A 115343-nucleotide genomic window follows, 5' to 3' on the forward strand; every position below is an offset into this window, starting at 1 on the left:
GTCTCATTTTATTCTTGGTTTGCTTTTTTATTTCAGTAATTACCGATTGTGACACTATTGGGTGCGGAATATAGGTTTGAATTCCTCCGCTTTCACATCTGCTTTAAAGTTTCAAGACCCCAGCTTCTTTCTCAATTCTGTCTAAAGCTTTCTTTGCTCTAAAAACAACTCTCAAATAAGCTAACTGATTATTCCAAGCTGAGCGAGGTAATAAGGGCGCAGGAGAGTTTTCCTGAGTTTGGTCTTGAGCATTAGTAGTATTTTCTGAAGGGGTAGAATCAGTAAACATAATATTCTGAGCAAATGTATTTTCAATTAACCTTGGTTGATATTAATGGTTCAAGCCCATCTTGAAACCATTGAATGCGATCGCTACTAAAATGAAGTGGGTCTAACTCTTGCTTTTGTGCATTTATCGGTTCTTCAATCAAAGCAAACTCGCCATTGTCAAAGGGATTTCCCTCCGCCCGATGTTTGAGAACTACTCGTTCGCGAATACCGCGTTTTGCTTGAGTAAGGGCGCGATGATGACAGTAAGGATTGTTCCCCCGCCGATTAAAGAAAACATGAGCAGTCCAACTACAACCACCGCGACAAAGTTGAGCAAATTCGCAAGTTTTGCAGAAACCCCACAAGTGTTCTGTTCCTTTAGGAGTATCAGCCCCCAAATTAAATCGCAATTCTTCTGTCTCTTCAATAATTGTGCGCAGTGAGTGGTCACGGATATTACCACCAGTGTAAGCAGAAGTAGGCAGTGAAGGACAACCTTTGATCGCACCATCTGCTTCAATGCCCAAAGTGGATAGTCCCGCACTGCATCCCCGCCAAAAAGACCAAGCATCCCCTCCCCTCAGGAATCTTTCGTAGGGACCATAGTAGCCGATATTATTTCCTGGTTGTACTTGCACTCCTTGTTGAAAAGCTTTTTGGGCAACACGGGCAATCATGGGGTACACATCCAGCAGTTCATAAGGTTGCAGCAGAATCTCACTATTATCTGCGGCATTACCCATCGGCACAGTTAACTGAATTTGCCAAGCAAATGCACCTGCGTCACGAATGTGTTCGTAGATACGAGGGAATTCTGGAGCAGATAGGCGATTGATTTGAGTATTGCAACCAAAACGAATACCTACTTCCTTCAGATGACTCATTGTCTTAAACGCCCATTGCCAGGAACCATCTCTACCACGAAGACGATCATGAGTCGCTTCTAAGCCATCAACGGAGACAGAAACCACTCTAATCCCAGCCTCTTTCATTCGACGTGCCGTGTCTAATGTGATACCATAACCCCCAGTAGTCATACTACAAAGCATCCCAGTGGAGGTAATTGCTTGAGCAATCTCTAGCCAATCAGGACGCAGAAAAGCTTCACCCCCAATTAGGGTTACCTCTGTAATCCCAACTGATGCCATTTGTCTAACTAAATCAAGGGCTTCTGCTGTGGAAAGTTCTTTTGTTCTTGTATGACCGGCACGAGAACCGCAGTGTTGACAAGCTAGATTACATTTTAGCGTGATTTCCCAAACCGCATAACTAATTCTACGTTGCGTCATGAAAAGATCCTCAATTAAATTATTAAAATAAGGACGGAAATATCTCCATCCGTCCCCAAAAGCCTAAGCCTATACTTCACACTCGCGCTTGTCTAAGCTGTAAGCGCAACTTGAACTTAATCTTTTTCTAGAGGGTTCAGAACAACCCCATACATCGGTTGTATAATTGGCTCTTTAAATCTGCCAATTCCAATCCAATTATACCAGCTCGCTAGTGGTTCATCTGTCACAACCCCATACATTGCTCGGTAAACTGGCTCTTCACTCAATACTGATGTTGCCCCACCTACTACAGATGCTAGTTCTTTTTCATCTAAATCTTTGAGGAGTTCATCGGCAACAGTTGACTCCAATAATTGTTCTGTATATTCTTCAAACTCTTTTTGAGTGAAATCATAACCTGCACCTTTAACTATTTGGCTACATTCATACTTACTCTTAACACCTTGAATTTGACTGCGGAAAGCTTCATCAGTAGCTAACCTTTTGTAAAATGCTTGTACATTTTCTAGAGACATAACTCCTCCATATATTAGTATTTTTTGAACACAGCCTTAACATTTTAATCTAAATAAGAGTTTTTCTATCCATTTTTGTAAATTTTGATTAGACAAATCTAAAACTTTTTTGTCCCAAAAACATCACAAATTTAGAATTTTTAAGTTCATTGGCGTCTGGCGCTTTTTTAGTAGCGCTTAAGATCAGAAAGAAAGTATGCCCATGCAATCAATAAAATAGCCTAGCTTATGTAGTTTTCGGAAATAGAGTTGTCATAAATGTGAAATTGTTATTTCATATTTTGGCAATTTAGTTTACAGAAATAGTAATTACTTTAGCCTTTAAATATTGAGTATTATTCTTATTACGCTATTAAATATGATGTTGCCAAAAACACATGAAGCGAAATAATCAAAAAGAGGAAATAATTCTGAAAATGAACGAGAAAAAACCTTTGTTTGTTGAAATCACAGATGAAGAAGTAGCCCAAGTAAGAGGTGGTGCTGCTACTACAGTTAACTTTGATCTTAATACTTACCTGTTCGTCATTGGTGCTGGTGCAATATTTAATGGCGGAGTCACTGAAGATGTGATTGATACTGCTTTTGATCTAGCAGTTTTCACTTTGACTCCTGGTGTTTAATAGTTAGATGAACTAAAAGTTTATCAAAGTTAAAAAGCACACTACGTATTTAGATATACATGGTGTGCTTTTGATATTTCCCACTGGTAGTTTGCTTGTTCGTACTTTCATTTACATAAATACTATATATGACTTTATAGTCGCTATCTATTTCAATACTTAAAGGGCTTAAATTGAAATCTTAACAGCCGATACTTAATCTTACCCACCTATCTTGTAGAGACACGATGTATCGCGTCTCTACATTTAATGCCTTTCTTAAAGAAAGTTGTAAAAACATAATCTAGTACTACTTTCCAGAATAATAAGAAGTTGCTAGACAAGCTTTACACTATCTTACTAATTACCCTTAGATAGGTTCGTCGCTGTAGAAAATAGACGCTAGAGATGTTGACTCTGAGTAAGAGGTTACGTCGTCTAACTTTGTGAAAGTGTTGGTATAGGTTTGGGGATAGCCAGTCTCAAAAAATTCAGTATTAGCGAAAGACTTAGCGAATGCTTCAGCGTTAACACTTAGAAAGTCAGAAGATTTAATTGAGCGACCACCTAAAAGGTTGGTTGCTTCAGAATCTGCAATTTCATTGAACAATGGATTCATGATGTACTCCGTATAGTTATTCTAAATCTAAGTAGTCTGAAAATAAATGTAATTTTTAGACTACTTACTATACGTAATTATGGCATCAAATAAATTGAAAATTTGCTTTTGTAAGTATCTTCACGTAAAAAATATTAAAATTTATATTTTTTTTACCAAAACTATACATTATATTTCTCATGGTTGGTGTAGTCAGATGGAGTTCTACATTGATACCTAAAATCATAATGTACTGTTTTTTATCTAATAAAAAATTAAACTTTATCTAATCGCTGCTGTACATAAACAAGTATTATTTTTTCCATGTATCTAAAGGTAGACTTTATTAATTTTGCTTCCTATATCTGAGGTATGATTTTTTAAGTTTTTTCAGATGCTAAGTTATTTTTATTACAGTAATTAATGTGTTGTTTAAAAAAATAGATTGACGCCATCATACATAAAGTAAAGTTTTTATAAATATATCTACTAGTATGAAGGCAAAAGTTAAGAGTAAATACTTGCAAATATTTATACATTATGGGTGAAATTGATGGTTTTACTCACAACACAAGTCTAAATACTGAGGATTTAAGTAGTACAGACATGTTGAATGACCAAAAGAATACCGATACAGTTGTTTTGGAGATTCTCAATGGTAAATATTTAACACAATTTCAGCGGAAACTTCTGCAAAAGATTCTACAAGAGGATTTATCCCAATCTTATCGCCGGCGTATTCAAATTATGCTATTGGCAGATGAGGGGAAGTCTCAAACAGAAATTTGTCAAATTTTGGGATGCTCTCCGGCAACAGCAAGACATTGGACGCACATTGCTCGTGCTGGAATGGCGCATCAATGGCAAGACTGTTCCATTGGGCGTCCTAAAGCTGCGAATGAGCAGTATTTAGAGCGTTTAAAGGAATTAATAAGTAGTAGTTCTCGCGATTATGGGTATTCTTTTGGGCGGTGGACGGCAAATTGGTTGAATAAGCATTTGACAAAAGAATTAGGTATCTAGAATAAAGGTTCGTTGATAAGACCACCAGTAAGAATGCGATTATTAGTAAGATCAACAACGTCAGAATCTTCGCCGTTGAAAGCATCTAACAGGTCAGAATCACTACCAATAAAATTTAATGCGGAAATAAGTGCACCCAATTGTCCACCTTTTGTAGCATCAAGCTCCGTATTGCTCAAAACTTGAAAATTGTTTTGAACGGTGTTTAAGTTAGAAATTGTGATTCTAGCCATTTTGAGTTCACTCCGAGTTAAGTTCTTGCGATTGGAAGGAGATTTTGTATTTCCTTATTCCACTACCATATTCTTAGATATACTCTAGTATTTCAAGATTTAATTCACTAAATAATGGACAAAAATAGTGCAGTTATATTCTAATTAATTCTTAAATTTAATGACAGTAAAGCGCTTCTAGATTATTTATAAGAAATGGAGATATCCGACTTCTTGAAAAAGTCGGGTATCTTATCAAAAATATCTGAATTTTAGGTGCATAACTAAAACATTTATGTCCCCATTTATATTAGAAACCCAGTTTCTCCATTGAGCTTAAATCGCTCATCTACCCCGATCGCTCTCCAAATCATGAATCACTTTTTCCATGTACCACTCATCTGTCATCCCGGGATAGTTATACTTAGCCTGCTCAATCAGTCGTTGGGCAATTTCCCAATATCCCCCTACCAATCGCAACAAACGCTGACGTAACACGTTATTTGCTGTCTGTTTTAACTCTGGGCTACGTGCAATGATTTTTTTCAACCCATCTAAGACTTGTTGGTAATTTTGCCAGTCTTCTTTTTCACAAAATATACTTGCTGCCCGCTGATAATCATCCACAGCACGTTGCATTTCCTCTAAACAAGTATAGGCAAGACCCCGATTATAGTAAGCTTGAGCATCATCTGGATTGATTTGCAAAGCTTGAGTATAATCTTTAATCGCACCGTAATAATTACCCATTGCCCGGTAGACATTTCCTCTGGCAACATAAAGCAGTGCATCTTGGGGTTGCATTTGCAAAGCTTGATTGAAATCAGCTATCGCTCCCTGAAAATCTCCTAACTGAAAACGAGCCTTCCCCCGATTGCGATAAACAATGCTATCTTGAAAATTAAGTCGCAGCGCCGAGTTGAAATCAGTGATCGCATCCCGGTAATTTCCCTGCTTGCAACGCACAACTCCCCGACAGCAAAAGGCTTGCGCATCTTGCGGATCTACCTGCAACGCCCAGTTTAACCCCTCCATTGCTTGACGAGTATCTCCATGTTCCGCTTGTTCTAATAACTGGGTAAAATAGGAGTTTTCCGATATTATCGGCGCTACTTTGTAACTCTGCTGAGTAACAGCAACAGCTTTTTCTTTTGGTTGTAGCTGTTGAATCATCTCTAATAAACGGCTACAATTTTCCTTATCCTGTTTTTCTAAATATAATTCCGCAGCTTTTTTGAAACTGGCGATCGCATCTTGAATATACCCTTCTTTACGCCGTACCGTTCCCCGCAAACTGTAAGCTGCCGCATGTTTAGGATTGAGGCGAATAACTTGCTCCACATCCGCAAGCGCTCCTGGCAAATTTTTGAGCGCTACTCTTGCCAATGCCCGACAATAGTATGCCTGTGCATGTTGAGGATTATATTTTAAAGCTTCTGTATAATCTGAAACAGCTTGATGTATTTCTCCTAAATCGTAGTATGCCAAACCCCTTTGACAGTATGCATTAGCATCAGGTGCTAGCTGCAAAGCATCAGTAAATTCCTCAATAGCCCCAGCATAATCTTTTTGCTTAGCTTTTTCTAATCCCCGATTGTAGAATTCATCTATCATGGCGTTTGTTTTGTTTTTAAGTCATTTCCTATTTTCGATGAGAGAGAAAATAACTGCCACTCAACGCCTCGAACCTGAAACTACGGGGCGGCATGTGGGGCAACTCATGTTACTTTCTGAATAAGATTGAATGACTGAAAATCAAACTATCCAAACCGCGCCAACAAATCCTCCCGTGACAAACTGGAAAATTGCAATAGCAAAGCTGCATACTCAGTAGCTGGTAAATTCAAGATTGGCTGCACGATTGCCGCCAACTGTGAGTCAAGTACCCCAAAACGCGCTAAAAGTAAGTTTTCCACAATTTCACGCCGCTCCTGCTCCTTGCCTCGCTCGACTCCCCTTAGCTCAGTTTGTTGTTCCCATTCTAGGTAAGCTTGTGATAAGTTCATAACTAATTCCCTTTCTTCGGCATCAATCTGGCTACTTACTTCTATACTAACTTTCCAAGTTGCCAGCAGCTTGACGATAGCAGAGCGTCTGGTATCTTGTTTAGGTAGAGCCATAACTTCAGCGATCGCTTGTTGCTGAATTAGCCCCAAGAACGAGAGGTTATCATCAGAAAAACCTTTGTTAACGACATCTTGTAACTAATGACTGCATTTGGAGTAAAGCCGCCGCTGATTGGCATAACCACTTCCGGACAACAATTAACGGGCAATTTTTCTCTCCCTGCTGTTTACGCAAACGCAATTCGTCAAGCAGGTGGAAGACCGATTTTGCTACCGCCTGGAGAATCAGATCCAAGATTCATCTTAGAATTAGTGGATGGTGTGATCTTATCTGGAGGAGGTGATATTGACCCCATTATATATAATGGTTTTCCTCATCCCACTATATATAATATTGATACTGAACGTGATGCTTTTGAATTAGCACTTGGACAGTTACTTTTAGCTACTGATATACCAGTATTAGGTATTTGTCGTGGTTTAGAGGTGTTGGTAGTTGCTGATGGCGGAAATCTGATACCTCATATACCAGATGAATTTGGTAATGCGATCGCTCATCGATCAGATCAATCTCATTCTACAGAACATACTGTGCAAATTATACCAAATAGTCTTTTGGCAAATTTGGTGGGAGTGAGAGAAATGACTGTTGTTTCATGGCATCATCAAGCAGTTCGCACTGTTCCGAAAAGGTGGCGGATTGTAGCGCAAGCTACAGATGGAGTGATTGAGGCGTTAGAAAATGAATGTCATCCTTGGATGTTAGGAGTGCAATGGCATCCAGAACTTTCCATTAACGATCCTGCACAGCAAGGAATTTTCCGTGGGTTTGTAGCAGCTGCTGCAAATCTTGATGCAAAGCGTAATTTTTATTCCGATCCGTTGTCACTTCAATTACAGCGTGGCGCTGATGACTAATCGCAGTTTGGTAAGTGACTAGAAATGCATCCGTTGTTTCTGGATGATAATAGTCAATACCAAACATTTTCGCTACATACTTAAACTCAAGTTGATGAGAAACACCAAAGTAAGGTTCAAAAACATCGTGAAACTGAGCAATTGGTAAAAAAGAAAATATTCCCCCACCATCATTGTTAACTACGACAATAATTAGAGGTTGAGAAAGGGATTTCAACAGGGCAAGTGAATTCAAATCATATAAAAAAGATAAGTCTCCGATGAGAACAGTAACCGATGAATTCAAGCCCACAGCAAAACCTGCCGCTGAAGCGATAGTACCTTCAATTCCACTTGTACCGCGATTTGCACTTACTGCGACAGGAGAACCTTCACATACAGCGTACATATCCATATCTCTAATCGGCATACTGTTAGCAAGAAATAGTCCGTGTTGTTTAGGAATATAACGAGAAATTATTCTCGCTATACCTGGTTCGCTAATTTCCTGTGATTGTCCGAGAAAATCATCTATAGTTTGGTTAATTAATTGAGATTGCTGCTGTAATTGAATTAACAAATGTGAATTTATAGACTTAGCGATCGCGGGTAATAGCTGTTGGCAAAATTGAGAAATGCTAGCCTCAATTCGCCAAGAAACATTATGCGATGGATCGTGGCGGAAAGGGTCATCAGTAACCACAATATAATTTAGTGTTTGATGCTCTATTAGTTGCATAAATCTTTTCGATGTTATGCGACTACCAATTTGTAAAATAGTTTCTAGTGGTTTTTGAGAATGTAAATAATCTATCAATAATAGGTCAAAATAATTAATTACATTAGTATGTGAATCTAAGCGTAATCTTGATTGAATATCAGTAAATACAGGTAAGTTTAGTTTTTCTGCTAATTGCGATACAGCTTGAACATCAGCATCAGACTTTAATTGACCAACAGCTAAAATTCCCCACTGAGTTTGATTGATAATATCAGCAATTTGGTTAACACTATCTGCATCTGGTATGACTTGGGACGAGGTATATTGAGTATATGGTTTTTTCTGTTTCTGCCATAGAGTTAGAGAATCTAAATACCCATCGGTAATATGTGCATTTGTAGGAGCTAAAGGTTCGCGAAACATACAATTAAGATGTACAGAACCACTAGGAGATTTTCGTGCCTGGTAAACCGCTTGATCGATGGTTGTTAAAACCATTTGTGGAGGAATTTTTTCGTCAGGACAAGGCAAATCGAATTGCCATTTTACATACTCTCCGTAAAGATTAAATTGTTGAATAGTTTGATTAGCACCAGTTTGACGTAGTTCAGGAGGGCGATCGCCAGATAACACAATCAATGGCACACAATCAGTAGAAGCTTCAATCACAGCCGGAAAGTAATTAGCTGCTGCTGTTCCAGAAGTACAGATAACTACAGCAGGATTAAGTGTAGCACGAGCATAGCCTAGCGCATGAAAAGCCGCAGCACGTTCGTCAAAACAAACTATTTTTTCTGCATTGGGATGGCGAGCAACAGCCACCGTTAAAGGCGTGGAACGAGAACCTACAGAAATGACAAAATAATTAACCCCATTTCTAATTAACTCTTCAACAATCAAAGAACCCCACAGATTATTAATATTAGACGTATCAATTGTCATGATTTAATATTGCTGAAATTAAATACAAAATATACGTAGGGTGCGCTCTTTGTAACGTAACGCACCTAATTACCGCAGTTTGGTGCGTTACGGCTTCGCCTAACACACCCTACATTATGCTAAATATGGTAACTTTTACATAATTTAGGCATAAAAATCTCTTACTCTTTCTCTTCTGGTGTGTCCTCAGCATAAGATCTGACTTTTCCCGTTAAGTCTCAAAAGGCTTACTCACACTCGTATTTAGAAAAAAGCAGGTAGATAGGGTACAGTAATTAAAATTGGTACACCCCTGCTTGATTTGGTCAATTTAACGGACATGATATGATGATATGAAAGCGAAAAGTTGGTATTGGTGGTTAAAAATTGCAGTCTTACTGTTAGCTAGCAGTATATCGACGGCTTTTAGTCGTACAGTATATGCTCAGATTATCCCTGATGCTACTTTGGGCAGAGAAAATTCCCTTGTCACGCCTCAAGGTGTGAAAGACTTAATTACAGGGGGAGCAATTCGAGATACCACCCTATTCCATAGTTTTCGCGAATTCAATGTCAACAACGGACAGCAAGTTTATTTTGCTTCTCCCAATGGCGTTACCAATATCTTTACTCGGGTGAGTGGAAGTAATATCTCACGGATATTCGGCACCTTAGGAGTAAATGGCAGTGCGAATCTATTTTTCATGAATCCCAACGGCATTATTTTTGGTGCCAATGCAAAGCTAGATCTACGCGGCTCGTTCACAGCTACTACAGCGACTCGTGTTAATATTGACAAATATACTTTTAGTGCCGATAACCCAACAACGCCGCCGCTACTGAAGATTAATGTGACGCCAGGTTTACAGTATGGCTCTATAACTCCTAACGGACAGATTCGCAATCAAGGGAATTTATCCGTAGGACAAGATTTAAATCTGATTGGTAGCAATTTGAATTTGCAAGGTCAACTCAGAGCCGGGGAAAATTTAAATGTAGTCGGTAATACTGTGACTATACGAGACAGTACGAGTAAACCATTCATTGCCACAGCAGGCAGTAACTTGGTCTTGCAGGGAAATCAAAAGCTGGATATATTTGTGCTGAATCATCCCGACAGTGGTTTATTCTCAGGTAGGGATATGGTGTTGCGGTCGGCTAATCCTGTTGCCGGAGACGCACATTATACCAGTTACGGTAGTTTTCGTCTAGAAAAAGTGCCAGAAAGTTTGTCCTTATCTTCCCCGTCACAACAGGGAAGTGGCATGGGGAGTTTGTCTAGTAGCGATGACCCAGTGATTAGAAGTGGTGGAGATGTCTCAATTGGTAGCTATACGGGAGCCTCTTTGCATATCATAGCAGGCGGTAAGGTCGAAATCCCCAATATTACAATCACCAAAGCAGATACAGATTCGGGAATAGTAGAAAACGTTGCTTTATCAGATGGTACGAGTGTAGCGATTTCCGGCAATACCAAACCAACATTAGATATACGTGCCGGAGTTTCGCCAAGTGCGATCGCACCATCAATGTCGGCTCTTGGTAATCCTGGTTTCTCCAATCTCATCGTCACCAATACAAACACAAGTGCCGATATCAAAGTCGGTTCTATCTTATTTGCAGATACTGCCAACAAACCCATAACAGGACAAGTGCTGTTAACTAACCAATATTACCCTAACCCCAATTTGGCGGGAGACATTCAAATTAACGGTACAGTAGTGACAGGGGGGGGAGCGGTAAATATTGACTCCAAAGGCAGTATTATTGGCAATAGTTTAATTGACACAAACGCTACTACGGTTAATGAGCAATATTTGGGCAATGGTGGAGATGTCAGGTTACTAGCAAATGGGAACATCACCTTCAACCCAAGCAGTGGCATCAACTCCGTTGGGTTACTTAGCGGAAATATTACTCTGACTTCCAATGGAGATATTTCATTCAATAACGCTAAAATTAGCAGCGATAACTATACCAATGTACCAAGTATAACTGGTGGTGATATTAATGTCACAGCTAGCTCCGTCTTTCTTAGTAATGGTTCTGAGTGGCAAGGGCGAACTTTTGGAGCAGGTAATGCTGGTTCGGTGAAAATTACAGCTAGCGAGTCAGTCTCGCTCTTTAATGACAACAGTATCAGCAGCGAAGTGGAGGCGGGAGCGGTAGGCAATGCAGGCGGGGTTGACCTAAATGCTAGTTCAGTTTCTTTAACTAATGGCGCTCAAATCGCTTCTTCCACTAATGGACTTGGGGATGCAGGTGGAGTCCGGCTTAATGTGACTAAAGATTTCTTAGCAAGTGGGGAAAACAGCCAGGGATTTGTGAGTGGCGTTTTTAGCAGTGTAAATTCTGGAGTGGTAGGCAATGCAGGTAAGATTGACCTTGATGCTGGTTCGGTTTCTCTAACTAATGGCGCTCAAATCGCTTCTTCCACTAATGGACAAGGGGATGCAGGTGGAGTCCGGCTTAATGTGACTAAAGATTTCTTTGCATATGGGGAAAGTAGCCAGGGATTTGTGAGTGGTGTTTTCAGCAGTGTAGATCCTGAAGGGGTAGGTCATGCAGGCAAGATTGACCTTGATGCTGGTTCGGTTTCTTTAACCAATGGGGCTCGAATCATTTCTTCTACCTTTGGACTCGGGGATGCAGGGGGAGTCCGGCTAAATGTGACTCGATATCTCCAAGCAAGTGGGGAAAGTAGCCAGGGAATTGTAAGTGGTGTTTTCAGCAGTGTAGAACCTGGAGCAGTAGGCAATGCAAGCGGGGTTGATCTTGATGCTGGTTCGGTTTCTCTAACTAATGGCGCTCAAATCGTTTCTTCCACTTTTGGAACAGCAGATGCAGGTAGAGTCCGGCTTAATGTGACTGGAGATTTCTTGGCAAATGGGGAAAGTAGCCAGGGATTTGTGAGTGGCGTTTTCAGCAGTGTTGAGTCTCTTGCAGTAGGCAATGCAGGCGGAGTTGATCTTGATGCTGGTTCGGTTTCTCTCAATAATAGAGCTCAAATTAATTCTTCCACTTTTGGACAAGGGAATGCAGGTGGAGTCCGGCTAAATGTGACTAGAGATCTCCAAGCAAATGAGGCAAGTGGTGTTTTCAGCACTGTGGATACTCTTGCGCTAGGCAATGCAGGCGGGGTTGCCCTGAATGCTGGTTCAGTTTCTTTAACTAATGGAGCTCGAATCAATTCGACCATTTTTGGAAAAGGGGATGCAGGTGGAGTCCGGCTAAATGTGACTGGAGATTTCCAGGCAACTGGGGAAAACAGCCAGGGTGGTAGTGGTGTTTTCAGCAGTGTAGAACCTGGAGCAGTAGGCAATGCAAGCGGGGTTGACCTTGATGCTGGTTCGGTTTCTCTAAATAATGGGGCTCAAATTGTTTCTGCCATTTTTGGACTCGGGAATGCAGGAGGAATCCGGCTAAATGTGACTAGAGATTTCTTTGCAAATGGGGAAAACAGCCAGGGATTTGTGAGTGGTGTTTTCAGCAGTGTAGAATCTGGAGGGGTAGGTAATGCAGGCAATATTGACCTTGATGCTGGTTCGGTTTCTCTAACTAATGGCGCTCAAATCATTTCTTCCACTTTTGGACTGGGGGATGCAGGAGGAGTCCGGCTCTCCGTAACTGGAGATTTCTTTGCAAATGGGGAAAACAGCAAGGGTGGTAGTGGTGTTCTCAGTACAGTAGAAGCAGGAGCAACAGGCAAAGGTGGGAATATAGAATTGAGTGTTGGTTCTGTTTCTTTAAGAAATGGTGGGCAAATTAGTTCCAGTACTTATGGACAAGGGAATGCAGGCGATTTGAAGATTAATATTTCAGGCAAAGTCCAGGTGGATGGTGAAAGTAGGCAGGGAATCAGCAGTCAGATCTCTAGTAGTGCCAATTTTAGTTCAATAGGCAACGCAGGAAATATAGATCTCAGTGCAGCTTCCATTGAGCTTACCAATGGCGGCTCTATCACCACTGCTGCTAATGGAAATGGCACATCAAATGCAGGCAACATAGCAATTACTAGCAACCAATTACGGTTGAGCGATCGCTCTAACATTAGCGCTACAACCCTATTGGGTGATGGTGGCAACATTTTCTTGAATCTAAAAGATTTCTTGTTATTACGCAATCACAGCAATATCTCCACCACTGCCGGACAAGCTAATGCTGGTGGCAATGGTGGTAATATCAATATTAATTCTGGATTCCTCGTTGCTGTTCCCGGAGAAGATAGCGACATCTCTGCTAATGCCTACAACGGCAGTGGCGGCAACATTAACATCACCACCAATGGCATCTACGGCATACAATACCGTACCCAAAACACGGATTTCAGCGACATTACCGCCACTTCTCAATTTGGCATTAATGGTACAGTCAACTTCATTATCCCAGAAATTGACCCAACTGCAGGATTAACTCAATTACCCTTGGCTATAATTGACCCAGCAGACCAAATTATCGCAGGTTGTCCTACTGACCGCGACGCTCGTTTTGTTGTGACAGGACGAGGTAGCATACCAGAAGATCCCAGACAAGCGCTTAGAGGGCAGGTTGTTATGCAAGATTTTCGTTCTCCTGCTGTTGTCAGATCAGGGGCGGATAAATTCCCATTGCCTCCCAAAGTTTCAACCCCAAGCTATCCCCACTCCCCAATCGTGGAAGCTACTGGGTGGGTTATGGACTTGCAGGGCAATATTATCTTAGTGGCGAATCTACCTGATGTCAGCCACAGTTCGTGGAGTGATAAGATCAATTGTCCCAGTGTTAAATGGTAATGGAGAATGAGTAATAGGGGTTTTGAGCGGGTAAGATTGGAGGTAAACCTCCGCGCAAAGTCAGAGCTTAAGAGCGGTTTAAACCCCAGGCTATGCGGTTAAATATATTTATGACAGACTACCTCTATCACTACCCACCCCTATACCCAGGTATCCTACTCAAACGCTACAAACGGTTTTTTGCCGATATTGAACTCACGAATGGGGAAATAGTCACAGCACATTGCCCAAACACCGGTCCGATGAAAGGGGTTTGCAGTATTGGTAGTGCAGTACAAATTTCCAAAAGTAATAACCCTAACCGTAAACTACCCTACACATGGGAAATGATTCAAGTAAATGACACAGAGCCGACTTGGGTAGGTATCAACACAGCTTTATCCAACCAAATAATTAAACTAGCTCTAGAAAAACGCCTTTTCCCAGAACTAGGCGAATACAACCAAATTCGTTCAGAAGTTACTTACGGACAAGATAAAAAAAGTCGGGTAGATTTTTTTCTCTCTCACCTTGAATCACTAAGTAATATTTATGTTGAAGTGAAAAACACGACTTGGGCTGCTGGCAAGTTAGCATTATTTCCCGATACAGAAACCACAAGAGGACAAAAACATTTACGGGAACTGATGGCTTTACTTCCCCAAAGTCGTGCAGTAATGCTTTACTTAATTAACCGGGGTGATTGCACCGAGTTTGCTCCTGGTGATAGTGCTGACCCTGTATATGGTACGTTGTTGCGTAGTGCGATCGCTCAAGGTTTAGAAGTTTTACCTTGTCGCTTTGATGTCACACCAGTTGGTGTGCGCTATTTGGGTTTAGCGCCATGTAAGTTTTGATTAACTAATTCTTTTCGCAACACACATAATTGTTTGTGCTGCCGCGGGTGAGTCTGGGTTGATTCCAGACATACGTTGAGCTAATCTAAGTTTTAGAGGTAGTCTTCCATACTTACCTTCAAGCACTTCAGCACCAAGATCGTGATTGTGAGGATACAGTTTCACTTCAAAACCTAGTGGTTCCAAAACTTGATGGTAAAGTTCTGGTGTAACACCATCTCCAGGTCTTTGATTATGAATCTCGGTTTTCCAACGAGCATTTCTAATTTCCGGCGGAACATAATACTTACTACGTATCAATCGGTAGATGGGCATCCGTATATCCCGCAAAAATAAAGCAAGACCTTTTAAATTCCAGGCAGTTTTCTGAGGATCTTTATCTGTTACTAGTAAACCACCAGGACGTACTATCCTCGCAGCTTCTGCCAACATTCTCCTCATATCATCACAATGATGTATGGTTGAATTAGCGACGACTATATCTGCAAACTGATCAATAAACGGTAAGTGATGAGCGTCAGCTAAAATAGGTGTATACCCTATTTCCTTAGCTATTTCCAAACCACCACGGGCAATATCTACCCCGATAATCACTTTTGGTGAACCACCCAGCTTTGCGTATAAGTTACCTGGTCCACAACCTATATCAACAACAATTTTACCATCCCAACTTCCCATCGCCGCTTGCCAACGTGGTTTGAAGGTTTCGTTGTTATAACACTTCTGTAAATATTGTCTACTCCAAACTGGATGACCAAAAAAGTTAATGTTTGCCAACATTCCTTTGGTCATCATCGGAATTGTACAGGTGGGAATGTCTGTTTGCCAGTCGATCTGAGCATCTGTGGAAACATACTGCTCAATCTCTGAATTTATTGAGTTTTGTATCATTTTTATACCCTAAGTAGTATTTGAGGTATTTATCTCAAGTCCATGAGTATTAAACTTTCTTTGTGGTGATGGCTTCCCTGTACTGATATGCTTTTTTTCACATATTAAATAAATTATCATACAGTAATTTCACTGTTGTCATCAAGCATATTTACTTATAAAGAGTATAAATTATTTGAATTAGATCAATAAACATCAACCGAATTGAAACGTGCATTATTCAGAATCCTTGTATGAACGATGAGGGAACGTCTCTACATTTTTTGTCAGAAACGAAGAATTTTGAACTAGATCATCATTTATCGCTTAAATAGCATGTATTTATGGGAGAATGATAAACTGCATATTGTTAAATAGGCAGGTAGCATAGATTGTAAAGCCTGTATCAAAGAGGAAAGCGATCGCTATGGGCATGACCATAACAGAAAAAATCTTGGCGAAAGCCTCTGGTCGGTCAGTAGTCGAACCAGGTGAAAATATCTGGGTTGATGTTGACGTACTAATGACTCATGATGTTTGTGGACCAGGAACCATTGGTGTATTTAAACGCGAGTTTGGTGCTGACGCCAAAGTTTGGAACTCAGAAAAAATCGTCTTAATTCCGGATCATTACATCTTTACAGCCGACGAACGCGCTAACCGTAATGTAGATATTCTCCGTGAATTTGCACAAGAACAAGGCATAAAATATTTCTACGACATTACAGATAAATCAAACTTTAAAGCCAACCCAGACTACAAAGGTGTTTGCCACGTAGCCCTAGCCCAAGAAGGTCACACCCGCCCAGGCGAAGTTCTATTTGGTACAGACTCCCACACTTGTAATGCAGGAGCATTTGGTCAATTTGCTACGGGAATTGGTAACACAGATGCAGGCTTTATTATGGGGACGGGTAAACTATTAATTAAAGTTCCCGCTACCATGCGCTTCATACTAAATGGTGAAATGCCCCCCTACTTACTAGCAAAAGACTTGATTCTACACATCATTGGGGATATCACCGTTGCGGGAGCTACTTACCGGACAATGGAATTCGCAGGCGTTGCCGTGGAAAAAATGACAATGGAAGAACGGATGACCCTGTGTAACATGGTGATTGAAGCAGGTGGCAAAAATGGTACGATCGCACCAGATGAAACTACATTTGAGTATGTGCGATCGCGTACCAATCAACCTTTTGAACCAGTGTACACAGATCCCGATGCCAAATTCTACAGTAACAGACGCTACGACGTTTCCCAACTAGAACCAGTAGTTGCCCAACCCCACTCCCCAGACAACCGCGCTTTAGCACGAGAATGTAGCAATGTCAAGATAGATAGAGTTTACATCGGTTCTTGCACAGGTGGAAAAACAGAAGACTTTTTCCACGCGGCAAAAATTCTCAAAGGTAATAAAGTCAAAGTTCCTACCTACTTAGTACCTGCCACTCAAAAAGTTTACGAAGACTTGTTTAAACTCAAGTACTCTGAACAAACCCTATCCGAAATTTTCCTAGAAGCAGGTTGTATTGAACCTGCTGCACCTTCTTGCGCTGCTTGTTTGGGTGGTCCCAAAGACACCTTTGGACGTATGAATGAACCAGAAATTTGCGTTTCTACCACGAACCGTAATTTCCCCGGACGCATGGGTAATAAAGAAGCCGGAGTTTACCTAGCTTCTCCCTACACTGCAGCCGCCTCTGCCCTCACTGGGTATGTAACAGATCCGCGTGAGTTTTTAAGTTAATTTTTGTCTCACGCTCTACGCCTAGACGCGAAGAAACTCTTTGCGCCTTTGCGCCTTTGCGTGAGGTTAATTTATGACTATGATTATTGTTGTAATGGGAGTTTCAGGTTCTGGTAAGTCCACCATCGGTAAACTGTTGGCGGACAATTTAGGCTGGGAATTTAGCGACGCTGATTGTTTCCACCCACCAGAAAATATAGAGAAAATGCGGCATGGTATCCCTCTTCAAGATGAGGATCGGATGCCTTGGCTCATTGCAATGGCGACAGCATTAAAACAGTGGTTACAGGAACATAAAAATGTAGTACTGGCATGTTCGGCGCTAAAAGCCAACTATCGCCAGTATCTGATTTTTGATGAGGAACAAGTGAAGTTGGTTTATCTTAAGGGTTCGTTTGCGGTGATTCAAAAGCGTTTACATGCACGGACAAATCACTTTATGTCTGAACAGTTGCTTAAAAGTCAGTTTGATACTCTTGAGGAACCATCTGATGCTTTTGTGGTGAATGTAGAAGATCCACCACAGGTAATTGTGCAACAGATTATAGCTGGTTTGGGAGATGAAAAGCTTTAATTCACAGATCTCGATCCTCGATAAATTCGCTCCATCTGTTGTGGAGATAAAGGTGACATAGGAAACCTTTGATCGATAACAATCGGAATATCATCAGGTTGTTCAACTACTTCTAAATGAGGTGGAGTGGAATAATTTCCATTGCTGCAACTTGGAAATGGTGAGAGCAGCGAATCATCTAACTCTGATTCTGGTAGTTGACTTTGGGGTGAGACATAGGCGTGTCTTTCGACATCGTATGCCAAAATATCTGCTGTCTCAATGTTGTAAATCCAAGCGTAAATTTTGAGACGCCCTTGGTAGAGCTTCGAGTGAATCACCGGATATGTCCGCAAGTTCTCGATTTGAGTCAGTACATTTTCGGCGATCGCGATTTCGAGTAGGTCATCGGAGTTATAATGGCTATAGTGTTCTTTGACTAGTCTACGGGTTGCTTCTGCATACTTGAGCCAGTCATGTACAAGCGGCATTTCCTCTCTGAGCTTTTCTATCTTCATCAGGCCTTTGATTGCGCCGCAGTGAGAGTGACCACAGATAATAATTTGTTGAATATCTAATGCTTGAACAGCATATTCTATTGTAGCACCCTCACCGCCATTTGTTGCGCCATATGGTGGAATAATGTTGCCCGCATTGCGGATGACAAACAATTCCCCCAACTGTGCTTGGGTAATTAAGTTTGGATCGACTCGTGAATCTGAGCAGGTAATAAATAATACTCTAGGCTTTTGACCGTGAGAAAGTTGTTCAAAAAGTTCTTGATGTGTGCAGAAATAGCTTGATTTGAATTCCCGCAGACCTTTAATTAATTTTTTCATTGAGCTACCGTTACCACAGGCAATACCTTAAATTCTGCTACAAGATGCTGCTATTGTGTTAAAATTTTATTAATTTGTGATAGATTTATTGATCGAGTATACCAATCACTCTTGCATTCCGGCGTACAATAGCCGTACAAATAAGCGGACGCCATCATCTTTCTTCAAGGTTGAATATGATGGAGCGTCACTGTTACCTATTGCACGCAAATCTGACAGCAGTTCTGGATGAAACTGGCAAGTAAACGAGCGGCGAATTTTCTTGGTTTCAAAGTCTTTGTAGTTAATGCAGGTAGCCGAACACTCTGTAACTATTTCACCAGTTTCCTCTGCTGTCGAGCAGAGAATTTCTACTGAATCGGGCAGTTGTATCAGCCATGACAGAGCGCTGCCAGCAATGATGTGGCGATAAGGAACAATGGCGTCATGAATACTGCGGTAAGCCCAGTTGGCAAACAGTATTGCTTCTTCGTTGACTTCATCGGAGTGAAACATTGAAATTGACACGGAATGCTCATATTGAATCGTTGTGTCAATCACTCCTTCATGGGCGTCAGCAGTTACATCATGGGCATGGATAATTTCCCAAGGAATATCTAAGGCATCGCCATCGGGAGTCTGATAGGGTAGTAGGATGCGATTGCCTACTTCCTTTGATTCATTGCGCGTCACCGCAAAATGGGTATCATTCCAACCTTGAGCAACGATGCGTCCATCACGCTTTTTGACTTTGAGTTTAGTACCCATAGCTTCGATGCGTCGGCATACCTCTTGTAATGATTTGAGAGCAATGCTTGTCCCATCGCGTTTCAAAGATGTCATGCCCAGGACTTCTTTGACTGCACGTTGGATTAGTCTGATATGACATTCTGCTGCCAACTGGTGTCCGACACAAATGAAGATTGCGGCGGCACTAGCTGGCGATCGCGAAATGAGTAATTTTTCCACTAATGCAAACATATCCTCTCGCGGACATGCCGGACTTGTCCAAGTGGATGGATCGTATACCGATGGATCGCCTCCTTCTACTATCACTGCATAACCGGAGGTGATTGCTGGAATAACCTTATCTAAATCTATGACTCCACTCGACCAAACTGGTAATAATATAGAGTCTATATCAGCTACTTTTTGAGCAATGTAGGCAACGTTTTTAGAAGCCCGAACATCTTCGCCAAGTTTGTTAACGCCTACATGCTCCCACGGTTCGATAATGGTTATCGACTTGCGGAACAAATTGGGATACTTAAGTAAAAACTCAAAGTCTTCCTGGGAATTAATGACTTTTTCTAGAGGTGAAGCATGTCCCCACTCAAAAATGCCGTCAGAAGCAAATAGTTCTTTTTCCAAGAGTGGGTCTTCCCCTATTCTATCCGCTAAGAAATGACCTAACAAAATATGTGCTCCTTCAAAATCTGCATAGCCTTCATGCAAATAGCCTGAAGTGAGTCGCCAGTTAGCTGTGGTGGTTTGATGATCTTGCGATTTGCTAGTTGTAGTCATTTTTGATTGATAAATTTCAGTTTTTGCTATGTGATTGTCGCCACTAATATATATTATTTTTTTTATTTAAATATGTCAATTATGAGTTTTATCACAAATTTTAAATTGAACTCATGTCATTTTTACACTTCGCTCGCACCATTAATTTTTGTTATCATTTAGTTAAAAATAAAAGTAGAAAAAGTAGGGTAAACTCTTCTAAGTTTGTGTAAATAAAGCTTGACAAATCAAGCATAATAAGCATGAACGCTTTCATCATCAATTGGTATTCTGTCTATAGCAATCCTAAATCATTCGTAAACAACAAGATCCCCGACTTCTATAAGAAGTCGGGGATCTAAGCCTCAATCGTGTTGGTAAATCAAATAGGATTGCTATATGTACTCAAATATTAGTCTGCTTAGAGCTTAGAGAAGTATCTTATGCTTTATTAGGTGTTATACCAATGCAAATTTTATGACTTGAGCCAGATTTAAAAAATCATAAATTGCGACTATTACCGATGAATTCTGAGCAAAGTTATCTTACAGTTTTGTAAATATTTGTTTATAACCTATGAAAAATCAGGTTCCCGACTTCGTAAAAGTTGTCGGGAATCTAAGTGTTAATAGATTCTACATTGGTGGTAGGGGTGGAGGTTTAGACAATTAGTTTTTACGCACTCTTACTAGGAATTGATGTGATGGCGACAAGAATTCCCAGAAGCTCATTTATAGGTGTTAAATAACGTTCATTAAGGTCAACTTTTACAAGCTGAGTTTTGTCTATTGAAAGAAATCTCCATACTTGTCCAGTTGTGACAGTACCATAAACGGTTTTGATATTTTCTTCCTGATTTTTTTGATTGATTATTTGTGCTGCATACATGGAGGCGATACACTGTGCAAGTCCATCATTAATATTCTCATTTTTTGCTTCTACAATAACTACTACTGGTGCTTTAATCACTAGTTTATCTGGATTGCGAGTGAGAATAAAATCACAAAATCCTGTTAATCCTATGCTTGCGTCCACATTAAAATTACGTCCCGAAAATAAACTCACCTGAGAATTAAGGAACGCAATTTCACTTAGAATTGGAGCAATTATATATTCCGAGCGTGCTTTTTCTGTATTGATAGCAGTTGCTAGAGGTACGAATCTTTTTAATGCTTCAATCAGAAATAAGCTCGGTTCAATCGGTTCTGAAGCTATTAAATTTTGCACTGATTCAATCGTTGTAATCCCTAACGAGTTTAGGCTATCTAAGTCTTTAAAATCACTATAGGACATTGCTCATAACCCAAATTTTTTTCAGTTGAATCTATCTTAAGGCTCGGTCAACCCCTTTAGGAGTTTCATTTGCTGTTAAATCAAAATCGTAACATTTTTTGTAGTTCTTTCTCTTGACGCAGCAATTGGTATAACCATCGCGTAGTTGTCGCAAAATGTTTATACTAAGCCAAAAGACTGGTATCAGTTTGAGGAGGGATAATTTAATTATTAGGGCTGGTTTTTGGAAGAGTGAGCAATTATATAAAGTTATTAATTTTTAAATCTTCCTACTTTTCCTACTTTTCCTACTTTCTCTACAGGTAACGCACTGAATTAGCTAAATACATAGACAGTTTTATCGAGCATTTTGTAACTAAAACTAAACTAACTTTTAATAGCAACCACCGTTATTAAAAGATAGGGACTTATTTTTTAATAACGATCTTACCCCCTAATAGTAGTATCGGGAGCAAGCATGAAATCTCAGAATTAAATTCCCTCATTAAGAATGTTGAGATATTCACCATACATAAACAAGCGATCGCGGCTACGCCCTGTTACCTCTTTAACTATACCAAGACTCTCTAGGTTTTTCAAAGCAGAGGTGATGGTGGGCACAGTGAGTCGCAACTGTGTCTTCGCATAGGTAATGCTAAATAGCGGTTTTTTCCGCATTAAATTGTGTACCCGTAAAGTGGAATTAGCCCCACGACCAATAGTTTCAATTCGTTGGCGATCATTTTCAAACATGGTCAACAGACGACGTGCAGTACTACTTGCCTGTTCAGAAGTCACCATAACCCCTTCTAAAAAAAAGACCAACCAGGCTTCCCAGTCTCCTTTAATCCGCACCTGTTGCAACAGGTCATAATACAACTGGCGATGAGTTTTGAAGTAAAGACTTAAATAGAGCAATGGTTCCGACAAGGCACCTTCAGCACAAAGCAAAAAAGTAATCAGCAGGCGTCCCAAACGACCATTGCCATCTAAAAATGGATGGATAGTTTCAAACTGGACGTGAGAGAGTGCCGCCTTTATCAGTACAGGAGTACGTACTGGCTGGTCGTGCAGGAACTTTTCCAACTCCCCCAAACAAGACATCACCTCTGTTGGTGGTGGTGGGACAAAAAGCGCATTGCCAGGGCGCGTACCTCCTACCCAGTTTTGAGTACGACGAAACTCTCCCGGAGTTCGCTCACTACCTCGTCCCTCTGACAGCAGCACTTCATGAATCTCACGAATCAAGCGTAGTGACAGAGGAAAGCCTTCCCTCAAACGAGCCAAACCGTGGTTAAGAGCAGCCACATAGCGAGACACTTCCTGTACATCATCTAAAGGTACCCCCGGTGCTTCCTCAATTTCGTACAGCAGCAAATCGGAAAATGAAGACTGGGTACCCTCAATCTGGGAAGAAAGTAATGCCTCTTTACGCACATAAAGGTAGAGAAACAGAGATGGTTCTGGTAGAAGCGTAGTTAACCCATCCAAACGTCCCAACGCTCGATTTGCACGTTCTATTAGATCGTAGATATTACCATCCAACTGTAAAGGCGGTACTGGTGGTAGGGGTCGAGGCACAAATGCCAAAAACGTTTCTGGCATGGTTATGCTAGGTATATAGTTACCCTGAATACCACGTTCCATATTTTTTGTACTTAAAAATAAACTAACTTTTACTAGCATCCATCTTTATTAAAAGATAAGCCTTTATTTTTTAATAACGATCTTACCTCTAACAGTAGCATCGGGAGCAAGCATAAGCTTCTGCGTTTCAGGCAGGCGATCGCCTTATATTTCTCTCTATAGGTGGATGTAAATTAGGTCTGCCTATTTTAATAAAGCTTAAACTTTAGTAAAAACAACTATAGCTACTGTGTTAAGTAAGTTTCGAGAAGATATTAAAAGCCTCAAAGAAAAAGGCTGGCAATGATTACAGTTAGTGACACATCGGTTCACGATCGTTCCGTCTTATTCATTTCAGATGACTTATTATGTAGATTAGATTGATATTAAATTAAGGCAGAGGCAGGATATTATGAGGAAGCTATCGATACCATATTTTAAAAACCGAGAAATGGGTCAAGTAATAATAACCTTAAACGTAGCCAATCGAATTGACCAAGTATTAGCCGAGCGAGGATTTATCTCCCCAGAAGAAGTTCGTTCCGTTACATTGACAGATGTTTTAGTTGATACGGGGGCAACATCATTATGTTTACCCTCAGCTGTTATTGCTCAATTAGGTTTAGTTCAAGGAGGAGAAGCTAGCATTGAAACCACTACAGGAATAACAAAAGAGCGAATATTTAGAGACGTTGACTTGTGTATTGAAGGACGCCGAAGTGTTTTCGACTGCTTAGAACTTACAGAAGTCTCTTACGCTTTATTAGGTGTTGTACCAATGCAAATTTTAGGACTTGAGCCTGATTTAAAAAACCATAAATTGCGACTATTGCCGATGAATTCTGAGCAAAGTTATCTGACAGTTTTGTAAATATTTGTTTATGCTCTATGAAAAATCAGATTTACGACTTCTTAAAGAAGTCGGGAATCTAAGTGTTATTAATAAGTTATAGGACATTACTCATAACCCAAATTTTTTATTGAATATATCTTAAGGCGAGGTCATCGCCTACCAATATAATAATTAAGTCGCTTGTATTTTAAGTTTCATCCTCAGCTAAAGTAATTAGTGCATCGTTGAAACCGAGACTTAACTGCTTATTTAGACTCGGTACTAAGTCAATACCAAAATTGTTCTCTTTATCCTGAGCTAGTGCGCTAATTTTTACGCCAATACATAATTCATCTCGTTCAAGAGCTGCTTTTACACAGTCAGCAAAAGTTATCTTTCCAATTTGTTCAGCAGCGAAGTAGAGCGATATCGGCTTGAGATACAATTCACTTCCATCCACTGAGAATAAATCGTGATAGATTGACATCACATCTGGTTCTTGGGATACCTGAGCGAGAATTTTTGAGACAAATTGATTAGTGAGGAGAAAATCTTTAACACCCGCTTTGATTACTAAATCTGTATCTTCTGAGTCAATAATCTCTGCAATCAATTCAGTGGTAACTTTGTTTCCTGTTTTAGCAGTATACTCGCGGAAGATTTGGCGAAGTTCCAATAAAATAGTTAGGGTTTTAGCATCTATTTCTTCAGCATTTTCTCCGCTACCAGCCAAAATTGAGATACTATTATATTCGTAGGGTTTGAGATGAATAAGCTGATCAACTGAGTCAAAATTAACTTGTGTAACATCCATCTTAATGTGTTGGTATGTTTTGGCAATATCGTCAAATTCAGCTTGCACTGTAGATGTTAAATCCTGTACTGCCAAGTTTACTTGTGAACCAGAAATCAGATATTTCGCATATTCTCTTAGGATAATTGGTGTTTTGCTGTTCCAACCAATTACAAGGTGGTTTTCAGGTTTTCGCTCTAAGGTTTTGCGCTCGCCACCATAGCTGAAATTTTTTACCTGCACTACTGGTTGTGTATGAAACTTGATAGTCGAGTCATCCTCTGCTAAAATGATAACTTCATCATTTTCAGCTAACTGGTAATTTTTGCTAGGTTTAATTGTCAGAGTACTATCTTCATGACGCATGCCTATAGGGATGCCATTAGAGAAATGAAATGGCAACTCACCCCATGCTATACTCTGCCAGCTTTCTTGTGGACGATAGAAATAGAATTCATTACCTTCAAAACCCACCAAGTTTAAGTAAACTGACGCTAATCCTACACTACGCGAGGTTTGAACTAAAATTCGCGCCAAAATATCAGCTTCATTCAGAGTAGTGACTGCTCCTGGAGCAATATTTTCAGCAAGGCGGCGATATTGTTGAGAGTGTAATTCTACCACTATCGGCGGTAAGGAGTCTTCTTCATTAGCTGCAACCACTGCTAAAATTGCTTTAACAACCCGAGCATCTGCTAAAGTCTTGGACTCTTCTGAATCTGAAGATTTAGCATGATTCAATATAATCACCGACTTAGCATCTTTTACCGCTACTTTATTTAAGTCCTTTAAATTGGTGATTAAGCCACTACGAGTCACCACTCGTGTTGATTTAAGTTCGCCGAGATTATTGCGGAGGAAATCATCCATCTCCTCTTTATCTTGTTGAGATAATATCACAACTACTGCGTCGGGTTCTGATTCATTTGCGACTACTAACTCTGCAATAATATCTGTAATTCTGTCGTTGAATCCTAAGATTAGAGTATGGTTATTTTCTACTACTATGCTCTTACCCTTACGCAGTACTTGGAGTCTTGATTCAAATTCCTGAGTAATGAAAGCTACCAAGCTTGAGAACAAAACTAAGCCGACAAAAATTGTAATGACACCAACAAACTTAGTAGCCAAATTGGCATCATCGCCCGTGTCTCTTAGCCCAATCAACTGTACAAATACGTCCCAAGGCAATTCCGAGTTACCTTCTACATTTTGATTGGGAAACAACCATTCAGAGATATAACGGGCAATTGTCATGACAACAAAGGCAGCAAAAAATAATGACAATAGTGCCAAAAAAACTGAAAATCCCCCTTTCGACATAAAGTTGTCGAAGTTGTACTGTAAGCGTTTTTGCCACGATACTTGATTTTGAAAATTTTTCTGATTATTACTAGTCACCTTTAATACCAAAATACAAGTAAGTATTGTAATGAGAATTGGTAGTTGGTCATCCTGATTACCGATTACCCTTTCCCATAGTACTAAAAGTTAAAGACTATCATACTCAACAGATCGACAAGCTAAGACTCTTGATATTGAAGATTAAATGCGAGTTATAGTCACATATCTTTAATTACTTGCGATCGCTTCTACTACAGGATGAAAATAAAACGCTAACCCCAAAACTGCATAAGTTGCTAAGAGCAATGTGCCTTCCAACCAGTTTGATCGACCATCAGAACTAATAGAATTGGCAATAAACACAGCCACCGCCACTGCTACCAACTCTAGTGGATTAAAATCCAGATTCATCGGCTGTCCAAAGCCCCACCCTGCTAATACTAAAACGGGAGCAACAAACAAGGCAATCTGTAAGCTCGAACCTACAGCTACGGAAACCGAGAGATCCATTTTGTCTTTCATTGCCACTGTTACAGCTGTAGCATGTTCTGCTGCATTACCAATGATCGGTACTAAAATCACTCCTGTAAATAGTGCAGTTAAACCAAGTTGATCCGTAGCTGCACTCAGTGAATCTACTAGTAACTCTGACTCAAGCGCCACAAGCAAAGTGACTACTACCAATACCCCAATCCATAACCACAAATTTACCTTGTGTTCACCCTCTGCTAAGTTTGCTTCAGCCAATTCAGCTTGCTCAAGCTCTGCTAAACCCACATCATAGAAGTAGGCATGAGTTTTCATGGAAAATAGCAGTGTCATTACATAGACCAAAATTAACACCACAGCTACACCAGTGGAGAGAAACTGCATAGTGCTGGAGTTAATTCCACCAGATGTAAAGCCTACTGCTGTCGGTAATAAAATGGCAACCACAGCTAAGTTCATTAAGGAAGCATTCGTTCTTGCTACGAGCGGCTGAAATTTCTGCTCTTTGTAGCGCAAGCCTCCCAATAGCATCGCAAAACCCATGACTAGTAGTAGATTGCTGATAATTGAGCCAGTAATACTAGCTTTAACCACGTCCAGTAGTCCGGCTTTGAGCGCAATTAATGCAATAATTAGTTCGGTAGCATTACCAAAGGTAGCATTCAATAGTCCTCCCAGTGTAGGACCAACTACGACGGCAATTTCTTCTGTGGCTGTACCCATCCAAGCCGCTAATGGTAGAATTGCTAACCCTGCAGTCACAAATACAACCAGTTCTCCCCATTCAAAATAGTGGGCAGCAAGGGAAATTGGCATAAATACTAGGAGTACCAAAAAAATCATTTGTTTGATGGACATTTTTAATTTAAGCGTTGTCTGCAACCTTGTAGAGATGCGCCATGACACGTCTCTACATTTTTTATTATTTGTATATCTAACCAATATTAAGTTCAGTAATTTCCACATAAATTTAACTACTGGTTAATAGTAAGATTTTATGTGACCAAATGATCTTTAAAATACAAGCGATATAGATCGCAACTTGGAGAAGCGAGATTACCATTAAGTTTAACCAAACCCATACTTTCTAACTTATAAGCAGCGATCGCATCTAACTCCACCTTCTCATTACTACTGACAACGTGCTGTATAGCATAAATCAACTGTGGTTCAGCTTGTAGTAAATTCATCAGTTCTCGTAGATGCTGACTATAAATACCAGTAGGTGAAGAAGCTGTTTGTAACAATGTATCCAACGTCATGTCCTGATGATGCAGATGATAAAGCGCCAGTGCGATTAAATACGGATGTCCCCCCATCATTGCTTGTAGAGATTCAAGGCGTTGCCATCCATGTGAATCCTTTGCCCAAGGTAATTCATATCGCTGTGCCAAATCCTGTATCTCAGCTAGAGTCAAAGGCGGTAATGTTACTGTTAACCCTACATTAAAAGGAGATTGGTTAATCTTGAGCGGGATATAAATTTCTGTTGTATGAACCACCACTAACCGCAGTTTTTGCCAAGTTTGATCTTGCTTTGCCTGCTCGTGCCAAAATCGTAACATGGGCAAAAAGTCTTGGGCAATATTAGGATGCTCAAAAATTCGATTGACTTCATTCAATGCCAAAACTAAGGGATTGGGCAATTGCTCCAACAGATACTCTTGAAAATAGATTTTGCAACTCACCTTACTGCCCATCTCTGCATCCCAGTAGTCATCTAGATTAGCAGCGAGGTTTAATTTCTTGCTCACATAAATGCACAACCAACGCAAAAATTTATCCAACGAGGCGAAAACTTCTTCATCAGCTTCTTGAAAGTCTAAGTAAACAGTTTGGTAATGTTGCTCCTGAGCGTAAGCAATCATCCGGAGCAGCAGCGAACTTTTGCCCATCTTCTTGGGTGCTTTGATCCGAATCAAGCAACCAGGCTGTATAATTTCAGTATAAACAAGTTCTTCTACTGTGGAGCGATTTATATAGAGGGGAGAATCTATTGGTACAGGACCACTAGGAAAGTTAATTTTACTTGCTGTAGCTAATTGTGAGTTTTTTTCTATACTAGTGTTATTTATATCCTGTTGAAGCTGGTTAATATTGCTTTGTTTAGCTTGACTCAAGACTATATGCAAGTTTTTTTTTGTTACTTTCTCTCCTAGTGCTTCAGAAAGATCTTGCCACAACTGAGAGCCTACTTCCTTCATGTAGTTGCTACCGTAGCCTGAACCAAGAGCCATTTGCTCATAAGTCTTTCCCTGCCAAGCTTGAGAAAGCACAAACCGCTGAATTTGACCCAAAGGCTTACTGAGCAGAATTTTTTCTACAGCTTCTAAAAATTCTTCCACAATTAACTTATCAGTAGATTTACGTATGTTTTTAAACTTACCCTTAATATACCTTCTGAGAAAGATTTTTACAACCCTGCTATTTGACGTACGACGAAAGGCATATCAAAAATCGACGTGGCTGAATTTGGTAATGAATTGCGTTGCATGGTAACGAGAAAATGCCCGAAAGTCGTCCTAGTAAGAAAAGTAAGTAAGCTTGTTAATCTACAATTTCATGTGTAAATAATTAAAAATAATATGTTATTCATAAATATTGCTAATACTCAACCTGGAAATATTTATTACATCATGTATAGTTGATAGTTGGTATGTGTAATTACAATTAGGTAATTTAGTCAAAATTAATATAATAATATTAAGACAACTAAGATCAATTTATAATCGACAAATTTTATCTATTAATGACTAATTACACTTATCAAGTTGGCGGTAGTCTATCTATTAATGCACCTAGCTATGTTGTCAGACAAGCAGATGCACAACTTTATGAAGCCTTAAAACAGGGGAATTTTTGCTATGTTTTAAACTCTCGGCAAGTGGGCAAATCTTCACTTTTAGTTAGAACTAGGCATCGTCTGCAACAGGAAGGCTTTATATGTACGACTGTGGATATGACGAATATTGGTTGTGAAGATATTACCCCACAACAATGGTATAAGGGACTGGTAGTTGAATTGTGGTCAGGTTTTAAACTATCGGGAAAAATTAATTTCAAAGCTTGGTGGCAACAGCAAGATGATATCCCGCCAGTTCAAAAACTAAGTAGGTTTATTTCCGAAGTACTGCTGGTTGAATTCCCAGTTGAAAAACTGTTCATATTTATTGATGAAGCTGATAGTATCAAAAGCCTTGATTTTGCAGTTGATGACTTTTTTGCACTGATTCGGTTTTGTTATAATCAAAGAGCCATTGACCCAGAATACCACCGTCTGACGTTTGTTATATTTGGGGTGACAACACCGTCAGATTTAATTCGAGATTCTTACCGTACTCCGTTTAATATTGGTAGAGCAATAGAACTGCGCGGCTTTACATTGGATGAAGTTCAACCTTTAGTTAGGGGTTTAGAGACGCGATTAATGCCTTCTGTACAGTGTAATGCACAAGTAGTTATTCAAGAAATTTTAGCTTGGACAGGAGGGCAACCTTTTCTCACGCAAAAACTTTGTCAGTTGGTAGTGGAGACAGCGATCGCATCTGTACAAGATACAGAGGGTAGAAAATTGACAATTCCCCCAGGTTTTGAAGCATATTGGGTGGAAAGTATTGTCAAAGAGCGTATAATCGAAAATTGGGAATCTCAAGATGTGCCAGAACATTTGCGGACAATTCGCGATCGCCTCTTAGCATCAGAGCAAATGGCTGGGCGCTTATTAGGAATATATCAGCAAATATTGCACCCCCCACCCTCCCTTGGGCGGGTGGGGGTAAAAAGCGATGATAGTCGAGAACACATTGAACTACTTCTCTCAGGTTTGGTTGTTAACCACCAGGGATACTTGAAAGTAAAAAATCCCATCTATCAAGCAGTTTTTCATGCCGGATGGGTAAATCAACAAATGGATAATCTGCGTCCTTACGCACAAAGCTTTAAAGCTTGGATTGCTTCTGATCTCAAAGATGAATCTTATTTGTTAGATTCTACCAAATTACAGCAAGCACTAGCTTGGTCAAAAAATAAAAGGCTCAGTGACTTAGATTACCGCTTCATCAATGCTTCTGTGGAATTGGCAAAACGAGAAGTTGAAAGCGATTTAGCCAGAGAAAAACAAGCCAGACAGATTGAGCAAGACAGAGCTGAATTTACCATACTCGCTACCAAAAAAGCCCATCAAATTTTAGCAAACGCAAAGAAAACCTCTAAACGAAACACTGAAAAACTACGCATAGGCAAAGGTTGTATTGGATCTATTGCCGCTGCAGTAGCTATTTTGGTAATTCTTGTACGTTTTACTGGACTACTACAAGGAACAGAATGGGCGATGCTAGATCGCTTTTTTCAGATACGTCCATTAGCAGAAGTTGACCCTCGTATTACTATTATTACAATTGACGAGCGAGATATTCGCCAAATAGGTCAGTATCCTTTGCCAGATCGAGTATTGGTTCGAGCAATCGAGAAAATAAAAAGTTACAATCCTATTGTAATTGGGTTGGATTTGTATCGGGATTTGCCTGTAGAACCAGGTTATCAGGAATTAGTCAATTTATTTAAAACAACTCCCAATTTGATTGGTGTAGAGAAGCTCGTGGGTAGAAAAATTGCTCCACCTCCAGTTTTAGCACAAATGGGTCATGTCGGTCTTGCCGATCAGGTGTTAGATGGAGATGGTAAACTGCGCCGCGCTTTGCTTTCAATTGAATTACCAAACGGTGAATTACGCTTGAATATGGGCTTGCAACTAGCACTACGTTATTTAGCTAGCACTGGAATTACTCCCAAACCTTTGCCCAATCATAACGATCAGATTAAACTGGGGTCATCTGTACTTGTTCCCTTTCAAGCTTCAGACGGAGGTTATGTTGATGCTGATACAGGCGGATATCAAGTTTTGCTGAATTTTCATGGCAATTTAGCACAATATCAAACCTTTTCGCTTGCAGATTTACTGCAAAATCGAGTACCAGCAAATCGTGTGCGCGAGCGCATTATTCTTATTGGCTCATCGGCTGAGAGTCTCAATGACTTTTTTCAAACACCATTAAGCAATTCTGTCTTTGGTCCTCCGCAAAAAATGCCTGGAGTGATAGTCCATGCTAATATAGCTAGCATGATTTTGAATGCAGCCGTGCAAGGTAAACCCATGCTACGAGTTTGGTCTGAACCAGTAGAGTGGATCTGGATTTTGCTTTGGTCTGGTGTGGGAGCAGCGTTGAGTTGGCTGTGGAAGTCTCCGTCATCGATTATCATTATTATCATGCTTGCTGGGTTAGGACTGACCTTAATAGCCTACCTGGCATTTTTACAAGCTTGGTGGATTCCGGTAATTCCTCCATTTATTGGGCTAGCAACTGCTGCTGTTACCTTGCCGATTGTTACTATTAAACAGTTAGAAAAAATTCAACTTCGCCAGACTGTGGAGTTGCTGATAGCTGTTACTAAAGAGCAACCTGCTGTCGGACAAATTGCGATTGAATATCTTAAGCAAGCAGAAAGCGAGGAAAATCAAGCGTTGATCGACAGGATAATTTATACTAATTTATAGTTTCAGATGTCTGCCTATCCAGTCCTACAGACTTCAACACATCTTGCCACATAGCAATTAGCTTGGGATCGTTGGGGTGCGATCGCCTTAATTCTACTATTGCCTGGAGCAAATCGTACCAATATCCCCTTGCACCGTACCACAGCGCCTGCTCAAGCATAGTTTTTTGCCTCAGTTCGCTATCTAACTGAGGTGTTCGCGCTACCCTCTGCACCCAACCACTAAATACCGGATCGTCTGGTTGTAAGTTTTCTCCACAAATAACTGCTAAAGACCATTGATAATTCTTGCCTACTTCTAAAGGTGGTTTTGCATCAGGTAAAGTAAAACTAACAATCTCATTTTTTTGCGCAATCGGTAAGAAAGCTCTTTGGTAATACTTGCCTGCTTCATCTCGGAACATCAACACAACTTGCTTTGAGGTGGATGTTTTGGGCATCTTAACAAATATAGTTGGACGCTCTTGTAAGGTCAACCCGTAATTACCCTTGGGCATTAAAGGTCGAATTGAACCTTGTTGTTGAGAACAACTGATTCCATCACGAGAACCAGCACCAGTGGTATCTTTTGGTTTCTTTCTACCTGGTGGTTTAAAGTTCTCTTGAAAAATCGGTTGTTGTGAGGCGCTTTTGGTTTTTAGTTCTGACTGAGCCTGGGCTGGTATGCTTACACTGAGTAAGAATCCTACGGATACATAGATTGTTAAATTTTTTGCAATATCATTTATTACCATCAGTAAATATCCGAGAGCAGGATATCTTTTTAAAAAGCTATGAGACTAATCAAACACTAGCATAAATGTGAGAATTGAGAAGCCCGACTTTTTGAAGAAGTCGGGCTTCTTGGCTATCGTAAATCAAATAACTTAGCGCCAATTTCCCACCAAAACAAACCCAGACCAATAAAAAGGATGGTTGTACAGAGAAGATTTTAACAAAGATAGTTGACCATAGCGCAATGCTTCAGCTTTTGTAACGCCTAGTGTGGTATACTGATGGTAAAACTCAGTTATCAGTTGGGCAGTAGACAGATCTTGTACTGACCAAAGCGTTGCTAGAGTACTTCTGGCTCCAGAGCGCACAGCAATCCCTGCCAGTCCCAAAGCAGCCCGGTTATCGCCTTTGGCAGTCTGACAAGCGCTGAGAACCAAAAGTTCAATCGGTTGACGTTCGCGCACATTTGTGTTGTCCGCTTTTAGCAGTTGCTCAAAATCTTGGACGTTAATGCGATCATCCCAAGTGAGAAGAAACGTGTTTTCAGCTTTTGAGCTAAACTGACCGTGAGTTGCCAAATGAACAATGGAAAACGGTGAAGCCTCTACTCGACGTTGGAATTTAGCGCGAGTAAACTCTTGGTTGAGTAATGTCTTGACGCGACATGTCGCGTCAAGACAAAGATCTGCAATTTGTTTAATTTCTTGTTGCACGCCTGGTAATGCCGAAAAGCCTTGACGTTTCTCTGATAAACCCCCAACTAATGTAGATACGCACTTGCGGACGTCTGTACAAATAGATGACGACTCAAAAAGTTGCAATCCAGGAGTCAAAGCAATGTTGTATTTTTCTACCAAATACTGCTTGCCATCGTGAAGAACTGCCATTGGTAGACTGCGTAAGAAGTCATCAAGGACAAACACTAAGGTTTTTACAGAGTAACGTTCTAACTGATCTGCCACAGGACGTAACAACCAATCATAAACTTTTTGCGCTGGAGGTAAAACATCCGTTGGTAAAAAAACTGGGTTCAAAGAGGAGCGCAGTTCCTGAAATACTTGATCGCGTTGTTGTGGCGAAATTTCCGCGCCGTAATGTTGCAAGGGTTGTCCCGCCAGGGAGACAATTACCTCCAAACGTCCATCAAGAACAATGGGATAAATCACCGCTGCTTGCGCGTCAATCGCCTCAATTGGTTTGGGTTTATAAGTTAAGCAAGCTTCCCGAAAGAAATTTTCTAACTCTGCCAGTTGCAGCCCTTCAATTACAACTCTTGCCCGCTGAAGTCTTTGTTGCTTAGTTTCTTGGGGCAAACTATCTACATTTTGCAATAGCAATTGTACCAACTGGCGATACACGGGTTCAACTTGTTCTCGGAAAGAAAACTGTACATCAGGACTGATTGCTACTAAATCTTGACGCAGAGATTGTAAAGTATTCACTGCCGAGTCGTAGGCAGCGATCGCTTCAAGTACTTTCTGTTGCGCTTTGTAAATTCTTCCTTCCTGCCACAGCCAAGTTGCCGCAATATCTGTTGCCCGAATCTCCTGCGCTAGAACGAGTGCTTGTTGTGTGAGTGAGAGCGCTTCTTTTAATTGTTGGGTTTGCTCGTATAAATGCCCCAATTGCCCTAAAGCATAAGACTCTGCTCTGGGATCTTTCAATTCTCTCGCTTGTTGTACAGATTTGGCTAAGATCTGCCCTACTTCCCCATTGCCCCACAAACCCGGTTTCTTTGAGAAACCGGGTTTGTTCGTTTTCATCAAACTTTCTGCTAAATTAACTTGGGCATAAATAAGTGCACGACTAGAAGGAAGGTTTGTCATCTGCGTTTTAATTCGCGGAATTAGTGTCAGTACTGCGCTACTCTGCTTGGTTTTAATTAAAAGGCTAAGTTGATTAAGTTGAGCTTGTAGTTGGGTGAGGGGATTCGTTTTTATATCTTGTGCTTGTTGATAAAATTTTAATGCTCCTTCAAAATCTGACTTTGCCAAAGCAGTATTTCCCAATCTAAACAGGGTTTCCCCCATATCAGATGCTGAATTGAGCCGTTGAGCGATCGCTAAACTCTCCGACAAAACAGCTTGCGACTGTTGTAAATCTCCTACAACTTGCAGAGTCACCCCCAAACTCCGCAATCCCCTAGCTTTGAGCAACGAGTCAGGCAAGGCAGTAATGTCTTGACTTAATTGCAAAAGTGTGATTCTCGCTCTTCGATACAGTCCTAAGGTTTGTAGCGCTTGAGCTTGGTTAATTTGGCTAAGAACAATTCCTGTAGTATCTTTAAGGGAACGATAACGTGCCTCTGCTTGTTGCCAAGTAAGCATTGCAGTTTCCGCTTTACCTGTATTTAGCTCAATACTGCCTTTAGTATTAAGAACTTGAGCATACAGCAAAGGATCTTTCACTGTTTGTAGGAGGTTGAAAGCTTGGGCGATCGCTTTTTGGGCTGCTTTCCACCGTCCCATGTCTTGGTAAACAATCGCAAGATAGTTGTAGCTGGTGGCTGCCAAACGTTGATCTCCTTTTTGCTCAAATGCTTTGAGTGCCTGTTCCCAAACTTGTGCAGCTAGGGCAAACTTTTCTGCATCATAAAGTTGCTTACCAAGTTCTTGCAAAGTAACAGGAGAATTCGTAGTTTGTAATTGGTAATTCGTAATTATATTTTTTGAAGAGATAGTTTTAAACTTAGAATTTAACCCGGCTGTGGCTGGTAGAACTGTTGTCACCAGTAAAAAAGTCAGCAGCACTAAGACTAGCTGTCGTTTCGCCCCCTGTTTCAATTAAAAAATCTCTCCCATTCATTCCAACTTTCATTTAGCAGTTGATGCGATCGCTATTTCGCATCACCACCACGAATTTTTGCTCTAAAATCCAGCATAGCTTCTAGAGGATCGGGCTGCATGACATACTCTGCTAGTAGCGCTAAATCCAAATCGGGCAACAACTCGCTTTTGGAGATTTGCTCATACTTGTCTCCTTGTAAGGAATAGATAGAAAACTGATTGTTGTGCCAGAACCAAACTTCTCTCACTCCTAAACGTTTGTAAACTTCTAACTTGTCGATACCGCCACTAGTAAACACTACTTCAATGGCTAGATCGGGAAACTCCTTTTCAGTGCCAATGCAGTAACATTCATCGGGTTCTTTCCCACCTTTTTTCTCTTGCTTACGTAAAGTAGTTGAACCCAATGCCCAAAAACGTATTCGGTTTTCTTCAAAATAAACTTCTAACAACCTGCCAATATTTTTTTTACTCACTTCATGACGACGTGAAGGCGACACAATTTCTAACACTCCTTCCAAATATGTAATCCGATACCCTGAACTATCACCTAACCTAGATAAAAACGCCTCGTATTGTTCCCAACTTACCCCTGTGACAATGTGTTGTTCCTCTGGATCGTCAGCTTGTAGCTGAATTTGAGTGATTTCTTCTAGTAAGCTCGTCATCTACAAAAATCTCCATGCGAAAATTATGCACCACTACAGATAGCTAAACAACCGAGCCTTCTTTGCTCTCTAATGCCGACAGAACCTGATATTCCTTTGTATGAGCGGTACCGCTAGGTGGAGTACAATCGCGATTCACAAACTCTTCAAACAGTTCAAAAAAAGTATCAAGAGCCTTGCGCTCATCTTCAGAAAAGAACAGGATGATGCTTGCCCAAGACTGACTCGTTTGAATATTGAACTTTTGCCGTATCCATTCGGGAAATTGCTTGAAATCCTCCTCTTGAGGTGTTAAAGAAGCATTTTCAGAGAATTTTGCTACATTGTAACCTGATAGAAATGCCTGTAAACACAGAATAGAATGTCTTCCCAGATACATGGAAGGGGCTTTCTTAATTTTCCTAATTAGGATATGAAGATCGTGCATATCTAGACCTCAAATTAAAAGTCGAGTTCCGTAACATTAAAACTGCCACGTCCAAGCTCTACAGTGGGAGAGGTGAAATTTTGCCACCACTCCTCCTTTGTAACACCATAGTGGTCAATGTTATCGAACACTATTTCCTGCCCATTGATGACAATTGAAATTCCCTCATGATGACCGTTCGTTGCAATTTGCTGCTCGCGTCGTAGATCGTAAATAACTGACCAAGGAAGATCCTGGTATTCTAAATCTACTTTAATTTGCTTTCCTGATATCCCCCTGGCAATCAAAAATTCCTTGATCGCTCTTGCACACTCCACCCATTGAAACAGTTGATAACGACTGGCAATTTCCTTAATCTGTTGCCGAATATCTGAGTCTTTATCCGTACTGTAATCTCCTCGTATAGTCAAAATATTAACTCATTTTATCAGATTTTGCGTAGTTGTGGAGTTGTTGCAGGAGTGAAAATTTCTAGTTATAGGGCTTTACTTTTGTATTGTAATGTGCATCTTACTCAACCTGCTACTACTCGTGTTGAATCCTATTTCAATTTAGTACAATCAATTTTATCCATCATAGAATTGTGGCTTTGTTGGGGAAGATGTGCTACTAATTCGATCTGCCCCTGTTGATTAATTATCCATCCTTGAGCTTCAATAATTGGTAATTGAGAATTTCCGGTTTTGTGCTTTTGTGTTGTTCTTGTCTCATGGGCTACACTATCACCAGCACTAGCACGAAGATCCTGCATCACGACAGTACCTCGTAGCGTTCCTCTTGGATCTTCTGGTAAGCCGCCGCGTCCGGTAAAAACAAGGCGAGCATCGCGATCGCTAGGACATCCTGCTCTAATTTGGTTTGAAGCGTCGGTGAGAGCGAATGGTAATTCAATTAATCCTCTAGAAGGGTCAGTATTTAAAATGTTGAGGTCGAGCCTGCCATTAATACCGTAGCTAGAAGAGGCTGTGATATCACTTTTGGGGGTGAGTCGATTTTGAAGATTTAGTCCATAAATGCCATTAGTAGTGATGTTAATGTTACCGCCTCTTCCTATAGAGGCAGTGGCGCTAATGTTGCTATTTTCTTTAGGAACGGCGACGATAAATCGAGCATTAATACTGATATTACCGCCATCGCCGGGAGACTGGTCTGTTGCCCTCGTTGTGATCAGGCTATTGTTCCTCAGCAGCAATAAATTCAGCCCCGCCAAGGTGATATTTCCACCATTCCCTGCTGAAGGGTTAGCGGATCTGATTATAGCGCGATCGCTCATCAATAGCTGGGAAGTATTGATTGTTATGTTGCCAGCCGTCCCGGAACGAAAACTAGTAGTTGATATTTCTGCCCCATCACGTACTACTAGGCGGTCAGTTTCTACAGTCAGATTTCCGGCTCTGCCGGTTGCGCTTGGGTTGAGTCTAGCGAATAAACCGCTATTAGACTGACCATATGCCGATGTACCAATTAATTCTACAAGCTTTGCCTTCACCGCCAAGGTTCCTCCTTCCCCATTGCCGAAATTACTAGTTGATACTTGTGCCCCATCTCGCACTATTAGGCGGTCAGTTTCTACGGTCAAATTTCCTGCCTTGCCCGTTGCACCTTGGGTGAGTCCAGCCAATAAACTGCTACTAAATTGACCATCTGCTGATGTACCAATTAGTTCGACAAGCTTCGCCTTCACCGCCAAGGTTCCTCCATCCCCATTGCCGAAAGTACTAGTTGATATTTGTGCCCCATTACGCACTACTAGGCGATCGGTTTCTACGATTAAATTTCCTGCCCTGCCTGTCGCTCCTGAGTTGAGTCTAGAGAATAAACCGCTTCTCAATCGACCGTCTGCCGATCTGCCCATCAGTTCCACCTGCTGGGCTTTTACCGCCAAGGTTCCTCCATCCCCATTGCCAAAAACATTAGCTTCTATCTGTGCTCCACGGTTGAGAGTTAAAAAGCGAGTGTTGATATTTATGTTACCTCCATTCCTGAAGCTATTAGAATCTAATATATTGCTCGTAATTGCAGCTTGATTGCCAACAGAGATGGCATTGTTCGCTATCAACGTGATATTGCCAGAATTACCAGCTCTTGAATTTGAACTGAGCAAGCCAGAGGGCGTCAGTATGATATTATTTCTAGAATCGAGCAAGATATCGCCACCCCTGCCCACATTACTACTGGTATTAATTGAGTTAACTTGAATGTTGCCAGTTGATAAGGCATTAGGGTGATACTGATTTGTTAACAACACCAGTGCATTGGGAGTGGTGACAGTAATGCTGCCAATGGTGATGTTTGCACTTGTTGCCGCAGAGGTGTTCTCCACAGGGGTTAAATTTGTGTAATTACTGCCACTAGTTCCTGGGGTTACTACAGCAGTGATACCTGCCCGAATATCTAAAGTTGGTCGAGCCGTGCCATTAATTACAAAAAATGTACCATCTGATAGATTGACATTAGCAAGTGTTGGTGTGGCAGTTGGGTTAATTGAATTTCCAGTTGTATCTGCACCTGTAATCGTGATTTGGTTGATATTTACCGCACCTCCTGCCAAAATATGCAGAGAATTGCCGGAGGATGTGTTGCTCCCTACTAAGGTTAAATCATTTCTTGCTAGCAGTTGACCTTGTAAATTCAACTCGTCACCAATCAAGTTTAAATCTTGCCCGACTGATAAAATACCTTCGCTGCGAATTTGGCTTTTGGGTTCAACAGATCCATACTGTAGACCCGGAGTCACATTAATCTTAAGTAGAGGTGGTGCTGTTGGGTTAGTGGCACTGAATTGATAGTTGTCAAAAATTACGCTCTTTGCTGTAGTTGCGGCAAATGATCCAGCAACATCTAACTGAGCATTTGCGCCAAAGATAATGCCGTTGGGATTAATTAAAAATAGATTCGCCCTGCCAAGTACTCCTAATTTACCTAATATCTGTGAAGTGTTACTTCCTGTCACTCTCGTGAAGATGTTGGCAATGCCATTAGGATTGGCAAAATACACTTGCTGTCCGTTATTAACGTTAAATTCAGTAAAACTATGGAATAATGTTGTATCTCTTATTGCCCCGCCTTCAATTAGGTTTCCTACACTAGAGGGCGTGACGCGAGAACTTTCTCCTCTTAAGCTGGTATCGGGTATGAGTTGAGCGTAAGCACGGAGCGGTAAGGCAGCGCTAAAAAATAGTAAGATTACTAATCTTAATTGCCAATACAATTTTCTTGCCACAATTAGTTACCATCCTTTAATTAATTATCCTACTTTATATTTCAGAAAAAACCTACTTTTCCTACTTTTCCTACTTTTGTTATTTGAACATTGCATACATGTAAATTTCAACAACATCCTAGTTAAAATATTTTTGATGCTTACTTCCTGCTACAGATAGATATTATTAATAAACTATTGGTGGATTTTACTGTTAATTTAACTTTGATATCATTTAGCAATGAAATTTAAACAATATAGTAGTCCTAAATCGTTCGTAACAAGTGCCTGTCAACCATTGAGGGTTGACTGTTAACCTGTTAAAACCTACCACTAGTTGTTTACAAATCTATTGATGAGTGCTATAAGTTGATAGAGTAGTGCTTATGTCTTAACTTTAATTAGCGTCGCCTTAACAATATTTTTCTCGTTAATCCTGATGTTCAGCTTGAAAAAACAGTAAATTATTCACTTCTGGCAAAATTATGTTTTACTTAAGAGGAAAACTGCCAAACTTACAAAACCTACTTTTTTGTCTGAGCAATCCAGTAAAAACAATAATAAATTGTTATTTTTTGTAAACATGACGGAATTAAAAATAACTTTTCCTACTTTTTTATCAAAAAATCTTTTTCTACGAAGGTATAGTTTAAGAAAATATTAAATATATAATATAGAATAGTTAAAGATGAGATAATTTATAATTGAAAAAAAATAACATAAGGGTGTTAGAGTATTATAAAGTTAATAAATAAAGGTTGGCACTATATGAAAAATCAAAATTAGAAGTTTCAATCAAAGCTAATTACAGCACAATTAAAGTCTTGAAAGTTTGATATGTTTCAAAAGCAAAGTAGAGAAATTATTTGCGTTTAGTTTATACAGTGCTAATATAGAATTAATTTTTGAAATACACGTAGGTGGGCATTGCCCATCTTAAAGAAGCTGTTTATTAAAAAAAACAGGATAATATAAGTTAAGGTTGAATCAGAAAAATATAAGAAAAGCGGAGTAAAAAATAAATTTGGTTTTTTTACGAAAACCAAAAAGATAAATAAGTTAGCAAGGAGTTAGTTATGCAAAACAGATTATAGCTAACAGTGATAAGCCAATAGTAAAGTTGGTAAATTAGCAAGAGAAAGTTTTTATGAGCAATAGTAAAGGAGGAAACAAAGAAAATAATGAAGAATCTTGTCAAGAAAATTGATAAGTAGTGCAAATGAATGAGAAGTAAATAGAATGATGAAATATGAAATTCTTCAATTTCAACTTCAAACCAAAGCAAAAAAAAGAAAAAAGCATGACTAAAAAAGCAAGCTCTACACTTCCTGTGGATTTAGTTATCGTCATCGATACTAGTCCTTCAATGAAAGATGAAGCACAGGCTCTGAGTGAAGCTGCAGCAAGTGCGATCGCCAAAGCTAAAACTAGCTGTCCTTCTGACTTAAGAGTAGTTTGGTTGGGTATAGAAGGTACATGGAAAGGGACAAACTTCGACCAAACTATTAGAGCCTACCTGACACAAAAATGTAAGGTGGCTGAGTCTAAACTCCGGGGTAGGAGAAGAGGAGAACTAGAGTCAGCAGGAGCGCAAGAAGATGCAGCAAGAGCTATTGAAGATATCTCAGATTACTTCGATTGGCGATCGGGTGCAGCAAGAGCTATCTTTTATCTCGGCGATGAAGCACTCGAAGGGGGTGGAGATAAAACAGAGCAGAAGGATATTTTAGCTGCAAACTTGGCTATCCAAAAAGCCCAAGGAGCAGGAGTTAGTGTTCACACCTATTTCGGAACTTCTAAGAGCAAGCATCAAGAAGGGATCAAAACCGAATACACCAGAGTTGCCACCTCAACAGGTGGACAATCTTTTACAAGTAAAGACTCTGTGAGTGGTTTTAGTGGAGTCTTAGAAAAAGTTATCTGTGGTAGCCGCACAGCAAAAACTGTCAAACTCAAACCTGGGGCAGTTTATATCCAAGATTGTGTCTCTAACGAATTGAGCAAACTTTATACTCTGGATTTAGTCACAGGTAAAGCCACTTTTATTAGCGAGATAGTTACAGAGATTTCTGACATTGCCTTTGTCGGTTCTCAATTATATGGACTTGATCGAGAAGGCGACAAGACTCAACTAGTCAAAATTGACCTAAATTCAGGTGATGCCACCGTAATTGGTAATATTCTCTTTGCTTGTTCTGGTTTAGCATATCATCGTCAACGTCAAACTCTCTACGCCACAACTGCTAAACAACTGATAGCTATTAATCTAGAAACAAGTAAAGGTACGATAGTAGCAACAGTAGCAGACAAAAACTATAACTGTGGCGAAGTTGCCTTTGATGCTGAAGGCAAAGCTTATATTACCTTGATCGGTTACGACAAGAAGAAGTCATTAGCAAGCTGTAACCTCGATACAGGTGAAGTCAAAACTATAGGCAATATTGGCTTTGCCGATCTTGCCAGTATGGAATTTGTTGGTGACGTTCTCTATGGCGTGACTGGCAACTTCTTCAACTTAGGTAAAGACGGTCAATTAATCCGTATTGATACTACCACTGGAAAAGGAACTTTAGTAGCGACAACTGATCCTGCAGGTCGTTGGGCAGGCATCACTGTTTATGAACCAGCTACGGTAGTAACAACGGAAAGTACTCCAGTAGTAAATACACAAGAAACATCTGAAAAAACAAAAGTTCTTCAAGAAACTAAAGCTACCAGGGAGGAGGGTATGAGCATTTTAACTATCGATACCAAAAACAATTGTTATGTTATCGATCCCAACCAAATGAACAACCTGCAACAAGATGTTGCTAAATCTTTTTCTTTAGAGAAAGGTACTTTTGATATCAGAATTGCTGGTGGACGCTACAGTTATAGCAAGAGTACAACAGAAGGAGAACCTTTTGTCCTACTCTGGATATACGGAGTTGATGGTAGGAAATTTATCAACAAAACCACAGGTTATGAGGTTGGTGCAACCTGGACAACCCTAAACGGATATAATGATAATTTGCAGTTAGAGATTAAAGACAAAGCAGTTGTCTGTGCCTTGTTCTTTGATTTTAACAATAATGACAACAGTGGCTCAATTGAACTTTTAATTTCCAGTAATAAACCATTTTTCAATCCTCAAAGTCTAACAGTTGATAGCAAACGTAATAGCTATATACTTGATGAGAATTACCTCTCTGGCTTGAAGCAATCAGGTGCTAATTCAGTTGAATTAAATCCTGGTAATTATCGGATAAAAATTCGTGAAGGTAGTGCTAGTTATTGGTCAGAGAGCAAGAAGTTTGAAATAGAACCTTGGGCTTTAATTTGGGCAAAAGGCGGAAAATTTACACCAAAACTGACTGACATTGAAGTTGAAGAGACTTGGTTATCATTAAATGGTCTTAAAGACGAAGTAGTTTTAGAAGTAAAAGAAAAAACTACACTTTCAGGATTCTTCTTTGATACTCACAAAGACGATAACGAAGGGCAAATTATTCTGGCAATAGAGCAACTGAGTGCAAATGAATTAGCCCAGAAGAAGCAAGATGCCAATACAACAAGGACTGTTACAACTCAAGGACAAACTACCACAACAAGGACTGTTACAACTCAAGGACAAACCACCACAACTACTGAAGGTACAGGTGGATATGTCCGACGTGAACCAGTAGGTGCAAGCAGTTCGATAGAATTCACCTTCCGTTTCAACGAAGAAGAGTTCAAGAAAAAGTGGGAAGAACAGTTACAGCAAATTGATGCATCTATCAAGGTGATAGATGAAGAAGATGTAACGTTAGAAGCTAAGTATTGGGATCAGCTTGAACAGTGGCTGCTGAAAAACTACGAGAAGCACTTCAAGAACCTGGCTGTGGAAGTCGCAAAAGTCAGGTTTACGATGGATGCCTACATACAGCAGATGGAGTTTGGTCTAAATCAGCACTTGCAAACTTTGTCAGTCTACTTAGATAGATTGCTGGAAGATAGGATCAACGTTGAGATATCGAAGAGAATTAACCAGGTTGTCAATCAGCGTGTCGATCAAATCTTTGAGCAAAAGATCAGCAGCAATGTTGAATTAATTATCAACAGCATTATCAACAAGCCGGAACTCAACCAGTACATTTCTCGGCATGTCGATCAGCAATTTGACCAAACCTTTGAGCAAAAGATACGTAGCAATGTTGGATTAATCATCAACAACATTGTCAACAAGCAAGAACTCAACCAGCACATCGACAGACAAGTTAATCAGCAAGTCGATCAAACCTTTGAGCAAAAGATCCGCAGTAATATCAACGCAATTACTCAGAACCTTGTCAATAATAATGCCGATCTTGATCGGTACGTTGGCACTCAAATTGACAACAGTTTCGAGCAAAAGCTGCTAAATAACATCCAATTGCTCACTCAAAATATTATCAATAACAATGAGGCATTAAACCTCTACATCGACCAACGCTTACATCAAGGTGTCATCAATAACGCGGAAACTAGCCGTGATATTATCAACCTCGTTACCAATAGTGGTGAAATTAACAGCAAGGTTGTTAACCTCATTAGCAACAGTAGCGAAATTAACAACAAGATTAACAATCTGCGCAGCGAGTGGAATCAGACATTCGTCACTCTAGCAACACAACACGTCGATCAATTAATTGATGTCATCAGCGGTAGAGAGACATTCAACAGAGCAATTACTCAGAACCTGATTAATAACAACGCTGAGCTAAATCAATACGTCAGCCAGCAAATCGACAACAGTTATGAGCAAAAGCTGCAAAATAACATCCGCTTGATTACTCAAAACATTGTCAACAACAACGAAGAATTAAACCGCTATATCGACCAACGCTTCCAGCAAAGTGTTACCAACAGTAGTGAAATCAACAATAAGATTGGAAGCCTCCGTAATGAGTGGAATCAAACATTCCTCAATCTGGCAACACAACATGTCGATCAATTAATTGGTGTCATCAGTGGTAGAGAGACATTCAATCAAACTATCACTCAGAAACTGATCAATAATAATGCTGAGCTAAATCAGTACGTCAGTCAGCAAATCGACAACAGCTATGAGCAAAAGCTGCAAAATAACATCCGATCGCTCACTCAAAACATTATTAACAACAACGAGGAATTAAACCGCTACATCGACCAACGCTTCCAGCAAAGCATCACTAACAACACGGAAATTAATCACGAAATTGTTAACATCGTTACTAACAGTAATGAAATTAACAACAAGATTGCTAATCTTCGTAACGAGTGGAATCAAACATTCCTCAATTTGGCAACACAGCACGTCGATCAATTGATTAACGTCATCGGTGGCAGAGATACATTCAACAGAGTCTTAACTCAGAAAATTGTCAATAATACTGATATTAATCAGTATGTCAGCCGACAAATTGACAACAGTTATGAGCAGAAGATCCAAAATAACATCCAACTGCTCACTCAAAACATTGTCAATAACAACGAGGAATTAAACCGCTACATCGATCAACGCTTCCAGCAAAGCGTCACCAACAACACGGAAATTAACAACGAGATTGTTAACCTTGTTACCAACAGTAGTGAAATTAACAACAAGATTAATAACCTCTACAGAGATATTGACACCAAGATTGAGAACGTCCGCAACGAGTGGAATCGAACATTCATAAATCTGGTAACACAGAATGTTGATCAACTAATCAACTTAATTGGTGGCAGAGACACATTCAACATCCAGATTGCGAATTCGATCAACGTTAAGGTGGACGAGCTACTCAACGAAATCTTGAGAATCAAGAACGAAATGACTGTGCTCATGAACAATGCAGACAGACATCTCTATGAGTGGACTTTGGGAGAACTCATGGCAATCAAAGGTTGCTTAACCGATCGCCAAGTTCTTGTCGAGCAGTTAGTTACCTTCAGTGCTGAACTCAGAACTAAGCTCGATTCTACCAACTGCGTGGACATTAACACATTCAGACCGTTCAGACCGATCTCAATGGACGCACAACTGTCACCTGCTCAACCTCAACAGTTGCCAGGAAGCTAATAGCAAAAACTAGTCTTTAAAGATCCCCGACTTCTTAAAGAAGTCGGGGATCTTTTACACTCACCGATGCCTTTTCTCAAGTATTCATAAATCTTCTGTGAGCAGAAAATATCTTCAACCCAGAAAATTTTTCAGGTCACAAAATATGGTAAATTACTTCTATCCTTAAATCGGGATACTTATATATAAAAAACACAACCGATGAGGTTAATCAATTATGGAAGGTTGCACTATTACCGATCTTAAAGTTCACAGTAAGCACAATTGCTACTTGCTCAACCCAGCAGAAATGCAGACGATAGAAGAAAAAATTGCTGTCCGTACAGATTTAGAACCAGGAACCTACGTTATTAGAATCCGGGAAGGATCATTTGACTACGTACAGGGTGATATTCAAAAAGGTGAACCCCTAGTGATGTTGTGGATCTATGGTGGCAAGTTTGCCAACAAGAAAAATAATGTGGAAGTAGAAGCTACTTGGACAACTCTGAACGGGTATGATGATACCGTGACTTTAGAGGTGATGCAAGACGCAAAACTTTGCGCATTCTTCTTCGATAGCTATATAGAAGATAACGAAGGAGAAGTAATTATTTCTGTTGTAAAAATTTAATACCAAACGGTATTTGCGCTCGCCCAAGGAAAAACTGCTAACCGTTATTCAAACTAATGAAGATGTTTCGCTCGAAAAATCACTCCAGGAAAAAGTTTGTACAGATTTTGGTAGTAGTGCTTGCCCTGACGGCTACCCCCAAGCTACTGTCATTATCATCAACTTTACTTGAACCAGTCTTTGCCCAATCTAACAGTCCAAGTCCCATCCCACTTCCCCAATCGTTACCTAGCGGGACAACAGTGAAAGTGGACGGTTCTAGCAGCATGAGGGTAATTAACGAAGCACTGAAAAAACGGTTTGAAGAGAAGTTTTCAGGTACTAAAGTTGAACTGGCATCGGGCGGAACGGATCAAGCATTAGCAGCACTCCTACGCGGAGACATTAACTTGGCAGCAGTTGGACGTCCGCTCACAAATCAAGAGAAGGCTCAGGGGCTGATTACTACCCCTATTAGTCGGGAAAAAATCGCGATAATCGTTGGTTCAGACAATCCATTTAATCAAAACCTCACTTTCGACCAGTTTGCCAAGATGTTTCGAGGTGAGATCACAGACTGGAAGCAAGTGGGAGGTAAACCAGGACAGATCAAATTTATTGATCATCCAGAATTTAGCGACACGCGGCGATCGCTCAGCACCTACGATAACTTCAAAAAATTCCCCTTTAAAAATGGAGCCAATACAACCCGTTTGGCTCAAGATGATACCACAACAATCGTGCAAGCACTTGGTAAAGATGGCATTAGTTATGCGATCGCCGATCAGGTAATCAACTTGCCAAATGTCAGGGTAATTCCCATGCATAAAACTTTACCCAATGACCCCCGTTATCCCTACTCCCAACCGCGTGGCTATGTTTCCCGCAAGGAAAATGCAGCAGTAGGAACGCTTGCCTACCTTGGGTTTGCCACTTCTGCACCAGGACAAGAAATTGTCGCAGCCGCCAAACAGCAAGAAGCTGAAGCAGTGCGTCAAACTACAACGACGACTGCACCAAGTCCCGCATCACCTGTAGCAACAACAACTCCCAATCCTGGAGCTACTACTGAAACAGCACTAGTACCTCCAAGTAGTAGTAACACAATTGCAGTGGAAAGAGAACGAGAATTTCCTTGGTGGCTTCTATTGCTAGCGGGAATTCCTTTACTAGGATTACTTTGGTGGTTATTAAGAAGAGGTCAAGGCGGCACAGCAGTAGTAGAAGACAATTATACCACGCCAAGAACTACTTCTACCAACACAAATTTAACAGGAACTATTCCTCCAACCTCAGTAAATACAACTATAACAGATACCACTGCGCCAATTACAAACACCACTACCACGCAGGATACAACAAGAGAAACTACTCCCTCAGAAACACCAGTAACTCCTGTTGGTTTCGGAGTAGATCGTGCAACTGGGCTAGGAATTGCGGGACTGACAACAGGTGCACTGGGGGCAGGTGCAATATTGGCAGGGCGAAGGCTTGGTAGTAGGATTACATTAGAACCTCATAACTTAAGAGAAGCTAATGCTATTTGGTCAGCGCCGCAAGCAGACAGGGATTTAGCAAAACAGCAGGGCGGAAGGCAATTCCAACTGCGTGTTTATGATGTCACGGGCATTAATCTAGATACACAAGCACCACATAATATGCAGTCTTACGACTGCGATGAAATCAGCCAACAGCGACTGATATCCATCCCAAGAAGCGATCGCGACTATGTGGCAGAAATCGGTTACGTCACTCCTGAAGATCGGTGGCTGCTTCTCGCCCGTTCTAATCCTGTGCGGATAGCAGCACCCCCAGTCGAGCAGCCAACTCATCACGCAGAACAGCAGCCAACAGAAGCACTAGCTAGTAATATTACATTAGAATTGCGGGATTCACGAGAAGCAGAAGCTGTGTGGTTTGCGCCACAAGCACATAGAGATGCAGCTAAACAGCAGGGTGGACGCAGGTTTCAGTTGCGCATTTACGATGCAACAAACATTAATTTGGATACACCACTACTATATAGTACGCAATCTTATGATTGCGACGAACTGGAGCGCTCACAAAGGATAATACCTATTGCTCAAAGCGATCACGATTACGTAGCAGAAATTGGCTACCTGACAACCTGGGGACAGTGGTTGATTCTAGCTCGATCAAATACAGTGAGAGTGAATTCAATATCAGAAACTATCACACCAGAAATACCAGAACCGCCAGAAGTTGATCCCGTTGAACCTAGAGAAAGATTATTAACAACAACCGGATCAAATGGGTTGACACAAAATCAGCTAGATCCCAACATTGCCATTCCCGGAGTAGCAGGAGTTATAGCTACAGGAGCAGCAGGAGCAATTGCCACAGGTGCAGCAGCGAGACACTTGCCCAGTAGTCGCATTACTTTAGAACCAAGCACCTTAAACCAAGCTAACGCTCAATGGTTAGTTCCGCCAGCAGATCAAGAGTGGGCACTACAGCAGGGTGGACAACAATTCGAGTTGCGAATTTACGATGCGACAAACATAGATGAAGATACGCAACCAACCCGGATTGTGCAATCCTACGAATGCGACGAACATACTCAACAGCAGCAGGTATTATTGCCAGAGAGCGATCGCGATTACGTGGCAGAAATTGGTTACTTGACTGAAGATGAAGAGTGGTTGAGACTAGCCCGTTCTAACCGTGTGCGAATTACCACCACAACTTCTAGTCCCACTCGCATCCAAGAATCACCAAACAATTTAACAAACAACCAGTCCAATCTCAACATCGCTATTCCAGCAGTGGCAGGAGCAATTGCCACAGGTGCAGTTCGGAGACACTCGCTCAGTAGTCGCATTACATTAGAACCGATTAGCTCAACCGAGGCTAATGCTCAATGGTTAGTTCCACCAGCAGATCGAGAGTGGGCATTACAGCAGGGTGGACAACAATTCGAGTTGCGAATTTATGATGCAACTAACACAGCTATGCATACGCAACCAGCCCGGATTGTCCAGTCTTACGAATGCGATGAAAACATTCAAGATTACCAAATATCTTTGCCAGCAAGCGATCGCGATTACGTGGCAGAAATTGGTTACTTGACTGAAGATGAGGAGTGGTTGAGACTAGCTTGTTCTAATACTGTGCGGATTGTCGGCGTAACTTCCCATGACGAGATTACGCAGCACCAAATCAACAATACTATCCACGAAAGCAGCACAGCACAAACTCAAAGTCGAGTTGCTGTCACTAATGACAGTGAGCAGAACCTTTGGGTGCAATGGTTCGTCGAAAGCGCAGAAAGAGAAACTGCTTACCACCAAGGAGGACAAACATTTCAGTTAAGAATTTACGATGCGACGCACATTAACCTAGATACGCAACTAGCCCAGAATGTGTATTTCTACAACTGTGACGAAAGCAGCAAACAGTGCCTGGTTTCAGTTCCAGTAGGCGATCGCGATTATGTCGCAGAGATTGGCTATGTCACAAGTTCAGATCAATGGTTGAGAATAGCTCGTTCCAACCATGTGCGAGTACCTTCCTTTGAAATACAACACAACCGTGTTACTCAGCGCTCAGGCTGTAAGGTTCAACACCTTACCATACATAGCCGCCATAACTGCTTCTTACTTGGTAATGAGCAGATGAGAAAGCTCCAAGAAACGGCAGTAACCAAAACCCTAGAGCCTGGTATCTACGTGGTGCGGATTAAAAGCGGCTCATTTGGCGAAAGCGAGGCCAGCCTAACCAACCAACCGATTGTTTTACTCTGGATTTATGGCAGAATCATCAATAAAAAGACTAATCTTTTAGTACCTGCAACTTGGTCATCATTAAATGGATATGACGACACACTCACATTAGAAGTCGTGGAGACATCAAATCTTTGTGCTTTCTTCTTCGATTCTTTTGTAGATGATAACGACGGGGAAATAATTGTTTCTGTAATTCGACTGTATTCTAATAATTGAGAACAAAACTGGGTTCCTATTTCCAACCCTGTAGAGACGTTCCGCCGGAACGTCTCTACAAATATGATTCGGCTAACTTTCTTCACCCCAAGTTTTTAACTGTAGATAAACTAGCACTAACGTCACAGCTAAAAGTACTGTTGCCGCTGCTGCCGCATAGCCAAAATCAAATTGATTAAAAGCTTCTTGGTAAATATAGTAAACCAGCAAATTAGTAGAATTTATTGGTCCACCACCAGTAATAACATAAACTTGCTCAAAACTGCGCAACGTGAAAATGACAGTAGTAACTGTTGCGAATATTAAAGTAGGTCGTAATCCTGGCAAAGTAACATGCCAAAATTGTTGCCAAGCATTAGCACCATCAAGTTCTGCTGCTTCATAACGACTTTCGGGAATAGCTTGCAACCCTGCAAGGAACACCACCATATTGAAACCAAGTTGTTTCCAAACACTTAATATAATTAGTACGGGCATTGCCCAAAATGTCTCTCCTAGCCAAGGAATTGGTTGAATACCAATCGTATTTAACAGAGAATTAATTGGTCCTTGTGTTTGAAATAGCCAGCGAAATCCTAACCCAGCAGCGACAAGGGAAGTAATTGAGGGCAGAAAATAAGCGGTTCGCAGCACTCCGCGTAAAGCAAAAGTGCGGTTTAATAGTACGGCAAGTCCTAAAGGAATCACTAGACTAGGAATAACTGTAGCCACAGTAAAGTATACTGTATTACCTATAACTTGCCAGAAATCTGAATTAAGTAGCAAGCGCGAGTAATTTCTCAGAAATACCCAGTAAATACCTTTTGTCGTGAAACTACCAGCAGTAAAGCTGAGATAAAACAAATAGGCGATCGGCCAAATTAAAAATATACCGAGTAAAATTAATGCTGGAGCAAGAAAAATCCAGGCAGCCACTGTATCATCATCCAGCCACGACTTATTATATATTCTTGGCATCTACCATTATCCTTTAGTACTTTTATGACTCCTCGCCTTGATTCTACCGTTTGCTTAGTTTCTCCCAGCATTGATCCCACTTTTTGTCCTGGTACTCCTTTAAAATTAGGAATCATGGCTTCTGGCAATGGTAGCAATTTTGAGGCAATTGCCCAAGCAATCAAAGATGAAAAACTTAACGCTCAAATTCAAGTTTTAGTATATAACAATCCAGAGGTTTACGCTCCAGTACGCGCTGCTAACTGGGGGATTCCATCTGTTTTGTTAAACCACCGTGACTATAATAGCCGCGAAGATTTGGATCGGCAAATTGTAAAAACTTTACAACAGTATGATGTGGAATTGGTAGTGATGGCTGGTTGGATGCGACTAGTGTCATCAGTTTTAATCGATGCTTTTCCCAACAAAATTATTAATCTCCACCCTAGTTTGTTACCTAGTTTTAAAGGTTCCCGTGCCGTGGAACAAGCTTTGTTAACTGGTGTTAAAATCACTGGTTGTACAGTGCATTTAGTTTGTTTAGAAATGGATAGTGGTCAAATCTTGATGCAAGCTGCAGTGCCAGTGTTAGCTAATGATACACCAGAAACTCTCCATGCCAGAATTCAAGTTCAAGAACACAAAATTTTACCACAGGCGATCGCTCTTTTTGCCGAAAGCTTTAATTCTTAATAGCTGAGGATTGCCCAACTTTCCACATATAGCTGGAAATCAAATTTGTCAAAATATGAGCAACTATTGGGACTAACAAGTTGTTGCTCAAGATAGCGCTATAACCTAGAACTATGCCAACAATAGTTGCCCACACTACATAAGCCCATTGTTGAGCACCACTCAAGTGCAATACACCAAAGCAAATGCTAGAGATGATCACAGCGAAGTGATCGTATCCCAAGGCTGGGAGCATGACACCTCTAAATAACAACTCTTCACTTAATCCAGGTAGTAGCCCTAACCAGATTAAGTCTGGTAGGATCAAAGGCTTCAGCACCATTTCTAGGTAATAATTGGCATTTCTACGGTAATGAGGGAAAAGTTGATAAGCCAAGCCGCTCATGCCAGTGATTGTTAACCCTAAGCCGATTCCAATCAAAAAATCTCTTTCATCCCAATGCCAAGACATGAGGGCAAAATTGCCAACTCGTAACCAAAGTTTAGCGACTAACCACAAAATAATTGCAGTTATTCCCATCGCTACCAGTACTTGGGTGCGTGATAGGTATGGAATTTCTGGTTGGTTTTGCTGTTGCGTCACGGGATTTTAGGAGAAAGGGGTTAAAGGGGAGGGTGTAGAGACGTTCCGCCGGAACGTCTGTACGGCTAGTAATTAATTATTAAGGATTGTAAAGGTGAAATTTGGGGGCTAAGAGCGGATGGGTTAATGCCTGCTTTATGAGCCACCAATACACCCAGTGCTTCTAGGTAAGAGTTCACCTGTATTGATTTTATCCCTAAAGGTTGGGGAGGAACTTGTATTTGAGTTTGATTTTCTTGTACAGTGATGATCTGGCATTTTTTATGACTTAAACTTAGCACAGCGCTACTACCACAAGCTGAGTAAGGAACGATCGCCGCATCAACTTGATTCGCCCAAATATCAAACGGTTGTGGCAATTCATGGTGTCCGATCATAAATTGGGGTGCGCGGCTCAAACCGACAAGTACACATGGTAAAAAAGTATAGCCTAATTCTTCGGCTGCTGCACGTGGAGATAAATCTGGAGCGCAAGGCATGGGAGAAATAGCAGGTGAATGGGCGCATGGTATTTGAAAAGTTCTTACTACCAAATGGCTAATTACAGCTTCTGCCCCACCAATCGGATCGACTCCTTTACCTTGACGGTAGTTTTGTTCAGCCAACAAATCAACATTATCAGGGAAACGAGCCACAACTGCGATCACTTCTGCCCTTGCACTTTTAATCAATACCTCTGCCGCCCGTAATAAACTATCTGGATTGCCAATTGTTCCCCAACTTGTTCCTGTTTCTGTTGTACGTAATTCTACATTTAAATCCGTATCTGTTACGACATAATCAGTTAGAGATAATCCCAAAGTCGCTTTCGCGGCATCTGCTGCTTGTAGGTGTCGCAGGCGCAACTCTGGTTCAATTCCTTTGTCTAATAGTAAACCGATCCGATTTTGATGTACTGGACGCAAACCCCAACTTCCGGAGGCAAATTGGTTTAATCCGTAACCTTCAACATAAAAAGTATTGGGCAGATTCCAGTATAAACTAGCACCATTAAGCACATTAGGATGAGTAATCAGGCGATCGCAAACCTGTGCCATAGCCTTAGCCACTGGTATTGCATCTCCGGCATAACCCCCAATCGCCGCCCCAATACCAGTAGGAACAATTAAAATAGCAGTATATGGACGCACGTTCTAATTTGAAAAAAAGTAACTCGTTAAAGTTGCTAATGGTTAATTGCTAATGGCAACAAACAATTAGCTATTAGCAATTAGCAATTAGCTATCAGCCGTGACAACGGCTTCCACAGTACACGTTTGCTTTTCTACATCCACAGAGGTAATTGCCCAACGTAGAGGTTCTCCCCATTTCGTCAACTCAGATGTAATAGCTTGTTGCAATTCCTTCTGAGTTTCCTGCAAATCAACCTCCGCAGTAATAAAATGAGTAGTCATTCCTTTATTTTCTTTCTTGTTTTCCTGGGGTTTAAACCCCAGGCTACTTCCCAAACTGTAACTGATAAACAGTATCTTCCTTTTCCGTCTCAACTTTCAAATCAGATCGGGGATAAGCAACACAAAGCAAAACATAACCTTGTGTTTGTAAATCTGGACTAACACCCATCCCATCACTTTGATCCACAGAACCAGAAATAATTTGACCAGCGCAAGTAGTGCAAACACCTGCATGACAAGAGCTAGGCAACTCCAAACCAGCCGCATCAGCTACTGACAAGATAGTTTCATTTTCCGGGACTTGTAAAGAGTGAGTTTTACCTTGGTGGATAATTTCCACAGTGTATATTTTAGACATATACAAAAAACTTGCTTCAATGGTCAAGTTGTTTATTTTACCCTAGAAAAGGCAAACAACTCTTTTAAAAAAAGCAAATAAAAGATTTGCTTAATATAGCTTAACCAGCCTGGGCGCGATACATTGATAATTATAGGTCCTAGCTCGATAAAAAACTTAACGAAGGCAGACAGCAGAGGGAAAATAACAGCATAGTAGCATAGCTGCCTCCTGCCTTTTACTGAAAATCGGAGAAGATAATGCTCGAATCATACCGCCAACACGTTGCACAAAGAGCCGCACTACAAATTCCTCCCTTACCGTTAGATGCAAACCAAACATCACAACTGTGTGAATTACTAAAAAATCCGCCAGCAGGTGAAGAACAGACATTACTAGAATTATTGCGCGATCGCGTCTCTCCTGGAGTAGATCCAGCCGCATACGTCAAAGCAGGATTTCTCACCGCCATCGCCAAAGAAGAAATCACCAGTCCCTTAATTTCACCCATAGAAGCAGTGCAAATGCTGGGTACAATGGTGGGTGGCTACAACGTCGAATCCTTAATCGAACTGCTGCAATTTCCCACCGTATCCGTCTCAACATCTTCTGAAACACCATTGGTAATGGGCGCACAAGGAAAAGAACCCATAGCAGCATACGCCGCCGCCGCCTTGAGCAAAAACCTGCTGGTGTACGACGCCTTCCACGATGTCTTAGAATTATCCAAAACCAACCCCTTCGCCAAACGAGTAATCGACTCTTGGGCAGACGCCGAGTGGTTCACCATCCGTCCACAAGTACCAGAATACATCAACGTCACTGTCTTCAAAGTACCAGGTGAGACGAATACCGACGACTTATCCCCAGCAGTTCACGCTACTACACGCCCCGACATTCCCTTACATGCCTTAGCAATGTTAGAATCGCGGATGCCTGGGGCGTTGGAAACCATTGCCGAGTTAAAGAAAAAAGGGTATCCCGTTGCTTACGTAGGGGATGTAGTCGGTACTGGTTCTTCCCGTAAATCTGCGATTAACTCTGTATTGTGGCACACAGGACATGATATTCCCTATGTTCCCAACAAGCGAGCAGGTGGATATATTTTAGGTGGAACAATTGCCCCCATCTTTTTCAACACTGCTGAAGACGCTGGTGCTTTACCCATTCAATGTGATGTCAGCAAGATGGAAACTGGCATGGTAATTACCATCTACCCCTACAGAGGCGAAATCACCAACGAAGCAGGCGAAGTTATTTCCACCTTCACCTTAAAACCAGATACAATTCTCGATGAAGTGCGTGCAGGTGGACGTATTCCCCTGCTGATTGGACGTACCCTCACCGATAAAACAAGGCTTGCACTTGGTTTAGAACTCAGCACTTTATTTACTCGCCCTACCCCCCCTTCAGTCTCCCCCGAAATCGGGGGGGATACAGGGGGGGTTAGTTACACTCTGGCACAGAAAATAGTAGGAAAAGCTTGCGGATTACCTGGTGTACGCCCAGGTACATCTTGCGAACCAAACATGACAACAGTTGGTTCTCAGGATACCACAGGACCCATGACCCGCGATGAGTTGAAAGAACTTGCTTGTCTGGGCTTCTCTGCTGACTTGGTGATGCAGAGTTTTTGTCACACTGCTGCTTATCCCAAACCAGTAGATATCAAAACTCACAAAGAACTACCAGACTTCTTTGCTTCTCGCGGTGGTGTTGCTCTACGTCCGGGAGATGGTATCATCCACTCTTGGTTGAACCGGATGCTGCTACCAGACACTGTGGGAACTGGTGGAGATTCTCATACTCGCTTCCCCTTAGGAATCTCTTTCCCCGCAGGTTCCGGGTTAGTGGCGTTTGCTGCGGCGTTGGGTGTGATGCCTTTGGATATGCCAGAGTCGGTGTTGGTAAGATTTAAAGGGCAATTGCAACCTGGTATTACCCTGCGAGATATTGTTAATGCCATACCTTACGTAGCAATTCAAAAAGGTTTGCTGACGGTAGAGAAGCAGAACAAGAAAAATGTCTTTGCTGGGCGGATTATGGAGATCGAAGGCTTGCCAGATTTAAAAGTTGAGCAAGCTTTTGAACTTACTGATGCTACTGCCGAACGTTCCTGTGCGGGTTGTACTATTAAGCTCAGTATTGAGACGGTATCAGAGTATCTGCGCTCTAACGTGGCGCTGTTGAAAAACATGGTAGCTCGGGGTTATCAAGATGCCCGTACTATTATGCGCCGCGTTGCCAAGATGGAAGAGTGGTTAGCAAATCCCGTCTTGTTGGAAGCTGATGCGGATGCGGAGTATGCCGAAATCATTGAAATTGATTTGAATGAAATCACTGAACCAATTGTGGCTGCTCCCAATGACCCTGATAATATTAAATTATTATCGGAAGTTGCTAACGATGCAGTACAGGAAGTATTTGTTGGTTCTTGTATGACGAATATTGGGCATTACCGTGCTACTGCGAAGGTGTTAGAAGGTGCGGGTGCAGTACATACTCGTCTATGGATTTGCCCACCTACGCGCATGGATGAACAACAGCTCAAACAAGAAGGTGTGTATGGCATTTTTGGTGCTGCTGGTGCTAGAACAGAAATGCCTGGTTGCAGTTTGTGTATGGGTAATCAAGCGCGAGTTGAAGATGGTACAACAGTGTTTTCGACTTCTACCCGTAACTTCAATAATCGCATGGGTAAAGATGCGCGAGTTTACCTTGGTTCTGCGGAATTAGCAGCAGTTTGTGCGCTGTTAGGACGTATTCCCACTGTGCAGGAATATCTGGATATTGTGGCGAATAAGATTCATCCTTTTGCTGATGATTTGTATCGGTATTTGAACTTCGATCAAATCTCTGGTTTTGAGGATGAGGGACGTGTGATTCCGTTGGAACAAATGCCCAAGATTGAAGATATTTTGGGTATACCTACTGGGGCAGGTAAGTAAATAATTGTTCGTATATGTGCCCGTTCGCCCACAGCCCACACCCTAGAAGGGTGGGGCTATAAGAACAAAGCCCGCCTGCGCGGGCTTCAATCTAGTAATAAAGTAGGGTGGGCAATGCCCACCTTCACCTCAGCAACTATGAACACAAGAATGGGAGAAAATATGTCTGAGCCAGTTCAAGAAAGCAATTCCCCCCAAGAATCTCTCGCCTGGATAGTTCTTGAAATTGATAAAATTCCCAAACAATACTGGTCGAACTTACTTCAGATCATTCGTGTGTATCGTGAAAGCGTGACAATGAATACTAAGCCAGTAGATGCTTGGTCAAAAGCTATGGATGAACTGAAGAATCCCGATCCAGTAGTAAAAGCGGCGCGACAGAAAGCTTTGAGCGAACTGCTCAACAAATGGGAACAAGAGGGAGACGAACAAGAGCAAACAGAAACCGCCGAAATTCTTCGTAAGGCACTCTTATGATTATCCCATATCTATATAAACCATTTTATGAGTAGGATAGTATTACAATGGTTTAGTAACAAAGCTTAGGAATAGAGGCATAAATTGATAATTCTTTGCACTCACAATGATGGAGGAGTGGGTAAAACAACCTTAGCTGTCCATGCTGCACGTGTCTTGATATCTCAGTTAAACAGAACCCTTTTAATAGATTGTGATGATCAAGCAGACTTTTGGCAATTCTACACTGGTCGAACTCTAGATAAGTCGCAAGACCTAGATACTGAGGGTAATAGAACAGTTATTTTTAACAAAGACCGCAAGTCAATTAAGGGTTTGGCAAAGCCATAACAATACGATCGCGTTGTTTTAGATATTGAAAGTCCTCTGCAAAACACTGTTCAAGTAATTATTGGTAATGCTCAATATGTCAGTAAGTAGCAAAGAAAATCAATATCAGGATTTTCAGGTTGAGCAAGCTATTGTTGAGGGTAAACGTCATGCTGCTGAAGTTGAACCAGAAGTAGAGATTACTCTCGAATTCACTGAGGCTCAACGAAATATGATCGTGGAACTGACTTCAGCGCTTACACTATCTGTAGAAGTTTTATTGGAAACAGCAATTAGTTATGTATATTATAGGTATAAAAGATATTAAGCAATTGGCAAAAAGCTGGAAATTTATAGGCAAGCTAATAACAAATACGAAGATACTCATCAGCAAATTACAAAGCCTAGTCACCGTAAAGCATTAACAAAAAAATTGACATTAGCCGCTGAAATATCTTATAAGCTTGAGGAATTGGGCATGGCAGAAAAAATTAATGAGTGCGTAGTGACAGGTATAGACTTGCTTTATAACCAGTTAACTAATGATAAATAGAATAAGACCAATAAAGAATGGATTACTTAGAAATTGATGCATTGGTTAATGGAATAATATACTCCAATACCCTACTTATACCATGACATTAGCAGGTGAACACCAATGGATTTTTACATACTAGTACTAAGACAAAGCGCTCTTTATTGGGTGGCTTTGTGTTTAGAGAATGGAATTGTAGGACAGGGAAACACTCCAGAAAATGCAATTAGCAAACTCAAAGATGCAATTGAGTCTTTTATGTTAGTTTATGAAAGAGAAAAGAACATTTATAGCTCTCCTATTTCTCTAGAGGAACTTCATGAATTTTTGATGTTAGAGGATAAGGAACAAAATACTGAAATATAGGAATCCGGTTTGATTTTTGAACAAATCTACGTATGTGTAGGGTGGACATCGCCCACCAAAACCTAGATATGTGCGGCATAGCCCTGCCTACGTGTATTTCAAAAATCAAATAGTAATCTTATATATGAATTAAGGAAGATTTATGCCTAAAAATATTCCTTCTCTCAAACCAAAAGAGCTAATAAAGCATTTGGACAAAGGTGATTGCTCATTTTATAGAGAGGTAAAAGGTGATCATCGGTTATATATTCGTGAAGTTGAGGAGCAACGGAGAATTGTTCCTATTTTGGGAGCAAGAAAAATGTTGCTTTTTTAGATATTACAATGGTTGTAGACATGCAGATTACTGTGTGGCTTTGTGTTTAGAGAATGAAATGGTATGACGATGAAAACAGACAAATATCCATTTGCTAGGGAACTTATTACTGACACTCAAGGTAACATCCGGAAAGTTGTCATAGATTTTAATGATTATCAACGTCTTTTGGCAGCCATTGAGGATGAAGGACTAATCCTTGCCATTAAGGAAGTACAAGACGAAACACCACTGAGCCTTAATGAAGCACTATCAGAACTTGAAAAAGAGTGAATACCCAGTATTTACCTAGTTTTATAAAAGACCTCAAAGCTCTCAAAAGTACACCTTACTTTGAATCTATCAAAGCACTAGTCTTTGAAGAAATACCGAGTATCTCAACTTTTGAAGAAATTACGAATTTAAAAAAGTTAAAGGGATACGAAAACGCATATCGAATTCGCATAGGCGATTATCGTATCGGCATTTTATTTCATGGTGAAACAGTGACTTTTCAGCCGGTGCTACACCGTAAAGATATTTATCGCTATTTTCCATAACAGGCGTTTTTGAAATGATTCAAGAAGAGTACTCTGAACAAGGGCGTTATCTACCTGAAGATGAAGCAAAGTTGATACGCCCTTGATTATTGGTTAATGGGGTAATAATAGCCTATAGCCAAAAGGAGAGCCGAAATAAGCTGTTGTAGCTACAAAGAGAATTGTGAAAACTCCTATGGCAATAGCGAGTCCAAGTTGTACTGAGGAAGAATTTTCTTCAATTTCAGCAGGAGTCAGGGGAAGCTTATCTTTGATAGAATCAGTTGTTTTTTGTGGGTTCATGGCTGTAATCGCTTATATTAATCATTTAACTTATGATTGCTTTTGCTGCCATGAACTGCATCTAACTTGAGAATAATTAAGAAAGCTACCCATAGCAGGGTGCGTTACTCTAGCAACCAGCGCATGATGCCAGGTAACTGTCTTTGCCACGAGGTTTCGTGATGGGTTTGCCCTTGTGCTAAGTTAAAGTGGACTTCGTAGTCGCTGTAGCCAAGCTGCTTTATGTGATGATAGAAGTCTCGTGTCACGGGAACGTAATCCAAATACACACCCCCAAACGAGTACTGCTCTATTGTGGTGTTAGCACACCAGGTGTCGTAGACTGCTGATTCTGGGTGCGAGAAAACATTTTGCCCATCAAACATATATAGTACCGGGAATGCTTTGTCAGGTTGCTGTTGATAGGCATTGGGGGTAAAGATGCGAATGGTTCGCGTCACTTGCTCTACAGTGGAGTAAACATCCCGCAGGATTTTAATTTCGCCCATAGTCCTTTAATAGTTTTTCACGAAATCAATATCCTCTCAGAACTGTGGGTTATTGCACCCTGAATTCCCCACAAGTTCGCGCTCGCCCAGTACTTTAGTTTGCTTCTTCTCTTTGACAATCAACGCCTAATTCAAAGCGAGCGTTAGGAGTCAGCTGACGCATCAGGCGCAAATGTCCTTCTGCATCAGATAAACTACGGAATCGAGCTACAATTACCCGTTGCTCATCAGGAAGTATACGAGTAACTGCCCAAGTATTCAGGCGCTCTCTGTAGGGGATAGCATGAGTTTTTAACTTGGATTCTTTACATTGAGTATTTTGTGGCATAATTGGGATCTATATGAAAATAGTAGTGACTGGCGTTAGCGATGTTCTTGGCAGGAATTTACTAACGCCTTTTTTCATTGTTAAGGCTGCCTACTTGATACTAAATTATTTTCTTATTGTCAAGGGGGTGATTCTCAGTTTTTTCCGTGGTAGAGACGTACAGACGTTCGTCTGTACGGGTGGTAGAGACGTTCCGCCGGAACGTCTGTACAAGTATCTGGGGTATTAGCGATCGCGTCCCAGTAACGATTCAAATTCTGCTTGTAACGCCTGAATGTCCGCTACCCTCGCCACGAGCAAATTATCGTAACCTGCATCCAGCAAACGAGATTTCCAATATTGGACACTTTCTGAATTTTTCATCCAAAACTCAATTACCGTCCCGACAACTTCATCCATATCCCAACCCCACTTTTGCGGTATCGGTTCCACAGATTTAAGCATCGCATCTAGAGTACATTTTTGTGTGCCCACATATTCCACACCAATAATTTCCGGTTTTTGTAAAAATTGCCAAACATGAGATACACCAACAATATCAAACGTGTATTTCATCCCATTCCTCCTCGTTTTTTGGAAAAATCATTGCTAAAAAAATGTTTTAATTACAACTGAAAGAAAGCTGTATAACAACTCTCATTAGGCTGATTGATTATGAAATTAATTAGCACTTGAGCGGCGTGAGTGCTAAGTTTTAAACTGGAAAAAATTAGCAGTAAAGTGCATTGAGTGCTAAGTTTTTATAGGGTATTTATATTAATTATTCAAAAGTTTTTTTGATTGAAAAGTGTTAGATAATATTCTTAACAATTCTTAATGAATTCTTATGAACGATTTTCAGGGTGAAATAGCGGCAATGCTTGCTGCTGGTTTGTGGGCTATAGCTTCTACAATTTACGGTCGGTTGGGCAGATCTATCCCACCACTGCAACTAAACTTGATTAAAGGAGTAGTTGCGATCGCTCTACTTTTACTCACTATCCTCATTAGAGGCGAATTCTTTAATATCTCACCTCTACCCACGTGCCTACTCCTGCTCAGTGGTGTGGTAGGCATTGGTTTAGGTGATACAGCTTTCTTAGCTGCCATAAATAATCTTGGGGCGCGTCGTGTCTTGCTAATCCAAACCCTTGCCCCACCCATGACAGCAATTCTAGCGCAGATTTTTCTTCAAGAACGGCTCAACTTGGTTGCTTGGTGTGGCATTGCACTTACTATTTTGGGAGTCGCGTGGGTTGTGACGGAACGGGTTCCCAATACAAGTGAAAGCACAACCGACTTATGGCGAGGAATCGGCTTTGCGCTTTTATCCACAATCTGCCTCGCCATTGGTGCAATTCTATCTCGTGCCGCACTCGCCAATACTAACATTAGCCCCTTGTGGGCTGGTTTATTACGTTTAATTGCCGCAGTGTTGATTCTCTTAATCTGGATACCTTTCAAAGGACAACTTAGGATTCAAACTCCATCAACACGAGTAATTTTGAGTGCTGTGTTTGCATCCTTCTGTGGAACTTTCTTGGGAATATGGTTGCAACAGGTAGCAATTAAATTTACTGCTGTGGGAATCGCTACTACACTTTTACAAACAAGCCCTCTGTTTGTGATCCCAATTAGTCTTGCCATCGGTGAGAAAGTTAGTCTGAGAGGAATTATAGGTGTAGTGATTGCGATCGCTGGGATCGCATTACTATTTTACCTCAAGTAGCACCTAGTTGTTAGCGCCAAAAAATGTACTGCTTTTGATGTTCAGCAATTTTTGTCGTTAACAGCAGTAAATCCTGTTCAGGAAGAGAGGATTTGCAATAGAAAGGATGTTTTGGTTGCCTAGAAGTGTAATCAAAAAATATCGTGTACCTGTCTTTTGTTACAGGAATTTTTCCGCGATGGAAGATACTGCCAGTACCTGCAAAAATTACTGTTCCAGCAGAGCCTGTACAAGATAGCCAGTCTGATGGAGAGGTAACTTTAGACATTTGGCGATCATCTATATAGGTATAGTTATACTTCAAAGCGCGAGCTACCTTTGAAGTTAAAGACTGGGGAAGATATTGAAAAGGACCTCCATCCTTATTCACGTCATTGAGATAGATAATAATTTTCAGCAGTTTTCGATCTTCCTTATCTATATGCCATAACCTTGATTTCTGCTTGACTTCATTGGCTATATCCCTACGAAAGTAAGCACCATGATAGGCTACAGGCAAACTCAGGTAATTTTCTACAATATTAAGTAAACGTTGTTCAAGTCCCCAGATAAAAATTTCTGGATACTCCATCATTTGCTCAGGAGTAGCATGAACAATAAATTCATTTCTATCTCCTGTAATACTTCTTGGTAGCTTTACCATCAAGCTTTTTGCTGCTTGAAACATTTGTTCAGTAGAGGGAATTGACAAAGCCTCTAATGAAGTAATAGCAATACCTTCACGTCTAATTATCTCTACTAAAACTTTGTCAGTAGCAGAAATTATCGGTAGGTTACTAAGATGTTTTTTAACTGCTGTTTGATATGCAATCTCCGCTGAGTTTTGTAAGAAGGAAAGATTATAAAGATTACTTAAAATTCTATTACGTGCCTTTGTAAAGATAGTCACCATTATCAAAAATCTATTTGTATTATCATGTTTCTTACATCTTACGTATCTTTACTTGGAAATGTCCATTACATTACTTGAGATTCCCTAAAACTTTATTCTTGCTTTATATAAAAATCTTTTGCCAGGTTATAACGGTGATTATTTCTATGTGTTAGTACTGAATTTATAGGATTAGAAAAATTTAGTTAGCACAAAACAGCAGATATAACAAAAAGAAACATCTGTTGACGAGTATAAAAATTATCTATAAACAGCACAAACTAGTGTCTTGCTGAATACATACTTCTTCGGAGCAAGTATCAGATGATCAGGACACAACAAAGGAATAATTAAAAAGTTTTGTATCAAAAAAGTCCTAACGTCGCTTAAGAGCTAAAGTCAGTCCATCAGCAATGGGTACAAGAGAGATAGTTACTCTTTGATCGTGGTGTAACTTTTCATTCAAAGCACGAATAGCTTGGGTGCTTTGATTTTGAACTTGCGGATCTGCAACACTTCCACCCCTTAAAACATTATCAATAGCAATCAAACCACCGGGACGTACCAATTGCAGACATCTTTCGTAATAAGCGTCATAGTTTTCTTTATCTGCATCGATAAAGGCAAAATCAAAAGAATCGGCTTCTCCATCCGCCAAAAGTCGATCTAAAGATTGCAAAGCACGTGCCAGTCGCAAATCAATTTTCTGGGCTACTCCGGCTTGTTGCCAATAACGACGAGCGATCGCAGTATACTCTTCACTAACATCAAGAGCGATAATTTTGCCATCCTCTGGAAGCGCCAAAGCCACAGACAAAGAACTATAACCTGTAAACACTCCCACTTCCAGCGTTTTCTTCGCCCCAATTAGCTGCACCAGTAGCGCCATAAACTGTCCTTGCTCTGGTGCAATCTGCATTATCGCCTCGGGATGACTAGCCGTTTCTTGCCGTAACTGACGAAGAATCTCAGATTCCCGTAACGAAGCAGATAAGAGGTAATCATAAAGCTGTGGATCTAGACCTATAGTCTTTTTTGGCATAGTTTTATATTTATGCTTACCTACTAATAATATCTGTTTCCATATATAGGAGTAATAATAATGCGGCTAATCATCAGCTTAATCCTGATTGGGTTACTAACTGCATGTACAAACAGTGTTCTAGCACCAACTCGTCAGATAGTGCGCTCAGCAATCGCACTACAACTCGAACAAACCCAACAGCAACTCAACCAACAACTAGACTTAAACTTTCAGGGATTCAAAATCAATCACCTATCCATCAACTCACAAAAACTCCTTACCAGAGAAAACTTACCCACTTTCCACGTACAGGGAACCTACGACTTGACCATGAATTTACCAAAAAAACACCTAAATCAACCGCAAAAACCCTTTGACATATATTTACAGTTGCAAAAAGAAGGTAAAACCTGGCGATTACTACAGCAAGAATTAAGCCAAGACACTCAACCACTTTGGCGTAGTTACTTAATTCAATGAAGGGGAAGTGTGTAACTATAGAAACCAGCACAAACATATCCACCTCACTGCCGATAAGCAGCCATGATTGAAGTAACTTTCTTCACAGCAAAGGCAAAATGTACTTCCAACTATTATTCAGTTCCAGTATAGGAATTGTACTTTTAGTGCTACTGACATTCAGCACACTACAATGGTTCCACATACCAGCAGGTAACTTTCTTGACTGGGTAATTGGTGGCGCAAGTTTCTGGTGGCTAATAGTAATAGTCACCGTACCTTGGAACGTCTATTTCCAAGCAAAAGAAGTTTTAACAGAAGGAGTACAATCAAAAGAAAAAGGCATTGCCGTAGATGAAAAACAAGTAGATTATGTTCAGATTTTGGCAAAGCGATCGCTGATAGTGGCAATCGCCTTACACATACTCTCAGCTGCGGGGCTTTACATCCTCGCTGCCACCGGTATTAGTGCCGTGGGCTACGTCTCCTCCGGTGCAGCTTTATTATTAACTGCTCTACGCCCAGCTATTAGCGCCTATGAATATTTATATGCCCGCCTAACAATGATTCGTCAGGAGTGGAAGTACCCCCGCGAAGATGTTGTCGAACTCCGCCAACGTTTCGACAATTTAGAAGAAACTTTCAAGCGTATAGAAGAACAACTTAATCCCGAACAACCCTACTCCTTAGTAGCAAACCAACAACAATTTACAGAAGAAACTCGCAAACAACTAGCACGTATTGCTGCTAGTCTAGAAGAACTACGCGCCACAAATCAAAATGAACATGAACGTTTGGCGCGGGAAGCACGAAATGCTGTTGCCCAACTTTCTACCGATGGGCAATTTCTCGATCATGTCAGGGAAATCATTCGTTTTTTCAAAACCGCGTAATCTTCATTCCATAGTTGGTTGCTTGTCTTTTTGTGAATAAACTTCCTGCACTCGTTCAAGTTCTAAATCACTGAGGTAATCTATAGTCCAGTTGCTCCAGCGCTGAAGCATATGGAATGGGTAGGTGTGGGCGACGCCAACTACTTGCATTTTGGCTCTCTTCCCAGCTTGTATACCTGCAAGGGTATCTTCTATTACTAGACACTCTTGTGGTTTAAGATTTAGGTCAGGGTATTCTTGGTTGAGGCGTTCTACTGCTAGCAGATAACCATCTGGTTCTGGTTTACAGGTGATGATTTCATCACCTGCTACTACAACTTTAAAATGTTCTGCTAGTTTGCTAAGATTGAGTACCGATTCAATTTCTAAGCGAATTGCACCACTAACGATCGCTAGCTTTAAACCATGAGATTGTATCTGAAATATCAAGTCATCTAAACCAGGATACAAAGGCAGTTTCTCTATCTTCTCTAGTTGTAGCGCATAACCTTGAGCTTTACGATTCAGTAATTTAGTTAAATAAGTATCATTAACTACACGCCCACGCGAGGCTAATAAGTCTCGCATACAGGAGCGATCGCTACGCCCTAAACAAAATTTACGATACTCACCCTTTTTCAGAGTCAGATTTTCCTCAAGGAGAATTTCCTCGATGAGTTGTGCGTGAATTGGCTCATCGTTGATGATAACGCCATTAAAATCAAATAAAACTGCCTTTAAACTCATGCCAATGTGCCAACTGGAGGATCCCACCCTTGCAAATCATCCTCTACTTTACTACCTGTTGGGCTTGATTGGCGATATTTTACAGTTCTTTGAGCATTTACATCTTCTGTTATAATAGGTTTAATACCACTTGTAACTTGATTTATCCACCACACGTCTTGAGTTTGTACAGCGGCAAATCCGGCTGCACCCATCCATGCATCCAAACTACCAGCAGAATATTCACGAATGTAAGGTTCTTCAAAAACATTATTGAGCCAATCTAACTGACGTAGGGTTTTTTGATTCCCATCGAGAATTAAAACTTGTCCACCAGGAACCAGTAGCCTAAAACTTTCCCTTAGTATCGCTTCAGATACAGCAACTGGTGTTTCATGAAATAACAAAGAGGCAGTAACTAGATCAAAATATGTATCAGGAAAACCTGTTTTCTCAGCATTGCCATGTCGCCAGTGTATATCTAAATTGGCACTTTGAGCTTTATGTTCTGCCCTTACTAACATATAAGGCGATAAGTCCAACCCAATCACTTGTGCAGTAGGGAAAGCCTGCTTTAACATCAGTGTTGTGGAACCTGTACCACAACCCAAGTCTAGTATACGTCTTGACTGTACTTTGACCGCATCAATCAAAGCCTGACGTACTAAGGTTTCGTTTGGTGGTAAAACGTATTGGGTAATGGGATCGTAGGAAACTGCTGCACCGGAGTTAAGATACCCCCGTTCAATACCGTGAAAGTTTTGGCTGCTGTAGTACGCTGGTGTTACCACGTCAGCGCGTCGGAAGCTGGCGCTTTGTTTCTCCCAATCTACACTTTCGTAGTATCGTCGCAATGAGTCTTCATCAATCAAAAGACGCACTACAGGTGATAAAAAACGTTCCCAAATTGTTTCTTGACGAACCGCCATAGGATTGTATCAGACTTAATTGAGTTATTACTATTTTATTTACAAAGAGGACTCATGGTAATTGATTATTCCTGAACCACTAACGTTTTTAATATCACTATTTGATATGTTGAACAAGTTACTGAAGGGTGTACGCTCCTCAGATTGTTCTTGCTGAGAACTGATGGCACTTTCAACAGCAGATTTTGGTCTACTTTTGAGCATAGGAGTGAGAACTTCGGGAATGCCCGCAAGCTGAATGGCAATACGTCCTAGTTCACAGGCATCCTCAATTGATAGTTCATTACCTAGTCCCTGGTAAAATGCTTCTGCAAACTTGATGGCAGCGCGATCGCCAATTGCCTGATTCATGCCAATCACATAATCAATGTGTTGATGAATTGCCTCAGCTTGAGCTTCTGAATAGCAGGCATTGAGCAAAACACACTGTATTTTATTTTTAAATAGTTTAAATAGATCGGTTAGGACTTGTGTACTAACAAGCTGTGCTTGTCCTGAGTCATTTTCTAAAACTAAACCATCATTTCCTGCTCCATGCCCAGAAAAATGAATAATTTGTGGTTTATGCTTGACTAGAGCCTGTAACAAATCATTAGAACGTACTGCCAATTGGGGAATGATTTCAAACTCTTCTCGTAATTTTGCCCGTTCTAAGGCTGCATAGATTTCTCTTACTTCTTCATCCAGACGTAATTTGTGTGTATTTATTGGATTCGCTGCTAGGATTAAAATTTTCATCTTCTCATTTTTCATATTTATTCTGCTCTTGCATGATTGATAAGAGTTACTTCAAGAGTCCAAGGAGAGATTTCAGAAATTAGTAAATAGACATTTCCAATCATAAATGTAGAAACTTCGTCTGCTCGCGTCTCTACAAGGATTTGAATTGACGCATTAAATTCGGTTGATGTCTAATGCCGGAAACCATTTTGCTCCATAAACCTTACCGTGGTTGTGAGCACAGACATAATTTCGTGCCAGATCATTAGCTTTGCCTCCGTCATCAAGTCGCCAGTATCCAACTAACCCTTCTTTTTTTGCCTGCTCAACGTCTAACCTAAAAGACATATTTGTTTTGATTTGATCCTGAGTACGAACTACATTCCAAAGACGAACTTCGGCAATTGCAACATTATAATAAGTTTCTTCTGCTTCTTTTTGACCAATGATTAGATTTGCGGGATTATCAACTGTACCAGCAAACAGTCCTATGCTCTTATTCTGCCCTTCAAAGACAATAGCATTAGATTTTCCTTCAACTATGCTATCTTGACGTCTACCATCAATATATATAGCAATTTCTTGTGAGCTTTGCTCCCAAGTAAATGCGATGTGATGCCAGACGCGATTACTAGGAGCATTCTCTCTAGAATAAACGATTACTCTTTCGCTAGTGCCGTCACTAAGACAAACACGTATTTTTCCGTTATCCCAAGATAGAGAGTAGCCCTTTTCTAAACTACCATTGTGCTTGACGATGCCACCTCTACTCACAATTAAAAAATTACCAAACTTGTGTTTAACCCATGCCTCTACAGTAATTGCTTTAGGAGTATTCAAATCACCACTACCGCAATCAACGCGATCATTTTCCTCATTAAATTGTAACCCAAATGGTAAAGGTAAAGCCGGATACTGAGAAGCTCTTAACCTTTTTGTTCTAAAAGCAACACCGAAGGCACTTTGATTAACTGCAAGACGGCTATAAGGCTTCAACCACTTTCCGCCGTAAACTAACCCATAGATATTCTTGCTTACCTTATTTGCTGCCCTGTCTCCTTCTTCTTCATCAAGTCGCCAGTAACCCACTAATCCTTCCTCATTATCCTCTAACAGGCGAGCCATACTTTCCTGAATTTCATTTTCTGTGCGAGCTACTCTCCAAAGACGGACTTCGGCAATAGAACCATTAAAATAATTTCCATAACCCTGAGCTTGACCAATATTTAAACTTACTTTAGGCTTGCCAATAGGTCCTTTAAAAGATTGGGAACGTTCGTAAAATTTCTTAATCTCTTTTTTTATACCATCAACATATATTTGAATATCTTGTGAATTTTTATCCCACGTAAAGGTAATGTGATGCCAAAATTTATCATTTAAAGCGTCTTCTACAGTATCAACAATTATTTTTTCACTTTGATTCTGTAGTTCCACACGAATTTTTTGTAAGCGCCTCCATAGGCTATAACCCTCTTCTTGCCAACTACCACCTCGGTTAACAATCATTCCGTCGCTATTTTGCTCATCATTTTTAACCCATGCCTCCAAAGTAATTGCTTCTTCAATTGTCAAGCTTTCATCATCACCACAATTGATATAATCGTTCCTGCCGTTAAATTGTAAACCAAATTGTGGTTGAACCTGTGGATTTGAGATAAAAGGCTCTATAGAGCTAAGGCTAGATATACCGTTTTTAGCAAAGTTATATACCTTATAGCTTTTACCTTCTTCAAATCGGCAGTAACATCTCAATCCTTCTTGTTCATCTTTATTCAACCGTCGATACATATTTGCTTTAATCTGTTCTTGCGTACGGATTACTCCCCAAATCCGAAGTTCAGCAATAGAACCGCTGAAATAATTTTTTCTATTCTGATTGCAACCGACAATTAGGCTTTTTCCAGACTCACCGAGATTTCCTTGAAAATTTTGTTTGCCTCCAACGTATCGAATTTCTTTATTTTCTCCATCAATATATATTTGAATATTTTTTGTATCCCATGTAAATGCAATGTGATGCCATAAGTTATCATCTAAAGTAGATTTTCTTGGAAAGAAGGTTTTACCTTGTTTATCTTCGTTATGTAGTGACACAGCAGAACATTAGTGTTATCTATCGAACTAATTCCCCACCTGAACTAATGAACGAAGTGTCTGAGCTTCATTCAAAGGCGCAAAACCCAGAGCGTTACGGCAAATGACTTTAACAATCATAGTATAATAATGTGACTTAAATATAGTATTTTTAAGCACAAGAAAATCTATTACCTAAGTATATAGCCGTGAAACTAAAACCTAAAATTACAATTGCCGACTATTTTGCCGACTTGAATGACCCAAGAGTGGAGCGCACAAAAAGGCACAAGTTAATTGATATAGTTACTATCGCTATTTGTGCGGTAATTTGTGGAGCCGATGGTTGGGTAGGAATAGAGACTTATGGTCACGCAAAGCAACAATGGTTACAACAATTTTTAGAGTTACCAAATGGTATACCCTCTCATGATACAATAGCAAGGGCTTTTGCGCGTATTGACCCACAACAACTTCAGCAATGTTTTTTGAATTGGATTAAATCTGTCAGTCGAATTACTGATGGAGAAGTAATCGCCGTAGATGGAAAAACTTTAAAACATTCTTACGACAAAGGAGCATCCAAGGGTGCTATTCATATGATTAGTGCTTGGGCTTGTAGTAATAGATTAGTTTTAGGACAGCGACAAGTAGACCAAAAATCAAACAGCTACAAGCAATTCCTGAATTAATTAAAATATTAGATATTGCTGGTTGCATCGTCACTATTGATGCAATGGGATGCCAAAAAGAAATAGTGAAGTTAATTGCTCAAAAGCAAGGCGATTATGTTATAACTTTGAAAAAAAATCAAGGAAATTTATATAAAAATGTAGAGCAATTATTTCGAGATGCAATTGCTACAGGATTTGAGGGATTTAATTACAGTACCTATTCTACTTATTCAGAAAGCCACGGACGAGAAGAAATTCGTCATTACTTGATGCTATCAGACATCGCAGAACAAATAGATCCAAATCGTAAATGGGACTCTCTAAAAAGTATAGGCATGGTTGAATATGTCCGTATAGTAAACGGAAAGACTACTGTTGAGATTCGTTACTATATTACTAGTTTAGCTAGTAATGCCAAGTTATTAGCTTCGTCAGTCCGTAACCATTGGGGTGTCGAAAACTCTTTACATTGGGTATTAGACGTGCAATTAAGAGAAGATGATTGTCGAATTAGAAAAGATAACGCACCACAAAACTTTGCAGTCCTTCGTCATATAGCTGTTAATCTTTTGGGGCAAGAAAAGACTCAGAAACTTGGAACCAAAAATAAACAGTTTTTGGCAGCTATGGATAATGACTATTTAAGTCAAGTTTTAGAATGTGCTTGATTACCAAAAAATCATACATATAAATATTTAACTATCAGATGTTTTTGACAGTTATCTGACTGAATTTGTTGGGCAAGACCATAATACATTATACAAAAAGTTTTTGACAAATCGTACAATAAATATCTAACTATTGTCCTATTAAAATAGGGTCAAGGTCAACGCTTATTGTTGATGAGTTTGGCTTCTACTTAATAGAATCCCCAAACTAATCACATAACATAATGCTTGTCAAGGATATCACATAGTTGTATTTTTAACTTACTGATTATAAGTAGGCACAAGAGCAAACATCATAAATTCGGTAAGTTTTTTTAATTCATCAAACTGGCTTTTTGTCAATAATATCTGTTCCAGATTTAGATGCGTTTGCCCTGCTGATACAGTCCAGTCCCCAAAACTGAAATTGCCATGTTTTAACCAATATTCTTTATCTTTCAGAAAAGTTTTTGTAGTCATAATAATTACTGAATTGCTTATTTAAGTTATTATAGGTCATATCAGGACTCTCTTTAACCGAAACTGTAATTTAGCTAAAAAATTAAATAATTATTAATTGAAACAAAAATTATCAATGTTTAATTATAATTTATCTTTAAATAAGAGAACATATTATAACTATCACTACTAAAAATGCAAATTCAAAAACAAAATATTCATCGAAAAAAACAAATAAAAAGTTTATATATTCACCAACAATCTTTGCAACTTGACTTACAAAATGTGATTGCTGGTCAAACAGTTTTTTTAAAATTGGTACTGTTGCTGTTAATTGTAATGCTTTGTTTCATAGCAGGTATCTTTGCCGGACTCGTTGGATGTATCACCAGTTTAAATATCATTGTAAAAGACATTGTGCGTTTGCCATTTATAGCAATGGTATTAGTGGTATCAGCCGCAATAGCAACTGCAATTTTTCAAAATCTGAGCAAAAGTTTACTATTAGTGATTTCTAGCTTTTTTGCAGTAGTAATCGTTATAGAGTTGATAGCTAAGTTTGATTTTATAGAACTTTCACATACATTTATACCAATGACTATTGTGGTTACTGCTTTTTGTTTAGGAAGTAGTAGTGTTAGCTTCTTTGTTATCCGTTTTATGATTGCACTAACGGATATTGTATTTAGTTACTCCATCTTGACCAAAATTCTGATTATTTCCACTCTCTTTCTCGCCGCTGTTGTTGGTTCTAGTACTGCCATCAATGTTGAGTTGCAAGCAAAAAACTCAGGGTTTAAAGAAGTTTTGTTATCATCTAACTTGCCCATAGTTATTACTGTCTGTGGCACTATATAAAGTTTGTGCTTAGCTTTGAGTGCATGGCTGTCGAACCGATTACGAGGTACACCTTGGAACTATCCAGGGCTGTTAAGATCTTGGGCACTTGCTGCTGGATCTTGGGGTGGTACATCTTTTTATAACCTAGATTTGAGCGAAGTCAACTTCAAAAATGCTAAGCTAGCTAACACTGATTTGAGAGCAAGAAAACTTTACCGAACTTGCTTTCAAGGTGTTACTGGATTGGAAAGAGCTAGAGTCGATAGTCGCTACCTAGACTTAGAAATTCCCAAGGTACAAAAACTCTTAACTCGTGGGTGTTCTGAAGATCCAGACTTTAGTAACTTGTGTTTGCGTGGCGCTTATCTTCAAGGAGCCGATTTGCGGCAGATGAAGTTGATCGATACAGATTTAACTGGGGCAGATCTGAAAGATGCTGATCTACGTGGTAGTATCTTGGCTAATGCTCAAGTCATCGGCGTTGACTTTACAAATGCCAACTTAACCGGAAGCTGTATACAAGATTGGAATGTCAACAGCCAGACTTGCTTTACTAACGTTCAATGTGATTACATCTACCGGAAATTGGATGACAAAGGAGAGCCAACCGATCGCTATCCAGTGGAGCGCAACTTTGAACCTAGAGAATTTGAATCTCTTTATCAAGAAGTTGGCAATGTGGTTGAGTTAGTTTTTAAAGAAGGAGTTAACTGGCGTGCTTTCGCTTTCACCCTACAAAAACTCCAGATAGAAGATGACGGTTTAGGATTAGAACTCAAAGGTATTGAGAAACGAGGGGATCTTTGGGTGGTTAAGGTGACTCACCATGAGAACATCCCCTCTTTAGAAGTGGAGAAACGCCTTAGTGTCTATTATGAAGAGTTAAAGCAACTGCTGGCTACAAAGGAACAGCAAATTAACAGTCTACTGGGAATTGCCGCAAACCAAGCAGAAGTAATCAAAGAATTCAGTCAACGTCCATTTGGTAATAGTTTCTTGATTACTGGGAGTACTATTACTAACCTTGCTGGCTCTGGGCAAATTGAATATAATGAAGCTGCAGATCAAGTTCGCAGCATCATTGCCAATAGTTCTGAACCTGTTCAATTAACCAACACCATTAGGCTTCTGTTAGCTCAACTACAAGGACAGAGTGTTGCCACTACAGCAGAAACTCAGGCAGAACTAATTAAGCAAGTGCTTTTGAGTGAGGCGCAACAAGATACCATTTTTAAACAGTTTCTCCTCCAGCAAAGTCAGCAAATTACTCATGCAACATCAGAAGATGTGATCGCCACTGCTATTCAAGAAGCGATCGCACAACTTAGTTAAACACCACAGGTGATAAAAAACGTTCCCAAATTGTTTCTTGACTTTTGACTTCCCCGAAGGAGCTGACGTGCCATAGAATTGTGTCACCTGATGGGTTTATTTTCACTGTAATATTATTTACAAATTTTAATATATTTTTTGCCAAAATATACAGTCCTGCTAGGCTACTCGATTGACATCGCTGAATTTTTGTATTACAGTTGTAGTACAAAAATAATATATTATGCATTGCGATCGCTTGAAATAGCTTACGCAATAGCACGTAATCTTACATTCAATCCAAAATTAAACTATGCCTTACGAAGAATTAAAACTTTCAACTCCATCGCCTGTTTTATCTTGGGCGAATCACCCTTTGGGATCGGAAGAAACCAAGATGGCGAAAAATGTAGCATCACTGCCATTTGTGTTTAAACATGTAGCATTGATGCCAGATGTACATTTAGGAAAAGGTGCTTTAGTCGGTTCGGTAATTGCAACAAAAGAAGCCATTATTCCCGCTGCGATCGGTGTTGATATTGGTTGCGGGATGGTAGCAATTAAAACATCATTTACGGCTGACAAACTAGAAGGAAAGCTGAAAAAAATCCGTATGGATATTGAAGCAGCAATTCCTACTGGGTTCAACGAAAATAAAGACGTTGAAAAAAGTGTCACCAACTGGCAAGGGTGGCAAGACTTCAAAGACTTGCATCGTGGTGTGCATTCCTTGCAAGGTAAAGCAATGAAACAAATGGGTTCTCTCGGCGGAGGAAATCATTTTTTAGAAGTTTGCCTCGATACAGAGAATCAAGTTTGGCTGATGTTACATTCTGGCTCACGTAACATCGGTAATAATTTAGCTCAGTGTCATATTAACACTGCTAAGGAATTAGCAAAAATGGCAGAAAATCGCATGAGCGATCCTGATTTAGCTTATTTTGTTGCTGGTACGTCTGAATTTCAGGCATACTGGAACGATTTACAGTGGGCGCAGAATTATGCTAGTTTCAACCGTGAGGTGATGATGGCACGTTTTAAACGTATCATTGAAAAACATCTTGCAGGTGGTAAAGCGACTAAACCATTATTGGAGGTAAATTGTCATCACAATTACGCTGAGAAGGAAGTACATTTTGGCGAGGATGTTTACGTAACTCGTAAAGGAGCAGTTCGCGCTCAGGAAGAAGACTATGGTATTATCCCTGGTTCAATGGGAGCAAAATCTTACATTGTTAAGGGTAAAGGTTGTGCTCATAGTTTTTGTAGTTGCTCTCATGGAGCAGGGCGTTTGCTATCTCGAAACAAAGCGAAGAATGTCTACACCCTCGATGATTTGATTGCACAAACCAAGGGGGTTGAGTGCCGTAAAGATCCAGATGTTTTGGATGAAATTCCTGGTGCTTACAAACCAATTGATGAGGTAATGAACAATCAATCCGATCTTGTTGAAGTGGTAGCTACTTTGAAGCAAGTTGTGTGTGTCAAAGGTTGATCATACAAATTATCAACTGTCCGGAACTTTCAGTTGTAGTTTAATAGCTAAAGTCTATTAAAATAGACTTATGGTTCTACAAGCTATGAGGCGGGGATTTCGCATCTCTGCCTTTTTCCGTGAGATTATTGAGCCATTTACAGTTATGCGCTAGTAATGGCAGATTTTGGCGGTATTTCCCTCAAAGATTATGCCATAAATGTAGAGATGTTACATGTAACGTCTCTACAGCAATTTTTAGACATCGCTATTCAAATTGCCACTATTCTAGATGGGCTGCATAGAAATGGCGTGATTCACAAGGACAACATTTGCCATCCAGATTCCAGTTGCACTAGGCTGAGGCTTTAGAGATCAAACAGCAGTCCTCCTCTATGCAGCTTTTACACTTTTATGTAAAGCTAACTTGACACTATAGTAAAGTTACCTTTACTATAGAAGGTGTAGCGGTAGGGAGCCATGCAGATGTATTTTGCAAGCTATGAAAAACCGTCTACGTATTCTTAGAACAGAACTCAATTGGTCACAGGCGCAATTGGCAGAACGTCTGGGTGTAAGTCGTCAAACAGTTAACGCTTTAGAAACGGGTAAATATGACCCTAGCTTGCCCCTAGCGAGCAAAATTGCCCAGCTTTTTGGCAGTCCAATTGAAACAATTTTTTTCCTCGATCCAATTCCAATGACTCCGATTTTTCAAGAAGGTTCTATGTTTGACAAATTTACTACACAAGCAAAGCACGTGATTATGCTTGCTCAAGACGAAGGTCGCCGTATGGGACATAATTTTGTTGGTACTGAGCAGATTCTCTTGGGACTAGTTGTGGAAGAAACTAGCCTTGCTGCTAGGATTCTCAAATCTTATGGAGTAAAAATTGACAATGCCAGGAAGGAAGTAGAAAAAATTATCGGTCGTGGAAACGGAACCACAGCCTTAGAAATTCCCTTCACTCCCAGAGCTAAATCTGTCCTAGACTACTCTATAGAAGAATCTCGTCAACTTGGTCATAACTATGTTGGTACAGAACATCTTCTCCTTGGTTCTCTACGGGTAACAGATGGGGTTGCGGTTAGAGTGTTGGAAATCTTTGGAGTAGATATTGAGAATATTAGGCAACAAGTGCTAGAAGAAATCACGCCCAAGATTGTCGAACCAGTAGTTATGCCAGGAACTAGTCGCGATCGCACTTCAAGTAATGAAGAATATTTACCTCAAACAACCACCGATTTTACTTCTGGTGCAGTTAGCACTCGCTTTTGTGCGCTTTTGTCGAATTGGGTAGAGCCGCATAAGCTGGGATATGTTGTTGCCAACGGTGCAGGATTTCAATTACCCAATGGAGATGTACTTGCGCCGCAAATCTCTTTCTTCTCACGGGAACGCTTAAAGCGAGTTCCGCGTACATATCCTGAACTTGTGCCTAACTTAGTTGTCGAAATTAAATCTGCTTTTGACAGATTAACATTGATACAAGAGAAAGTCATGGGGTTTTTGCAAATAGGTGTAGAAGTAGCACTGCTAATTAACCCAGACGATCGCACTGTGGCTGTGTATAATCGGCATCAAAAGCCGATGATAACAATGCTGAGCGATGATGACAAGCTGAACTTTCCAGAGTTATTACCTGGGTGGGAAGTTTCGGTATCTCAATTGTGGCCTGCTGTTTTAGATTGAAAGAAGAATTGGTAGGTTTTCCTGCCAGCCCTAAAAAAGAGGAGGCTCGCGCATGGTACAAACACCTGCAAAAACACTTACTCTGGAAGAGTTTCTCAAACTGCCAGAAACTAAGCCTGCTTGTGAATACTTCAACGGTCAAATTATCCAAAAACCTATGCCCCAAGGGAAGCACAGTAAGTTACAAGGTAAGCTAGTTACTGCTATTAACGAAGTAGTGGAAGCTAAACAAATTGCCATTGCTTTCCCAGAATTGCGATGTACCTTTGGCGGACGTTCTATCGTGCCAGATGTGGCAGTGTTTGCTTGGGATAGAATACCCCTTGATGAAAATGGGGATGTTGCCAATGTATTTCCGGCGGCTCCCGATTGGACGATTGAAATTCTTTCTCCAGATCAAAGTCAAACAAAAGTCACCGGGAATATCCTACACTGTCTTAATCACGGTAGCTCCTTAGGCTGGTTAATTGACCCAGATGAACGCTCAGTGCTAGTTTACCCACCAAAACAACAACCGCAACTGTTGCAAAAAGAAGCGGACGTACTACTCGTTCCCGACTTGGTAGCATTGCAACTTACAGTGGGGGATTTGTTTGCTTGGTTGAAGGTAGGAAAGTAGAGATATGGCATTCATCTGTCGGCTCTCGCTCTCGCTTTCGTTCCCATGCTCAGCAGCCTCTCGCCTCTCGTTCCCATGCTCAGCATGGGAATGCAGTTCAGGAGGCTCCGCCTCCCTTTAATCACGTTCAACCAAACATGAATTACAAACAGCAACTGCTTGCCGACTTCAATTCCAGAACCAACTACGACTCCGGCAGATTTTATGCTCCTGTTGCCAATCGTTTGATTGAATTTGCCAACATGCAAACCGGACAACAAGTTTTAGATGTAGCAACTGGCACTGGTATAGTTGCACTTTCTGCTGCCCAAATAGTTGGTGCTTCAGGCAAAGTCATCGGCGTGGATATTTCGGCAGGAATGCTTAGCTATGCAAAACAAAAGCTAGCGGCTACAGGTTTAGAAAATGTTGAATTTATAGAAGCAGATGCAGAGCATTTAAAGTTTAGTGACAACAGTTTTGATAGGATATTATGTTCTTTAGCAATTTGCTATTTAACTGATATACCTGCTGCTTTGCAGCAATGGTATCGTTTTTTAAAACCGGGTGCAATGGTGGCGTTTAATGCTTGGGCAGAAACAGCTTTCCCTCCTTCTGTTTTATTTAGGCAAGTGGCACAAAGGTATGGTATAGAAATTCCTAACCCAAATGAACCGCTTGGCACTCTTGAAAGGTGTTATCAACTTTTACAACAGATAGGTTTTAAAGATATTGAAGTGCAATCTGAGCAGTTTGGTTGGTATTTTACCCCTGATACTAAGACTGCTGAGGATATATGGAATATCAATTCTCAAAACGTTTTTGGCTCTCAAGTATTCCAACTATCTGCTGATAAATTACAGCAATGTAAAACTGAATATATAGCAGAAATTCAAGCTTTGCCGATAACAGAAAAAGGAGCTTGGTGTGATGCTAAAATCTTTTTTGTAAGAGCAAGGTTGTGATGATGGTTCACTTCCGAGATTGCACAAAGAGTGATTTTCCCACGTTACAAAACCACGTATTTTCTCTTTACCAAGAAGATCCACCAACTATGGGAATGAACTCAGAAAAAATTCAGAATACTTTCCGAGAATTTACTTTAAAACCTGAAAAGGGACGCATCATAGTCTTTGACAAGGACAATGTAGTTATTGGCTATGCAATCCTAGTCTTCTTTTGGAGTAACGAGTATGGAGGCGATTTTATTGAAATAGATGAACTTTTTGTGCAGGAAGACTATCGAGGTTGTGGCGTCGGCACGGCATTCTTTCAATGGTTAAAAGAAACATGGAGTGGAAAAGCTGTCGCCCTTGCGCTTCAAGCTACTCCATCCAACGATCGCGCAGTGGCTTTTTATCAGCGCATGGGCTTTCGGGCTTCTCCAAACCGTCACTTAATGAAACTGTTGGTAACCTCCAAAGATTGATAGCAGATGCTTACTACCAACCACCGGAGTTGTTACTACCACCGAAGGAGTTGTTACGAGCAATTTCATCGGGATTAACACCACCCGCGAATATGTTCCAGAAGTTTTCACCAGCAAAGGGGTTGACAGCCTGGGAATTGCCACCACTACCACTACCGAAGGGGCTTGAACCACCACTACCACCACCGAAGGGGCTTGAACCATCACCGTAACTACTGCTGTCAATATTGCCAAATATGTCTTGTGGTCCGTCTACGCCTTCTATGTCAAGCAAACGATCAAAGGGACCAAGTTGGGGTCTTGAGTTACTATTGGAACCACCATCAAAGCTATAGCTATAGGAGCTACCAGTTAATTCGTCCATGCTGTTTGTCCTCCACTATATATTTTGGGAACTAATGCCCCTAAACATGAAGGTACACTCTAATTATCGGTAGTCGCATTACCATATTTTTTGATTATTTGACTTTTGTTTATAGAAAAATTAATGGCATTTTATAAATTTATAAATTACTAGATAAAACTTGACACTAGATGATACATCCGATACATCAAATTTGACAAAGCTGATCGACTAAATATCTAGGATTACCATTGCCGTCCAACCGTCACTGGTTTTTTCTAGTTGGAAGCGATGTAAGGTGACAGCTTTGACATCTACCCGTTGTTGGTGGCGGGAGCGATCGAGTTTTTCTCCTTGAAGTACAGCACTTAGCTGGTGGTTGCCATTTTTCTCTTCAAACTGAATTTGCTGTGCTCGTAGCAGCAGTAGTTCGCTGTCTTTGTAGTAAACCAATTCTTGAAGAAAATTGAATAGCAATAAGTCTAATGCATCATCTTCCAAACTAAAGGTTCGTGTAACATTTGGTTCTATTGAATCCAAATCTTCAATCATCACGTTTATGGTTGCATCACCTGCTGCTGCAAAAACTTCCGGCAAATCTTTTCCAGTTGCACGAAAGGCAATATCAGCGGTGGCAATATCTTCAAGAAATTCGTAGGGCATAATATGAATTTACTAATATTGCATGACAATTATATCCCCCCTCCTGTGTCCCCCTTAAAAAGGGGGGTTGGGGGGTTCATAGTTATTGCTCACAAGTTTTTAATCTACTAATAATTTCTGATTTTTTTTCGCTCAACTGTTTACCAATAAAAACTAACTCGGTTGCTTCTTGTGTAAATGGCTCCAGTTCCCAGCGTCCTGCAACAAAATTAAATAGGTAGATTTCTTCGTCAAAGCGGACAAACCCTTTTGCACGATAAACGTCGGACAAACTATCAGCAAATTCCTCAAAACATTGACGATTAAAATTAGCAGGCGATTTGTAGCCAAAAGATTCAAATTCAGGCTGATGAACGTGGTGTGGCGGTGGTTGTACTCTTTCTCTACCGATGCCAAAGAGTAAGTCTGGGTCTACCTTACCTCGTTGGGTACGCAAAATTGTAGCAGTTTCATTCAGAGAATGTAACTTCTTCTCTATAGCTTGCAACTCGCTTTGGGAAACTAAATCAACTTTGTTCAGGAGGATGGTGTCAGCTGCTTCAATTTGCATCCGAGTTGTGTGACCTACTGATGGATATCTTACCATTGCATCGGCGTCGCTCAGAGTAATAACCCCATCTAACCGTACTCTGTGCAAACTCTCTTGAATATCAAAAACCAACGCATCCGGCTCAGCGACTCCTGTTGTTTCTACTACAATGTTGTCTGGTTCAACTGTATCAATTATTTCATTGACTGCGGCTTCAAACTCTCCCAACAGCGAACAGCACACGCAGCCGCCACCCAAATCCGCCATCTGCACATTTTTGCCTTGAATTATTTTTGTATCAATAGCAATCTCGCCAAATTCATTCATGAGAATGGCGATTTTTTTGGGGAAAGTTTCCAAGATGTGACGCAGCAGAGTTGTCTTACCGCTTCCCAATGGTCCTGTGATTACTGTTAGTGGTATACGTACTGCCATAAACTACCCCTTAATATTTCCAATCGGCGTTAACCGTACCACCCGTTTACTAATCCCGGCTAACTCAGCGGCTTCGATGACATCATCAATATTTTTGTAAGCTGCTCCTGCTTCTTCCGCTAGCCCTGACATGGAGGTACTGCGGACATAAATACCTCGGCTTTGCATATCTTTCTGGAGTTTTTCACCTCGGTAGGTTTTTCTTGCTTTTGCTCGACTCATTGTACGTCCACTACCATGAGCAGTGCTGAAGAAAGTTTGATCGCCGCTGGGTACGCCTACTAATAAATAAGACCCAGTTTCCATACTCCCACCAATGATTACTGGTTGACCAATTTCCTTATATCGTTGGGGAACATCTCCCATTCCAGGACCAAAAGCGCGGGTTGCACCTTTGCGGTGTACGAGCAGTGATCGCTCTCGACCATCAACAATGTGCCGCTCTAGTTTAGCGGTATTATGTGCTACATCATATACCATATGCATACCCAATTCTTCTGCCGAGTAGCCGAAAATTTCCGAAAACACCTCCCGAATGCGGTGTAGAATAACTTGACGATTGACAAAAGACATATTGATACCGCACTTCATAGCGGTAAAATAAGCTTGCCCTTCAGGAGAGTCGAAAGGCGCACAGGCTAATTCTCGATCCAAGATTTTGATCCCGTACTTGCTCTCCATCACTTTGAGGAAGATTTGCAGATAGTCGGTTGCTACCTGATGACCAAATCCCCGACTTCCGCAGTGGAACATCACCACCACCTGATTTGGCATAGTAATTCCCATCTTCGCGGCTAATTCCCGATCAAAAATGAATTCTTGTCGAGCAACTTGAATTTCCAAATAATGGTTTCCCGATCCCAACGTACCAATTTGGTTGAAACCACGGTCAATTGCCTTTTCACTAATTTTGGAAGAGTCAGCACCTTTGAGACATCCGTTTTCTTCCATCAGTTCTAAGTCTTCTTCCCAACCGTAGCCATTGCGGACACACCATTGAGCGCCTTGCTCAACTACTTGACGAAACTCATTGCGCGAGAGTTTCACAAAGCCAGTGCTTCCTACCCCGGCTGGAACCCTTTGGTAAAGTTTATCTACCAGCTTTTTGAGATCGGGTTTAACTTCATTGTAAGTCAGGTTTGTTACCATCAAACGCATACCACAATTTATGTCAAAACCGATACCACCAGGAGAAATTACACCTCCTTGTTCCACATCCATCGCAGCTACTCCACCAATGGGAAAACCATAACCAAAGTGTCCATCAGGCATACACAAAGCGTACTTAGTTACACCAGGAAGTGTAGCTACATTGGTCACTTGGTCATATACAGCTTCATCTAATTCCTCTATTAATTTGTGTGTGGCATAAATCCGGGCGGGAACGCGCATCCCCTCCTTATAGGAAACCGGAATTTCCCAGATAGTGTCAGAAATTTGGTTTAAAAACTCAGGAATAGCCATTTTGAAGGAATTTTGGTTAGTAGCAGGAGTTGCGGCGCGAGCTTAAACCCTATTGATCTAGTTTTAAAGTTTCTACTTTTTTTCAACCTCTTCCTTAAGACGCGACATCAGCTTGCAGAACTATCCGTCTATTGATGGGGAGAAGGAATGCGGTAGTTGTGTCTCTCTCGTAACAAGTTGTGATACCATTTCTCGTTAATCATGATACATATAAACCCTGTAGAGACGCGAAATTTCGCGTCTCTACACCGTCTGTAAGTAGGTAGGCGTAAATAAATAAAAGTTTGTAGTAAGGGCTTTAGCCCTAAAAAGCTTTGCTCGTTGTGCTGTCCGTTTATTAAGATGTGATTATGCGACTTTACTTTTCACACTAATTGATTTATATATAGCATCAAGATGTGCTGCTACATGGATAGGTTTCGTTGTAAACTGAATGTAAAAACTTCCATTTTGGGCAATGTCTAATACTTTGGCATAGACATCTTCACTTGCTGTTGCTTGATCTGGTACGACTAAGTTTAGCTTTATATTACTGAGTGCCAATGGGCAACCACCTACTGAATCTCTACGTATCAGAGCTCCTTTTGCGGAAAGCTCAACTAAATTTCCTAAAAAAGCAGTGTCACTGACATCCTTACCTTCCACAATACTATATTGAATTTTGATAGTTTCTCGAAGGGGAAAAAACTCTTCTTCTGCTTTGGATAAAAAGAGGTTATATTCCCCAGAAATTCCGCCTACTTCATAGATGTTAATTGGCTGATTTACCCCTTTAGGAGTAACCTGCTTTTGTCCTTCAATTTTCACAATGCTGCCAGCTTCTTTTAAAGTAGATTCGGAAATTAAAATTTGACCACCTGTAGTATATGATTCAATCCGATAAGTGAGATTAATTTGGCTGCCAACAACACCGTATTTAGTCCGTTTTTCTGAGCCAATGTTTCCCACCACAACTTCACCAGTATTAATGCCTATACCCATTTCTAGTGGTGATAAGCCCCACTGTTTCATTTGTTCATTAACAGGAACCATAGCTAACTGCATAGCAACAGCACAAGCAACAGCCCTCACAGCATCATCAACTCTAGGAGTGGGAGCACCAAACAGAACTAAAATCCCATCTCCCATGAACTCATCAATAGTTCCTTGGTACTGGGTAATCACATCTGCCATGAATCCTAGATAGAAATTAAGAATTTTCAAAACTTCTTCGGGCGACAATTTTTCTGAAAGGCTAGTGAATCCTCTTAAATCTGAGGTAAGTATGGAGATTTTCCGCCTTTCACCACCCAGTTTCAATCCTTCAGGAGTTTCTAGTAAGTTGGCAACAATTTCATCACTTAAGTAACGTCCAAAAACCCGACGAATCAGTTCGTTGGAGTTTTCTAATTTATTTGAGTAATTTTGGATCTCTTGATAAGCTTCGTTACGTTGTAAAAGGCTGATATAACCTTTGGAGTGATAACGAATTCGGGCAATTAGCTCAACTTTATCTGGCAACTTTACTAAGTAGTCATTAGCGCCCAGAGAAAAAGCTTCAGCTTTAATCTTTGGTTCCTCTTTACTGGAAAGCACAATCATTGGCACATCTTTGGTTGCTGGATGCGCACGAAAAAAACGTAATAACAGTAAGCCATCAATGTCAGGCATGACTAAATCTTGAAGAATTACTGTCGGAGCGACTTCTAGAGCTTTGGGAATAGCAACAGCAGGATCGCTACAGTAGTGAAAAGTAATATCTGTTTCCGGCTCTAGCATCCGACGTACTGCTTCGCCAATCATCGGTTGATCGTCAATAAGTAAAACTGTAACTGGATGTTCTGTCCAGGATAATTTAGAGTTAGTCATAGCTTTAAAAAGATAGACGAGATAGATGCTCTTGACAAGCTTTGGCGATCGCATTTATTGGCAAAATCTCCACTGCTGCTTTCAAGTCTGCTGCCGCTTTTGGCATCCCATACACTACAGAAGTGGCTTGATCCTGAGCTATGGTATGCCAACCAACAGAGCGCAGAGCCTTCATACCTTCGCCTCCATCTCTACCCATACCAGTTAGCAACACTCCTACGCCCTTACCATGCCAATGCTGAGCAACACTATTAAAAAAAACATCTACAGACGGACGGTAAGGAAAATCTCGTGGTTCTTTAGTATATTTTAGTACTAAAGTTGGTTGTAATACTAGATGGTCATTAGTTGCGGCAATCAGAACTTTACCAGGTTGTATTTGCTCACCTGCTACAGCCAAACGGATTGGAAGTGGTGAGTAATTACTTAACCATTCCGCCAAACCGGAGGCAAACTGGGAATCCACATGCTGAATAATCACAACACCGGCTGAGAAATTTTTTGATAAACCAGATAAAAGTGTTGCTAGAGCCTGGGGCCCACCAGTAGAAGATCCAATTGCCAAAAGGGGTGGAAGAGATTTTGAATTAGATTTAGATTTTGGATTTCGGTGAGCTGATTTTCCACTGAGTTTGGCAATAGTGGCGATTTTTGCCAGAACAGCATCACCAGATATACTTCCGTCAGGATTCAAAACAGGTGTATTAATGGCATCAAGAGCGCCATATCCCATTGCTTCAAAAACTTGGGACATGCGATCGCTGACGGCAGATGTGACAATCAAAATTGGACAGGGAGAATTTGCCATAATCTGGCGCGTCGCCTCCACCCCATTCATGATTGGCATGAACAAATCCATCAAAATTAAGTCTGGGGTATCTGCTGCACACTTTGTTACGGCAGAAACACCATCACCTGCTATCCAAGCAATTTCATACTCTGGAATTGTCACCAAAACCCGTCGCAGTGCTTCTTGTGCGATCGGCATATCATTAACAATAGCTATCCTCATAAATTATGTACCAACTAAAGATTGAATACTGTCTGAAGGCGTTTGCGAACCCAAACCATAGGATTATTGTCATCTTCTGCTGCATCTACTAACCCCAATTGTCGCAACTGCTCCTGACGTGATGCTAATTCCTCTTGATGTTTCCCTAACTCTTGAACAATTTCTTCAGCTAAATCTGGATGTTTCTTTAAAAGTTTTTCAAAGCCTTTATTATTGATTACAAACAAATTTGTATCTTCTAATGCTCTTACTGTTGCTGTGCGGGGAATTGCCAACATTAAAGCAAGTTCTCCAAAAAATTGCCCAGTTTGAAGAGTGCTGAGATGTTTATTAATTTTTTCCACAAAAACTTCTACCGAACCTCCTAAAATGATGTAAAATGCATTACCAGGATCATTTTCTCGAAATAAAATGTCGGATGCCTTTATACGTTGACGATAACCAATTTCAATTAATTGCCGTAACTCAATGTCATTAAACTTTTGGAAATAAGTTACTTTTCGCAATAACACCCTCAGAGATAAAGGTTGATATTTGTCATTAGATTGCTGATCGGTAGGAAGGATATTTTGGTCAGTTTCTTTTTGATGATATGGTAGAAGAATACCAGAAGTTCGCAAATTATACTGAATAATAAAGTTCAAAGAACTCTTAATATCTACTTTTTTCTCTATTTGATATGTCCATACCCTAAGCTCAAACTCTAAAGAGTTATCTACAAAACCATTAAAAATAACTTTAGGGGGTGGATCTTTAGCAAGTGATTGTTCCATATAAGCAGAATTTAATAAAGTTTCTGTAACAACTAATGGATCGCTATTACTATCTACTTTTATCAGAATAATAATTTGATTTTTGTTTTGTTGATATTTCCAATTAATAATCGGTTTTTGCACTAAACTACTATTAGGCATAATTAAACTAGTTCCGTCATTTGTTTGAATAATTGTAGAACGTAAAGAAATTTTTCTCACAGTTCCTTGTAGTGTTTGAAATTCTTCTGATACCCACAGTTCAATAAAGTCTCCAACTTTTACAGAACGTTCTAATAATAAAGTTAGACCACTGAGAAAATTTTCTGTTACGTTTTGTAAAGCGAAGCCTAATCCAATTCCCAAACCACCAGCTAAAACAGCTAATGAAGCCAGATTAAAACCAGTACCGTCTAAAACAAGTATCAATCCTAATCCGCCAGTAATATAAGTGATAATAGAGGCGAGAGCATCTCTGTTTCCTTCGTCAATGGCAAATTTTACCAGTAATCTGTTTCTGAGAATTTTATAGAGAAAGTGAGAAAATATCAGTACTACTATTACCGAGATAATTAATTGTAATATTAAATTAAGTGAAATAGTATTTTGACCTATTTTAACTTCTACATTTTGTAATATTTCTGAAACTTGTGTGAATATTTTTTGTAAAAATGTAAGCATTTTAGTATTAAATGAGAAAAAAGTTTATTAATCACCAATCAGAGCAATCACAGAATTTAACAAAGTATCATCATGAAAACTACTCTTTGTTAAGTAATAATCAGCACCTACTTCTAAACCCCTAATCCGGTCTGATTCTCTATCTTTATAAGACACAATAATTACAGGTAAAGATTGTAAAGTATTATGCTGTTTAATCTGACTGACTAGCTCAAACCCATTCATTCGGGGCATATCAATGTCACTAATAACCAAATCGTAATTACCAGTACGCACAGCATTCCACCCATCCATGCCATTCACAGCCACGTCAACTTGATAACCCTTGTTTTCCAGTAACTTTCGTTCCACTTCCCGCACTGTAATCGAATCATCGACTACCAAGATGCGCTTACGTTGAGTTGGTGTAGTGCTGGTTGAACCTTGGCTGATTCTACTGAGAAGTTTGTTGTTTAAGCGTTTGTCAATTGAGCGCATCATGTCCTCGACATCTATAATCAGGACGGGAGAACCATCTGACATTAAAGCTGCGGCACTAATATCTGGAACTTTCCCTAACCTGGTATCTAAAGGTCGTACAACCAAATCACGCTCTCCGAGAAACTTATCTACCACTAAACCATAACGGTTGGAGCGATCGCTCACAATCACTACTGAAAATACCTCTAAATTAAGAGAAGACTGTTGGAGATCCAAAACTTGTTCGGCTGCTACCAGTCCAATATTGAGTCCATCTAGCGTAAAATATTGGCGATTTTCAATGTACCTCAGATCGGATTTGTTAATCGTGACAATACGTTCAATGCGTGTCAGCGGAAAAGCATAAGGTTCTCCAGATATTTCTACTAACAACGTGCGAATCACCGACAGAGTTAGTGGCAATTGCAAGTGAAAAGCCATTCCCTTTCCAAATTGAGATACAGCCCTGACAATACCTCCTACTTCTTGAACCATGCTCTGTACTACATCCAAACCAACACCACGACCAGAAATCTCTGTCACCGATTTTGCTGTGGAAAAACCGGGAAGAAAGAGAAACTCCATCAGTTCAGCTTCTGTTAATTGAGCCGCCATTTCCGCAGTAGTCATACCCTTATTAACAGTTTTTTCGCGCAGGCGCTCTATATCCACCCCCTTACCATCATCCGAGACTGTAATTAGTAACATCCCAGATCGATGGACTGCTTCTAGTCGTACCGTTCCTTCAACTGGTTTCCCTACTGCTTGACGCTCATCGGGAGACTCAATGCCGTGATCGACAGAATTACGCAGAATATGAGTCAGTGGAGCTTCTAATTTTTCTAAGATATCCCGATCCACTTGAGTGGATTTGCCAATAATTTCAAATTTGACTTGTTTGCCCAACCTTCTTGCTAAATCCCGCATCATCCGAGGAAAACCCTGAACTCCATCTGCAAAAGGACGCATATGACTGGCGATCACTTCCCGGTAGAGGCGATCAGAAAGATTTGCGGAACGACGAGCAAAAAGTTCTAACTCGCTCAGACGATCTGCCAGAAATTGGCGGCATTCGTCTGATTTTTTCCGTGAGTCGCTTAAATAGCTCTGTGTACGCTGATTTACTCTTTGATCTGCTAAGCTTTCTTGTAACTTTTCGAGCAAGTTATGTAGTTCCAGTTGCTGATTTCTCAGTTTGAATAAGGAATCGGCAAATGGTTGTAGCCAGTTTGCTTCTACCAATGATTCACCAGCCAAACCCATTAAGCGATTTAAGTTGTCAGCACTGACTCGCACTACACGATCTACAGATTGAGAATTTTGGGCGGAGTGTAAACTACTTTCTTTGTTAGACTCTTGAGCGATCGCCTTTGGTGCAGCAATTGCGGGTGTCCTAGTCTCTGGCTTTTGTTCTAAGACTGGTTGATCGAGAACAGGAACAGGAACAGGGAAAGAGTTTTCTTTGTGGCGATCGCTAATTGACGAGGTGTTAGTTACCAGTTCAGCGGTTGAAGGCTCTTTAACCACAAGTACATCTTTTAGAGTTGGCTGTTCTAAAGGACTCTCCGTGATTTTGGTGATCATGGTTGCTATTTCGCTGTCATGCTTTGACAGCCAAGATTCGATTTCAATTTCACTTACTTGTGTAAGGCGTAAAAGTAAATCAACGCTTCTGAGTAAATTGTCAATTTGATTTGTTTGTAAGGGAATTTTTCTCTTCAAAGCTGCGAGTAAATTTTCCTCTAACGCTAGAGCAATTTTAACAACTCCATCAATTTGAACAATCTTACTAGCTCCTTTGATAACATGAGCTGCTTGAACTAAAGTTTCGGCTACAAGACTATCCGAATTACTTTTAAGTTCGTTTAGCTGTTCCTTCAAAAAGGTAGTTTGAGTTTCTACTTCCGTGCGGAATAAAGCCAGCATGGATAAATCGCAAGTGACGCTTGGAGGAGCGGTTAGGCTGTTGGTTGGCGTTTCTGTTAGCGCTGCATCTTTATTAGGAGAAGGAGAGCTAGGGGCTTTATGTACAACTTTTGTGACAGGTTGAGATTTTATATGCGTATTTAAATTCCCTGTCAAAATTGAGGATATTGCTGTCACTAAGTTCTCAATTTCTGATTGATATTGACTCAACCAAGTTTCTAGTTGAGGGTTAGGAACCTGACTGAGGCTTAACAACATATCTACCCCTTGTAACAGCACATCAATTTTGTCGGCTGAATCAAGGGTGAGCGAACCATTTTGGGCGGCAACAAAGCAGTCTTCCATAACGTGGGCTATCTTGACAGCCGCATCCAGTTGCACAACGCGGGCTGCTCCCTTGATAGAATGAGATGCACGCATTAAACCTTCTAGTTCTGTGGCTGCATTGGGATTAGTTTCTAAGGCTAATAGATTGTTGTTAAGTATAGCTGCTTGGGCTTCGACTTCCATGCGAAATAAATCTAGCATGGAGACGTTGTTCATATTATCATTGCTCATTGTTGATTGTTAATTGTTAATTGTTATAGGCTATTAGCTATTACCCTACAAAACTTTCTTGTTTAAAGAGTAAAATAATAGCTCGTCATCTAAGAAACTAACTTTTTGAGATTGCCAAGTTATTACTCCTTTTGTATAGGTGTCTGGTACTTTGGAAATGGTTGTCGGTACTTGACCTAATTCATCTAGATGAATGCGGTGGATGCCGTAAATTTCATCGACAGGAAATACCCAACGACTTCCTTGTTTTTCTACTACTACCATTCGTCCAGATACATGAGAGCCAGCCTTCTCAAGATTGAGATTTGCTATTTCTATTCTCAATACAGCAGACAGAGAAATACACATCTGAATTTCTCCCCGGATACTTACCAACCCTAGAAATATGTTGTTGCTGCGGTGTGGCAATGTATGAATAACACAGCTTTGTGTCACTTCTTTGAGTAACTGGGCTGGTAATGCTAGCAATTCTTCTCCCAGTCGAAAGATACTTACTGATATTGTGCCGGTAGGAGCTATGGAATGGATATCTCTAAGATTTTTTTCGCTTGAGCGTAAATGAGTCCACTCATCTAAATATCCTGGAGGTGGTTCGTGTTCTAGTAAACTGCGTCCTGTAGCAGCATAAATTGGGCAGTTGCGACAGTGAATGACGGTTTTTAGCTCTGGGCAAGAGCGATCGCCGGCAATTCCAATTTGGTTCCAGCAATCATTAATCATTGCTTGAAGATCGTTTGCCATAGACATTAGGCTGCTACTTTAAAGCGGGAAATTTCTTGACGTAAGCCATGTGCTGCATCATTCAATTGTGCAATAGCACTGTTAATCTCACGTAGAGAGACAGCAGTTTGCGACGAAGCCTCACTCAATTGCACCATCGCCTCACTAATTTGCTCAGCACCCTGCGATTGAGCTTCCATACCCTCACTCACCTCTTCAAAGCGAGGGGTAACTGCTTGCACTTGTGAGATAATCGACTCTAGTTTCGTGCTGATATTTCGGACATCTTCAACACCCTGTTCCACTTCTTTGGTAAATTTATCCATTTCCATCACCCCAGTAGAAACTGCTGATTGCATTTGTGTGACCATACCCTCAATGTCTAGGGTGGCTACAGCTGTTTGATCGGCTAGACGGCGAATTTCTCTGGCAACAACAGCGAACCCCATGCCATACTCTCCGGCTTTTTCTGCTTCAATAGCGGCATTGAGCGAGAGCAAGTTGGTCTGATCTGCCACCTTGGTAATGGTGGTGATAATGCTGTTAATGTTGTTAGCTTTTTCGCTAATTATTCCTAATTTGGTACAGATGGTACTGGTAGCATCTGCTAATTTCAGCATAGTTTTTTCCATGTACATCAAGTCTTGTTGACTTTCACCAGCCGCATAAGCAGTTGTGTGTGAAGTTTTACTGACTTGATCCATTGTTCTCACTAACTGTGAGGAAGTAGCAGCAATTTGCCTTGCTGTAGCTGCTACTTCGTTTGTAGAGGCTAGTTGTTCTGTAACTGTTGCCTCTAATTCCTTGCCAGAGGCGGCAATTTGAGTAGCAGAAGTGGTGATTTGAATACCTGACTTCTGCACTTGATGAATTAAAGAATTCAGATTTTCCGACATGGTGCGGAAGGCGGCAAATAATTTCCCTATTTCATCTCTGTCTTCAGTAGCTTGAACTTGAGTTGTCAAATCACCTGTGGAAATCCGTTCTGCCACTCCTACGACTTTCTCAATTTTGGCTCCCAACGGTTTAGCAATTGTCTTACTGAAGTAAACACCGAAAATTCCAGCTGTCACTGGACCAATTATTAAACCCACTAATATCCAGAAACTATTTTGACTAACGGCATTAGCAGACTCTTTTTTAGCTTGGGTTGCTGTATCTTCGTTGATTTTTATATCTTGTAGAAGTAATTTTGTTGCTTGTTCAAAGGAAACTCTATTATCTAGAGAACGTTCACTAAGTAAATTCAAAGCAATACCAGCGTTTTTTGCTGCTTCCATTTCGGATGAAGATGCCTGATTTGAACGCTGTAGTTCAAGCTGCTTTTCAAATGGGTTAAGAATTCCTTTTCTCTCAAATTCTTGATTGAGCCGCAGAAATTCTTCATGGTCTTGTTTCCATTTACCCCAACTAATTTGCAATTGTTTGTATACTTTGTCTTCCTCCGCTGAGCGGGAAGTTGTTTCATATAGTTTAAATCCCTGATCGATTTGCTCCCAAGCTTGATTGATTCGCGTTATTTCAGCCTGTCTTTGTGCTTGGGTAAGTTTAGGATTTAACAAAGCTCGCTCAGATGACTCAATTTGCGTCTGCCCTTCATTAACTTGCCACAATCCCATGACACTCGGCAGACTATTATTTGCCAGAGTATCAATGTTTTTACTGAGTTCAGCAGTGCTATGCCAGCCCATTAAAGCGATAATTAAGACGATTACTCCTAGAAACATAAATGCGCTCATCAGCCGCATTTGTAAGGTCATGTTTTTAAACATAAGTTGGTTGATTGTTGTTTGTTAGTTGTAAAGATGCAATTTATTACTTTTGTTAATCACAATTTCAAATTTTACTGCTCAGACAATTGAGGTAGCTTTTGGATGCGTTGCCGCAGAACTTTTGCAGAGGCAATATCGCCACGCTGCTCTTTAAGTAAAGCTAGGTGAACGAGTGCTTCATAATAATTTGGTTCTAAATAAATCGCTTTTTGGAAGCAGGCGAGCGCAATTTCTTCATTTCCAAGAGCTTGACGCAACTGCCCCAACAAAACATAAGCTTCAGCACTGGTAGGATTTTGATTTAAATATGTCTGACATTGTGTGGCAGCTTCATTTAATTTTCCACTGTCTGCTAAACTACGGGCAGTTTCAAGATTAACAGTTGGGAGTTCTGGTGTAGCCGACGTTTTCAAGGGTGTCGCTACATTAACAAAGGCTGCCGAGCGGTTCTGAAGATTTTTAGTCTGAGTAGGCAGGCTTTGTTTGAAAAGCTTGAGGGTTTCAGTCGGTGGGCGTGTATTTGCACTATTGAACTGCTCCTGTTTAGGTGTTGGATTATTTTTTACGTTCACATTCGATTTGCGGTAAGCAAAAGCTGAAGGATGTTGTACAGATACAAATTGGGATGTCAAGACTTGCTGTGTTTCAGAATGCCCCACAAATAGTAAACCTTGATTTTTTAATAAACGCTCTAAAAATTGGAGCGTGTGCTTTCGGGCTGAATCGTCAAAGTAGATTAATACATTGCGACAGAAAATCACATCATAAGGTTGTTTGTTATTCAACAAATCAGGATCTAGTAAATTGCCCTGAACAAAATTAACTGTATTTTTCACCTCTTCGCATAAATGATATTCATCTCCCTTTTGAAGAAAATGGCGTTTCCGGAAGCCTAAATCTTCGCTGCGAAAGGAATTTCGACTGTAGACAGCTAGTTTAGCTTTCTGAATTGATTTGTTGCTGATGTCAACGGCATCGATCCGAAAATTTTTTGTAGCTAACCCAGCTTCTATAAGAGCGATCGCAATTGAATAAGGTTCCTCACCCGTTGAACAAGGAACACTTAAGACGCGCAGTATAGCATTCGGTTCTCCGGGCAACCACTCGGAAATTACATAGCGACTCAGAAATACAAAAGCTTCTGGGTAACGGAAAAACCAAGTCTCTGGCACGACTACAGTTTCAATCAGTGCTTCTAATTCCTGGTTTGATGTTTGTAATTGCGTCAGGTAGATTTGCAGATCAGTTACACTGCAATCCGCCATCCGTTGCTGTATGGCTCTGTTAATGATGCCAGAGCTAAGGGTACAAGTATCCAAACCTATTTTTTGTCTAAGTAAAGCCTCAATTGTTAATGTCATTAGTAGGATGCTCTTTGAAAAATCTGAGATACTTTAGTTATAAAGTTCCCATATATTTTGTCTAACTAACAGTTTTACTGTTAAAAATAAAATTTTTTTTGTGAATCTGGTAAGAGGTGTTCTACGTGAATACATTGAATCATTCCTTGTCCATCAGCAATCATTTCTCCCAAATAAGGGGCAGCATCAACTTGAATTCCCGAATCAAATAACTCCGTTTCTTGCTTGCGCAAAGTCCCTGTTATCCTTTCAGCCATTAGTCCCAATATCTTTGTATGGCTGGTTGGGGCTAAGTAGTTTTCCGGTAGTGTTTCTTGTAATGATAGCGCAGTCTCTCCCTGGTAATTAACCAAAATTATTCGTGTACTTAAGTGAGAACTACAGGGATGACCTCCGATCAAATGGCAGAGATCTATGACTGGTACAAGGCGATTTCGATAATTAAATAAACCCGGCATATAATTAGGTGCATTGTGTAGTTTTTTCAACTCCACCTTGGGAATTACCTCAATGACTAGCTTGCTCTCTAGAGCATAACGATCATTTCCTACATAAAAAAGCAACATCAACATAGTGAATACATACATCTGCTGAAAATTCAATATGTATTTGTTGTAGCCGATGACAAACCCAAACCACAAGATATTTTTTTATAAGTGTATTTACTGTGGAATAGTATGTAAGGTAGTTTTAAAATGTACGTATAAACGAAATATAGCTTGGTAGAGCCGTTAGTACTTTGCATAACGAGCGTGCAAAAGCTGTTACCCTTAATACTACCATGAATCCGGTATATTAAATATCATGACCAAGTTAATCTTTTTAGGCTCAGGTTCTGCTTTTACTATAGGAAATGATAATTTTCAATCAAACATGCTCTTAGTTAACGAGCAAGGTAATAAACTTCTAATTGATTGCGGATCGGACATCAGATTTTCTTTGCATAAAGCAGGCTTTTCCCATCTTAATATCACTGACATTTACATTAGCCATCTACATGGAGATCATGCAGGTGGACTTGAATATATTGGTTTTTCTACTAAATTTGATCCTAGATGCAATAAACCAAATCTTTATTTAAGCAAAGAACTAGCTGATGATTTGTGGAATCATACCTTGTCTGGAGGCATGAGGTCTATTGAAGGTGAAATTGCCAGTTTAGAGACTTTTTTTACAGTATCTTCAGTTAACCGTGATAGCTATTTTACTTGGTCAAATATCAATTTTTATTTAGTAAATGTTATTCATGTTAATAATGGATATTTTATTATGCCTAGTTATGGTTTATTTTTTCAGGTAAATGGTCAAAAAGTTTTTTTAACTACTGACGCTCAATTATCTTTAGAGAAAATGGGAAAATTTTATAACGAAGCAGATATTATTTTCCAAGATTGTGAAACTTCTCAATTTCCTAGTAAAATTCATGCCCATTATCAACAATTATTAGCTTTACCTAAAAAGATTAGAAAGAAAATGTGGCTATATCATTACCAACCCGGTACACTCCCTGATGCCCAAAAAGATGGATTCTGCGGTTTTGTACAGTGTGGTCAAACTTTTGAATTAAATTAAACAAATTTTGTAAATATGTAATTTCTTTCTAAAGGATGGGAATACTGAAGTATATAAACGAATGGCAGCAATGAAATAAGTTTGCGCCTTCGTAATTACACTTCACATACTTGTTCAATGGATAACGAAAAACTGTTTCGTAAAGAGTCGCTAGAACGATTATCTTCTCCAGAACGCTTAGATCAACTGATGCAAGTAGTCAATCCCAGAGATTGGATACCGTTGACTACTTTAGGCGTGTTTGTATTATGTGCTTTAATCTGGAGTATTTTTGGACGCATTCCAATTACGGAAAATGCTCCGGGGGTATTAATCCGTCCGCGCAAGGTATTGCAGTTTCAATCGGCAATTACCGGACAGTTAAAGACAGTAAATGTCAGCCCAGGGCAGTGTGTAGAAAAAGATTATGTACTTGCAACGATTGATCCTTCTGAAGTAAAGCAACAGCTAGAGCAACAGCGTGCTAAACGGACACTATTGTTGGCTCAAGCACAAGATAGTGGTACACTGCAAGGTCAGCGCACTAAGTTGGAAAAAGATGGTCTAGTTTCTGAACGGTTAAGTTTACAGCAACGCTTGCAGACAGCTGTTGAACTTTCCCCTGTCCTGAAAGATAAAGATTTAAAGGCGATCGCTCAACAGCGTCGCAGTCTCGAACAACGGTTGCGGGATTCTTTAGCGCTAACTCCTGTACTCAAAAATAAGTCATCAACAGCGATCGCTCAACAAAAAATCAGCTTAGAGAAACGTCTCAAAGACGCGCAAGCTTTAGTTCCCATACACAAACAAAGATTATCCAAGCGACAAGAACTATTAGCCGCAGGTGCAATTCCTGCCGACACAGTTTTAGAGGTAGAACAACAATACCGCCAAGCACTACAGCAAGTTGCCGAGTTACAAGCTGAGTTAAAACAAAATGAAGTTAGAGATACTGAGACTCAACAGCAGTATTTAACTAATCTCAATAACATCACCGATATTCAAGCTCAATTGCGGGAACTAACAGTTAGAGAGACACAGGCACAACAGAGATACCTCGAAAACATCAACACCATCTCCCAATTACAAGCACAGTTGCAAGAAGTAAATACTAAATCCAAACGTTTAGAGCAGGAAAACTTTGAAACCTCTAATAACAAATCAAATGAAATCAAAGAAGTTGAGCGCAATATCGCTCAGTTAGAGCAAAAATTAACCGAGAACAGCAAGATTCTTAGTTCACAAGCAGGATGTGTTTTAGAAATTACTGCCAGCGTCGGACAAATTATCAATCCTGGTTCTCCCATTGCGACTATTAACACTCAGGGTGAAGCAGGAAAAATGTTAGCTATTACCTATTTTCCTGTTAAAGATGGTAAGAAAATTAAACAAGGAATGCCGATTCAAGTAACCCCTGATACAGTGAAGCGAGAAAGATTTGGCGGTATTATCGGCAAAGTCGTTTCAGTTTCTTCCTTCCCTATCACTCCCCAAGGTGCTGGTTTAGTATTAGGAAATTCAGAATTAGTCAGCAAGCTAACTGCAGGCGAACCGAGAATTGAAGTTACCGCCGAACTTGAACTAGATAAATCCAATTCTAGCGGTTATCGTTGGTCTTCTTCAAAAGGACCAAAATTACAAATTTCCACTGGAACCACTACCATGTCTCGTGTGCAAGTTGAACAACAAGCACCTATCACTTTCGTATTACCAATTTTAAGGGAATGGACAGGTATTAATTAACTATTAATGGTTAATGGTTAATGGTTAATAGATTATTTTATGCTCTTAACAATTAGCAATTAACAATTAGCAATTAACAGTTAACGATTAACAATCACTTTTAATTAATTGAAAATGACCAATACCAAATCTAAAACTCTCAAGCGAGTTAAAACTCCCACTCTCCTACAAATGGAAGCTGTAGAATGTGGTGCTGCATCTTTAGGAATTATTCTCGGTTACTACGGTCGTATAGTACCATTAGCAGAATTGCGGCGAGAATGTGGGGTATCCCGCGATGGTAGCAAAGCGTCTAACGTTCTCAAAGCTGCTCGACGCTACAATTTAGAAGCAAAAGGTTATAAAAAGCAGCTTGATAGTTTGCAAGAATTCAAACCACCATACATTGTTTTTTGGAATTTTAACCACTTTCTGGTAGTGGAAGGATTTACTAAAGAACGGGTTTTTTTAAACGACCCAGGTACAGGACCTCGCTCCGTATCTCTACAAGAATTTGATGAAGCTTACACAGGTGTTGTCTTAGTTTTTGAACCAGGGAAAGAGTTTAAAAAAGGAGGACGTAAACCCAATCTGCTCTTATCACTGATCGATAGGTTAAAAACTTCTACCGCAGCTCTTGCATACTGTTGTTTTGCTGGATTTTTGCTTGTAATTCCTGGTTTAGCAGTACCAGTATTTAATCAAATATTTATTGACTACATCATAGTAGAGCAAAAGTCTGAATGGCTACGTCCATTAATTCTAGCTATGGGTGTTACACTCTTGTTACAGGTATGTCTGACTTATTTGCAAAAACGCTACTTGCGGCAATTGCATATTAAATTATCTGTGGGAATGACAAGTAACTTTTTTTGGTACATACTCAGGTTACCAGTAGGTTTTTATGCCCAAAGATATGCAGGAGAAATTAGTAATCGCGTTCACATTAATGACAAGGTAGCTCATATACTTTCTGGAAAATTAGTCAGTACTGCTATCGATATAGTCATGCTAATTTTTTATGCAACTGTCATGTTTACCTATGACTGGATACTCACCATAATTGGCATTTTTTTTGCTGTTATCAATGTCATCACATTACAAATGGTATCACGTCACCGGGTAGACGCTAATATGAGATTAGCCCAAAATATGGGTAAAGTAGCAGGTACAGGAATTGCCGGATTACAAAGCATGGAAACTATCAAAGCTGGAGCTTTAGAATCAGATTTCTTTGCTCGTTGGGCTGGTTATTATGCTAAAGGAATTAACTCGTTACAAGAACTTGCTGTCACCAACCAAACTTTAGGCGTTTTACCACCGCTGTTGACTGCTTTAACTTCTATGTTAATTTTAGTTGTCGGTGGTTTGCGAGTGATGGATGGTCACATGAGTATAGGGATGCTGGTAGCATTTTCAAGCTTGATGGGTAGCTTTCAACATCCTGTCAATACTCTGATCGGTTTCGCTAGCACAATTCAAGAATTAGAAGGAGATATTAGTCGTGTAGATGATGTTTTAAACAATCCTATTGACCCTGAGTTAGAAAGGATTGACAAGGCAGATCCGAAATTGGTATTACCAACTACTGTTTGCCGTTGTCAAGGTCACGTAGAGTTAAAGAATGTCACCTTTGGCTACAGCAAGGTTGAAGCACCTTTAATTGAAAACTTTAGCTTGAGTCTTAAACCAGGACAAAGGGTTGCTTTTGTTGGTGGTAGTGGTTCTGGCAAATCTACTATCGCAAAAGTCATCACTGGATTGTATGAAGCTTGGTCAGGAGAAATTCTGTTTGATGGCAAATTAAGGTCAGAAATTCCCCGCTCAGTGTTAACTAATTCTCTGGCTGTGATCGAGCAAGATGTCTTACTTTTTGCTGGGACAGTGCGAGAAAATCTTACTTTATGGGATGCGACAATACCAGATGCCCAGTTAGTCAAAGCTTGTATGGATGCTGCTATTCATGATGTAGTTATGGCACTACCAGGTGGATATAACGGTCAATTAATGGAAGGAGCAGCAAATTTAAGCGGCGGTCAGCGCCAGCGCTTAGAAATTGCCCGTGCTTTGGTGACTAATCCATCAATTTTAATTATGGATGAAGCAACTAGCGCTTTGGACACAGAATCAGAGAAAATTATCGACCAAAATTTGCGCCGCCGGGGATGTACTTGCATTATTGTTGCTCACCGTTTAAGCACTATCAGAGACTGTGATGAAATTATCGTCATGGAACGAGGCAAGATAGTGCAACGTGGTACTCATGAGGAATTGTGGGATATGGGTGGTTACTATGCTCGATTGATTCGTGCGGAAGGACAAGCAATTGCTGCTTAACAAAAAAGGGTAGATGCGATCGCATTTACCCTTTTTTTTCAGTTGATAAATTTATGTCACCATTGCCAATTAGGGCTTTTTGAAGTCAATCAGCAACACTATTCTGGGAATAAAGCTGCGATTCCAAGCTTCATGCTCAACAGTATCATCAAAAATAAAGCACCTGCCTTCTATCCAGTTTCTCGTTTGATTACCCACCCGGATGCCACAGTTATCGGGTACAATTATACCCAAATGACAACGAAGTACAGTATTTGTATATCCCACATGAGGAACAATGTGAGTTCCAGGTGCTAGGGAAGAAAAACCTGCTGTAGTCATTCCAGGAATCGACTCTACTAATTTTGTGGTTTCTGGACACAAGCGGCAGTTATTCTCTAGTTTCTTCCCAAAAGCATACAAACCAAAAACATCCCAGCCTTGGTTATAGAGAAACTTTTCATGCCAAGAGATAAAATTATCTTTGCGCAGTTTTCCAGTTAACTCTTCTTTAATTAGTAGCCAGTTTGATTCCAGACTGGCTGTAAATTTAAAATTAGTATTTTCGTAAAACATTTGACTCTTCTGAGCAAAATCTGAGAATACTTTTGCTTAAGCCCGCACCAGCAAGCTTTCAGTTGCAGCCACAGAATTAGTCCCTGCCAACATCTTTAAATAATCAACATGACTGGGCAAGTTCCTTTTTAGCTGCGTTGCTTGGTTCCTGATATTCTCAAAAGCTTGTTCAGCAGCCCTGTCATCTTGATAATCTAATAAGGGTAAAGTAGCTTGAGGCACTGCTCCCAACCCCGCCAAAATACAAATATAGGAGTAATCGGGGAATAACCAACTGATTTTGGTGGGGTTGTTCGGCAACATTGCCTGCCAGAGTTCTATTTTTGCTTTTAAGGAGTCTGGAATCACTGGTTCATATTTATTGGCTCGCCAAAAGGGAGTATCTTCGCGTTTGCTGAGGCAATAGTGCATAACAATAAAGTCACGAATTTCCTCATACTGATCCCGCATGATGCAATTATAATTATCAATCACACTCGGGTGAAAGAGGCGATTGGGGAAATGATGTATTAGATGTTTTAGACCAGCCTCAATTAAATAGATGCCCGTAGATTCTAAAGGCTCAATAAACCCACTTGCTAAGCCAATACTAACACAGTTTTTTACCCACGTATTGCGAGTTCTGCCTATGCGCATTTTGATATATCTGGATTGGAGGCTCTGGGATTTTTCTCCTAAGTGCTTTAAAAATTCCATTTCGGCATCTGCTTGAGAGGTAAAGGCACTAGAGTAGACATAGCCAGTACCACTTCTGCTGACTAAAGGTATATTCCATGTCCAACCGGAACTCAGGGCGGTGGCGGTAGTGTAAGGATTGATACCCCCATGATTTTCATTGTATGGGTCTTGTGGGTCGTAGGAAACGGGTATGGCGATCGCGCGATCGCACCAGAGACAATCAGCAAAAGAAACGAATGGTTCTCCCAACGCCTGGTTAATTAGCAGTCCGCGAAATCCAGAACAATCAATGAATAACTCACCTGCAAGATTACCATGCTTTTCTGTAATTAGGTGATTAATAAATCCCTTTTCATCAAGTGACACATCTAAAACGTTATCAACGATGTGCCGTACTCCTTCTGTTTTTGCCTTTTCCTTCAAATAAGTAGCCAGCAGTCCCGCATCCAAGTGATAAGCATATTCAACTCGCCATGTATACTCTGAATCATGATTGAATTTAGGAGCCTTTTTCGCCTCACACAATTCAACGGCTTCAAAACAAGAGTAGTCAAAAGGTTCATGATTTCCCTGTAACTTGCGTTTCAGCCAATAGTGGGAAATGGGAACTCTTGTCCCTTTCGTAAAGTACCATTGACCAAAGGGATGCCAAAATACCTCTTGTCCTTGTAAGCCAGACCAATTGACAAATTTAATTGCCAACTTAAAGGTGGCGTTACACTTAGTCATCCACTCGGCTTCAGAAATTCCCAAAAAATTGAATGTTTCTAAGAGAGTGGGAATAGTTGCTTCCCCAACCCCCAGTGTGCCTATATCGGAGGATTCTATCAAAGTAATTTGACAAGAACCAGGTTGACTGCCATTTAAAGCTTTGTTGAGATAGTTAGCTGATAACCAACCAGCTGTTCCGCCACCGACAATAACAATGTTGTCAATTTGATGGGGATTGGATTTTTCCTGTTGTTTGGTAAATGATATGTTTTGCATACAATTATTTTGGATTGTTGGTAGAGACGCCCCGGCGGGACGTCTGTACAATATGCCCCAGCGGAGCGTCTGTACGTTGTTGTTGTAATGCCTAATCCAAGCCTTCCCAATCCCTTCTAAAGTCATAACGACCAGGAGCCAGGATATCATTTGGATCAAGTGTTTGCTTGAGCGATCGCATTAACATTCCATAATCATCTTGGGCAAGTGGGAGACTATTCATAGACTGAATACCCAAGCGGTAAGGGATATGTCCTGCTTGGATTAAAAGTTGCAGCAGGTGATCGTGACAGGACATCGCCCGTTCATCTTCACCAGGCACATCGCGGTCGAACATAATAGCGATAAACATCTGCACACTTCTGCCACAAGTGCAGTTCATCGCAATATTTGCCTCAAACTCATACTTGTTGACCGTTGCTTCAATTACTTGCACCGCTTGTGAAATCACTTGTCCATCAAAGGGAAAAACTGGACACAGCCAGATGACACCACAGTGATCGCGGTCGGGGTTCATTTGTTGAGGGATGGGAACCTTCTTTCGCCAATACGTGCTTTTGATATTTTGGTCGCTAGGAACTCCCAAACATATATTGTCTATGAGTAAGTCGCTGTGGCTATCTTGATCCATAAAAACCAGGTATTCAACCTGACCTGCCAAAGCTTCTTCAATTAACTTGCGTTCTGCTAAACCCTGTTCTCTACTGGCAGAATATAAACATCCAGTCCCAAACCAACGTTCAAACCCTTTCAATTCTTTCAAAGATAGGGGTGTTTTCCCGTCCATAATTTTCCAAGGATATCGCCCTTGTTTAGCCAGGAATTTATAGCTGTTCCAAAGGCTAAAACAGTTACTTTTGATGGTTTCTTGTAATACTAGGGACTGGAGTTTATCTATCAGGTTGTTCAAATGAGAGCCATCCTGAATCACACATTTAAATGTCTGGTAATACTTGGGCAGAGGCGTTAGCCATAGAGTCATTTGCGTGACAATACCCAGATTAGATTGGGTAAACAGACCATCAAGAGCAGGACCAACACCCCAACGATTAACAGCTTTAGCACTAGCATTGGCAAAGCGACCAAAGCCCGTATGAACGCATTCTCCTGTGGGCAATATCACCTCAAATCCACAAACATGGGCAGGTCGATTACCGTTGGGACCCATACCATCACCCCGTTCTAGGGTATTGCCAATCACACTAGCATCCGGAGAACCACCAATTACAGAGATAAATAACTTCGAGTTTTGTGTTCGCAGAAACTCATAAACCTGACGAAAAGTGACACCCGGCTCTACAGTGATGTAAGCAAGCTTTTCGTTGTAGTCTACGATCTGATTCAAGCGGCCCAAGTCTAGGATAGCACAGTTATCCTGCACAGGAACCCTTGAACCTAATCCCCAGTTCTTCCCACCACTAATAGGGTAGATGGGTGTTTTGTATTCATTGGCAATTTTGACGCACTCTTGTACAGAGTCTACATTTCCCGGACGCAGTACGGCAAGCACTCGCTGTTTTGTGGCAAAGGTTGCGCGATCGTAATCGGAGAGTGAGGCTGTGTCTGTTAGGAGATATTCGGAAGTGAGAACAGCCTGCCAAGCTTGTAGTAAACTTTTCAAGTTTTTTTACTCACAAGTAATAGAGATAACACAAACCTCATGCCAAGTTGCATTTAGTTTTAACGACTGAATGCAACTTGGCATGAAACCGCACGCTTGGAGACAACCTTGCAGATGTTCCTACACAATCACTACGATTATTCTTATCTGAACATGATTGCTTTACTGGTGCTGGGTATGGGAAAGGGCTGCGGGCAGGGTTGCTAAAAGTTTCAAAATCCCATACCCGCTCATATTGCACCGACTAATATGATACCGACTTACCAACCCGCATTTTGTATTTGATCTCCAATCCAACCGCCTGCTGAGGCACCGCCCATACTGCCAAGTACAGCGCCTCCAGCTGCTGCAGTCCCAAATGTGGGAGCGCCTGTTGCGAAACCACCCGCAACACCACCCAATACACCACCTACCGCAGCGCCAATATTTGAACCTTTCCCACCACCAGCAACGGCTTCCAACGCTTCGTCACTCAGCTCACCCTGTGCATTGGGATTCATCACTATGGTGATTTGTTCTAAGAGTTCTTCTTTGGTGAAATGATAGCCATATTTATCAGCAAGATTCACAACTAAAGCAGGATAATCAGTGTTCGCTGTTTGTAGTTGTTCAGCATTCATCGACATCAATTCATTCAAAGGAATACCAAGGGTTTCCTGTGCTTCTGCTTGTAATGCAGGATCTTGTGCTACTTTTTGACCAAATTGAGTTAAAGCTTCAACGCTCATTTTTAAATCCTTGTCATGGTAAATGTGCATTAATCAAAGAACTAGTTTGGAACAGTTTTATCAATCTTTTTAAGCTATGTATCCAAACTTGCTTAGTTTGATTAATTACAAATATACTCTGTATTTTTAGCAAAAATCAGCTGTTGAATTTACTGTTTTTTCCACTGAATAAAATCATTACTTATAAGTAAAATTACGTACTTTACCTAATTTTTTAAGTAAAAATACGTGCATTCAGAAAAAATGTTGTTTTAGATTACCATCTTTAATGGTAAAAGGGGGTAACTAAATTAATCACCCCCTTTTTTACAGGTATGAAAGGTATTATAGGATTACCAGCCACTATTAGACGTGGGTACTTTGGGCGCTGCCGTCATCCCAGCTACCGCCGGACCAATGGGGATTGCAGTGGGCTGGCTTCCTGATGTGGGCAGACCCGGTACACCGTTCTTAGCAGCACCACCAGCTACAGCTTCTAAAGCTTCGTCACTCAGTTCTCCCTGTGCATTGGGGTTCATTACAACCGTGATTTGTTCGAGGAGTTCTTTTTTGGTAAAGTGGTAGCCATATTTAGCAGCAAGATCCACCACCAGATCTGGATACTCAGTGTTCGCTGATTGTATTTGTTCAGCATTCATCGACATCAATTCACTTAAAGAAATACCAAGAGTTTCCTGTGCTTCTGCTTGTAATGCAGGTTCTTGTGCTACTTTTTGACCAAATTGAGTTAAAGCTTCAACGCTCATTTTTCTAATTCCTGTAAGGAGAAATATCGGAAAATCAAAGAATTATCCTGTTATGACACTTTTTGTAGTGTAAATTACTAATTATTTTGGTTTGTTAATTACAAATTAAACTAGTAATTGTGAAAAATATAAACTGTAGAATATACTGTTTTTCTGGCGTTTCAAATCAAGCGTTATAGGTAATATCCTCCATTTTTTTATTAAATCAACTTATATTTTTATTAGCGAAACAATGCTAAAAAGGGGTAACTAATTTAGTCACCCCTCTTTTTGTCGGGTATGATAGTGATTATTGGATAAACAACCCTATCTTCCAATATCAAGTAGAGTAGATACCGACAATTAGTGATCGACTGTAGGCGTTGTTACTTGGCGCATTAATTCAGAAGGGTTATAGTTGTCAGTCATAATCTGTGGGCAGCGCATACAAGCAGCTTTACCTTCTTGCTGCCACCAGCGACAATTTTGGCGAATACGACAGGGGGGAAGTTCTTCGACAACTGTAGGTAGCTGCTGCGTTATTCGTGTGGCGAGGCGACAATGAGTGCCATCGAAATGCAGACAACCATTGCCTACGCATGGGGATGCCATCCGAAAGACTTCTGTAGGCGTGACAGACGTACAGAGGCTGATGAGTTCATCAGTCACAGGCACTGTCTTATCTAAATAGTTTACACGGGGTTCGTCCACTGTGCCGGCAATTATTCCAAAAACTGTGCTATTTTCCGACTCTGATCGCGCACTAGGACAAAAGGGTGTAGTGGTTTGAGTAGTGGTGTTTTCCATGTCTCGTGAGTTAAAAGGAGGTAGTGGTGTTTTCCATGTCTCGTTGCCAAAATTTATAGCTTGATTAAAGAGTGTTTTAATTTATTTGCTTGGCAATGTTTGAGGTACATTAAATAAGTTTGCTAGGTTAAATTGACCACTTTTGATAGCCGTAATTTGTTCAGGAGATAAAGATGCTACAAACTTCTCTGATTTAAGAAGTTTTTCAAAGTGTTGCTCACGGAGTTTAGTAGCATTAGAAACTGACAAAGCAATCAGTTCATTCATCTCATTTTGGTTGTTGGTGCTATTAATTTCTTCTTCCATTATGGCTACACACCTAATCCCACAGTTACTAATAATGTTTTGTAAGCACCACGACTTTCTTCAACAGAGTTCATGTAAGGTGCCATTCGCTTTTGCACGAAATTTACCATGCCATCATGGATATATGGCACTGTCCAAATCCCTTTGGGAATCTTGGCGTCTATCTGCTTGTTAATCGCATTGACATACAGAGGAATAATTCGCCCCATTTTTTGCAGATCCCGACGAACAAAACTGCAACTATAGCGAATGGTGTCGGGTGCAAGGCGATGGGTGATTACCCAGCCAGCAACCTGTCCCTGATAACGCAATCCTACACTGTTAAGAGGTTCGCAGTCAGCTTCGTGATTGAAGGGAATCAAATCGGGAGGAATCCAGGGATTTGCTTGTTGTGTCTCCTTAATGGTGAGGCGTTCTTCTGGGGTAATTTCCATCCAGGGGAAAATGCTATAGGCATCTGGCAAGCTAGATTTTTGCATCCAGGGTGCATGGACTATTCTATCTGTGGTAGTTTTACAAACCACCATTCTCGGCTGGGGTTGTGTCCAACCACACTTTTGCAGCAGGCGTTCCCAGCCAATGGTTGTTGGTTGACCGGTAATGTAAGTTACTTGAAGTGTGATGCAACCGCGTACAAATAATTCCTGTTCTAAGCGGTTGAGTAGTTCAGAACCAATTAAGCGACGACGATGGTTAGCTACTACAAAAACAGAAAGCACTTCAGCAGATTTACCATCGGGGAGTATCTCAGCGAGAGCTAAACCAACTGGTTGACTCGAAAAAGAGGCGGCGATCGCCACAATCGCCCCTTCTGGTTGAAGCCTTTGCAAACGAGAACGAAATAATGGAAAGGTAAATTCTTGATAGGCTAAGGCTTGCAACGGATAATCGAGACGAGTGAAGCGATACATTTAGAGTTTCTCCAATCAATTAAATTACTTACAAGTTAGTTCATCTCAAAAACTTAAAACTTCCAGAGTATCGATGATGTATCTAGCCGCATCTACAAAATTCTCATCTATGTCTTGAAATTGATCGGGATGAATTAATAATTTTAATTTCTCAAAGGCTACAATATCTTCTATACCTTCACCACCAAAACCTGCTGACAAAACTGCTGCATATCTAGGTTCAATGCCTAAACAATTAGCAGTTTCTTGCAAATACTTTCTTTCTTCTGTTGATATCTCTCCATCTGCCGCCGACATTTCATAGCTAAAACTCATCATTAACATCTTTTCTGGTTCTGATAGAGATGCTGCCAGCTTTAACCATTCTTGCTGATTGCGATAGATATCACTTTGCGGGATGTTATTTAATAAAATTTCCATCATTTCCCGCACAGCATTGTTTTTTTGAGGAATTAAGCGTTTAATAGTTTTTGCTAGTAGTCGCTTTTCTTCTTCTTTTTGCATACCATCTGCCAGCATTACTCCCCAAGTAATTGTTAGCAACGCTGACAAGAAAACTACTACAGGTGTGAGCTCAATTTTACTGAGTTTTTTACCAGTAAGATGTGACAACAGTTCAACAGCTTCTAAGCTAACAAAACGTAAACCTAAATAATCAAATTTTTTCGGGTTGAGCAAGTTTTGTAACTCATTCCAAGTGACGATATCTTGGACACCTTTACCACTGTACCAATTTTCGAGAATTGCTATATGTCGAGAGTCAATTTTGAGAACGCTCGCAGTTGCTTTCAAATACTCGCTCTCACTCGAAGCTATTTCTCCATCGACAGATGACATTTCGTATGCAAAACTCATCAGTAACGTTCTTTCTGCCGTAGAAAGCGGCTTTACCAGCTTCAACCACTCTGACGGATTTTGATATATAGGGTTTTCTCGGATGCCATTGATGATTAGTTGAATTAACACAGGTACATCACCTTTTGTAGGAACTAATTGCTCAATGGTTTTTTCTAACAACTCTGCCTCAGATGCTGCAACATTACCATCAGCATACATTACGCCTAGAGTCATCGTGACTAAGGCGGCTAAAAAAGTCACGCCAGGAGTAATATCTGCTTGATTAAGTTGACGTTTAGTCAGTTTTGATAACAACTCTACTGCGTCATCATCAAGTTTAATATCTCTGAGACGGACTGACGATTTCAAATCTGCGGAACTAGCTAATACTGTGTTCATAAATCCAACTACTAAAGATGAATAAAAAAGCTGAAGTACTCGAACTCAATGTTGTCCTTAAAGCAAATCAACCTTTACTTCTGGATGATCCTTCCATCGCTTGGATGATTGAATCGGGAGTGGTAGGGCTGTTTGCGGTTATGATTGAAGATGGCGTTCCTGTGAGCGAACGCCGTTACCTGTTTAGTGTCAGTGCAGGAGAGGCATTGTTTGGTTTCGATCCTGTAGCGGTTAACTTGATAGTTACATCAAGCATAGAGAGTAATCATCCCAAAAATTACGGAATATTAGCAGTACCGCTTGAAGAAGCCAATTTAAGTAAAATTACGCAAGCTACTTTTGAAGAGTGGGAAATTAATAATCATGGTCAATTGGTAACAAAGCCTATCGGCTCAGAATTTATCGTTTTAGCACAAATCTGGATTGAAAAATTCTCGATCTTTCCTAGTGTTGTCAATCCTTCAACACTTTTAGACACTTCAGCTTTATACACTTGGGAAACTTTGTTGGAAAAGCTGCACCAACTTTTCCAAGATTTTCTCAGTTATCTAATTCAAATAGAACAACAAGAATACGAGGAAAATCTTACTCAATTTCAAGCTAGAGAAAAACTCAATCGTCAGGTAACTACTGGAGCATTAGGAGAACTTGCCTCCATCCTCAAACCGAAGACAGGAAATTTTTTTGAGGATGGGACAGATTTACTCATAGCGGCTGGTGCAGTGGGACGTGCTTTAGGAATCCCGATCCGACCTCCAGCACATTCAGAAGACCTTACACGTGTGAAAGAACCCATTGATTTAATCGCAAGGGCTTCCCGTGTTCGCACTCGTCGCGTTATTCTCACTCCTGGTTGGTGGGAAAAAGAATCTGGACCCTTAGTAGCCTACGTTAGTAGTGATAAGCGTCCTGTAGCACTTCTACCTGTGGGTAGTAATAAATACGAGATATTCGACCCAGCAGACCGCAAGCGAACTCCTGCACCAGAGTTTCTTCAGAAACAAGAATTAGAGCCAGTCGCTTATATGTTTTATCGGTCTTTTCCCGATAAATATTTGAAAGCATTAGATGTTATTCAATTTGCAATTAGAGGTCGGCTCAAAGATATAATCGTGGTGCTTTTAGCCGGAGTTGCTAGTAGTTTGTTAGGTATGCTAACTCCTCAAGCTACGGGCATTCTCATCGATAAAGCTATCCCCGATGCAGATAGGGGATTATTAATGCAAATTGGGTTAGGTTTGTTAGCAGCTAGTTTTGGTACGGCTGTATTTCAACTCACACAAAGTTTTGCTTCATTAAGGTTAGAAACAAGTGCTGATGCAAGTACTCAAGCTGCTATTTGGGATAGATTATTAAGCCTGAGAATGTCATTTTTTCGAGCATATTCTACAGGCGATCTCCAATCTAGAGTATCGGCAATTACTCAGATGCGTCAGCACTTAAGCAGTAGTACTTTGCAAACTATCTTTACTAGCTTTTTCTCTTTACTCAATTTGGCTTTATTGTTTTTCTACAATGCCCAATTAGCTTTAGTAGCAGTAGCAGTAGCAGTGGTAGTAATGGTTGTTACTATCATCTCTGGGATGCTGACTCGTAAAAAAATGCGTCCTCTGCAAGAACAAACTGGGGAAATATCGGGCTTGATGGTTCAACTGATCAGCGGCGTTTCTAAACTCAGAATCGCAGGGGCAGAAAATCGCGCTTTTGCTTACTGGGCAAAAAAGTATAGTAAACAACTGAAACTCATGTTGAGTACGCAGCTGATCGAAGATTTAGTTGGCATATTTAATCTCATGTTGCCAACAGTTGCTTCGATGATTATTTTTACCTTATCAATTAACTTAATGGCACAGGGAAATTCACCCAACTCAGGAGGAGCCGCATCTTCGTTAACAGCTGGAAGTTTTCTAGCTTTTAATTCTGCTTTTGGAACCTTTATCGGTGGAGCTACAAGTTTAAGTAATACCGTTCTTAGTGTTTTAGAAGTAGTAGTTTTATGGGAACGTGCCAAACCAATTCTTGAAGCTACACCTGAAGTTGATTTAACCAAAGCAGATCCGGGTAGACTGAGTGGCAAATTGGAGTTAGAACACGTATCTTTTCGCTATCGACAAGATGGTCCACTGAATCTGGATGATGTGTGTATTAAGGCAGAACCAGGAGAATTCATCGCTTTTGTCGGACCCAGCGGTAGCGGCAAATCTACTACCATCCGCTTGTTGTTGGGATTTGACACACCGGAAGTGGGAACAGTTTATTATGACGGTCAAGATTTGTCTGGACTAGACATCTCAGCGGTGCGTCGCCAGTTAGGTGTAGTGCTACAAAACGGTCGGATTAATAGTGCTTCGATATTTGAGAATATCTGTAGCGGTGCTTTGGTGACGATGGATGAAGCTTGGGAAGCAGCACGTATGGCTGGGTTTGCCGAAGATATCGAAGGGATGCCAATGGGGATGCACACCGTAATTTCCGAAGGTGGCACCAACCTATCTGGAGGACAACGCCAGCGCTTGTTAATTGCCCGTTCTCTGGTGTTGAAACCGAAAATATTAATTTTTGATGAAGCTACTAGTGCTTTAGATAACCGCACTCAAGCAATTGTCAGTGAAAGTTTGGATCGTTTGCGGGTGACGCGAATAGTAATTGCCCACCGTCTCAGTACAATTCGCAATGCCGATCGCATTTATGTAATTGAAGCAGGTAGAGTTGTGCAACAAGGAACTTACGATGAGCTAGCGCAACAAGAAGGGCTATTCGCCAAGCTGATGGCAAGACAAATGGCTTAGTTGTGTGATTTTAATTGCCACAATGGGAATACTAGATTGTCTCCATTATTGGCAATGCCGCAATAGGAATGATTTAATGCCAGTCCAAGCTTCTAGTGACAAAGTGAATTGGGCAAAACACTGCTGTTTACAAGCCCTGATTGAATTAGGCACACGCGCCTTACATCAACCGATGACAATTATTTGTCAACCACCTCCCCCAGATCGACAGTTTTCTTGTGGTAACTTAGTGCCGTTAGGATTCCTGTTGAGAGCTTTGAATGCTTCGTTACCTTACACTAAAAAAATAGAAGAATTACGCGCCTCATTAAATCATCACCTACTTGCGGCACGACAAGGTCAGCTTTGGGCTTTTCATAGTGTTCACCCGATTACTTGCACAGATTCAGTCTTGGTTTTACAAGGGTTGTTAGGTACTCAATCAGACTTGCAACTTAAAGCATCGGTAGCTGCTTTAGAAATTTTTGCCGACTTTCAAGGCGGCTACCATCCTCAACCTTTGTTACATCAGCAACACAGTAAAAATCAGCGTCACTTACGTCAATCAGATTATGCAACTACATGTTTAGTCAAATGGTTAAGAAAAGAGGTAGGATTTACACAAACTACTTCTGTTAGCTATTTAGCTACAGATTTTGAAAATCGCTCCAGCTTGTATTTTGCCAATCCATATTTTGTAGATTGGGCATTGGCAATGGCTATAAGTCAAGACGAATCGGCATTTGATTTGCGTGCGAAACTCCGACGAGAAATTCTTGCTAGTCTCAATGATGACTACTCTTTTGGTTTGTATAATGTGGCGTTATCTACAGCTTTGGCAATTCTGAGTTTAGCAGCTTTAGGCGATCGCTCTCATATACTCAGACTTGCCCAACTGAGACTGCTGGAATTTATGCAACCGCAAGGAACCTTCCCCGAAGCAATTCCATTTTATTCCAGCTTATCCACTGATGATAGTACAGACCCCATGCAAATGTGTTTGAGTGAGTATTTTGTTCAAGCAAAAGGCGAAAACTTTGCAATTTCTTACTACATTGACAAACACAGCATGATTACTACAGCTTTAGCTTATTTAGCTTTATCAGAATCTTCGCCAGAAAAACTTACTCCAGAAATTATCAAAGACACAGAAACACACCCGCGTTATTGCTGTCGCAGTCATGGGGAGTACATTGCCAAATTTGCTTTACCCCCCTATGTTTGAACCCCTCCCAAACCCTCCCCTTGTAAGGGGAGGGCTGGGTGGGGTAACCCTCCCCTTGTAAGGGGAGGGCTGGGTGGGGTTATCTATTACATAGTCAAAGAAGAGGCATTAGTTTCAATCAACTTTGCCAAATCTTGCAAGAAAGCTGCAGCATGAGCACCATAGATAATCCGGTGATCGCAGGTAATATTTACCTGCATTTGTTGCTTGACGCCAAACATACCGTCAGCGGTTGCTACTACTTGGGGACGGGATGCACCAACAGCAAGAATTCCACCTTGTCCGGGTGGTAAAATTGCATCAAATTTATCCACACCAAACATGCCCAAGTTTGATACTGTAAATGTACCGCTACTGTATTCGTCTGGTTGTAATTGTTTGGCTCTAGCACGCTCTACTAAAGACTTCCAATTACGGGATAGAGAATAAATGTCTAGCTTGTCGGCGTTTTGCAGAACTGGTGTAATCAAGCCACCATCATCCATTGCTACCGCTACAGCTATGTTAATACTGTCATGATAGACAATGCCCTGTTCTGAGTAGCTAGCATTTACAAGTGGATGTTTTTGTAATGTCATCGCTACGGCTTTTGCTAGTAGCGCTGTCATGGTTACACCTTTAGATTTAATCTGCTTGTAAAGTTTGTCTAGTTCGTCAGTGGTAATTGTGTACCCTACACGGAAGACTGGTACAGATAGGGTAGCAACCATAGTTCTTACCACAGCATTTTGTAAAGTGGTAAGGGGTACGGTTTTACCAGCAACAGCTGCTACGGGTGTAGGTGCGGGTGTAGGTGCGGGTGTGGAGACGTTCCGACGGGGCGTCTCTACAGGTGTTGGAACGGGGGTGGGTTGTTTGGTAGTTTGAGTTGTTTCTATGTCTTCGGCGATAATCCTACCGTAAGGTCCACTACCAGAGACGCTATTTAAATCTACTTTCAATTCCTTAGCCAATTTACGGGCGCGGGGAGAAGCAATGATTCTGCCATTTTCCCGCGTAGAACCGTTTTGCGACTCAGTTGTAGTTGTAGTTGTGGTCGTATCTGCTATCTGTCCTACGGGGGTTGTGGTTGGAGTAGTGGTTGTGGTAATGATGCCAGATGATTGAGATTGGGTAGCGGCTGTTTCGATTTCAGCTTCTGTTTCTGCTAAGAGTGCGATCGCTGCACCGACAGGAGCATTTTCTCCGGCAGGAACGATGATGTGGGCAAGATAACCTTCATAGAAGGATTCCACATCCATATCTGCTTTGTCTGACTCAACAACCACCACTGTTTCGCCTTTTTCCACTTTGTCACCGGGAGATTTTACCCAAGAGACAATTTTACCTTCGGTCATGGTGGAACTTAGCGCCGGCATAAATACTTCGTAAAGGCTCATATGGTGGTTTCTGAATCAATGGACGAGTTTTGCATTTGAACACAGAGCGTGCCAAATCGAATTGTATCTTGACAACAGATGTGAGGAACCATTTTCAGACCGATAAGTCTAATATTTTGTATTTCTCCAAGTTTGGTAACAAATCCGAATATTTACTCGAAAGCTAGAAGAGCAAGGGTGTCACCTCAATCTAAAATGCAAAGTTGATATTTAATTTTGAAATTACTATTAAATTTTATGTCGGCACAGTGGAAATGGTTGTTCATTATGATACTCAGTATCTTTGCTACCGCAGCCACGGTCGTTTACCTCTGTGAGCATCAACCCTCCAAAGATATCAGCGGTGTTGATAGTCCACAACCCCAGCAATTATCTGCTACAGAGCCAGCAGAAGAAAACCAATGGAGAGCTAAGTATAAACCTATTCCTTTAGATCAGCTTAACTCGGCTTCTGGTAGCGATCCGGCGAACCTAGCTCTCAACGCTTTGGACGAGACAGAATCTATTGGAGTAGCTCGAATGGTAGAAGTAAATTATCCCCAACCAAATCAGGCAATGGTCACAATTACGCAAAGGATACCAAAGAAAAATTCTCTGCGTGCAGTTAAATATCGAGTGGAAATGACAACTTTTGGACGATCGCTGTTAGTTAGTTCACCGCGTGTATGGCGGATTATTTGGGCTGGCTCCCTGGTGCAATGTTCACCTGAAAGCAGCCCGAATGAAAGTCAGAAGGGAAAAGTCAAGTGTGAAAGCTAAACTTTACCCTTCAAATGAGATTCAATTAATTAGATATCACCGCGAATTTCTTCGACAATGCCATCGCGTAGCACAACTTCAACCTGTAATTTACTAATCAAGTTATCACCAGGTTCCACCCGGAAAAACCCTTCGACTTGGAATTGGTTAACTTCTTGATCTAACTCAAGAAATTGCACTTGTTGAAGATTTTGCAAACTTTGATTTTTTTGTTCTAGAAGTTCACTTTTCTTTTGGGTAACTTGGGCTTGAACATTATCAATTTGTTGCAGAGTCTGAGGACCTGGGGGTTGTAGACTCTGCTTTTGAATTTCTGAGATCGCTCTTTGCCCTTGGGTGTCGAGCTGTTGTAGTTGCTGATCTAATTGATAAATTTGACTTTGCAGTTGCTGTTGCACTTCCTCCTTCCAAAGGGGGGTAACAATAGCTTTAACGTTAACAACTCGTTTGAGAAGTAGTTGTTGCGATGATTTGGAGACATCCATAAATGCTTCACGTTCACTCTATAGTTTGTCGGTCAATTAGGAAAACATCCCGTCAATAATATCGTGATAGCGTTCCATCACGACATGACGTTTAATTTTCAGCGTTTGAGTCATCAAGCCATTTTCAATGGAAAACGGCTCTAGAATCAATTTGAATGGACCAATGCGGTCATCCGGTCGATAACCAGGACGATTTTGCACTTCTCGATTCAATTCTTGCCGAATTAAATCCTGAATCATTTTACTCTCTAGGTCAACATCAGTTTTAACTTCCCCCTCCTCCTGTCTGTTGTCTCCTGACTCCTGTCTCCATTTCTCTAAAGCTTCAATATTAGGAACAATCAATGCACCAAGACTGCGCTGATCTTGCCCGACAAGCATAATTTGGTCAATATATGGCGATCGCAAACACGCATCTTCAATGGGAGTCGGTTCGATATTTTCCCCATTACTTAGTACAATCGTATCCTTCGCTCG

General features: G+C 40.6%; 99 protein-coding genes and 3 pseudogenes (1 of these 102 running past the window's edge). 40 read left to right on the top strand and 62 right to left on the bottom strand.

The genetic code is table 11. The annotated features are described in order from the left end of the window. Window positions 1-103: 103 nt before the first annotated feature. The 3 genes from ICL16_RS18885 to ICL16_RS18895 form a co-directional block, all read right to left on the bottom strand. Window positions 104-289, bottom strand: a complete 186-nt coding sequence (locus tag ICL16_RS18885) for a hypothetical protein (protein WP_190830663.1) — start codon at window positions 287-289, stop codon at window positions 104-106. Window positions 290-311: 22 nt separating this feature from the next. Beyond that, the gene (locus ICL16_RS18890; RefSeq protein WP_190830666.1) at window positions 312-1559 is read right to left on the bottom strand and encodes a nif11-class peptide radical SAM maturase 3; all 1248 of its coding nucleotides are present in this window, start codon (window positions 1557-1559) and stop codon (window positions 312-314) included. A gap of 116 nt (window positions 1560-1675) precedes the next feature. Beyond that, complete coding sequence (locus ICL16_RS18895; RefSeq protein WP_190830667.1) at window positions 1676-2077, bottom strand: Nif11-like leader peptide family natural product precursor; 402 nt, start codon at window positions 2075-2077, stop codon at window positions 1676-1678. A gap of 377 nt (window positions 2078-2454) precedes the next feature. On the opposite strand from ICL16_RS18895, the gene ICL16_RS18900 reads away from it, so the two are divergent. Continuing rightward, a complete protein-coding gene (locus tag ICL16_RS18900) occupies window positions 2455-2700 on the top strand; it encodes a hypothetical protein (protein ID WP_190830669.1) in 246 nt (81 codons plus the stop codon). Between the two features lie 349 nt (window positions 2701-3049). Here the strand turns inward: ICL16_RS18900 and ICL16_RS18905 are convergent, their stop codons facing one another. Then, window positions 3050-3298 (bottom strand): hypothetical protein, encoded by a 249-nt coding sequence (locus ICL16_RS18905; protein WP_190830671.1) that lies wholly within the window; start codon window positions 3296-3298, stop codon window positions 3050-3052. 585 nt (window positions 3299-3883) lie between these two features. Between ICL16_RS18905 and ICL16_RS18910 the strand changes: the two are divergent. Continuing rightward, window positions 3884-4297: pseudogene (locus ICL16_RS18910) on the top strand (helix-turn-helix domain-containing protein); the annotation flags it as partial. On the opposite strand, the gene ICL16_RS18915 reads toward ICL16_RS18910, so the two are convergent. From ICL16_RS18915 to ICL16_RS45725, 3 genes are all read right to left on the bottom strand, one after another. Continuing rightward, on the bottom strand, window positions 4297-4533 hold the full coding sequence (locus tag ICL16_RS18915) for a hypothetical protein (RefSeq protein ID WP_190830673.1): 237 nt from the start codon (window positions 4531-4533) through the stop codon (window positions 4297-4299). The pseudogene ICL16_RS18910 and the gene ICL16_RS18915 sit on opposite strands and share 1 nt — an antisense overlap. Before the next feature lie 324 nt (window positions 4534-4857). After that, window positions 4858-6126 carry a tetratricopeptide repeat protein gene (locus ICL16_RS18920; RefSeq protein WP_190830675.1) on the bottom strand — a complete coding sequence of 423 codons (1269 nt, stop codon included), beginning with the start codon at window positions 6124-6126 and terminating at the stop codon, window positions 4858-4860. Window positions 6127-6272: 146 nt separating this feature from the next. Further along, window positions 6273-6668 carry an RpnC/YadD family protein gene (locus ICL16_RS45725; RefSeq protein ID WP_238360833.1) on the bottom strand — a complete coding sequence of 132 codons (396 nt, stop codon included), beginning with the start codon at window positions 6666-6668 and terminating at the stop codon, window positions 6273-6275. A 51-nt stretch (window positions 6669-6719) separates the two neighbouring features. Between ICL16_RS45725 and ICL16_RS18930 the strand changes: the two genes are divergently transcribed. Further along, window positions 6720-7496: a gamma-glutamyl-gamma-aminobutyrate hydrolase family protein gene (locus ICL16_RS18930; RefSeq protein ID WP_238360834.1), complete on the top strand. Its 777-nt coding sequence runs from the start codon at window positions 6720-6722 to the stop codon at window positions 7494-7496. A 28-nt stretch (window positions 7497-7524) separates the two neighbouring features. On the opposite strand, the pseudogene menD reads toward ICL16_RS18930, so the two are convergent. Next, window positions 7525-9138: pseudogene (gene menD, locus ICL16_RS18935) on the bottom strand (2-succinyl-5-enolpyruvyl-6-hydroxy-3-cyclohexene-1-carboxylic-acid synthase); the annotation flags it as partial. Between the two features lie 332 nt (window positions 9139-9470). On the opposite strand from menD, the gene ICL16_RS18940 reads away from it, so the two are divergent. Next, window positions 9471-13889 (top strand): two-partner secretion domain-containing protein, encoded by a 4419-nt coding sequence (locus ICL16_RS18940; protein ID WP_190830679.1) that lies wholly within the window; start codon window positions 9471-9473, stop codon window positions 13887-13889. Between the two features lie 110 nt (window positions 13890-13999). After that, window positions 14000-14725: a DNA/RNA nuclease SfsA gene (sfsA, locus tag ICL16_RS18945; protein ID WP_190830681.1), complete on the top strand. Its 726-nt coding sequence runs from the start codon at window positions 14000-14002 to the stop codon at window positions 14723-14725. Here sfsA and ICL16_RS18950 read toward each other — a convergent pair whose 3' ends face one another. Next, window positions 14726-15616: a class I SAM-dependent methyltransferase gene (locus tag ICL16_RS18950; protein WP_202895614.1), complete on the bottom strand. Its 891-nt coding sequence runs from the start codon at window positions 15614-15616 to the stop codon at window positions 14726-14728. Between the two features lie 406 nt (window positions 15617-16022). Here ICL16_RS18950 and ICL16_RS18955 point away from each other — a divergent pair, with 406 nt between their 5' ends. Together ICL16_RS18955 and ICL16_RS18960 are read left to right on the top strand one after the other, a co-directional pair. Then, a complete protein-coding gene (locus tag ICL16_RS18955; protein ID WP_190830683.1) occupies window positions 16023-17345 on the top strand; it encodes a 3-isopropylmalate dehydratase large subunit in 1323 nt (440 codons plus the stop codon). 79 nt (window positions 17346-17424) lie between these two features. Continuing rightward, the gene (locus ICL16_RS18960) at window positions 17425-17919 is read left to right on the top strand and encodes a gluconokinase (RefSeq protein ID WP_190830858.1); all 495 of its coding nucleotides are present in this window, start codon (window positions 17425-17427) and stop codon (window positions 17917-17919) included. On the opposite strand, the gene ICL16_RS18965 is transcribed toward ICL16_RS18960, so the two are convergent. The 4 genes from ICL16_RS18965 to ICL16_RS18980 form a co-directional block, all read right to left on the bottom strand. Continuing rightward, complete coding sequence (locus ICL16_RS18965; RefSeq protein ID WP_190830685.1) at window positions 17916-18737, bottom strand: carbonic anhydrase; 822 nt, start codon at window positions 18735-18737, stop codon at window positions 17916-17918. The genes ICL16_RS18960 and ICL16_RS18965 overlap by 4 nt on opposite strands. 105 nt (window positions 18738-18842) lie before the next feature. Beyond that, window positions 18843-20240: a hypothetical protein gene (locus ICL16_RS18970; protein WP_190830687.1), complete on the bottom strand. Its 1398-nt coding sequence runs from the start codon at window positions 20238-20240 to the stop codon at window positions 18843-18845. Between the two features lie 654 nt (window positions 20241-20894). Then, window positions 20895-21512, bottom strand: coding sequence for a hypothetical protein (locus tag ICL16_RS18975; RefSeq protein ID WP_190830688.1), 618 nt, complete (start codon window positions 21510-21512; stop codon window positions 20895-20897). A gap of 471 nt (window positions 21513-21983) precedes the next feature. Next, a complete protein-coding gene (locus ICL16_RS18980; protein ID WP_190830691.1) occupies window positions 21984-23138 on the bottom strand; it encodes a Fic family protein in 1155 nt (384 codons plus the stop codon). A 391-nt stretch (window positions 23139-23529) separates the two neighbouring features. Here ICL16_RS18980 and ICL16_RS18985 point away from each other — a divergent pair, with 391 nt between their 5' ends. Continuing rightward, window positions 23530-23988, top strand: coding sequence for an aspartyl protease (locus ICL16_RS18985; protein WP_190830692.1), 459 nt, complete (start codon window positions 23530-23532; stop codon window positions 23986-23988). A gap of 169 nt (window positions 23989-24157) precedes the next feature. Here the strand turns inward: ICL16_RS18985 and ICL16_RS18990 are convergent, their stop codons facing one another. The 3 genes from ICL16_RS18990 to ICL16_RS19000 all read right to left on the bottom strand — a co-directional run bounded on the left by ICL16_RS18990 (window position 24158) and on the right by ICL16_RS19000 (window position 28920). After that, the gene (locus ICL16_RS18990) at window positions 24158-26143 is read right to left on the bottom strand and encodes a CASTOR/POLLUX-related putative ion channel (protein WP_202895615.1); all 1986 of its coding nucleotides are present in this window, start codon (window positions 26141-26143) and stop codon (window positions 24158-24160) included. Between the two features lie 171 nt (window positions 26144-26314). Further along, window positions 26315-27433, bottom strand: a complete 1119-nt coding sequence (gene cax, locus ICL16_RS18995) for a calcium/proton exchanger (RefSeq protein WP_190830695.1) — start codon at window positions 27431-27433, stop codon at window positions 26315-26317. 137 nt (window positions 27434-27570) lie between these two features. Then, window positions 27571-28920 (bottom strand): AAA-like domain-containing protein, encoded by a 1350-nt coding sequence (locus ICL16_RS19000; protein WP_337907082.1) that lies wholly within the window; start codon window positions 28918-28920, stop codon window positions 27571-27573. A 404-nt stretch (window positions 28921-29324) separates the two neighbouring features. Here ICL16_RS19000 and ICL16_RS19005 point away from each other — a divergent pair, with 404 nt between their 5' ends. Then, window positions 29325-32129 carry a CHASE2 domain-containing protein gene (locus ICL16_RS19005; protein ID WP_190830697.1) on the top strand — a complete coding sequence of 935 codons (2805 nt, stop codon included), beginning with the start codon at window positions 29325-29327 and terminating at the stop codon, window positions 32127-32129. Here the strand turns inward: ICL16_RS19005 and ICL16_RS19010 are convergent. From ICL16_RS19010 to ICL16_RS19035, 6 genes are all read right to left on the bottom strand, one after another. Beyond that, on the bottom strand, window positions 32119-32862 hold the full coding sequence (locus tag ICL16_RS19010; RefSeq protein ID WP_190830700.1) for a DUF928 domain-containing protein: 744 nt from the start codon (window positions 32860-32862) through the stop codon (window positions 32119-32121). The genes ICL16_RS19005 and ICL16_RS19010 overlap by 11 nt on opposite strands. Before the next feature lie 132 nt (window positions 32863-32994). Next, window positions 32995-35571, bottom strand: coding sequence for a CHAT domain-containing protein (locus ICL16_RS19015; RefSeq protein WP_337907083.1), 2577 nt, complete (start codon window positions 35569-35571; stop codon window positions 32995-32997). Window positions 35572-35678: 107 nt separating this feature from the next. Beyond that, the gene (locus ICL16_RS19020; protein WP_190830705.1) at window positions 35679-36296 is read right to left on the bottom strand and encodes a Uma2 family endonuclease; all 618 of its coding nucleotides are present in this window, start codon (window positions 36294-36296) and stop codon (window positions 35679-35681) included. A gap of 43 nt (window positions 36297-36339) precedes the next feature. Next, window positions 36340-36723 carry a hypothetical protein gene (locus tag ICL16_RS19025; protein WP_190830707.1) on the bottom strand — a complete coding sequence of 128 codons (384 nt, stop codon included), beginning with the start codon at window positions 36721-36723 and terminating at the stop codon, window positions 36340-36342. 14 nt (window positions 36724-36737) lie between these two features. Then, window positions 36738-37133 (bottom strand): papain fold toxin domain-containing protein, encoded by a 396-nt coding sequence (locus ICL16_RS19030; protein ID WP_190830709.1) that lies wholly within the window; start codon window positions 37131-37133, stop codon window positions 36738-36740. Between the two features lie 131 nt (window positions 37134-37264). Further along, window positions 37265-39946 carry a two-partner secretion domain-containing protein gene (locus ICL16_RS19035; protein WP_190830712.1) on the bottom strand — a complete coding sequence of 894 codons (2682 nt, stop codon included), beginning with the start codon at window positions 39944-39946 and terminating at the stop codon, window positions 37265-37267. Window positions 39947-41225: 1279 nt separating this feature from the next. Here ICL16_RS19035 and ICL16_RS19040 point away from each other — a divergent pair. The 3 genes from ICL16_RS19040 (at window position 41226) to ICL16_RS19050 (ending at window position 50522) form a co-directional block, all read left to right on the top strand. Then, window positions 41226-45968 (top strand): hypothetical protein, encoded by a 4743-nt coding sequence (locus tag ICL16_RS19040; RefSeq protein ID WP_190830715.1) that lies wholly within the window; start codon window positions 41226-41228, stop codon window positions 45966-45968. 217 nt (window positions 45969-46185) lie between these two features. After that, a complete protein-coding gene (locus tag ICL16_RS19045; RefSeq protein ID WP_190830718.1) occupies window positions 46186-46581 on the top strand; it encodes a hypothetical protein in 396 nt (131 codons plus the stop codon). 62 nt (window positions 46582-46643) lie between these two features. Then, complete coding sequence (locus ICL16_RS19050; protein ID WP_202895616.1) at window positions 46644-50522, top strand: DUF4912 domain-containing protein; 3879 nt, start codon at window positions 46644-46646, stop codon at window positions 50520-50522. Window positions 50523-50594: 72 nt separating this feature from the next. Here the strand turns inward: ICL16_RS19050 and ICL16_RS19055 are convergent, their stop codons facing one another. Continuing rightward, window positions 50595-51479 (bottom strand): carbohydrate ABC transporter permease, encoded by an 885-nt coding sequence (locus ICL16_RS19055; RefSeq protein WP_190830724.1) that lies wholly within the window; start codon window positions 51477-51479, stop codon window positions 50595-50597. Between the two features lie 24 nt (window positions 51480-51503). Between ICL16_RS19055 and purN the strand changes: the two genes are divergently transcribed. After that, complete coding sequence (purN, locus tag ICL16_RS19060) at window positions 51504-52151, top strand: phosphoribosylglycinamide formyltransferase (protein ID WP_190830727.1); 648 nt, start codon at window positions 51504-51506, stop codon at window positions 52149-52151. On the opposite strand, the gene ICL16_RS19065 is transcribed toward purN, so the two are convergent. The 4 genes from ICL16_RS19065 to ICL16_RS19080 all read right to left on the bottom strand — a co-directional run bounded on the left by ICL16_RS19065 (window position 52141) and on the right by ICL16_RS19080 (window position 54486). Next, entirely contained in the window at window positions 52141-52734 is a 594-nt protein-coding gene (locus ICL16_RS19065) for a CPBP family intramembrane glutamic endopeptidase (protein WP_337907084.1), read from the bottom strand. The genes purN and ICL16_RS19065 overlap by 11 nt on opposite strands. 65 nt (window positions 52735-52799) lie before the next feature. Next, complete coding sequence (locus ICL16_RS19070; protein ID WP_190830730.1) at window positions 52800-53864, bottom strand: DUF3326 domain-containing protein; 1065 nt, start codon at window positions 53862-53864, stop codon at window positions 52800-52802. Between the two features lie 87 nt (window positions 53865-53951). Continuing rightward, window positions 53952-54128, bottom strand: a complete 177-nt coding sequence (locus tag ICL16_RS19075) for a hypothetical protein (protein ID WP_190830733.1) — start codon at window positions 54126-54128, stop codon at window positions 53952-53954. Window positions 54129-54171: 43 nt separating this feature from the next. Beyond that, entirely contained in the window at window positions 54172-54486 is a 315-nt protein-coding gene (locus ICL16_RS19080) for a 2Fe-2S iron-sulfur cluster-binding protein (RefSeq protein ID WP_190830735.1), read from the bottom strand. A gap of 239 nt (window positions 54487-54725) precedes the next feature. On the opposite strand from ICL16_RS19080, the gene acnB reads away from it, so the two are divergent. The 8 genes from acnB to ICL16_RS19120 all read left to right on the top strand — a co-directional run bounded on the left by acnB (window position 54726) and on the right by ICL16_RS19120 (window position 59955). Next, window positions 54726-57413: a bifunctional aconitate hydratase 2/2-methylisocitrate dehydratase gene (gene acnB, locus ICL16_RS19085; RefSeq protein WP_190830737.1), complete on the top strand. Its 2688-nt coding sequence runs from the start codon at window positions 54726-54728 to the stop codon at window positions 57411-57413. 138 nt (window positions 57414-57551) lie between these two features. After that, window positions 57552-57890, top strand: a complete 339-nt coding sequence (locus ICL16_RS19090) for a hypothetical protein (protein ID WP_238360835.1) — start codon at window positions 57552-57554, stop codon at window positions 57888-57890. Window positions 57891-57974: 84 nt separating this feature from the next. After that, window positions 57975-58220 carry an AAA family ATPase gene (locus ICL16_RS19095; protein WP_238360836.1) on the top strand — a complete coding sequence of 82 codons (246 nt, stop codon included), beginning with the start codon at window positions 57975-57977 and terminating at the stop codon, window positions 58218-58220. Window positions 58221-58296: 76 nt separating this feature from the next. Beyond that, window positions 58297-58527: a hypothetical protein gene (locus ICL16_RS19100; RefSeq protein WP_190830739.1), complete on the top strand. Its 231-nt coding sequence runs from the start codon at window positions 58297-58299 to the stop codon at window positions 58525-58527. 330 nt (window positions 58528-58857) lie between these two features. Then, window positions 58858-59100: a type II toxin-antitoxin system HicB family antitoxin gene (locus ICL16_RS19105; protein ID WP_190830741.1), complete on the top strand. Its 243-nt coding sequence runs from the start codon at window positions 58858-58860 to the stop codon at window positions 59098-59100. 142 nt (window positions 59101-59242) lie between these two features. After that, entirely contained in the window at window positions 59243-59416 is a 174-nt protein-coding gene (locus ICL16_RS19110; protein ID WP_202895617.1) for a type II toxin-antitoxin system HicA family toxin, read from the top strand. A 63-nt stretch (window positions 59417-59479) separates the two neighbouring features. After that, on the top strand, window positions 59480-59689 hold the full coding sequence (locus tag ICL16_RS19115) for a hypothetical protein (protein WP_238360837.1): 210 nt from the start codon (window positions 59480-59482) through the stop codon (window positions 59687-59689). Then, a complete protein-coding gene (locus ICL16_RS19120) occupies window positions 59686-59955 on the top strand; it encodes a type II toxin-antitoxin system RelE/ParE family toxin (protein ID WP_190830743.1) in 270 nt (89 codons plus the stop codon). Before ICL16_RS19115 ends, ICL16_RS19120 begins: the two co-directional genes overlap by 4 nt. Before the next feature lie 93 nt (window positions 59956-60048). On the opposite strand, the gene ICL16_RS19125 is transcribed toward ICL16_RS19120, so the two are convergent. The 3 genes from ICL16_RS19125 to ICL16_RS19135 all read right to left on the bottom strand — a co-directional run bounded on the left by ICL16_RS19125 (window position 60049) and on the right by ICL16_RS19135 (window position 61053). Next, the gene (locus ICL16_RS19125; protein WP_190830745.1) at window positions 60049-60237 is read right to left on the bottom strand and encodes a hypothetical protein; all 189 of its coding nucleotides are present in this window, start codon (window positions 60235-60237) and stop codon (window positions 60049-60051) included. A 104-nt stretch (window positions 60238-60341) separates the two neighbouring features. Continuing rightward, on the bottom strand, window positions 60342-60725 hold the full coding sequence (locus ICL16_RS19130; RefSeq protein WP_190830747.1) for an alpha/beta hydrolase: 384 nt from the start codon (window positions 60723-60725) through the stop codon (window positions 60342-60344). A gap of 94 nt (window positions 60726-60819) precedes the next feature. Then, a complete protein-coding gene (locus ICL16_RS19135; protein WP_190830749.1) occupies window positions 60820-61053 on the bottom strand; it encodes a hypothetical protein in 234 nt (77 codons plus the stop codon). 13 nt (window positions 61054-61066) lie between these two features. Between ICL16_RS19135 and ICL16_RS19140 the strand changes: the two genes are divergently transcribed. Next, window positions 61067-61282, top strand: a complete 216-nt coding sequence (locus ICL16_RS19140) for a hypothetical protein (protein ID WP_190830751.1) — start codon at window positions 61067-61069, stop codon at window positions 61280-61282. On the opposite strand, the gene ICL16_RS19145 is transcribed toward ICL16_RS19140, so the two are convergent. After that, window positions 61279-61608: a hypothetical protein gene (locus ICL16_RS19145; protein WP_190830753.1), complete on the bottom strand. Its 330-nt coding sequence runs from the start codon at window positions 61606-61608 to the stop codon at window positions 61279-61281. The two genes, ICL16_RS19140 and ICL16_RS19145, sit on opposite strands and share 4 nt — an antisense overlap. A gap of 271 nt (window positions 61609-61879) precedes the next feature. Here ICL16_RS19145 and ICL16_RS19150 point away from each other — a divergent pair, with 271 nt between their 5' ends. Further along, window positions 61880-62761, top strand: coding sequence for a DMT family transporter (locus ICL16_RS19150; RefSeq protein WP_190830755.1), 882 nt, complete (start codon window positions 61880-61882; stop codon window positions 62759-62761). 10 nt (window positions 62762-62771) lie between these two features. Here the strand turns inward: ICL16_RS19150 and ICL16_RS19155 are convergent, their stop codons facing one another. Next, window positions 62772-63653, bottom strand: coding sequence for a phytanoyl-CoA dioxygenase family protein (locus ICL16_RS19155; protein ID WP_190830757.1), 882 nt, complete (start codon window positions 63651-63653; stop codon window positions 62772-62774). A 355-nt stretch (window positions 63654-64008) separates the two neighbouring features. After that, window positions 64009-64674 carry a class I SAM-dependent methyltransferase gene (locus tag ICL16_RS19160; protein WP_190830759.1) on the bottom strand — a complete coding sequence of 222 codons (666 nt, stop codon included), beginning with the start codon at window positions 64672-64674 and terminating at the stop codon, window positions 64009-64011. A 60-nt stretch (window positions 64675-64734) separates the two neighbouring features. Here ICL16_RS19160 and ICL16_RS19165 point away from each other — a divergent pair, with 60 nt between their 5' ends. Continuing rightward, window positions 64735-65136: a hypothetical protein gene (locus tag ICL16_RS19165; protein WP_190830761.1), complete on the top strand. Its 402-nt coding sequence runs from the start codon at window positions 64735-64737 to the stop codon at window positions 65134-65136. Window positions 65137-65234: 98 nt separating this feature from the next. Next, window positions 65235-66008: a hypothetical protein gene (locus ICL16_RS19170; protein ID WP_190830763.1), complete on the top strand. Its 774-nt coding sequence runs from the start codon at window positions 65235-65237 to the stop codon at window positions 66006-66008. 3 nt (window positions 66009-66011) lie between these two features. On the opposite strand, the gene ICL16_RS19175 is transcribed toward ICL16_RS19170, so the two are convergent. The 4 genes from ICL16_RS19175 to ICL16_RS19190 all read right to left on the bottom strand — a co-directional run bounded on the left by ICL16_RS19175 (window position 66012) and on the right by ICL16_RS19190 (window position 70459). Beyond that, on the bottom strand, window positions 66012-66734 hold the full coding sequence (locus ICL16_RS19175; protein WP_190830874.1) for an HAD family hydrolase: 723 nt from the start codon (window positions 66732-66734) through the stop codon (window positions 66012-66014). Then, window positions 66731-67642, bottom strand: coding sequence for a class I SAM-dependent methyltransferase (locus ICL16_RS19180; RefSeq protein ID WP_190830765.1), 912 nt, complete (start codon window positions 67640-67642; stop codon window positions 66731-66733). Before ICL16_RS19180 ends, ICL16_RS19175 begins: the two co-directional genes overlap by 4 nt. A 39-nt stretch (window positions 67643-67681) precedes the next feature. Continuing rightward, window positions 67682-68395: a CHAT domain-containing protein gene (locus tag ICL16_RS19185; RefSeq protein ID WP_190830767.1), complete on the bottom strand. Its 714-nt coding sequence runs from the start codon at window positions 68393-68395 to the stop codon at window positions 67682-67684. 141 nt (window positions 68396-68536) lie between these two features. After that, a complete protein-coding gene (locus tag ICL16_RS19190) occupies window positions 68537-70459 on the bottom strand; it encodes a LamG-like jellyroll fold domain-containing protein (RefSeq protein WP_190830769.1) in 1923 nt (640 codons plus the stop codon). Window positions 70460-70734: 275 nt separating this feature from the next. Between ICL16_RS19190 and ICL16_RS19195 the strand changes: the two are divergent. After that, a pseudogene (locus tag ICL16_RS19195) lies at window positions 70735-71780 on the top strand (ISAs1 family transposase). Between the two features lie 261 nt (window positions 71781-72041). Here the strand turns inward: ICL16_RS19195 and ICL16_RS19200 are convergent. Then, a complete protein-coding gene (locus ICL16_RS19200; protein WP_190830771.1) occupies window positions 72042-72239 on the bottom strand; it encodes a hypothetical protein in 198 nt (65 codons plus the stop codon). 174 nt (window positions 72240-72413) lie between these two features. Here ICL16_RS19200 and ICL16_RS19205 point away from each other — a divergent pair, with 174 nt between their 5' ends. From ICL16_RS19205 to ICL16_RS19240, 8 genes are all read left to right on the top strand, one after another. After that, window positions 72414-73076, top strand: a complete 663-nt coding sequence (locus ICL16_RS19205) for a hypothetical protein (RefSeq protein ID WP_190830772.1) — start codon at window positions 72414-72416, stop codon at window positions 73074-73076. Window positions 73077-73091: 15 nt separating this feature from the next. Continuing rightward, window positions 73092-74390, top strand: a complete 1299-nt coding sequence (locus ICL16_RS19210; protein ID WP_190830774.1) for a pentapeptide repeat-containing protein — start codon at window positions 73092-73094, stop codon at window positions 74388-74390. A gap of 292 nt (window positions 74391-74682) precedes the next feature. Next, entirely contained in the window at window positions 74683-75864 is a 1182-nt protein-coding gene (locus tag ICL16_RS19215) for an RtcB family protein (RefSeq protein WP_190830776.1), read from the top strand. Window positions 75865-76020: 156 nt separating this feature from the next. Beyond that, window positions 76021-76215: a hypothetical protein gene (locus ICL16_RS19220; protein WP_190830778.1), complete on the top strand. Its 195-nt coding sequence runs from the start codon at window positions 76021-76023 to the stop codon at window positions 76213-76215. Between the two features lie 130 nt (window positions 76216-76345). Beyond that, window positions 76346-77536: a Clp protease N-terminal domain-containing protein gene (locus ICL16_RS47735; protein ID WP_190830780.1), complete on the top strand. Its 1191-nt coding sequence runs from the start codon at window positions 76346-76348 to the stop codon at window positions 77534-77536. Window positions 77537-77588: 52 nt separating this feature from the next. Further along, a complete protein-coding gene (locus ICL16_RS19230) occupies window positions 77589-78155 on the top strand; it encodes a Uma2 family endonuclease (protein ID WP_190830782.1) in 567 nt (188 codons plus the stop codon). Next, window positions 78134-79099: a class I SAM-dependent methyltransferase gene (locus ICL16_RS19235; protein ID WP_238360838.1), complete on the top strand. Its 966-nt coding sequence runs from the start codon at window positions 78134-78136 to the stop codon at window positions 79097-79099. Before ICL16_RS19230 ends, ICL16_RS19235 begins: the two co-directional genes overlap by 22 nt. After that, complete coding sequence (locus ICL16_RS19240) at window positions 79099-79563, top strand: GNAT family N-acetyltransferase (protein WP_190830784.1); 465 nt, start codon at window positions 79099-79101, stop codon at window positions 79561-79563. The genes ICL16_RS19235 and ICL16_RS19240 overlap by 1 nt, the downstream gene beginning before the upstream one ends. Before the next feature lie 13 nt (window positions 79564-79576). On the opposite strand, the gene ICL16_RS19245 is transcribed toward ICL16_RS19240, so the two are convergent. The 12 genes from ICL16_RS19245 to ICL16_RS19300 form a co-directional block, all read right to left on the bottom strand. Beyond that, entirely contained in the window at window positions 79577-79927 is a 351-nt protein-coding gene (locus ICL16_RS19245) for a hypothetical protein (protein ID WP_190830786.1), read from the bottom strand. A 210-nt stretch (window positions 79928-80137) separates the two neighbouring features. Then, on the bottom strand, window positions 80138-80569 hold the full coding sequence (locus ICL16_RS19250) for an archease (RefSeq protein WP_190830788.1): 432 nt from the start codon (window positions 80567-80569) through the stop codon (window positions 80138-80140). An 82-nt stretch (window positions 80570-80651) separates the two neighbouring features. After that, window positions 80652-81533 carry a CobW family GTP-binding protein gene (locus ICL16_RS19255; protein WP_190830790.1) on the bottom strand — a complete coding sequence of 294 codons (882 nt, stop codon included), beginning with the start codon at window positions 81531-81533 and terminating at the stop codon, window positions 80652-80654. A gap of 3 nt (window positions 81534-81536) precedes the next feature. Next, a complete protein-coding gene (locus ICL16_RS19260; RefSeq protein ID WP_190830792.1) occupies window positions 81537-82997 on the bottom strand; it encodes an RtcB family protein in 1461 nt (486 codons plus the stop codon). Between the two features lie 348 nt (window positions 82998-83345). Then, a complete protein-coding gene (locus ICL16_RS19265) occupies window positions 83346-84845 on the bottom strand; it encodes an adenylate/guanylate cyclase domain-containing protein (protein ID WP_238360839.1) in 1500 nt (499 codons plus the stop codon). 4 nt (window positions 84846-84849) lie between these two features. Next, window positions 84850-85857, bottom strand: coding sequence for a chemotaxis response regulator protein-glutamate methylesterase (gene cheB, locus ICL16_RS19270; protein ID WP_190830796.1), 1008 nt, complete (start codon window positions 85855-85857; stop codon window positions 84850-84852). 14 nt (window positions 85858-85871) lie between these two features. Continuing rightward, window positions 85872-87290 (bottom strand): cyclic nucleotide-binding domain-containing protein, encoded by a 1419-nt coding sequence (locus ICL16_RS19275; protein ID WP_190830799.1) that lies wholly within the window; start codon window positions 87288-87290, stop codon window positions 85872-85874. A 27-nt stretch (window positions 87291-87317) separates the two neighbouring features. Beyond that, entirely contained in the window at window positions 87318-90233 is a 2916-nt protein-coding gene (locus tag ICL16_RS19280; RefSeq protein ID WP_238360840.1) for a hybrid sensor histidine kinase/response regulator, read from the bottom strand. Between the two features lie 45 nt (window positions 90234-90278). Next, the gene (locus ICL16_RS19285) at window positions 90279-90974 is read right to left on the bottom strand and encodes a chemotaxis protein CheW (RefSeq protein ID WP_202895618.1); all 696 of its coding nucleotides are present in this window, start codon (window positions 90972-90974) and stop codon (window positions 90279-90281) included. A gap of 5 nt (window positions 90975-90979) precedes the next feature. Continuing rightward, window positions 90980-92725, bottom strand: a complete 1746-nt coding sequence (locus ICL16_RS19290) for a methyl-accepting chemotaxis protein (protein ID WP_190830800.1) — start codon at window positions 92723-92725, stop codon at window positions 90980-90982. 71 nt (window positions 92726-92796) lie between these two features. Continuing rightward, window positions 92797-94086 (bottom strand): CheR family methyltransferase, encoded by a 1290-nt coding sequence (locus ICL16_RS19295; RefSeq protein ID WP_190830802.1) that lies wholly within the window; start codon window positions 94084-94086, stop codon window positions 92797-92799. An 80-nt stretch (window positions 94087-94166) separates the two neighbouring features. Further along, window positions 94167-94658 carry a chemotaxis protein CheW gene (locus ICL16_RS19300; protein WP_190830804.1) on the bottom strand — a complete coding sequence of 164 codons (492 nt, stop codon included), beginning with the start codon at window positions 94656-94658 and terminating at the stop codon, window positions 94167-94169. 232 nt (window positions 94659-94890) lie between these two features. Here ICL16_RS19300 and ICL16_RS19305 point away from each other — a divergent pair, with 232 nt between their 5' ends. The 3 genes from ICL16_RS19305 to ICL16_RS19315 all read left to right on the top strand — a co-directional run bounded on the left by ICL16_RS19305 (window position 94891) and on the right by ICL16_RS19315 (window position 99696). Next, window positions 94891-95658 (top strand): MBL fold metallo-hydrolase, encoded by a 768-nt coding sequence (locus ICL16_RS19305; RefSeq protein ID WP_190830806.1) that lies wholly within the window; start codon window positions 94891-94893, stop codon window positions 95656-95658. Between the two features lie 117 nt (window positions 95659-95775). Next, window positions 95776-97380 carry an NHLP bacteriocin system secretion protein gene (locus ICL16_RS19310; protein ID WP_190830808.1) on the top strand — a complete coding sequence of 535 codons (1605 nt, stop codon included), beginning with the start codon at window positions 95776-95778 and terminating at the stop codon, window positions 97378-97380. 114 nt (window positions 97381-97494) lie between these two features. Further along, on the top strand, window positions 97495-99696 hold the full coding sequence (locus ICL16_RS19315) for an NHLP family bacteriocin export ABC transporter peptidase/permease/ATPase subunit (RefSeq protein WP_190830811.1): 2202 nt from the start codon (window positions 97495-97497) through the stop codon (window positions 99694-99696). Window positions 99697-99765: 69 nt separating this feature from the next. Here ICL16_RS19315 and ICL16_RS19320 read toward each other — a convergent pair whose 3' ends face one another. The 9 genes from ICL16_RS19320 to ICL16_RS19360 all read right to left on the bottom strand — a co-directional run bounded on the left by ICL16_RS19320 (window position 99766) and on the right by ICL16_RS19360 (window position 108250). After that, on the bottom strand, window positions 99766-100251 hold the full coding sequence (locus tag ICL16_RS19320) for an aspartyl/asparaginyl beta-hydroxylase domain-containing protein (protein ID WP_190830813.1): 486 nt from the start codon (window positions 100249-100251) through the stop codon (window positions 99766-99768). A 36-nt stretch (window positions 100252-100287) separates the two neighbouring features. Continuing rightward, a complete protein-coding gene (locus tag ICL16_RS19325) occupies window positions 100288-101916 on the bottom strand; it encodes a tryptophan halogenase family protein (RefSeq protein ID WP_190830816.1) in 1629 nt (542 codons plus the stop codon). 91 nt (window positions 101917-102007) lie between these two features. Continuing rightward, window positions 102008-103537, bottom strand: coding sequence for an FAD-binding oxidoreductase (locus ICL16_RS19330; RefSeq protein WP_190830818.1), 1530 nt, complete (start codon window positions 103535-103537; stop codon window positions 102008-102010). Window positions 103538-103797: 260 nt separating this feature from the next. Further along, the gene (locus ICL16_RS19335) at window positions 103798-104265 is read right to left on the bottom strand and encodes a hypothetical protein (protein ID WP_190830820.1); all 468 of its coding nucleotides are present in this window, start codon (window positions 104263-104265) and stop codon (window positions 103798-103800) included. Between the two features lie 332 nt (window positions 104266-104597). After that, complete coding sequence (locus tag ICL16_RS19340) at window positions 104598-105011, bottom strand: Nif11-like leader peptide family natural product precursor (protein WP_190830822.1); 414 nt, start codon at window positions 105009-105011, stop codon at window positions 104598-104600. 342 nt (window positions 105012-105353) lie between these two features. Next, window positions 105354-105797, bottom strand: coding sequence for a nitrogen fixation protein (locus ICL16_RS19345; protein ID WP_190830824.1), 444 nt, complete (start codon window positions 105795-105797; stop codon window positions 105354-105356). 81 nt (window positions 105798-105878) lie between these two features. Next, entirely contained in the window at window positions 105879-106103 is a 225-nt protein-coding gene (locus tag ICL16_RS19350) for a hypothetical protein (RefSeq protein WP_190830826.1), read from the bottom strand. 5 nt (window positions 106104-106108) lie between these two features. Then, window positions 106109-107014, bottom strand: coding sequence for a GNAT family N-acetyltransferase (locus tag ICL16_RS19355; protein WP_190830828.1), 906 nt, complete (start codon window positions 107012-107014; stop codon window positions 106109-106111). A gap of 45 nt (window positions 107015-107059) precedes the next feature. Beyond that, window positions 107060-108250 carry a TerB family tellurite resistance protein gene (locus ICL16_RS19360; RefSeq protein WP_190830830.1) on the bottom strand — a complete coding sequence of 397 codons (1191 nt, stop codon included), beginning with the start codon at window positions 108248-108250 and terminating at the stop codon, window positions 107060-107062. 17 nt (window positions 108251-108267) lie between these two features. Here ICL16_RS19360 and ICL16_RS19365 point away from each other — a divergent pair, with 17 nt between their 5' ends. Together ICL16_RS19365 and ICL16_RS19370 are read left to right on the top strand one after the other, a co-directional pair. Continuing rightward, complete coding sequence (locus tag ICL16_RS19365) at window positions 108268-111039, top strand: NHLP bacteriocin export ABC transporter permease/ATPase subunit (protein ID WP_190830832.1); 2772 nt, start codon at window positions 108268-108270, stop codon at window positions 111037-111039. Between the two features lie 76 nt (window positions 111040-111115). Continuing rightward, a complete protein-coding gene (locus ICL16_RS19370; RefSeq protein WP_190830834.1) occupies window positions 111116-112243 on the top strand; it encodes a hypothetical protein in 1128 nt (375 codons plus the stop codon). Window positions 112244-112329: 86 nt separating this feature from the next. On the opposite strand, the gene ICL16_RS19375 is transcribed toward ICL16_RS19370, so the two are convergent. Then, on the bottom strand, window positions 112330-113622 hold the full coding sequence (locus ICL16_RS19375) for a dihydrolipoamide acetyltransferase family protein (RefSeq protein WP_190830836.1): 1293 nt from the start codon (window positions 113620-113622) through the stop codon (window positions 112330-112332). A gap of 267 nt (window positions 113623-113889) precedes the next feature. On the opposite strand from ICL16_RS19375, the gene ICL16_RS19380 reads away from it, so the two are divergent. Next, a complete protein-coding gene (locus tag ICL16_RS19380) occupies window positions 113890-114381 on the top strand; it encodes a hypothetical protein (RefSeq protein ID WP_337907085.1) in 492 nt (163 codons plus the stop codon). A gap of 29 nt (window positions 114382-114410) precedes the next feature. Here ICL16_RS19380 and ICL16_RS19385 read toward each other — a convergent pair whose 3' ends face one another. Together ICL16_RS19385 and ICL16_RS19390 are read right to left on the bottom strand one after the other, a co-directional pair. Next, window positions 114411-114866, bottom strand: a complete 456-nt coding sequence (locus tag ICL16_RS19385) for a YlqD family protein (protein ID WP_190830840.1) — start codon at window positions 114864-114866, stop codon at window positions 114411-114413. Between the two features lie 36 nt (window positions 114867-114902). After that, window positions 114903-115343, bottom strand: partial view of an AMP-dependent synthetase/ligase gene (locus tag ICL16_RS19390; protein WP_190830842.1) — the final stretch only. It continues 1518 nt past the right edge of the window; the window shows 441 of its 1959 coding nt (coding positions 1519-1959); its start codon lies beyond the right edge, outside the window; the stop codon is at window positions 114903-114905.

The organism is Iningainema tapete BLCC-T55, assembly GCF_014698965.1.
Classification (GTDB): domain Bacteria; phylum Cyanobacteriota; class Cyanobacteriia; order Cyanobacteriales; family Nostocaceae; genus Iningainema; species Iningainema tapete.

Coding starts and splice junctions, on each gene's coding strand:
- ICL16_RS18885 (WP_190830663.1), bottom strand. CDS start 289: ATGTTTACTGATTCTACCCCTTCAGAAAATACTACTAATGCTCAAGAC.
- ICL16_RS18890 (WP_190830666.1), bottom strand. CDS start 1,559: ATGACGCAACGTAGAATTAGTTATGCGGTTTGGGAAATCACGCTAAAA.
- ICL16_RS18895 (WP_190830667.1), bottom strand. CDS start 2,077: ATGTCTCTAGAAAATGTACAAGCATTTTACAAAAGGTTAGCTACTGAT.
- ICL16_RS18900 (WP_190830669.1), top strand. CDS start 2,455: ATGAAGCGAAATAATCAAAAAGAGGAAATAATTCTGAAAATGAACGAG.
- ICL16_RS18905 (WP_190830671.1), bottom strand. CDS start 3,298: ATGAATCCATTGTTCAATGAAATTGCAGATTCTGAAGCAACCAACCTT.
- ICL16_RS18915 (WP_190830673.1), bottom strand. CDS start 4,533: ATGGCTAGAATCACAATTTCTAACTTAAACACCGTTCAAAACAATTTT.
- ICL16_RS18920 (WP_190830675.1), bottom strand. CDS start 6,126: ATGATAGATGAATTCTACAATCGGGGATTAGAAAAAGCTAAGCAAAAA.
- ICL16_RS18930 (WP_238360834.1), top strand. CDS start 6,720: ATGACTGCATTTGGAGTAAAGCCGCCGCTGATTGGCATAACCACTTCC.
- ICL16_RS18940 (WP_190830679.1), top strand. CDS start 9,471: ATGAAAGCGAAAAGTTGGTATTGGTGGTTAAAAATTGCAGTCTTACTG.
- sfsA (WP_190830681.1), top strand. CDS start 14,000: ATGACAGACTACCTCTATCACTACCCACCCCTATACCCAGGTATCCTA.
- ICL16_RS18950 (WP_202895614.1), bottom strand. CDS start 15,616: ATGATACAAAACTCAATAAATTCAGAGATTGAGCAGTATGTTTCCACA.
- ICL16_RS18955 (WP_190830683.1), top strand. CDS start 16,023: ATGGGCATGACCATAACAGAAAAAATCTTGGCGAAAGCCTCTGGTCGG.
- ICL16_RS18960 (WP_190830858.1), top strand. CDS start 17,425: ATGATTATTGTTGTAATGGGAGTTTCAGGTTCTGGTAAGTCCACCATC.
- ICL16_RS18965 (WP_190830685.1), bottom strand. CDS start 18,737: ATGAAAAAATTAATTAAAGGTCTGCGGGAATTCAAATCAAGCTATTTC.
- ICL16_RS18970 (WP_190830687.1), bottom strand. CDS start 20,240: ATGACTACAACTAGCAAATCGCAAGATCATCAAACCACCACAGCTAAC.
- ICL16_RS18975 (WP_190830688.1), bottom strand. CDS start 21,512: ATGTCCTATAGTGATTTTAAAGACTTAGATAGCCTAAACTCGTTAGGG.
- ICL16_RS18980 (WP_190830691.1), bottom strand. CDS start 23,138: ATGGAACGTGGTATTCAGGGTAACTATATACCTAGCATAACCATGCCA.
- ICL16_RS18985 (WP_190830692.1), top strand. CDS start 23,530: ATGAGGAAGCTATCGATACCATATTTTAAAAACCGAGAAATGGGTCAA.
- cax (WP_190830695.1), bottom strand. CDS start 27,433: ATGTCCATCAAACAAATGATTTTTTTGGTACTCCTAGTATTTATGCCA.
- ICL16_RS19005 (WP_190830697.1), top strand. CDS start 29,325: ATGACTAATTACACTTATCAAGTTGGCGGTAGTCTATCTATTAATGCA.
- ICL16_RS19010 (WP_190830700.1), bottom strand. CDS start 32,862: ATGGTAATAAATGATATTGCAAAAAATTTAACAATCTATGTATCCGTA.
- ICL16_RS19020 (WP_190830705.1), bottom strand. CDS start 36,296: ATGACGAGCTTACTAGAAGAAATCACTCAAATTCAGCTACAAGCTGAC.
- ICL16_RS19025 (WP_190830707.1), bottom strand. CDS start 36,723: ATGCACGATCTTCATATCCTAATTAGGAAAATTAAGAAAGCCCCTTCC.
- ICL16_RS19040 (WP_190830715.1), top strand. CDS start 41,226: ATGACTAAAAAAGCAAGCTCTACACTTCCTGTGGATTTAGTTATCGTC.
- ICL16_RS19045 (WP_190830718.1), top strand. CDS start 46,186: ATGGAAGGTTGCACTATTACCGATCTTAAAGTTCACAGTAAGCACAAT.
- ICL16_RS19050 (WP_202895616.1), top strand. CDS start 46,644: ATGTTTCGCTCGAAAAATCACTCCAGGAAAAAGTTTGTACAGATTTTG.
- ICL16_RS19055 (WP_190830724.1), bottom strand. CDS start 51,479: ATGCCAAGAATATATAATAAGTCGTGGCTGGATGATGATACAGTGGCT.
- purN (WP_190830727.1), top strand. CDS start 51,504: ATGACTCCTCGCCTTGATTCTACCGTTTGCTTAGTTTCTCCCAGCATT.
- ICL16_RS19075 (WP_190830733.1), bottom strand. CDS start 54,128: ATGACTACTCATTTTATTACTGCGGAGGTTGATTTGCAGGAAACTCAG.
- ICL16_RS19080 (WP_190830735.1), bottom strand. CDS start 54,486: ATGTCTAAAATATACACTGTGGAAATTATCCACCAAGGTAAAACTCAC.
- acnB (WP_190830737.1), top strand. CDS start 54,726: ATGCTCGAATCATACCGCCAACACGTTGCACAAAGAGCCGCACTACAA.
- ICL16_RS19090 (WP_238360835.1), top strand. CDS start 57,552: ATGAACACAAGAATGGGAGAAAATATGTCTGAGCCAGTTCAAGAAAGC.
- ICL16_RS19100 (WP_190830739.1), top strand. CDS start 58,297: ATGTCAGTAAGTAGCAAAGAAAATCAATATCAGGATTTTCAGGTTGAG.
- ICL16_RS19105 (WP_190830741.1), top strand. CDS start 58,858: ATGGATTTTTACATACTAGTACTAAGACAAAGCGCTCTTTATTGGGTG.
- ICL16_RS19110 (WP_202895617.1), top strand. CDS start 59,243: ATGCCTAAAAATATTCCTTCTCTCAAACCAAAAGAGCTAATAAAGCAT.
- ICL16_RS19115 (WP_238360837.1), top strand. CDS start 59,480: ATGACGATGAAAACAGACAAATATCCATTTGCTAGGGAACTTATTACT.
- ICL16_RS19125 (WP_190830745.1), bottom strand. CDS start 60,237: ATGAACCCACAAAAAACAACTGATTCTATCAAAGATAAGCTTCCCCTG.
- ICL16_RS19130 (WP_190830747.1), bottom strand. CDS start 60,725: ATGGGCGAAATTAAAATCCTGCGGGATGTTTACTCCACTGTAGAGCAA.
- ICL16_RS19135 (WP_190830749.1), bottom strand. CDS start 61,053: ATGCCACAAAATACTCAATGTAAAGAATCCAAGTTAAAAACTCATGCT.
- ICL16_RS19140 (WP_190830751.1), top strand. CDS start 61,067: ATGAAAATAGTAGTGACTGGCGTTAGCGATGTTCTTGGCAGGAATTTA.
- ICL16_RS19145 (WP_190830753.1), bottom strand. CDS start 61,608: ATGAAATACACGTTTGATATTGTTGGTGTATCTCATGTTTGGCAATTT.
- ICL16_RS19150 (WP_190830755.1), top strand. CDS start 61,880: ATGAACGATTTTCAGGGTGAAATAGCGGCAATGCTTGCTGCTGGTTTG.
- ICL16_RS19155 (WP_190830757.1), bottom strand. CDS start 63,653: ATGGTGACTATCTTTACAAAGGCACGTAATAGAATTTTAAGTAATCTT.
- ICL16_RS19160 (WP_190830759.1), bottom strand. CDS start 64,674: ATGCCAAAAAAGACTATAGGTCTAGATCCACAGCTTTATGATTACCTC.
- ICL16_RS19165 (WP_190830761.1), top strand. CDS start 64,735: ATGCGGCTAATCATCAGCTTAATCCTGATTGGGTTACTAACTGCATGT.
- ICL16_RS19170 (WP_190830763.1), top strand. CDS start 65,235: ATGTACTTCCAACTATTATTCAGTTCCAGTATAGGAATTGTACTTTTA.
- ICL16_RS19175 (WP_190830874.1), bottom strand. CDS start 66,734: ATGAGTTTAAAGGCAGTTTTATTTGATTTTAATGGCGTTATCATCAAC.
- ICL16_RS19180 (WP_190830765.1), bottom strand. CDS start 67,642: ATGGCGGTTCGTCAAGAAACAATTTGGGAACGTTTTTTATCACCTGTA.
- ICL16_RS19185 (WP_190830767.1), bottom strand. CDS start 68,395: ATGAAAAATGAGAAGATGAAAATTTTAATCCTAGCAGCGAATCCAATA.
- ICL16_RS19200 (WP_190830771.1), bottom strand. CDS start 72,239: ATGACTACAAAAACTTTTCTGAAAGATAAAGAATATTGGTTAAAACAT.
- ICL16_RS19205 (WP_190830772.1), top strand. CDS start 72,414: ATGCAAATTCAAAAACAAAATATTCATCGAAAAAAACAAATAAAAAGT.
- ICL16_RS19215 (WP_190830776.1), top strand. CDS start 74,683: ATGCCTTACGAAGAATTAAAACTTTCAACTCCATCGCCTGTTTTATCT.
- ICL16_RS19220 (WP_190830778.1), top strand. CDS start 76,021: ATGGCAGATTTTGGCGGTATTTCCCTCAAAGATTATGCCATAAATGTA.
- ICL16_RS47735 (WP_190830780.1), top strand. CDS start 76,346: ATGAAAAACCGTCTACGTATTCTTAGAACAGAACTCAATTGGTCACAG.
- ICL16_RS19230 (WP_190830782.1), top strand. CDS start 77,589: ATGGTACAAACACCTGCAAAAACACTTACTCTGGAAGAGTTTCTCAAA.
- ICL16_RS19240 (WP_190830784.1), top strand. CDS start 79,099: ATGATGGTTCACTTCCGAGATTGCACAAAGAGTGATTTTCCCACGTTA.
- ICL16_RS19245 (WP_190830786.1), bottom strand. CDS start 79,927: ATGGACGAATTAACTGGTAGCTCCTATAGCTATAGCTTTGATGGTGGT.
- ICL16_RS19250 (WP_190830788.1), bottom strand. CDS start 80,569: ATGCCCTACGAATTTCTTGAAGATATTGCCACCGCTGATATTGCCTTT.
- ICL16_RS19255 (WP_190830790.1), bottom strand. CDS start 81,533: ATGGCAGTACGTATACCACTAACAGTAATCACAGGACCATTGGGAAGC.
- ICL16_RS19260 (WP_190830792.1), bottom strand. CDS start 82,997: ATGGCTATTCCTGAGTTTTTAAACCAAATTTCTGACACTATCTGGGAA.
- ICL16_RS19265 (WP_238360839.1), bottom strand. CDS start 84,845: ATGACTAACTCTAAATTATCCTGGACAGAACATCCAGTTACAGTTTTA.
- cheB (WP_190830796.1), bottom strand. CDS start 85,857: ATGAGGATAGCTATTGTTAATGATATGCCGATCGCACAAGAAGCACTG.
- ICL16_RS19275 (WP_190830799.1), bottom strand. CDS start 87,290: ATGCTTACATTTTTACAAAAAATATTCACACAAGTTTCAGAAATATTA.
- ICL16_RS19280 (WP_238360840.1), bottom strand. CDS start 90,233: ATGAGCAATGATAATATGAACAACGTCTCCATGCTAGATTTATTTCGC.
- ICL16_RS19285 (WP_202895618.1), bottom strand. CDS start 90,974: ATGGCAAACGATCTTCAAGCAATGATTAATGATTGCTGGAACCAAATT.
- ICL16_RS19290 (WP_190830800.1), bottom strand. CDS start 92,725: ATGTTTAAAAACATGACCTTACAAATGCGGCTGATGAGCGCATTTATG.
- ICL16_RS19295 (WP_190830802.1), bottom strand. CDS start 94,086: ATGACATTAACAATTGAGGCTTTACTTAGACAAAAAATAGGTTTGGAT.
- ICL16_RS19300 (WP_190830804.1), bottom strand. CDS start 94,658: ATGTTGATGTTGCTTTTTTATGTAGGAAATGATCGTTATGCTCTAGAG.
- ICL16_RS19305 (WP_190830806.1), top strand. CDS start 94,891: ATGACCAAGTTAATCTTTTTAGGCTCAGGTTCTGCTTTTACTATAGGA.
- ICL16_RS19310 (WP_190830808.1), top strand. CDS start 95,776: ATGGATAACGAAAAACTGTTTCGTAAAGAGTCGCTAGAACGATTATCT.
- ICL16_RS19315 (WP_190830811.1), top strand. CDS start 97,495: ATGACCAATACCAAATCTAAAACTCTCAAGCGAGTTAAAACTCCCACT.
- ICL16_RS19320 (WP_190830813.1), bottom strand. CDS start 100,251: ATGTTTTACGAAAATACTAATTTTAAATTTACAGCCAGTCTGGAATCA.
- ICL16_RS19325 (WP_190830816.1), bottom strand. CDS start 101,916: ATGCAAAACATATCATTTACCAAACAACAGGAAAAATCCAATCCCCAT.
- ICL16_RS19335 (WP_190830820.1), bottom strand. CDS start 104,265: ATGAGCGTTGAAGCTTTAACTCAATTTGGTCAAAAAGTAGCACAAGAT.
- ICL16_RS19340 (WP_190830822.1), bottom strand. CDS start 105,011: ATGAGCGTTGAAGCTTTAACTCAATTTGGTCAAAAAGTAGCACAAGAA.
- ICL16_RS19345 (WP_190830824.1), bottom strand. CDS start 105,797: ATGGAAAACACCACTACTCAAACCACTACACCCTTTTGTCCTAGTGCG.
- ICL16_RS19350 (WP_190830826.1), bottom strand. CDS start 106,103: ATGGAAGAAGAAATTAATAGCACCAACAACCAAAATGAGATGAATGAA.
- ICL16_RS19355 (WP_190830828.1), bottom strand. CDS start 107,014: ATGTATCGCTTCACTCGTCTCGATTATCCGTTGCAAGCCTTAGCCTAT.
- ICL16_RS19360 (WP_190830830.1), bottom strand. CDS start 108,250: ATGAACACAGTATTAGCTAGTTCCGCAGATTTGAAATCGTCAGTCCGT.
- ICL16_RS19365 (WP_190830832.1), top strand. CDS start 108,268: ATGAATAAAAAAGCTGAAGTACTCGAACTCAATGTTGTCCTTAAAGCA.
- ICL16_RS19370 (WP_190830834.1), top strand. CDS start 111,116: ATGCCAGTCCAAGCTTCTAGTGACAAAGTGAATTGGGCAAAACACTGC.
- ICL16_RS19375 (WP_190830836.1), bottom strand. CDS start 113,622: ATGAGCCTTTACGAAGTATTTATGCCGGCGCTAAGTTCCACCATGACC.
- ICL16_RS19380 (WP_337907085.1), top strand. CDS start 113,890: ATGATACTCAGTATCTTTGCTACCGCAGCCACGGTCGTTTACCTCTGT.
- ICL16_RS19385 (WP_190830840.1), bottom strand. CDS start 114,866: ATGGATGTCTCCAAATCATCGCAACAACTACTTCTCAAACGAGTTGTT.